Consider the following 115,343-nt stretch of genomic DNA (forward strand, 5'->3'; position numbering starts at 1 on the left):
CGCCGGCGCGCGCACCAGCGGCCGACGACCCCCGTACGCCCGCGCCCCGCGCCCCCTCGGATGCGCCCGCGCCCGCCGTTGTGCGCCCGCGCCGCGGCCGCCGTACGGCCACGCCCCCCGTACGGCCACGCCCCCGGCCCTCGTACGATCGTCGGCATGAGCCGTACCGAAGCCCCGCCGCTGCCCGAGCCCCTGCGGGTTCCGGTCGCCGACTCCCACACCCACCTGGACCTTCAGGACGCCACCGTCGAGGAGGCGCTGGCCAGGGCCGCCGCGGTGAACGTCACGACGGTGGTCCAGGTGGGCTGCGACGTGGCCGGCTCCCGCTGGGCCGCCGAGACCGCGGCCGCCCACCCGTCCGTCCACGCCTCGGTCGCCCTGCACCCCAACGAGGCCCCGCGCATCGTCCACGGCGACCCGGACGGCACCGCCCGTCAGGGGGCGCGGGAGCCCGGCGGCCGGGCGGCGCTGGAGGAGGCGCTCGCGGAGATCGACGCGCTGGCCGGACTCGACTGCGTGCGCGGCGTCGGCGAGACCGGGCTGGACTTCTTCCGTACGGGCCCCGAGGGCGTCGCCGCCCAGGAGGAGTCCTTCCGGGCCCACATCGAGATCGCCAAGCGGCACGGCAAGGCCCTCGTCATCCACGACCGGGACGCGCACGCCGACGTCCTGCGGGTCCTGGCGGACGCGGGCGCGCCCGAGCGGACCGTCTTCCACTGCTACTCCGGCGACGCCGAGATGGCCCGGACCTGCGCACGGGCCGGGTACTTCATGTCGTTCGCGGGCAACGTGACCTTCAAGAACGCCCAGCCGCTGCGCGACGCCCTCGCCGCCGCCCCCACGGAGCTGGTCCTGGTGGAGACGGACGCGCCCTTCCTCACCCCGGCCCCGTACCGGGGGCGGCCCAACGCGCCGTACCTCGTCCCGGTCACCCTCCGCGCCATGGCCGAGGTGAAGGGCCTGGACGAGGACACGCTGGCCGCCGCGGTCCACGACAACACGGCACGCGCCTTCGACTTCTGAGCGGCCCGCCGCCCTGCCGCCGCACGCGGCGGCCGTAGGCTTACCGGGTGAGCAGCACAGAGCCCGACGCCCTCCTGGGCCCCGCAGACATCCGCGAACTGGCCGCGAAGCTGGGCGTACGCCCCACCAAGCAGCGCGGTCAGAACTTCGTCATCGACGCCAACACCGTCCGCCGCATCGTGCGCACGGCGGAGGTCCGCGAGGCCGACGTCGTCGTCGAGGTCGGCCCCGGGCTCGGCTCGTTGACCCTGGCGCTCCTGGAGGCGGCGGACCGGGTCGTCGCGGTCGAGATCGACGCGGTGCTCGCGGCCGCCCTGCCCGCCACCGTGCGGGCCCGGATGCCGGAGCGGGCCGACCGCTTCGCGCTCGTCCACTCCGACGCGATGCTGGTGACCGAGCTGCCCGGCCCGGCCCCCACCGCCCTGGTGGCGAACCTCCCGTACAACGTGGCCGTCCCGGTCCTGCTCACCATGCTGGAGCGCTTCCCCAGCATCGAGCGCACCCTCGTCATGGTCCAGGCCGAGGTCGCCGACCGGCTGGCCGCCCGCCCCGGCAACAAGGTCTACGGCGTGCCGTCGGTGAAGGCCAACTGGTACGCGGACGTCAAGCGGGCCGGGTCCATCGGCCGCAACGTCTTCTGGCCCGCCCCGAACGTCGACTCCGGGCTCGTCTCCCTCGTGCGGCGCGCAGAGCCGGTCAGCACCACCGCGAGCCGCGCCGAGGTCTTCGCCGTGGTGGACGCCGCCTTCGCCCAGCGCCGCAAGACGCTGCGCGCGGCCCTGTCCGGCTGGGCCGGGTCCGCACCCGCCGCCGAAGCCGCGCTCGTCGCCGCCGGGGTCTCCCCGCAGGCGCGCGGCGAGGCGCTGACGGTGGAGGAGTTCGCCGCCATCGCCGAGCACAAGCCGGAGTCCGCGGTATGAGCGCCCCCGTGACCGTCCGGGTCCCCGCCAAGGTCAACGTCCAGCTCGCCGTCGGCGCCGCCCGCCCGGACGGCTTCCACGACCTCGCCAACGTCTTCCTCGCCGTCGGTCTCTACGACGAGGTCACCGCCGCCCCGGCCGACACGCTCACGATCACCTGCTCGGGCCCCGACGCGGCCCGGGTCCCGCTGGACTCCACCAACCTCGCCGCCCGCGCCGCCCGCGCGCTGGCCGAGCGGTACGGCATCGAGCCCGCCGTCCGCCTGCACATCGCCAAGGACATCCCGGTCGCGGGCGGCATGGCGGGCGGCAGCGCCGACGGGGCGGCCGCCCTGGTGGCATGCGACGCCCTGTGGGGGACCGGCGCGAGCCGTGACGAGCTGCTGGCCATCTGCGCGGAGCTCGGCAGCGACGTCCCCTTCAGCCTGGTCGGCGGGGCCGCGCTCGGCCTCGGACGCGGCGAGAAGCTGACCCCCGTCGAGGTCGGCGGGACCTTCCACTGGGTCTTCGCGGTGGCGGACGGCGGACTCTCCACGCCCGCGGTGTACGGGGAGTTCGACCGGCTCACCGCCGGCACGGAGGTCCCGGAGCCGACCGCGTCCCCCGCGCTGCTGGCCGCCCTGCGCTCCGGCGACGCCGGCGCACTCGCGGGGGCCCTGAGCAACGACCTCCAGCCGGCCGCGCTCTCCCTGCGCCCCGCCCTCGCCGCCACCCTGGCCGCCGGCACGGAGGCGGGCGCCTGGGCCGCCCTGGTCTCCGGTTCCGGCCCGACGACGGCGTTCCTCGTCCCCGACGATGCGGCGGGCCAGAAGGTCGCCGACGCGCTGACGGCTTCCGGGACCTGCCGCGACGCGCGCGTCGCGGTGTCGCCCGCGCCCGGGGCGCGCGTGGAGAGGTTCTGACGGGAGCCGCCGGCGCCCCGCGACGACCGTGGGGCGCGCGACCGGAGTGATCGCTCCCCTTCGGCAGGCCTCCCCGGAGGCCGGGGCGGCCGTGCGGGGCCCGGTCGGCCGTGGCGCCGCGTCCGGCTACGGGGCGGGCGGGGTGTAGGCCGGGTCGTTCTCCTGGTGCAGGTAGCCGTGGAAGCTGGTCGTGCAGTCGCTGAAGTCCTCCGCGAGCCTCACGGTGACCACGGTGGCGGCCGTGAGCGGTGCGCCCGGCCGGGGGCTGGTGGCGCATACGTACCAGCCGCCGTGGTCCCGGGGGAGGGTGACGTCCTTGTGCTGGGCGGCCGTCGTCACCCGCGCGGGGGGCACCTCCCGACGGTCCAGTGCGGCCCGCGCCTCCTGGTAGCTCCGGCTGTGCAGGGCGGGCATGACCGGACCGGGCACGGCGGTCGAAGTGGCTGCGGGAGTGTCCGGAGCCGTCACGGTGGGCGTGGCTGAGGGAGCGCCCGGAACCGTCGCCGGGGGAGTCTCCGGAGGCGCCGCCGTCGCCGTGTGCGTGGCCGCGGGCGGGGTCTCGGGGGCGCGGCCGTCGGTCTGTGTCCCGCCCCCGCACCCGGCCACGGTGAGCAGGGCGAGGAGGCCGACAGGGGTGAGGTGACGAGGAATCCGCACGATGTTGGTCCTCCGGTTCTCGGGAACGGCGAGTGGCGCGGCAGGTGGCGAGCGACCCGACGGACGGCCGCCGGCCCCCGGGGGATGTCCGGTTCGGCCGCCGGGTGCGGCAGGTGAGGCGCGCCCCGGGCACCGCGGGCCTCGACACCGGACGCGACGGGGGCGTGACCTATGTGCCGTCTCCCCCGGGGAGCGGCTTTTATGCTTCTTCCGCGGGTCAGGCCCGGGTCTGTCCGGATCTGCTCCTTCGGAGGGCGAAGGCCTGTTCGGATCGGCCTCCCGGGGCGGACACGGCCGGTCCTGACCGGCGGCGCGTACGGGGCCTCCCCGCCACCCCCTACTCAGACGCCGAACTGAGTATCCGGACCCTGCCGCCGGGCCCCCGCCGGCCGCGACCGTACCCGTACGGGACCAAGCGTTCGTGAACTCGCCGGGGCGACGCCCGCCACCCGGGACCGCTACGTCGACTTGCTGCCGGCGGCCCCGCACCGCTCGCCGTCACCGCCGCCTGGTGGGCCCGGGTCCCGCTGCGGATCGCCCTCGCGGCACCCCTCACCGCCGGGCTCGTCGCGGCCTTCCGCAGTTTCGAGCGCCCGACCGCCGCAGCGCCCGGCGCGGGCCACGGCCCCCTGGCGGCCCTGGCAGTGACGCTCAGCCTGCTCGGCGTGCTGGGCCTGTCCGCGGTCGGCCTCGGAGGCCTGCTGGAGGGGCGTACGGCCCCGCTGATCGTGGTCCCGGTCAGCGCTCCGACGGCCGTCGCGATGGTCCTCGGAGGCTGGCTGCTGGTCGAGCGGGCGGGCAGCGGGCCCGCGCGCGGCGGTCCCCGGCCCTGGAGGGGCAGCGGCGGGCAAGGCCGTGCGACAGGCCCCCCGCCGCCGCGCCGTACCCTGGGAGGGTCGAACCATCCCCCCCGGACAGGAGTGAAATGGCCGTCAATCTGGTCAATGTCGAGCAGGTCAGCAAGGTGTACGGCACCCGTGCCCTGCTCGACGGCGTATCCCTCGGGGTGTCCGAGGGCGACCGGATCGGTGTCGTGGGCCGTAACGGCGACGGCAAGACGACCCTCATCCGGATGCTCGCCAAACTGGAGGACGCGGACACCGGCCGTGTCACCCACAACGGCGGGCTGCGCCTCGGCGTCCTCACCCAGCACGACTCCCTGGACCCGAAGGCGACCATCCGCCAGGAGGTCATCGGGGACCTCGCCGACCACGAGTGGGCGGGCAGCGCCAAGATCCGCGATGTGCTCACCGGCCTCTTCGGCGGCCTCGCCCTGCCCGGCTTCGAGCACGGCCTCGACACCGTCATCGCCCCGCTCTCCGGCGGCGAGCGCCGTCGTATCGCCCTGGCGAAGCTCCTCATCGACGAGCAGGACCTGATCGTCCTCGACGAGCCCACCAACCACCTGGACGTCGAAGGCATCTCCTGGCTCGCCGGCCATCTGCGCACCCGCCGCTCCGCCCTCGTCTGCGTCACCCACGACCGGTGGTTCCTGGACCAGGTCTGCACCCGCATGTGGGACGTCCAGCGAGGCGCCGTCCACGAGTACGAGGGCGGCTACAGCGACTACGTCTTCGCACGCGCCGAGCGGGAGCGCATCGCCGCCACCGAGGAGTCCAAGCGGCAGAACCTGATGCGCAAGGAGCTGGCCTGGCTGCGCCGCGGCGCCCCCGCCCGCACCTCCAAGCCGCGCTACCGCATCGAGGCCGCCAACGAGCTGATCGCCGACGTGCCGCCGCCGCGCGACACCAGCGAGCTGATGAAGTTCGCCAACGCCCGCCTGGGCAAGACCGTGTTCGACCTGGAGGACGTGACCGTCCAGGCCGGGCCCAAGACCCTGCTCACCCACCTGACCTGGCAGCTCGGCCCCGGAGACCGGGTCGGCCTGGTCGGCGTCAACGGCGCGGGCAAGACCTCGCTGCTGCGCGCGCTGGCCGAGGCCGCCCGCACCCAGGGCGAGGAGCAGCCCGCCGCGGGGAAGGTCGTCGTCGGCAGGACGGTCAAACTCGCCTACCTCTCCCAGGAGGTCTCCGAGCTGAAGCCGAACCTGCGGGTCCTGGAGGCCGTCCAGCAGGTACGCGACCGGGTCGACCTAGGCAAGGGCCGCGAGATGACCGCAGGCCAGCTCTGCGAGCAGTTCGGCTTCACCAAGGAGAAGCAGTGGACGCCGGTCGGCGACCTCTCCGGCGGTGAGCGCCGCCGGCTCCAGATCCTGCGCCTGCTGATGGACGAGCCCAACGTCCTCTTCCTCGACGAGCCCACCAACGACCTCGACATCGAGACCCTGACCCAGCTGGAGGACCTCCTCGACGGCTGGCCCGGATCGATGATCGTGATCTCCCACGACCGGTTCTTCATCGAGCGCACCACGGACCGGGTGATGGCCCTCCTCGGCGACCGCTCCCTGCGGATGCTGCCGCGGGGCATCGACGAGTACCTGGAGCGCAGGCAGCGCATGGAGGAGGAGGCCACCCCCTCCGCCTCGCCCCGTCCGGCCTCCGCCCCCGCGGCGGCCCCCGCCGTCTCGGCGCAGGCGTCCCGCGCCGCGAAGAAGGAGTTGCAGAAGGTCGAGCGGCAGCTCGACAAGCTCTCCACCCGCGAGACCGCCCTGCACAGGCAGATCGCGGACAACGCCACCGACTTCGAGAAGGTCGCGGGACTCGACGCCGAGCTGCGCGAGCTCGTCACCGAGCGCGACGAGCTGGAGATGCGCTGGCTGGAGCTGGCCGAGGACGCCTGACGGTTCGTCAGGTCACAGGGGGGAAGCACACGATGACGCACCCGCCGTCCGGGAGCTCCGGTGAGCAGCAGGGGGCGTTCGGCGCGCCGTACGAGCCCCTGCCGGGCGCGTACGGGGACCCGTCGCCCGACCGGCCGCGGCCCGGCGCGCACGGCCACCAGGGGGCGTACGGCCACCCGCGGCCGCAGGCTCCCGCCGGCGCGTACGGGCAGCAGCTGCCGCCCACCGCGCCCCCCGGCCTCCCGCCGCCGCCCGGACCTGGCGGCGGCGGGCGGTCCGGGCGGCGGGCCGCCGGGCTCGTCGCCGCGGTGATCGCGGCGGCCCTGGTCGTCGGTGCGGGCGTCTGGTTCGCGGCGGGCGGCGACGCCGAGGACCCCGGGCCCGTCGCGGCGGGCCCGGGCACCGCTTTGCCGCAGTCCGAAGAGGCGACGGACCCGAAGGCACAGCCGTCGCCGGGGGCGCGCGAGCTGAACGAGGAACGCCGGGAGGGCGAGGCCCCGGTCCGGTGGATTCAGCGGAACGGGGTGGACCTGCCGGCGGGCGGCGCCTCCGCGTTCGGCCCCTGGACCGCTGGCGGCCTGGTGGCCAAGGCCCTCTACCGCACGGCGTCCGGCTACTCGCTCGCCGACGGCTCGCGGAAGTGGAGCCTGCGGCTGCCGGCCGACGTCTGCGCGGCGCCCACTCTGCCCACCACGGACGGGAAGATCGTCCTCGGGCTCAGGAGCGACACCACCGAGGAAGCCTCCTGCGACCGGCTCCAGATGATCGACCTGACCACCGGGAAGGCGGGCTGGACCGCCACGTTCGAACGCGCGGGCACCCAGGACGCGTTGTCGGACATCGTCATGGCGGTCAACGGCGACGTCGTGACCGTGGGCCGCACCACCCTCACCGACGCCTACCGGATCAGCGACGGCGAGCATCTGTGGGGAGAGCTGCCCGGGGCCTGCCAGCCGTACGGGCTCACCAGCGGAGCCGTGCCGCTGGCCGCGGTCGACTGCCGCGAGCAGCCGGTCGACGAGGCCGAGCAGGAGGTGCGGCGCGTCGACCCGGCCACCGGCCGGACCGTGTGGTCGTACAAGGTCAAGAAGGGCTGGGAGGTCGACCAGTTCTACTCCGTCGACCCGCCGGTCGTCTCGCTGCGGCAGAGCGACAAGTGGGCCATCGCGCTCCTCGGCGACGACGGCGTCCTCCGCGCCCAGCCCGACCCCGGCACGGACGACTACGAGGCCCGGTGCGCCGACGACCAGCGCAACGAGGGCGGAAACCTCGACAACTGCGTGGGGGTGGCCGCCGACTCCGACACGCTCTACCTCGCCACCAAGGCCGCCCCCGTCGACAAGGAGCCCACCAACGCCGTCGTGGCCTTCGACATGGGCACCGGCAAGAGGAAGTGGAAGGTCCCCGCGCCCGCCGCGCAGACCCTGATGCCGCTGCGGGTCGAGGACGGCAACGTCCTGATGTACCTGAGCCCGCCCGCCCCCGGGGGCGGGGGAGGCGGCATCATGGCACTCGGGCCGCAGGGCGGCGGCCTCCGGCCGGTGCTGCGGCACCCGGCGTCGGCGGCGACTGTCGAACGCACCTTCCACGAGCCGCTGGTCCAGTACGCCGACGGGCGTTCCCTGCTGATGCACGCCTACGTCACCGGGCCCACCGACGAGGAGGAGATCACCCTGCGCACGATGATCGCCTTCGGTGACTGACCGTCACCCGCCCCCGGTCGTAACGAGGTCATCACGAGGCGGTTCTCCCTTGGGAACAGGGGCTGGCCCGAGCCGGTGCCCGGTGGCGGGCCAGTGGTACAAAGAAGCCCCGCCCGACTGTCGTGACACCGCGGAAGCCATGCCCGATTCGCTCCTTTCCCGGGGGAAGTGACCCTCCGGGAATCGCGGGGGAGACCGTATCGGACACCGGCCCGCACGAAGGGGGACGTGCTGATGAGCCAGCCGCCCAGCCAGCCACCGCCGCAGGGAGGCTTCGGAGCTCCGCAGGAGCCGCCGCAGGGGACTCCTCAGCCGCCCCGGACGCCGCCCGGTCAGCCGCCACAGCCCTCCCAGCCCCCGGCCGGGCCTCCGCAGACGCCCCCGCCGGCCGCCCCGGCGTACGGCTATCCGCAGACGCCCCCCGAGAGCCAGGCCGGTTACGGCTACCCGCAGCAGCCGGGCCAGCCCCCCGGGCCGTACGGCCAGCAGCCCCCCGGGCCCTATGGCCAGCCGGCTCCGGGCCCCTACGGCGGCCAGCCCCCCGGCCCCTACGGCCAGCCGGCTCCGGGCCCCTACGGCCAGCAGCCGCAGCCCGGTTACGGCTACCCGCAGCAGCAGTACCCCGGCGCGCCCGTCCCCGGCGGGCCGGGCTCGGGCGGCGGCGGCTTCCTCCGGGGCAGGACCGGCATCGTGGTCGCGGCGGCGCTCGCCGTGGCCCTCGCCGCCGGCGCCGGCGTCTGGTTCGTGGTCGGCGGCGGCGACGACGAGGAGAAGAAGCCCGTCGCCGAGGCCGGCTCCGACCCCAAGGCGCCCAGCGAGTCGCCCACGGTCGACGAGGGCGACGGCGCCGGCGACGGCAGGGAGGTGGACGACGACCTCAACGCCGGACGCAAGGAGGGCGAGGCGAAGGTCGCCTGGCTCCAGAAGAACGACGTCGACGTGCCCCGCAACGGCGCGTCCGTCCACGGCCCCTGGTTCGCCGGCGGCCTGGTCGCCAAGGCCATGTACCGCGGCGTCTCGGCGTACTCCGTCACCGACGGCAAGCAGAAGTGGAGCCTGGAGCTCCCCGCCGACGTGTGCGCCACACCCGAATCCGCCACCTCCGACGGCAAGATCGTCATCGGAGTGAAGGACGGCACCACGGACCGGGCCAACTGCTCCGTCCTCCAGATGATCGACCTCACCACCGGCAAGACCGGCTGGAAGAAGACGGTCAAGAAGAACGGCACCTGGGACCTGATGTCGGACATCGGTCTGGCCATCAGCGGCGACACCGTCACGGTCGGGCGGACCAGCAACTCCAACGCCTACCGCGTCAGCGACGGCAAGGAGCTGTTCGGCAATCCCTCGGGGAACTGCAAGCCCTTCGCGTTCGCCGGCGGGGCGAAGCTGATCGCCGCGACCAGCTGCCGCACCGACGACGTCAAGAACCCGCAGCACCAGATCCAGGAGATCGACCCGGCCACCGGCAAGGCCAGGTGGACCTACCAGCCCAAGCGCGGCTGGGAGGTCGACAAGGTCTACTCGGTCGAACCGCTCGTCGTCTCCTTCAACCACGAGGAGAAGAAGCAGTGGGCGATCGTCGCGCTCACCGACGCGGGCAAGCTCCGCTCCCAGATCACCCCCGCCGAGGGCGACACGCTCACCGCCGACTGCGGGCGCGGCTTCTCGGTCTTCGGTAAGGACATCGAGGGGTGCAGCGGCGTCGCCGCCGACGCCGACACCTTCTACATCGCCACCAAGGACGACGGGAGCGGGACCGCCCGGACGAACAAGGTCATCGCGTTCGGCCTGGACACCGGCAAGCCCACGTGGGAGGCCCCCGCCCCGGAGGGACGCGTCCTGCGCCCGCTGCGGATGGAGGGCGACGACCTGGTGCTCTACATGCGGCCGAGGTACGACGCGAGCGGGGCGATCGTGACCCTCCCGCCGACCGGCGGGACCCCCAAGACGCTGCTGCAGCACCCGGAGTCGGTCGCCCGGATCGAGAACGGCTTCTTCTCGGCCAGGATCGCCTACGAGGACGGCCGCTCCTTCGTCTTCAGCGAGCGCGTGAGCGCGGGCAACGACAAGGAGGAGCTGGAGCAGACCACCCTGCTGGTGTACAGCAAGTGACGGTCCACGCCGGCATCCGACCGCGCCCGGCCCCCTCCGGGCGGGCGCGACGACCCCACCCCCTCTCGTCTCCCGAGGTACGCACGCCATGACCCAGCCGCCGCAGCAGCCACCCAACGAGCCCCCCAACACGCCCCCGAACGAGCCCCCGGCGCCGCCCGCGGGCCCCCCGGCCGGCCCGCCGTCCGGAGGGTTCGGCGCACCGCAGGACCCGCCGCCCGGGGGGTTCGGCGCGCCGACCCCGCCGCCCGCGGACCCCTTCGGCAAGCAGCCGTCGGCCGCCCCGCCCGTCGGCGGTCACGGCAGCCCGCCGCCCCAGCCGGGCGGCTACCCCACTCCGCCGGCCCCGCAGCCCAACGGCTACGGCTACCCGCAGGCGCCCCAGCCCCCGCAGCCCGGCTACGGCTATCCGCAGGGACCCGCGGGCCACCCCGGGGCGGGGCAGCAGGGCTACGGCTACCCGACGCAGCCCATGCACCCGCAGTACGGGACCCAACAGCCGGGCGGCGGCAAGAAGTTCGGCACCCAGATGCAGATCATCCTCGCCGCGGCCGTCGCCGTGGTGCTGATCATCGGCGGCGGCGTCGTCTACGCCACCATGGGCAGCGACGGCGGCGACACCACAGAGGCGTCCTCCTCCGGCGGCGGCGACGGCGGCAAGGGCGGCGCGGACAAGGGCGGCGAGGGCGGCGGCCTGGCCGGCGGGGTCGAGAAGGCCCCCGGCACCACCAAGGCCAAGGTCGCCTTCCAGGTCCCGGAGCCGAAGGTCACCGACGTCACCTCGGTCATGGGCTCCTGGCTCACCGACAAGGCGTACGTGAAGACGGGCGTCAACGAGGTCGTCGCCTACGACGGGGACAAGGGCGCCGAACTCTGGAAGCTCCCGCTGGACGGCGAGGTCTGCGGCGCCTCCCGGCACATGAGCGAGGACTTCAGGACGGCCATCCTCTTCAAGGAGGGCAAGCCGACCAAGGCGGACAAGTACCCGTCGTGCAACCAGGTCGGCGTCATCGACCTGACCACCGGCAAGCTGCTGTGGAGCAAGGGCGTCACCGCCGCCACCGGCGGCGACGAGCCGATCCGCTTCGACGAGGTCACGCTCAGCGGGACCACCGTCGCCGCGGGCGGCACCCGGGGCGGCGCGGCCTTCAAGCTGGAGAACGGCGCCGAACTCTGGAAGCCGAAGGTCAGCGCGGACGGCTGCTACGACACCGGTTACGGCGGCGGCGAGGCGCTCGCCGTGGTCCGCAAGTGCGGTTCGCACGACAGCCCGCAACTCAGCATCCAGGCGCTGAACCCGACGACCGGCGCGCCGCTGTCCTCCTACCAGATGCCCGCGGGCGTCGACTACGCGTCCATCGTCTCCACCAAGCCGCTGGTGGTCGCGGCCGACGTCGGCGACACCGCCGGCGACGGCAGCAGCATCTCCGACTTCTTCTCGATCGACGCGGCGACCGGCAAGCTGATCGTGCGCATCGCGGCCGACGCGGACACCTACGCGGCGCGCTGCGACGCCACCGACGTCGAGCAGTGCCAGCACATGGCCGTCGGCAACAACAGGCTCTACCTGCCGACCGAGGAGCACGACGGCACCGGGGAGTACGGCGACACCAACGAGATCGTCGCCTTCGACCTGACCACCGGCAAGCTGCTCGGCGGACGGGCGGACGCGGGCGACCGCTACACGCTCGTCCCCCTGCGGATGGACGGCGCCAACGTCATCGCCTACAAGGAGCCCCCCTACGACAAGGGCGGCCAGATCGTCTCCATCGACGGCGAGACCTTCAAGCAGACCCTGCTGATGGAGAACCCGAGCGACGAGGCGGTCCGGGACGCGGAGACCCGCTTCACCACCGACCACTCCGAGGTCCTCTACTCGCAGGGACGGCTCTACAAGTCGAAGGTGCTCATCAGCGAGCGCAGCAGCATCGACGCCGACAAGAAGCTGTATCTGGTGCTCGCCTTCCGCGCCGACTGATCCCCGCTTCGCCCCAGCACCAGGCCCTGCCGGCCGATCACCGACCGGCAGGGCCGATCGTTTTCCGGCCGCGGGACGCCCGCCCGGAGAGCGCCGACGAGCCGCGGGAGGCGAGAATTCGGCATTCCCGGGCGATCTTCGGCGGAAGGGCCGCGCCCTGTCGGGCAAGCGTGTAACTTGCCGGGGCAGGAGCCCGGGGGCCGGTGTCCCGGGGGCGCGGGGGCATGGGGGACGAGGACCTTGTCTCGGCTTCGGGGCGGGTTCGTGAGGCCCGATCCGCACGCCCTGACCCGCTCCCCGATCCGCCCTGATCCAGAGGAAGGCCCTTATCCGATGAGCGTGCGGCTCATGGTGGTGGACGATCACCGCCTGCTCGCCGAGGCACTCGCCTCGGCGTTGAAACTGCGCGGGCACCGGGTCCTCGCGGCAGCCGCGCCGACGTCGGGGGCGGCGGAACTGGTGGTCGGCAGGGCCCCGGAGGTCTGCCTCTTCGGTACGGCCTCGCCCGCCGCGCCAGGGGTCTTCGACCCGATCGCGCGGATCTGCCGCGAGCGCCCGCAGGTGGCGGTGGTGGTCCTCGGCCCGGTACCCAGCCCGCGAGGGATCGCCGCCGCGTTCGCCGCAGGCGCCGCGGGGTACGTCCGACACGACGAGCGCATCGAGGGCGTCGAGCGGGCCATGCTCTCGGCGCGGGCGGGGGAGAGCGCCATCGCCCCGCAGTTGCTGCGGGGGGCCTTCGCCGAACTGCTCGACCCGGTGGCCCGGCCCGACGACGAGGGGCGGCGGCTGCTCGACCTGCTCACTCCGCGGGAGGCCGAGGTGCTGGTGCGGGTCGCCGAGGGCGAGGACACCCGGCTCATCGCGGCCGGGATGCGGATCGCCCCGAGCACCGCCCGCACCCACGTCCAGCGGGTCCTGGTGAAGCTCGGCGTCGCCTCCCGGCTGGAGGCGGCCGCCCTCGCGGCCCGTACGGGGCTGCTGGAGCGGGCGGCGGGCGCGGTCGGCGCGCCGCGGGGGCCGGGCGCCCCCGAAGGGGAGCGGTGACGCCCGGCCCCCGCGGGAGGCGGCGCTGAGGCCGCCGACGGGCGGACCCGGGTGGGATCAGTCCGCGTCGGTGTCCGGTGCGGCCTCCGCCGGGGCCTGTGCGGGGCGCGGCTTCCTCCAGATCAGGAAGATCAGGCCGAGCGCCCGTAGACCAGGAACAGGCCGCCGATGATCCGCCGGATGTCGGACAGACGGGCCGCGGTCGCGGACTCGCGCTCCAGCTCGGAGACTTCCTCGTGCAGCTCGGACATGGGGTGTTCCTCCGGTCAGAGGGAGTACGGGACTAGCACAGGGCGGCGAGGACGATCGCGCCCCAGCCGGGCAGCGCGGGCTTGCGGTACCAGGCGTCGTCCGGAGCCTCGTCGGGGTCCGAGGACTCGGTCCCGTGTACCAGGCCGGCCAGTTCCGCCGCCGGCTTCGGCGCGGTGAAGTTCGATGAATGAACAGAATCATCGAGTTTCTTTGTTCGATCGTGATCGCACGTGGAGGTATATCCGTGTGCGACACCGCTTCGCCGTCAGGCGGGTGCGATCGGTGGGTGGCATTGACGGCGATGTTGCTTCGTGGTTTCTTCTGTGCAGTTATGTTTGGAGGAGTAAGTGGAGGACCCTGGTGAAGAAGACCGTGACGACCCTCGCCGACGGCCGTGAGCTGATCTACTACGACTCCGCGGCCGACACCGTGCGCGAGGCCGTCGACCGCCGGCCCCTCGACACCGTCTCCACCACGGCCGAGATCCGCCGCGACCCGCTGCTCGGTGACGCGGTCGCCGTCGCCTCGCACCGCCAGGCCCGCACCTACCACCCGCCGACAGACGCCTGCCCCCTCTGCCCCACGCGCGACGGCCGCCTCAGCGAGATCCCCGACAGCCACTACGACGTCGCCGTCTTCGAGAACCGCTTCCCCTCCCTCGCCGGGGACGCCGGCCGCTGCGAGGTCGTCTGCTTCACCTCGGACCACGACGCGTCCTTCGCCGACCTCACCGAGGAACAGGCCGCCCTCGTCCTCGCCGCCTGGACCGACCGCACCGCCGCGCTCGCCGCACTCGGCCAGGTCACCCAGGTCTTCTGCTTCGAGAACCGCGGCGCGGAGATCGGCGTCACCCTCGGCCACCCGCACGGCCAGATCTACGGCTACCCCTTCGTCACCCCGCGCACCGGGCTGATGCTCGCCTCCGCCGCCCGCCACCGTGAGGAGAGCGGCCGCAACCTCTTCGACGACGTGGTCGCCCGCGAGGAGGAGGACGGCTCTCGCGTCGTCCTCGCCACCGGCCACTGGATCGCCTACGTCCCCTACGCGGCGCACTGGCCCTACGAGGTCCACCTCCACCCCCGCCGACGCGTCCCCGACCTGCGGGAGCTGGACGAGGGCGCGCGGGAGGAGTTCCCCCGGGTCTATCTGGAACTCCTGAGGCGCTTCGACCGGATCTTCGGCGCGGGCGAGCCGCCGACGCCGTACATCTCCGCCTGGCACCAGGCGCCGTTCGAGACCCCCGGGCGCGAGGACTTCGCCCTGCATCTGGAGCTTTTCACCATTCGCCGGACGTCCGGCAAGCTGAAGTTCCTCGCGGGCTCCGAGTCCGGCATGAGCGTGTTCATCAACGACGTGCCGCCGGAAGCCGCGGCCCAGCGACTGCGAGAGGTAGCGAGCACATGAGCAACCCCCCGAAGAAGTACCTGGTCACCGGTGGCGCCGGATACGTGGGCAGCGTGGTGGCCCAGCACCTGTTGGAGGCCGGGCACACGGTGACCGTCCTGGACGACCTCTCCACCGGCTTCCGCGCAGGCGTCCCGGCCGGGGCCGCGTTCGTCGAGGGCCGCGTTCAGGACGCCGCCCGCTGCCTGGACGCCTCCTACGACGGGGTCCTGCACTTCGCCGCCTTCTCCCAGGTCGGCGAGTCCGTCCGCGACCCCGAGAAGTACTGGGTGAACAACGTCGGCGGCACCGCCTGCCTGCTCGCCGCGATGCGCGACCACGGGGTGCGCACCCTCGTCTTCTCCTCCACCGCCGCCACCTACGGCGAACCGGCCTCCAACCCCGTCACCGAGTCCGCCCCCACCGCTCCCACCAGCCCGTACGGCGCCTCCAAGCTGGCCGTCGACCACATGATCGCCGGCGAGGCCGCCGCCCACGGGCTGGCCGCCGTCTCGCTGCGCTACTTCAACGTGGCCGGAGCGTACGGGCGCCTCGGCGAACGCCACGCCCCCGAGACCCATCTCATCCCGCTGGTCCTCCAGGTGGCCCTGGGACAACGGGAGTCGATCTCCGTCTACGGCGACGACTACCCCACCCCGGACGGCACCTGCGTCCGCGACTACATCCATGTCGCCGACCTCGCCGAGGCTCATCTCCTGGCCCTGGGCGCGGCCGCCCCGGGCGAGCACCTGATCTGCAACCTCGGCAACGGCAACGGCTTCTCGGTCCGCGAGGTCATCGAGACCGTCCGCAAGGTCACCGGCCACCCCGTCCCCGAGACCGCCGCACCCCGCCGGGGAGGCGACCCGGCCGTCCTCGTTGCCTCCGCCGCCACCGCCGTCGAACGCCTCGGCTGGCAGCCCACCCGCGCCGACCTGGCCGGAATCATCGCCGACGCCTGGCAGTTCGCCCGCCGAGAGGAGCCGGCCGCCCCATGACCGAGACCACCGCACCGCCCGCGACCGACCCGGCCGCCGTCTTCGCCGAGCTGTACGGGCACAAGCCGCACGGCGTCTGGGCGGCACCCGGACGAGTGAACCTCATCGGCGAGTACACCGACTTCAACGACGGCTTCGTCCTGCCGCTCGCCCTCCCGCACACCGCCCGCGCCGCCGTCTCCCCCCGCACCGACGGCGTCCTGCGCGTGTACTCCCACGACGTGCCCGGCGGCGTCGTCTCCCTCCACGCCGGGGAGCTGACCCCGCGCTCCGGCCACGGCTGGGCCGCCTACCCGGCGGGCGTCTGGTGGGCGCTGCGCGAGGCCGGGCACCCGGTCACCGGCGCGGACATCGCCCTCACGTCGACCGTGCCCACCGGAGCCGGCCTCTCCTCGTCCGCCGCCCTCGAAGTCGTCACCGCCCTGGCCCTCAGCGACCTCTACGACCTCCGGCTGAGCGCCGCCGAGCTGGCCGTGACCGGCCGCCGCGCCGAGAACGCATTCGTCGGCGTGCCCTGCGGGATCATGGACCAGATGGCGTCCGCCTGCTGCACCGAGGGCCACGCCCTGCATCTGGACACCCGCGACCTGACCCTGCGCCAGGTCCCCTTCGACCTGGCCGCCCACGGCCTGACGCTGCTGGTCGTGGACACCCGGGTCCAGCACGCGCTGGGCGACGGCGCGTACGCGCGGCGCCGGTCCGCCTGCGAGGAGGGCGCGCGGCTGCTCGGCATACCCATGCTGCGCGACCTCCCCCACGACGGTCTCGACGCGGCCCTCGCCGCCCTCGCCGACGCCGGGGCGGACGCGTCCGTCATCCGCTGCGTACGCCACGTCGTCGGCGACAACCGCCGGGTCGAGCAGATCATCGCGCTGCTGGAGGCGGGCGACGTCCGGGCGGCGGGCCCCGTCCTGAACGAGGGACACCGCTCGCTCCGCGACGATCTGCGGGTCTCCTGCCCGGAGTTGGACCTGGTGGTCGCGGCGGCGAACGAGGCAGGGGCGCTCGGGGCGCGGATGACCGGCGGCGGCTTCGGCGGCTCCGCCCTCGTCCTGGTCGAGGAGGAGACGGCCGACGCGGTCGCGCGGGCCGTCACCAAGGCGTTCGCCGGGGCGGGACACACCGCTCCGGGGATCTTCGCCGCCGTCCCCTCGCCCGGCGCGCGCCGACTGCGGTGAGCCCGGCCGTTCACAGCCGTTTCACGAGGATGAACTCGGTGACGCCCGGCGGGTAGTCCTCGACCCGGCCGATCTCCTCGTAACCCTGCTTCCGGTAGAAGTCGGGGGCCTGGAAGTCCCAGGTCTCCAGCCGGGAGCGGGTGCAGGCGCGTTCGGCGCGGGCCGTCCGCTCGGCCTCGGCGAGCAGCCGTGCGCCGAGGCCGCCCCCGCGGTGCGGGGCGTCGACCCAGAGCAGGTCGACGTGGAGCCAGTACCCCCAGGTCCGCCCCGTCAGCCCGCCGGCGATGGCGCCGTGTTCGTCCAGTGCCCACACCTCCAGGGGCACTTCGTGCTCGCCGGAGGTGGTCAGCAGCGCGCGCAGACGGGCCGAAGCCGCCAGATTGTCCTGGTGCAGACGCCCGCTCAGCAGAATGCGACGTTCTTTGTCTACTTCTGTCTCAAGGCGGAACATGAAACACACCCTAAACATCTGAGCCGACCAGTTCCGCGCACACCCTCCCTCCCGCGGCCCCCGCCCGTACGCTGAGGGCCAGCACCGGTGGGGGCCGGTGCGGACGCAGGGGGCGAGAGCGTACGGGCACCGCGCCGGGGCGGGGCGGCGGGACGGTGCACGGCGGCGGCCGGCGGCACCCAGGCCGCCCCTTTGTCCCCGGCGCCGCCCCCGGCGCTGTCCGCCCCCACCGATGGGGGTGGCTGTGGCGCGTATCCGGGTCCTGGTGGTCGACGACCACCGCATCTTCGCCGAGTCGCTCGCGGCGGCCCTCGCGGCCGAACCGGATGTGGACGTGGCGGCGGCGGGCAGCGGCCCGGCCGCGCTGCGCGCGCTGGAGCGGGCGGACGCGGAGGGGCGTGCGTACGACGTCATGCTGGTCGACGCCGAGCTCGGCGTCCGCGCGACCGGAGGCGGGGGCGCCGCTCCCGCACCCCGGCCGGAGGGCGCGGACCACGCCGACGGCATCTCGCTGGTCGCTCAGGTGCTCGCGGACCGGCCCGCCGTGCGGTCGGTCGTCCTGGCGGAGAAGGACGACCCGCGGCGCGCGGCGCGGGCCCTCCAGGCGGGGGCCGCGGGCTGGGTGGCCAAGGACTCCTCGCTGCAACGGCTGCTCGCGGTGGTCCGGGGGGTGCTGCGCGACGAGACGCACCTGCCGCCCGCCCTGCTCACCGGCGTTCTGCGGGAGCTGACCGACGCCCGCAAGCACCGCACCGACAGCGAGCGGCTGGTGGAGTCGCTGACGCCCCGCGAGCGCGAGGTGCTGCGCTGCATGGTGGCGGGGCTCGGCCGCAAGGCGGTCGCCGAGCGGCTGTTCCTCTCCCCGCACACGGTGCGCACCCATATGCAGAACGTCCTGGGCAAGCTCGGGGTGCACTCGACCCTGGCGGCGGTGGCGCTGGCGCGCCGCTCCGGGGTGGGCCCCGCCGCGGACCCGCTAGGGAATGTTGTCGAACGGGGCGGTCAACTGACGTAGCAGACCCGCCAGTTCACCGCGTTGCTGGCGGGACAGCTCGCCGAGGATGGCCCGCTCCTGGTCGAGCAGCCCGGCCAGTGACTGGTCGGCCTTGTCGCGCCCCTCCGCGGTGAGCCGCACGAGGACGCCCCGCCGGTCGTTCGGGTCGGGCAGCCGCTCGACGAGGTTCCTCTTGGCGAGCCGGTCGATGCGGTTGGTCATCGTGCCCGAGGTGACCAGGGTCTGGGTCAGCAGCTGCCCGGGGGAGAGCTGGTACGGGGGCCCGGCCCGGCGCAGGGAGGTGAGCACGTCGAACTCCCACGGCTCCAGCTGGTGCTCGGCGAAGGCGGTGCGGCGGGCCCGGTCGAGGTGGCGTGCCAGGCGGGAGACGCGGCTGAGCACCTCGAGTGGTTCCACGTCGAGGTCGGGGCGCTCGCGGCGCCATGCAGCGACCAGTCGGTCGACCTCGTCCTCCATGTCGATCAGTGTAGAGGGTCTGTCGACATGAAGTCTCTTGAATTCAAGTGTCTTGACGTCGAGAGACCGTGGAACGGTCCTGCCTCGACCGCACCGGTCCGGTTCTGTCCGCCGTTCCGCGGCCTCGCCGCCGCCCCGCCACCGCCCCCGGGGTCAGTTCTTGCGGTGCCCTATCAGTCGCGGCTTCGCCTCAAGGTTCTCCAGGCCGTGCCAGCACAGGTTCACCAGATGGGCCGCGACCTCCGCCTTCGGCGGATTGCGCACGTCCAGCCACCACTGACCCGTCAGCGCCACCATCCCCACCAGCGCCTGCGCGTACAGCGGGGCCAGCTTCGGATCGAACCCCCGCGCCTTGAACTCCAGGCCGAGAATGTCCTCCACCTGCGTGGCGATGTCGCTGATCAGCGACGCGAACGTGCCCGTGGACTGCGCCACCGGCGAATCCCGGACCAGGATGCGGAAACCGTCCGTGTAGGACTCGATGTAGTCCAGCAGCGCGAACGCCGCCTGCTCCAGCAGCTCCCGCGGATGCCCCGCCGTGAGCGCCCCGGTCACCATGTCCAGCAGCCGCCGCATCTCGCGGTCGACCACGACGGCGTACAGGCCCTCCTTGCCGCCGAAGTGCTCGTACACCACCGGCTTGGAGACCCCGGCGCGCGCCGCGATCTCCTCCACCGACGTCCCCTCGAAACCCTTGTCGGCGAACAGGGTCCGCCCGATGTCCAGCAGCTGCTCCCGGCGTTCCTTCCCCGTCATCCGGACCCGACGGGCCCGCCGGGCGGGGGAGGCCCCGCTGTTCTCGCTGCTCATGCTGGAGTCGGTCGCCACGTCGCCAATCATGCCGCGTCGGCCGGTGCGGGCGTGCGCCGGGAGTCGATGCGCGAGGCGTCCGGCCACCGCACGTCGTGCGCCCAGCCCAGCTTCTCGAACCAGCGGATCAGCCGCGCGCTGGAGTCGATCTGGCCCCTCATCACCCCGTGCCGGGCGCTCGTCGGGTCCGCGTGGTGCAGGTTGTGCCACGACTCGCCGCACGACAGCACCGCCAGCCACCACACGTTCCCCGACCGGTCGCGCGACTTGAACGGACGCTTGCCGACCGCGTGGCAGATCGAGTTGATCGACCAGGTGACGTGGTGCAGCAGCGCGACCCGGACCAGCGACCCCCAGAAGAAGGCCGTCGCCGCCCCCCACCACGACATCGTCACCAGACCGCCGACCAGCGGAGGAATCGCCAGCGAGACGATGGTGAACGAGAGGAAGTGGCGCGAGATGCCACGGATCGCCGGGTCCTTGATCAGATCGGGGGCGTACTTCTCCTGCGGCGTCCGCTCCTCGTCGAACATCCAGGCGATGTGCGCCCACCACAGCCCCTTCATCAGGGCCGGCAGGGTCTCCCCGAACCGCCACGGCGAATGCGGGTCCCCCTCAGCGTCCGAGAACCGGTGGTGCTTGCGGTGATCGGCCACCCACCGCACCAGCGGCCCCTCCACCGCCAGCGAACCCGCCACCGCCAACGCGATCCGCAGCGGACGCCTCGCCTTGAAGGCGCCGTGCGTGAAATACCGGTGGAAACCGATCGTGATGCCGTGGCAGCCGATGAAGTACATCGCCGTCAACAGCCCCAGATCCAGCCAGCTCACCCCCCGCCCCCACGCCAGCGGCACCGCGGCCGCCAGGGCCAGGAACGGCACCACGATGAACACCAGCAGCGCCAGCTGCTCGATCGACCGCTTCCGGTCCCCGCCGAGCGTGGCGGGAGGGAGAGCGGAGGCGGACGGATCGGTTCCGTCGAGCACATGGGGAGTGGTCGGCATAGAGAGGTCCCCCGGAGGGTGAGGAAGCAGAACACGGACGGCCCTGGCTACGGTTCCGTAACCTACGGCTTGGTAAGTATGGCAGTGACGGGGCCCACAACACGAGAGGCCGGACCAGCCCGTCGCAGCGCGGTAGCGCGCCCGTCCTCTGGGTAGGGGCCCAGGGCACCAGGCGTCCAGCGGCGCCCGCGCCCCCACCAGGGCAGCGGACACGCCGACCGCGACGCCACCTATCCTGGGAGGGTCGGACAGCGCGGTCCGCACCCGCTCGTCGGGGCGTGGCGACAGCACCGCTGCCAGCCGCAGAACCCCGGGCCCCGCCCAGCCGTCCCCCATCGCCACCCACGGCGGGAACGGCGAAGCGAACGCACCTCCTCATTCACTGCAAGGAGCCGCACACTGTGAGCAGTGCCGACCAGACCTCTGCCGCCAGCCCCGCGCTGCGCGCCGACATCCGCCGCCTCGGCGACCTCCTCGGTGAGACCCTCGTACGCCAGGAGGGCCAGGAGCTCCTCGACCTCGTCGAGCGGGTACGCGCCCTGACCCGCACCGACGGCGAAGCAGCGGCCGAACTCCTCGGCGACACGGAACTGGAGACCGCGGCGCAACTCGTCCGCGCCTTCTCCACCTACTTCCACCTCGCCAACGTCACCGAGCAGGTCCACCGCGCCCACGAGATGCGCGACCGCCGCTCCGCCGAAGGCGGACTGCTGGCCCGCACGGCCGACATGCTCAAGGACGCCGACCCCGAACACCTGCGCGAGACGGTCAAGAACCTCAACGTCCGACCCGTCTTCACCGCCCACCCCACAGAGGCCGCCCGCCGCTCGGTGCTGAACAAGCTCCGCCGCATCGCCGAGCTCCTGGAAACGCCGGTCGTCGACGCCGACCGCCGCCGCCACGACCGCCGCCTCGCCGAGAACATCGACCTCATCTGGCAGACCGACGAACTCCGCGTCGTCCGTCCCGAGCCCGCAGACGAGGCCCGCAACGCCATCTACTACCTCGACGAACTGCACGCAGAGGCCGTCGGCGACGTCCTGGAGGACCTCGCCGCCGAACTCGAACGCGTCGGCGTCGAACTGCCCGCCGGCACCCGCCCCCTCACCTTCGGCACCTGGATCGGCGGCGACCGCGACGGCAACCCCAACGTGACGCCCGCCGTCACCTGGGACATCCTGATCCTCCAGCACGAGCACGGCATCACCGACGCCCTCGACCTGATCGACTACCTGCGCGGACTCCTCTCCAACTCCATCCGCTACGCCGGGGCCACCGAGGAACTCCTCACCTCCCTCCAGGCCGACCTGGAAAGCCTCCCCGAGATCAGCCCCCGCTACAAGCGGCTCAACGCGGAAGAGCCCTACCGGCTCAAGGCCACCTGCATCCGCCAGAAGCTCGTCAACACCCGCGAACGCCTCGCCAAGGGCACGCCCCACCGCCCCGGCTGCGACTACCTCGGCACCGCCGAACTCATCGCCGACCTGGAACTCATCCAGACCTCGCTCCGCGAGCACAAGGGCGGACTCTTCGCCGACGGCCGCATGGACCGCACCATCCGCACCCTGTCCGCCTTCGGCCTCCAGCTCGCCACCATGGACGTCCGCGAACACGCCGACGCCCACCATCACGCCCTCGGCCAGCTCTTCGACCGGCTCGGCGAGGAATCCTGGCGCTACGCCGACATGCCCCGCGACTACCGGCAGAAGCTCCTCGCCAAGGAACTCCGCTCCCGCCGGCCGCTGGCGCCCACCCCGGCCCCGCTCGACGCGGCCGGCGAGAAGACCCTCGGCGTCTTCCACACCATCAAGCAGGCCTTCGAACGCTTCGGCCCCGAAGTCATCGAGTCCTACATCATCTCGATGTGCCAGGGCGCCGACGACGTCTTCGCCGCCGCCGTCCTCGCCCGCGAAGCCGGCCTCATCGACCTCCACGCCGGCTGGGCCACGATCGGCATCGTCCCGCTCCTGGAGACCACCGACGAGCTGCGCGCCGCCGACGTCATCCTCGACGAGATGCTCGCCGACCCCTCCTACCGCCGCCTCGTCTCCCTGCGCGGCGACGTCCAGGAGGTCATGCTCGGCTACAGCGACTCCTCCAAGTTCGGCGGCATCACCACCTCCCAGTGGGAGATCCACCGCGCCCAGCGCCGCCTGCGCGACGTCGCCCACCGCTACGGGGTACGCCTGCGCCTCTTCCACGGCCGCGGCGGCACCGTCGGCCGCGGCGGCGGCCCCTCCCACGACGCGATCCTCGCCCAGCCCTGGGGCACCCTGGAAGGCGAGATCAAGGTCACAGAGCAGGGCGAGGTCATCTCCGACAAGTACCTCATCCCCGCCCTCGCCCGCGAGAACCTGGAGCTGACCGTCGCGGCCACCCTCCAGGCCTCCGCCCTGCACACCGCGCCCCGCCAGTCCGACGAGTCCCTCGCCCGCTGGGACGCGGCCATGGACACCGTCTCCGACGCGGCCCACGGCGCCTACCGCAAGCTCGTCGAAGACCCCGACCTGCCCGCGTACTTCCTCGCCTCCACCCCGGTGGACCAGCTCGCCGACCTGCACCTGGGCTCACGGCCCTCCCGCCGCCCCGGCTCCGGCGTCTCGCTCGACGGCCTGCGAGCCATCCCGTGGGTCTTCGGCTGGACCCAGTCCCGCCAGATCGTCCCCGGCTGGTACGGCGTCGGCTCCGGCCTCAAGGCCCTGCGCGAAGCGGGCCTCGGCACCGTCCTGGAAGAAATGCACCAGCAGTGGCACTTCTTCCGGAACTTCATCTCCAACGTCGAGATGACCCTCGCCAAGACCGACCTGCGCATCGCCCGGCACTACGTCGACACGCTCGTCCCCGACGAGCTGAAGCACGTCTTCGACGCCATCGAGGCCGAGCACGCGCTGACCGTCAGGGAAGTCCTCAAGGTCACCGGCTCCACCGAACTGCTCGGCACCAGCCCGGTGCTCCAGCAGACCTTCTCCATCCGCGACGCCTACCTGGACCCGATCTCCTACCTCCAGGTCTCCCTGCTCGCCCGCCAGCGCCAGGCCGCAGAACGCGGCGAAGAACCCGACCCGCTGCTCTCCCGCGCCCTGCTGCTCACCGTCAACGGCGTCGCGGCAGGCCTGCGGAACACCGGCTGACCCGCAGCCACCCGAACGACACCGGCACCGACCGGACGCAGACCGACCGACGGCCGGGGCGGCCCCGCTACAACGCGACGAACGTCGCCACCAGCAGGGCCGCCCCGGCCGTACCCACACCCCACGCCGTCCGCACCAGCCGCAGTCCGCCGCCGATCACGAAAGCGGCCATCAGCATCGCCCCGCCCAACGGCAGCCACGCATGCAGAAAGCCCGGCGTCCCCGTGCGCACCACCGCATCGGAACCGGGCTTCACCACCACCGGAAAACGATCCCCCTGCCGCGCCGCGACCGACCGCTCCACCGTCACCCGCGCCCGCGCCGCCGCCCCGGCGTCCGGCTCGAACGCACCGGCGCACACCTCCTCACCGCACCTCGTCACCGTCACCGTGCCGTGCTCACGGCCCTCGGACAGAACGACATGACGGGCGGTGTTCCACGACGACCACGCACCCGCGACGAGCAGCACCAGGACGACCAGCACCAGCGCGGCCCGGCGGCCCACGAGCGTCGCACGGTGGGAAGAGCTCCGTTTCATGGGGGCAGATCCTTGGCCAGACCCCTGCCCCAGGTCAACCTGTGGCCAGAAAGAGCCGCACCCGCCCCCGCGGAATCAGGAGTTGTACGCGCTCTGCGCCCGCTCCAGACCCTCCGCCAGCAGACACTCCACCGCATCCGCCGACCGGTCCACCAGGAACGCCAGCTCCTTGCGCTCGGTCGAAGAGAAATCCTTCAGCACGAAATCCGCCACCTGCATCCGCCCCGGCGGCCGGCCGATCCCGAACCGCACCCGGTGGTAGTCCGCGCCCATCGCCTTCGTCATCGACTTCAGCCCGTTGTGCCCGTTGTCACCGCCGCCCAGCTTCAGCCGCAGCACCCCGTAGTCCACGTCCAGCTCGTCGTGGACCGCCACGATGTGGCCCAGCGGCACCTTGTAGAAGTCCCGCAACGCGTTCACCGGCCCGCCCGACAGATTCATGTAGGCCATCGGCTTTACCAGAACCACCCGACGGCTCCCCGGACCCGGCGGACCCACCCGCCCCTCCACCACCTGCGCCTGCGCCTTCTGCGCCCGCTTGAACTTCCCGCCGATCCGCTCCGCGAGCAGATCGGCGACCATGAAACCGACGTTGTGCCGGTTCGCCGCGTATTCGGGACCCGGATTCCCCAGTCCCACGATGAGCCAGGGGTCGGTGGCGTCGGACATCAGCGCTCGGTCTCCTCGCGTACGGACGGTCGCATGGGGCAGGACGGATTCCACAGGCAGACGGGGCGGCGGCCCCCGGTAAGGAAACCGCCGCCCCGTCGGTCACACAGGTGGAGCAGATGGAACAGGTGAAGCAGGCCGCGCCGACGCGGCTGAGGATCAGGCCTCCGAGGCAGCCTCGTCCGCGGACGGCTCCTCGGCCTGCGCCGAGACGACCTGGAGCACGATGGCGTCCTCGTCACCGGCCAGCACGGAGCCCTTCGGCAGCGGGATGTCCTTCGCGACGATCGAGTCACCGGCCTCCAGGCCCGCGACGGAGACCGTCACCGACTCGGGAATGTGGGTCGCCTCGGCCTCGACGAGCAGCGTGTTGAGCACGTACTCCAGCAGGTTCGCACCCGGCGCCAGGTCGCCCTCTGCGTGCACCGCGATCTCGACGTTGACCTTCTCGCCGCGCGTCACGGTCAGCAGGTCGACGTGCTCGATGGTGCCCTTCAGGGGGTGACGCTGCACGGCCTTCGGGATGACCAGCGCGTCCTTGCCGTCGATCTCCAGACCGATCAGCACGTTGGCCGTACGCAGAGCCAGCAGCAGATCGTGACCCGGCAGCGCCACGTGGACCGGCTCGGCGCCGTGACCGTAAACGACCGCGGGAACCTGGTCGGCACGACGGATACGGCGGGCAGCGCCCTTGCCGAACTCGGTACGGACCTCGGTGGCGAGCTTGATCTCAGCCATGGTTGCACTCCTCGTCAGGTGACAGGACCGTCGGACGACGGAACTCGAACGGTCACCCGGCCCACGACAGGCCTGCTACGAAGAGCGCGTCGATAACGGACAGCCGTACACACGGGTACGGCCTCCCTCGCCGAGCAACTCGCTGAGTCTACCCGGCGGGGAGGCCGCACCCCAAAGTGGATCAACCGCAGGCAGTCAGCCCTGCTCCTCGAAGAGGCTCGTCACCGAACCGTCCTCGAACACCTCACGCACCGCACGCGCGATCGTCGGCGCGATCGACAGCACCGTGATCTTGTCCAGCTCCAGCTCACCCGGCGTCGGCAGCGTGTCCGTGAACACGAACTCACTCACCTTCGAGTTCTTCAGCCGGTCCGCCGCCGGACCCGACAGCACCCCGTGCGTCGCCGTCACGATGACGTCCTCGGCGCCGTGCGCGAACAGCGCGTCCGCGGCGGCGCAGATCGTGCCACCGGTGTCGATCATGTCGTCGACCAGCACACACACCCGGCCCTCGACGTTACCCACGACCTCATGGACGCTGACCTGGTTCGGCACGTCCTTGTCACGCCGCTTGTGCACGATCGCCAGCGGCGCGTCCAACCGGTCGCACCAACGGTCGGCGACCCGCACCCGGCCCGCGTCCGGCGACACCACCGTCAGCTTGGAGCGGTCCACCTTCGCACCCACGTAGTCCGCCAGGATCGGCAGCGCGAACAGATGGTCCACCGGGCCGTCGAAGAAACCCTGGATCTGGTCCGTGTGCAGATCGACGGTGAGAATGCGGTCCGCGCCCGCCGCCTTCATCAGATCCGCCACCAGACGGGCCGAGATCGGCTCACGGCCACGGTGCTTCTTGTCCTGGCGGGCATACCCGTAGAACGGCACGATCACCGTGATCGAACGGGCCGACGCGCGCTTCAGCGCGTCCAGCATGATCAACTGCTCCATGATCCACTTGTTGATCGGAGCCGTGTGGCTCTGGATCAGGAAACAGTCCGCGCCGCGAGCGGACTCCTGGAACCGCACATAGATCTCACCGTTGGCGAAATCGAAAGCCTTCGTCGGCACGAGACCGACACCCAGCTTATGGGCGACCTCCTCGGCCAGCTCGGGGTGGGCGCGGCCGGAGAAGAGCATCAGTTTCTTCTCGCCGGTCGTCTTGATCCCGGTCACAGCACAGTCTCCTCAGACGTGTATCTGGCGCTGCACGCATAGGTCCCCATGTGCAACCAGCCAGCCGAAATGGGTGAGCATGTATCACGGTACGCCGTCACCGGCGCGCCTGTTTCCGGTCAGCTTTCGCTCCCGGCCTCCCGCGACGACGCCTGAGCGGCCTGAGCGGCGGCGCTCCCGGGGCGCTTGCGGGCCACCCAACCCTCGATATTCCGCTGCTGGCCCCGGGCCACGGCCAGCGAGCCCGCCGGCACGTCCTTCGTGATGACCGACCCGGCGGCCGTGTACACGCCGTCCCCGACCGTGACCGGCGCCACAAACATATTGTCCGATCCCGTACGGCAGTGGGAGCCGATCGTCGTGTGGTGCTTGGCCACCCCGTCGTAGTTCACGAACACGCTGGCCGCACCGATGTTCGTGTGATCGCCGATCGTCGCGTCGCCCACATAACTCAGGTGCGGGACCTTCGTCCCCTCGCCCACCGTCGCGTTCTTCATCTCCACGTACGTACCGGCCTTCGCCTGCGCCCCCAGCCGCGTCCCCGGCCGCAGATACGCGTACGGCCCCACCGTCGCCCCCGGTCCCACCTCGGCCGTGTCCGTCACCGAGTTGTCCACCCGGGCGCCCGCGTGCACCACGGTGTCCTTGAGCCGCGTGTTCGGCCCCACCTCGCAGTCCTCCGCGAGATGCGTCGACCCCAGCAACTGCGTCCCCGGCTGCACGACCGCGTCCCGCTCGTACGTCACCGTCACGTCGATCAGCGTGGACGCCGGGTCCACCACCGTCACACCCGCCAGCATCGCCCGCTCCAGCAGCCGCCCGTTCAGCAGCCGCCGCGCCTCGGCCAGCTGCAGCCGGTTGTTGATCCCCAGGATCTCCCGGTGGTCGCCCGCCACGGACGCCCCGACCCGGTGCCCGGCCTCCCGCAGGATCGAGAGCACATCGGTGAGGTACTCCTCGCCCTGGCTGTTGTCCGTGCGCACCTTGCCGAGCGCCTCGCCCAGCAGCCGCCCGTCGAACGCGAACACCCCGGAGTTGATCTCCCGGATCGCCCGCTGCTCCTCGGTGGCGTCCTTGTGCTCGACGATCTCGGTGACCGCGCCGGAGGCCGCGTCGCGCACGATGCGGCCGTAGCCGGTGGAGTCGGGGACCTCGGCGGTCAGGACGGTGACCGCGTTGGCGTCGGCGGCATGGGTGGCGGCGAGCGCGCCGAGCGTCGCCCCGGACAGCAGCGGGGTGTCGCCGCAGACGACGATCACGGTGCCCTCGACGGTCCCGCCGAGCTCCTCGAGGCCCATGCGGACCGCGTGCCCGGTCCCGTTCTGCTCGGCCTGGTAGGCGGTGCGCACGGGGGCGTCACCGGCGTTCAGGTGCGCGGTGACCTGCTCACTCGCGTGGCCGACGACCACCACGAGGTGCTGGGGGTCCAGCTCGCGGGCGGCGGCGACGACATGACCGACGAGCGAACGCCCGGAGATCTCGTGGAGGACCTTGGGCGTCTTCGACTTCATGCGGGTGCCCTCACCCGCTGCGAGGACGACGACGGCTGCCGGGCTGGTTGCGCTCACGGATGGGCCCTTCGGCTTCGGGTGGTGGTCATCCGCAGGATACCGGGGGTGTTTGCGCAGGAAACGGGGGCGGGCCCCGACCGGAGTGGTCGGGGCCCGCTGGTGTGCTCCCGGGGAAGGAATCGAACCCTCATTCAATGGACCAAAACCATTTGTCCTGCCATTAGACGACCCGGGATGGTATGGCGGACTATGTCCGATTTTCTTGATCGGCTTGTTTCGCAGCACCTACTATGCCGCACCACGCACCCTCGATGCGACGGTACAGCTCGGCACTTTTCAGTACCCGCACCGCGAGGCAGCCTCGGTAGCCGTCGCCGACGTTCTTCCGGTTGGTCCTGGGCGAGTGCTTCTTGAGGGATGTCTTGCCGAACGCCGAAGGGGTGGCGCCGGTGAGCGAGAGCCAGTACCGCTCGGCTGCCGCGACGTCCGCGCTCTCGTGGATGTGGACGTGGAAGCGCAGATGCTCCTGGGCTACGCCCAACAGGCGAAGCCAGGTGAGAAAGACCGTGATCATGCCGGGGTCGCTGTTGACGAAGGTGACCCGCTCCTGGGTGCGGTACGGCTTGGACTTGGAGCCCTCCGCCCAGTAGAGGCCCACGCCCAGCAGGAAGAGCTCGCGGCCGGTCATCGCCCCGACCTCGTCCGCCGCACTCCGCCGGGCGGCCCGGCGCTCCGCCTCGCGCCGCTGGAGCGTGGCCTCCCAGCCGCGCCGCCCGATGGCGGAGGACTCCTCCCGGGTGCGCCTGCGCTCCGGCTTCGGCAGATCCCGCACCCACAGCGAGATCGACCCTTTCGAGCACCCCAGCTCCACCTGGATCTGGTCGTAGGTCATGCCCTGGAGGCGCAGCTCCCTGGCCCTGGCCCGTACGTCGTCCTTGGCGCGGGGGCGCTTCGTCCACTCGGGGGCCGGCTCGCCGTCGAGGAGGCGGTTGAGGAGGTCGTTGTTGTCCACGTGGAGCCGGTCGCGGATCTGGCGGCGGCTCATCCCCTCCCGGCGCAGCGCCACCGCCCGTTCGCGCAGGCCCTCGAAGTCGGCGTACTTGCGTGTGGTCTCCGTCATGCGGTGATGCTCGTCCGATTTCCGGACGAGTGGGTCGAAAGTGCGGTCGATTCGCTATTTCGGGCGATGGGTCCGTGTTTCGTGTGTGTTCGTGCACGGCGCGTGCTCTTGTCGGCCGCCGGAAAATGACGTGCGCCCGCCCGTAGGCTGGATGCCATGACCGCAACGGGGGAAGACCGGGAGGCGGCGGGATCGACCACCCGCGGCTACTGGTGGTGGGAGCGGCGGCGCGGTGCCGCCCTGGACGTGGGGCTGGCGCTGGTGTCGGCGCTGGAGTGCGGACTGGAGGGGGTCGACTTCGCCCGGAACGCCGGGCTGCCGGTGCCGGTGGGCGTGGTGTTCGGGGTGCTCGCGGGGTCGGTGCTGGCAGTGCGGCGGCGGTGGCCGATCGTCGTGGTGCTGGTGTCGATCGCGACGACGCCGGCCGAGATGGGCTTCCTGATGGGCCTGGTCGGTCTGTACACGCTGGCCGCGTCCGAGGCGCCGCGCCGGATCACCGTCGTGCTGGCGGGGATGTCCCTGGTGGGGACGTTCATCGTCACGTATGTGCGGCTGCGGCAGAGCGTGGCCGAGCAGGCGGACTTCGGGCCGGGTGACTGGTATGTGCCCTTGGTGTCCGTCTTCATGTCCGTGGGGATGACGGCTCCGTCCGTGTTGCTCGGTCTCTACATAGGGGCCCGTCGGCGGTTGATGGAGAGCCTGCGGGAGCGGGCGGACTCGTTGGAGCGGGAGTTGTCGCTGCTGGCGGACCGGGCCGAGGAGCGGGCCGAGTGGGCGCGTACGGAAGAGCGGACCCGGATCGCCCGGGAGATGCACGACGTGGTCGCCCATCGGGTGAGCTTGATGGTGGTCCATGCGGCGGCCCTTCAGGCGGTCGCGCCGAAGGACCCGGCGAAGGCGGTGCGGAACGCGGCGCTGGTGGGGGACATGGGCCGGCAGGCGCTCACGGAGCTGCGCGAGATGCTGGGCGTTCTGCGATCCGGGGACGCGTTGACGGCGTCCGCCGCTGTGGGCGCGGTTCCGTTGGCGTCGGTGGGGCAGGCGGTCGCGGCGGCCGAGGCGGCTTCTTCCGAGGACGGCCCCCGGCTGGACGAGGTGGAGGCGCTGGTGGCGCAGTCACGGGAGGCGGGGATGACCGTCGAGCTGTCGGTGGACGGTGAGCTGCGGCCGTATCCGCCCGAGGTGGAGCAGACGGCGTTCCGGGTGGTGCAGGAGGCCCTGACGAACGTGCACAAGCACGCGGCGGGCGCGAGGACGTGGGTGCGGCTCGCGCATCGGGAGGCCGAGGTGGCGATGCAGGTGGAGAACGGTCCTTCGGACGCGGCGGTGGCCGACGCGGGCCTGCCGAGCGGGGGGAACGGGCTGGTGGGGATGCGGGAGCGGGTGCTGGGGCTGGGGGGCGTGTTCGTTTCCGGGCCGACGGAGGCGGGCGGTTTCCGTGTCTCGGCGGTTCTGCCGGACAGTTCGGGTTCTGCGGACGGGCTCTGAGGGGTTCGGAGGGGTTCTGGCGGGCTCTGGTGGTCCGGGGGGTCTCTGGGCTCGCCGGTGCGGGCGCCGCTGCCGGTGTGGTGGGCGCCGGTGGGGGCGAACGGTCCTGGGCCGGGGCCCGGGGCGGTGTGTCAGGCCGATGTGAGACGGGTCGGCTGGGTCCCTGTGATGAGAGTGGCGAGGGCTTCGTCGATGTCGGCGCCCAGGTACCAGTCCCCGGTGTGGTCGATGCTGTACACGCGTCCCTCGGCGTCGATGGCCAGGACGGCCTGCTCCTCGCCCTCGGCCCCGAGGGGGCTGACCTCGGTCTCCAGTGCGCGGCCGAGATCGCCGAGGGTGCGGGCGAGGTGGAGCCCGTGCAGGGGGTCGATGTGCACGGTGGCGGGGGCGATGTGCCGGCCGGGGGCGGACGCGCTGATGTGGAGGCCGCCGAACTCCGCCCAGGCCTCGACGGCGGCGGGGAAGACGGCGTGCCGGTGGCCGGCGGGGGAGGCGTGGGAGCGCAGGGCGTCGGCCCATTCCTCGGCCCGGCGGATGTCCCAGCGTCCGGGTTGCCAGCCTGCTTCGCGCAGGGCGGCGTCGACGGCGACGGGGAAGCGGGTGGTGGTGTGCTGTTCGCGGTCGCGCATCGGTGGGCGGTCAGCCCTTCTCGGCGGTGGTGGCCGCGCCGGTGGAGGTGAGGTCGACGGGGCGTACGCCGAAGTGGGACAGGAGGGCCGAGCAGGAGCGGCAGGGCGGTGCGTAGCTGCCGTGGAGGGGGTCGCCGTCCTCGCGGATGCGGCGGGCGGTGAGCCGGGAGTGCTTGAGGGCGCGGCGGGCTTCGCCGTTGGTCAGTGGTTTTCGCTGGGCGCGTTTGGAACGGCTGCTCTCGGCCGCGGTGAGCTGGCGGGAGAGCAGTATGGCTTCGGGGCAGCGTCCGGTGAAGCGTTCGCGCCGGCCGCTGCCGAGGGCGTCGAGGAAGTCCTGGACGAGCGGGTGCAGTACGGGTGGTTGGTCCCCTTTGCCCGCGGTGCAGGTGAGCGTCTCCCCGCGTACGGACAGGGCGGCGGCCACGGCGGGGAGAATCCCGTCGCGGCGGTGGAGCAGGCGGGGCGTGGGGCTGGTTTTGGTGGTGCTCCAGCTGAGTCGCGGGTCGCCTGCTGTGACTGTTTGTGCCGAATGCATCGTGCTGTCGTCCCTCCCTGCAATCCCCCGAGTTGCGGGGACAGCCTGCCAAATGTGCCAGGTGGTGGGGAAGCTGGGGCGGCGAAAGGGGGCCGCGTGTCGCTCGGACGGGGGCGGCGGTCGCCTCGCTGTCACGTGGTTGTGACCGTTGGTGACGGGTGCGGCAGGGCGGGATCGTCCGGTGTCCCACCGCTTAGGCTGTGCGGAACACCGGACGCAGCAGGGGGCAACCGCCATGACGACAGGTCGGCTCGGGCAGCAAGCCGCGCCACCGAACGCGGCCTATGCCGGGCAGGTCGTGCACTTCCCGGACCCGGTCCGGGCTTCTCGCCACCCCGGTGGGGTGCGGATGGGCGCGCAGGGCCACCCGGATTTCTCGCCGTACGCGCGTGCCGCCGCGGAGATCGCCGATCCGCCGCAGGGGTTCGGTATCGACGAGTTGCGTCTGACCGACTACGTGTCGGCGAACGCGGCGATGGCGGCGAGTGGTCATGATCTGTGGGGGACGATCCCCGCGGTGGCGACTCCGCACGGCTGGACGTGGCATCACGTGGCGGGTGGGCGGCGGATGGAGTTGGTGCCGGTCGAGGTGAAGGCGCTGCTGCGCCATCACGGCGGCCTGGCGTCGACGGCGGTGGACCAGGAGCGGCGGGGGACCCGTCCGTTGGAGGAGACCCGTCCCACGCACTTCCGGTTGCCCAAGGGCGCTGTGGCGGTGAGTGAGCAGCAGATTCAAGGGGTCGAGGAGGATCTCGGCTACCGGTTGCCCGGTGCGTACCGTTCGTTCCTGAAGGCGGCGGGGGGTGCGGCGCCGGTGGGCGCGGCGCTCGACGCGGAGTTGGGGCTGCTGGTGGACCAGCCGTTCTTCACGGTGCGGGACGAGGCCGCGGTGAATGACCTGGTGTATGTGAACAAGTGCTTGCGGGATCACTTCACCAAGGACTTTCTGGGCGTCGCGTTCGTCCAGGGCGGGATTCTGGCGGTGAAGGTGCGGGGCCAGGAGCCGGGTTCGGTGTGGTTCTCCCCGTACGACGACGCCCGTGACCGGGACGGCTGGGGCGTGCAGGAGCGGGTGGAGCGGCTGCTGTTGCCCTGCGGTGCGGATTTCGACGTCTTCCTGCAGCGGCTGGCGGGGAATCCGCCGGAGCTGGAGACGGTGGCGAATCTGATGGTGGACGGTGGCTTCGCGCGGGCCGTCCCGGTGGAGGGGTGAGCGCGGTGGTGACTTTCGCGCAGGCGCAGGAGCGGGCGGACGAGTGGGTCAACGGTGATGTGCCCGCGTATCAGCATCGTGAGGTGCGGGTCCGTGAGTTCGACCGGGGTTTCGTGGTGTGGGCCGAGGATCGGGCGGAGGGCCCGGTCTCGGACGGGGGCCGTCAGCGGTTGGTGATCGCCCGGGACAGCGGTGAGGCGACGTTGTGGCCGGGGCTGCCGGTGGGTGAGGTGATCCGGCGGTACGAGGAGGAGTACGGGGCTTCGGCTGCCGTGCCGCCCGCGGCGCCGGAGCCCCCGCAGCGGGCGGATCTGCATCAGACGTCGTTCCTGTTGAGCCCTCCGGAGTGGCTCCAGGACGCGGCGGACCAGTTGGGCATTCCGGACCGGCGTGCGGAGAGGCGCGAGGCGGAGGCTGCGGCGCCGGGCGAGGGCGCAGGCCCCCGGGGGGCCGCGCCTTCCGCTCCGGCGGACGCGGGGGCCGAGGCGGTGCCTCCGTCCGGCTCCACGGCCGCTTCCGCCCCTTCCTCCTCCTCTTCTTCCGCCGGGGGCTCCGCCCCGTCCTGGCCCGCCGCCGGTGGGGGCGACGGGTATGACCCGACCGCGTCGGACGGGGTGTCCGCGGGGTCGACGCCGTGGGCGGGGACGGACACGAACGGGGACCTGGACGACGGGGCGGTGCCCCTGCCCGCGACGGTGTTCGCGCCGCCGCTCTCCGGGACGGACGACGAGGGGACTCTGCCGCCGGTGGTCCCGGCCGAGGCGCCCACCGCGCTGATGTCCGGGGGGAGCCAGCTGCCGCGTACGCAGGTGGCCCCCGTGCTCCGGCCGGAGCCGGACTCCCCGGACGCCGGTGAGATCGCGGACGCGGCCACGAGCAAGGCCGCGGTGCCGCCGCGTGGGTCGCGCGGGGGCGCGCCCACTTTGCCGCCGCCGGGTGTCCCCGAGGCACGCCCCGGTGCGACGCCGCCGCCGCCTTCGGGTCCGGGTGCGCCCGGTGCTCCGGTGGGCGGGTACGTGCCGACGCGGCTCGTCTCCCAGCTCGGTCCGCCGGGCGCCACGCCGCCTCCGGGCCCGCCGGGCCCCCCGCCTCCGCCGCCCGGCTCCACGCCGCCTCCGGGTCCGCCCGGTACGCCGCCTCCGCCTCCGGGGCCCACGCCGCCCCCGGGGGGCGGGGTCCACCATGCGGCCACGATGCTCGCCGACGGCGGCAGCATCGGCGGGGGCGCACCGAGGCCCGGTGCGCCGCGGCCTCCGGGTCCGCCCGGTGCTCCGGGGGCCCCGCAGCCGCCCGGCCCGCCCGGCCCGCCGCCTCCGCCGCCTGGTTCCACGCCGCCTCCCGGTGGCGGGGTCCACCAGGCGGAGACGATGTTCGCCGCTCCCGGCCAGGGCGGTCCGCCCGGCCCGCCCGGTCCGCCGGGGGCTTCGCAGGGCGGGGCTCCGGGTCCCGTACCGCCCCCGCCGCCCGGTCCGCACACTCCGCCGCCCCCGGCGTACGGCTATCCGCAGCAGCCCACCGGTCGGCCGACCGTGGGCCCCGGCTACCAGGCCGTGCTGCGGTTCCGCGCCCCCGACGGCAGCGAGCAGCAGCTGATCCGCCGCTCGGCGCCGGGCACCCCGCACCCGGAGTGGCAGATGCTGCACGAGCTGCGGGCGATGAACGTGCCGCCGCAGCAGGTCATCGAGCTGCACACGGAGCTGGAGTCCTGTGAGCTGCCGGGCGGTTACTGCGCCCGGATGATCCGGGAGACCTGGCCGCAGGTGCGGATCACCAGCGTCGCCCCGTACGGCGCGGACCACCTGAGCCGCCAGCAGGGCATGCGGCATCTGCTGACGCACCAGGGTGAGCTGCACCAGGTGGCGGACGGCCCCGCGCGGCCGGCGCCGGTGCGGGCCCCGTTGCCGCAGATGCCGCCCGCGCCGGTGCTGCCGCCGGAGGCGGTGGCCGAGGAGCTGGTGCAGGCGTTCGGACCGCAGGGCGTTCTGCGGTTCGACCAGCGGGCCGTGTCCCGTCAGGGTGTGCCGGAGGTCGTCGCGAGGACTCTGGTGTGGGCGGGCCTGCCCGCCGATTTCGGGCCGTTCTTCTGGGCGCAGCCGGGGCAGCCGGTGGTGCCGACGCTGGCCGAGCTGGCGGCTCAGCGGCAGGTGCAGCCCGCGCCGGACGCGGGGTCGTATCTGGTGGTGGGCACGGACTTCGGCCGGGCGGTCTGTGTGCAGTACGGGACGGCGAACATCGTGGCCGTACCGGTGGAGGCCGGCCCGGGCGGGCAGCCGTCGCCCCCGCAGTTCGTGAACACGGGGCTGCCGGAGTTCGTGCGGTCGATGGCGTTGCTGGGCCGGATGTGGCGGCTCCGGTACGGGCTGAACCCGGAGCAGGCGGGCCGTTGGACCGTCGATTTCCAGGCACAGCTGATGGCGTTGGACCCGGCGGCGCTGGCGTCGCCGGAGAGCTGGTGGTCGGTGCTGCTGGAGCAGATGTGGGACGGGCTGCTCTGACGCGTACGGGCGGCTGACGCGCCGCAGCGGGACGACGAGGCGCCCGGGTCCGGGGAGGGGCCGGGCGCCTCGTCGTGTGCCCGGTGGCCGGCGGCGCGGTCGCTGCCGTCCTGAATGAGCTGATCGATTCCGACTTCCGGCCGAATTGCCGCATCCTTGACGTGTCGCTGGGTGTCGAAGCGTGTGGGTGAGTCGGAGAGAGGTTTCAGGGATGAGTGCTGGACCGGGGTCCGCGTTCGACGTCGTCGGTGTGCGGGGGCGTGGTTACCGCCAGGATCAGGTGGACCGGAGGGTGGCGGCCCTGACGGCCGAGCGGGAGTCGGCGCTCGCGGAGGCCGCCCGGCTGACGGACCGGGTGGAGGAGCTGTCGGAGCGGGCCACCCGGCTGGCGGAGACCGTCGCGGCGCTGCCGGTGCAGGACTACGCGGAGCTGGGGGAGCGGGCGCAGCGGATTCTGGCGCTGGCGGAGAGCGAGGCCGAGGCGCTGCACGCGGAGGCGGTGGCGGCGGGCCAGGCGTTGCAGGAGGCCGCGGAGGCGGAGGGCCGAGCGGCGGCGGACGCGGCGCGGAAGGCGGCCGACGCGGTGCGGGGGGCGGCTGCGTCGGCGGCGGAGGAACGCGTCGCCGATGCGGTCCGGGAGGCGGAGGGGGTTCTCGCCGCGGCCCGGGAGGACGCGGAGGAGGTGCGGGCGGCCGCCGAGTCCGCGATGGAGGAGACGCGTAGCCGTACGGCGAGTGTCCTGGCGCACCAGGAGCAGGAGCACGCCGAGCGCCTCAAGGAGACGGAGGCCGCGCTGGCCGCCGAGGACGCGGCGTCCGCGGCGCGGTACGCGGAGCTGACCGAGCGGGCGGAGGCACTGCTCGCGGAGGCGGTGCGCGGTTTCGCGGAGGCGGAGGAGGCGGCCCGCCACGGCCAGGAGGACGCGGAGGCGCGGGCGGCGGAGCTGCTGGCGGAGGCCCGGGTCCGCGAGGAGCGGGTGGTCCGGGAGACGGAGCGGATTCTGCGGGAGCACGAGGAGGGCCGCGAGGAGGTCCAGGCGCACATGGCGCATGTGCGCAGTTCGCTGGCGGCGCTGACGGGGCGGGTGACGGCGGGGCCGGAGGACTGAGGCCTCTGGGGCCGGTGCGACTGGAGAGGCCGGTGCGGCCGGTCCTTGAGGCCGCTGCGGGCCGCACGGGCGCCGGCGGCGCCGCTGCCCTGGGTCGCAGTCGGTACTCGGCGCTGATCTCCGGTGCGTACACGCGGTGGGACAAGCCGCTGCCGGAGGCGTACGACCACCCGGGCAGCGCACGGCGTCTGGCGGTGCTCGGTGACGTGGCCGACGAGCTGGGGGCGACGGCGAACCGGGTGGTGCCGGCCTGGCTGATGGCCGGCGACCCGCCCGTCATTCGATCGTGGGCGTCAGCTCGGTCGAGCAGTTGGACGAGGTTTTGGGCGCGGTGGAGCTGCGTCTGCCGGAGGAGTCGCGGGCCCGCCTGGACGCGGCGGCGCTCACTCCGGCCGCCGGGGTATGACGCCGGCCGCCGGGGGCGCGCCCCCGGCCCGTGGGGTGTTCAGCGACCCGATGTCCGGCCGCGCACCGTGTCGAGGGCGTGGGCCAGGCGCTGGACGGCCGTCGGCACCGCCTGGTCCGTGAGGTTCCCGTAGCCGATGACGAGGGCGGTCGGGCCCGCGCCGGTGGTCGTCGGCGCCATGCGGTAGTCGTCCAGGCTCGCCACGCGTACGTAGCGACCGGGGCGCGTCAGGCGGTGCGGCGGGCGGGGCCTTCCGCGACGGCCGCGTCGACGAACACGGCCAGGGCGGTGGGGAGGACGAGGGCGGGTCCGTGAGGGTTCTCGCTGGCACGGGCGGGGGCAGCGCCAGGAAACGGTCCGCCACCTGGACGCAGGCGCCACCCTCGCAGGCGTCCTGCCCGACACAGGCGTCCTCACGACCGGCCCTCCCCGGCGCCTCGATGTCACCGGCGCCCAGGACCTGGAACCTCAAGGCGACGTGAGGTCGACCCTCCACCCCGAGCGCCCGCCGTGCCGGCTTCTGCGGCCAGCCGGTCGAGGCCGGGGGCCGGTCGGGCCGGGACGGCGGTGGCGCGGCCGCCCGGCCGGACGGCGGGGTCCGGGAGGGGCCCGCGAGAAGCCGCCCCTACTCGCTGTGCGCGATCTGGATCAGGTTGCCGCAGGTGTCGTCCAGCACGGCAGTGGTGACGGGGCCCATGGCCAGCGGCTCCTGGGTGAAGTGCACGCCGAGCCCGCGCAGGCGGGCGTGCTCCGCCCGTACGTCGTCCACGGCGAAGGACGCGGCGGGGATGCCGTCCTCGGCCAGTGCCGTCGTGTACGGCTTGACCGCCGGGTGCTTGTCGGGCTCCAGCAGCAGTTCGGGGCCGTCGGGGCTCTCCGGCGAGACCACGGTCAGCCAGCGGTCCTCGCCGCCCATCGGCACGTCGTGCTTCTTCACGAAGCCCAGCACGTCCGTGTAGAAGCGCAGAGCCTTCTCCTGGTCGTCGACGAAGACGCTGGTCAGATGGATTTTCATGGGGTGCTCTCCGGGGCGTCGGGTCTGAGCCACCGGCTCACGATGTGCTCAAGGGGTCCGGTGGTCAGGTCGTGGAACTTGTAGCGGCCCTGGCGTCGGGAGGCGACCAGGCCCGCCGACTCCAGCACGGCCAGGTGCTGGCTGATCGCCTGGCGGGACAGCCCCAGGCCGTGCTTGGTCGTCAGCCGTGCGCATATCTCGAACAGTGTCTGGCCGTTCCGCTCCGCCAGCTCGTCGAGGATGCGCCGCCGCGTCGGATCGGCCAGGGCCTTGAAGACATCGTCCGCCATGACCACACGATAGGCAAGTGCAGGCTTGCCTATCAAGCGGGGGCGGGCATCCCGGCCGGCGCCTCCGGGCTCAGGGCTCCCGGCCGCCGTCCGCCTCGGGGATCACCGGGAAGCGGCGCGGAGCGAGGGCGACCAGGGCGAGCAGGGCCAGGGCGGCGGCCCCGGCGGCGCCTGTGTAGACGTGGTCGACCGCCGCGTCCACCGCCCGGCGCAGATGGTCCGTAGCGGCCGCGGGGAGGGCGCCCGGGTCCTCCAGGGCGCGGGCGACGGCGTCCAGGTCGTCGGGAAGGCCGGGTGCGGGTGCGTCGGTCAGCCGGGAGGCGAGGACGCCGTTGGCGACGGCCCCGAAGAGCGCCGCGCCGACGCTCTGGCCGACCTGGCGGCAGAAGAGGACGGACGCCGTCGTCGTACCGCGCTCCGACCAGCCGACCGTCGACTGGACGCCCACGATCAGCGGGAGCTGGAACAGCCCGAGGGCCGCGCCGAGCAGCAGCATGATCAGCGCGGGCTGCCAGGGAGCGCCCGGGTAGGGCAGCAGCGGGAAGGCCAGCAGGATCAGCAGGGCGGCGCTCATCCCGGTGATCGCGGTCAGCCGGAAGCCGATGCGGTTGTAGACCCGGTCGGACAGTGCCGCCGACACCGGCCAGCTCAGGGTCATCACGGAGAGCACGAACCCGGCGGCGATCGGCCCGAGCCCCAGGACCGCCTGCGCGTACGTGGGCAGGAAGACGGTCGGCGCGACCATCAGCAGGCCCATCGCGCCGAGCGCCAGGTTGACCGAGGCGATGGTGCGCCGCCGCCAGACCCAGCCGGGGATGATCGGCTCCGCCGCCCGCCGTTCGATGGCGACGGTCAGCGCGGCCAGCGCCGCGCTCGCCCCGAACAGGCCGAGCGAGGGCGCGGAGAGCCAGGACCAGGCGACGCCGCCCTGGACGAGCGCGGTGATCAGCAGGGTGCCCGTGGCGAACACGGCGAGCGCCCCCGCCCAGTCGACGCGGGGGCGGGCGGTCGGGCGGGGGCGCGAGGGCTCGTGGAGGTGGCGGACGACCAGCCAGAGGGCGACGGCTCCGACGGGAAGGTTGACCAGGAAGATCCACCGCCAGTCGGCATAGCCGGCGAGCAGCCCGCCGACCACCGGCCCGGCGACCGAGGACGTGGCCCAGACGGTGGACAGCTTCGCCTGGATGCGCGGACGCTCCTTCAGCGGATAGAGGTCGGCGGCGATGGTCTGCACCGTGCCCTGGAGCGCCCCGCCGCCCAGGCCCTGGACGATGCGGAAGGCGATGAGCGCGGTCATGTTCCAGGCGGCGGCGCAGAGCGCCGAGCCGGCCAGGAACAGGATGATCCCGGCGATCAGGACCGGCTTGCGCCCGAAGGTGTCCGAGAGCTTTCCGTACAGCGGGAGCGTGACGGTGACGGCGAGGAGATAGCCGGAGAAGAGCCAGGAGAAGACGGTGAAGCCGCCGAGGTCGCCGACGATCTGGGGGACGGCGGTGGACACGATGGTCCCGTCGATGGCGGCCAGCGCCATGCCGAGCATGAGCGCCGCCACGACCGGTCGGCGTCCTCGGGGGGTGGTGAGGGGGCCGGGGGCGCCACGGGGCGGACTGCCCGTGTCGCCCGTGCGGCCCGTGTCGTCCGTACCGCTCGCGCCTGCTGTGCCCTCTGTGCCGCCCACCGGGTTCCCTTCCCTATGCACGTATCTTCCGGGCACTGTCTCACCCGGAACGGCCGGAGGGGGAGGGGAAGAGGGAGGAGGCGAGGGGTGGACGGGCGCCGTCGTCGTGCGGGCGCGGGGACGTGCGGGCTCGGACGTGCGGGCGGGGCGCGGGTGCTCGGACGGGCAGGCGGGGTGCGGAGGGGTGGGCGCGTGGGCGGGTCTGCGGGGTGCCGCCTTGCGGAGACGTGGGCGCGCGGCGCTGTGCGGACGAGCGGGGGCGCGGGCGGGCTTGCGGCCGGGTGCGGGTTTGCGGGGGGTGGACCTGCGGGGCGCGGGCCGGTGCGTGGGCGTGCCGGTCTCCGGCCTCGGTGATGGCTCCCGGCGGACTCGTCCGCTCCGGTCGGAGCGCCGGAGGGCGGACGGCGGAGGAGACCCTGATCCTCCCCCCTGCCAGGGGGTGAACTCCCCTAGGGGGCGCCCCCGCATAGGGGCCAGGGCCCGTTCCTCCCGGCGGAGGACGTGGCGGGGGAGTGCGTTTCCTTAGCCTGTTCCTACGTCGCGCTTGCGGCACGCAGCGGGGGAGACGGGCGGAAGAGCCGGTGGGGGCTGGTGGGGAAAACCCCACCCTCAAGACTGCGCTGGGCACCATCGCGCCGGGACCCCTGCCGGAACCAGACTTCGGACTGTAATCAACGACGTCCAGTCATCGATCGACATAGGAGATAAACCGTGACAACGGCTGTAACCATTCCCAGGCACGGGGGCACTGGAGGGCGTACGGCCGTCGCGGCACGAGCGCGGCAGGTTGTGAAGGCGTACGGCACCGGGGAGACCCGGGTCGTCGCGCTCGACCACGTGGACGTGGACATCGCCCGCGGGCAGTTCACCGCCATCATGGGCCCGTCCGGCTCCGGCAAGTCGACCCTGATGCACTGCCTGGCCGGGCTCGACACGGCGACCTCGGGCGAGATCTTCCTCGACGAGACCGAGATCACCCAGCTCAAGGACAAGAAGCTCACCCAACTCCGGCGCGACCGCATCGGATTCATATTCCAGGCGTTCAACCTGCTCCCGACGCTCAATGCGATCGAGAACATCACGCTGCCGATGGACATCGCGGGCCGCAAGCCCGATGCCGCCTGGCTCCAGCAGGTCGTGGAGACCGTCGGGCTCGCCGAGCGCCTCAAGCACCGCCCGACGCAGCTCTCCGGCGGTCAGCAGCAGCGCGTCGCGGTCGCCAGGGCGCTCGCCGCCCGGCCGGAGATCATCTTCGGCGACGAGCCCACCGGCAACCTGGACTCGCGGGCCGGGGCCGAAGTCCTGGCCTTCCTCCGCAAGTCGGTCGACGAGCTGGGACAGACCATCGTCATGGTCACCCACGACCCCGTCGCCGCCTCCTACGCGGACCGGGTGCTGTATCTCGCCGACGGCTCCATCGTCGACGAGATGCACCACCCGACCGCGGACCAGGTCCTCGACCGTATGAAGCACTTCGACGCACGTGGGCGGACCTCATGACCGTCTGGAAGACCTCGATGCGCAACTTCCTCGCCCACAAGGGGAGGATGGCCCTCTCCGCCGTCGCGGTGCTGCTGTCCGTGGCATTCGTCTGCGGCACGCTCGTCTTCACCGACACGCTGAACGCCACCTTCGACAAGATCTTCGCGGTCACCTCGCCCGACGTCACCGTCAGCCCGAAGGAGGCCGCCGGGAACGACGAGCAGCCCGCCGACGGCAAGCCCGCCTCCCTGCCCGCCTCCGTCGTTCAGCAGGTGGAGAAGGCCGACGGGGTGAAGAAGGCCGAGGGAGCCGTCTTCTCCATGGCGGTCACCGTCGTCGACGGCGAGAACAAGAACATGGGCTCCGAGACCGGCGCCCCGACCATAGCGGGCAACTGGACCGAGAACGACCTGCGTTCGATGGAGATCACCTCCGGACACGCGCCCCGCGGCCCCACCGAGATGATGGTCGACGCCGACACGGCGAAGAAGCACCGGCTCAAGATCGGTGACGAGCTGCGCACCATCGCCGCCACCGGCGACTTCACGGCGAAGATCCGCGGCATCGCGTCCTTCACCGTCACCAACCCGGGCGCGGCCATGGTCTATTTCGACACCGGCACGGCCCAGAAGCACCTGCTGGGCGAGACCGGCGTCTTCACCCAGGTCTCGGTGACCGCGGAGGAAGGCGTCAGCGACACCCGGCTCAAGCAGAACGTGGCCGCGGTCCTCGACGGCTCCGGCGCCTACAGGCTCCAGACCCAGCAGGAGGCCGCCGACGCCAACAAGGACTCCATGGGCCCCTTCCTGGACGTCATGAAGTACGCCATGCTCGGCTTCGCCGGGATCGCCTTCCTCGTCGGCATCTTCCTCATCGTCAACACCTTCTCGATGCTGGTCGCCCAGCGGACCCGCGAGATCGGGCTGATGCGGGCCATCGGCTCCAGCCGCAAGCAGGTCAACCGCTCCGTGCTGGTGGAGGCGGTCCTTCTCGGCGTCGTCGGCTCAGTGCTCGGCGTCGCGGCGGGCGTCGGCCTCGCCGTCGGACTGATGAAGCTGATGAGCGCGGTGGGCATGGAGCTCTCCACCAAGGACCTCACCGTCGCCTGGACGACCCCCGTGACCGGCCTCGTGCTCGGCGTCGTCGTCACCGTCCTCGCCGCGTACATCCCGGCACGCCGGGCCGGAAAAATATCCCCGATGGCCGCGCTGCGCGACGCCGGGACCCCCGCCGACGGCCGGGCCGGCCGGGTCAGGGCCGTCATCGGCCTGGTCCTCACCGCGGCCGGCGGAGCGGCCCTGTGGGCGACGACGCAGGCCGACAAGGCGACCGAGGGGTCGATGTCCCTGGGCCTGGGCGTGCTGTTGACGCTGATCGGCTTCATCGTCATCGGCCCGCTGCTGGCCGGTGTGGTGGTCCGGGCCCTCGGCGTCGTGCTGCGGCTCTTCGGCCCGGTCGGCCGGCTGGCCGAGCGCAACGCACTGCGCAACCCCCGGCGCACGGGAGCGACCGGCGCCGCCCTGATGATCGGGCTCGCCCTGGTGGCCTGCCTCTCCGTCGTCGGGTCGTCCATGGTGGCTTCGGCCACCGAGGAGCTCGACCGGTCGGTGGGCGCGGACTTCATCGTCCAGGACGGCGGCTCCGGTCGGCCGATCGTCCCCCAGGCAGCCGAGGCCGTGCACGCGGTCCCCGGCCTGGAGCACGTGAGCGACTACACCTTCGTCAAGGCGAAGATCACCGCTCCGGACGGTTCGACGGAGGACGAGGGCCTTGTCGCCGCCGATCCGACGTACCAGCAGGACGTCCGCCGCACGGCCGTCTCCGGTGACCTCGCCAAGGCGTACGGCAAGGACGCCATGTCCGTGGGCGACACCTACGCCGAGCGGCACGGCGTCGAGGTCGGGGACACCCTGACCGTCGCGTTCACCGCGGGCGGGACGGCGAAGCTCAAGGTCGCCGCCATCACCTCGGACGACACCAACATCGACCGTGGCGCGATGTACACCAACCTGACGACGGCCGCCTCCTACGTCCCTGCCGACCGGATGCCGCAGAACGTGGTGATGTTCGCCAAGGCCGAGGAGGGCAAGGAGAAGGAGGCCTACGCGGCTCTCAAGAGCGCCCTCGCGGAGTATCCGGTCTACCAGGTGCAGAACCAGGCCGACTTCAAGGAGACGCTGAAGGACCAGATCGGGCAGTTGCTGAACATCGTGTACGGACTGCTCGCCCTGGCGATCATCGTCGCGGTCCTCGGCGTGGTGAACACCCTCGCCCTGTCCGTGGTCGAGCGGACCCGGGAGATCGGCCTGATGCGCGCCATCGGGCTCTCCCGTCGCCAGCTGCGCCGGATGATCCGGCTGGAGTCCGTGGTCATCGCCCTGTTCGGCGCGCTGCTCGGACTGGGGCTCGGCATGGGCTGGGGCACCGCCGCCCAGAAGCTGCTCGCCTTGGAGGGCCTGGAGGTTCTGGAGATACCCTGGCCCACGATTCTCACGGTCTTCGCCTGCTCCGCGCTCGTCGGGCTGTTCGCCGCCCTCGTCCCGGCCTTCCGTGCAGGTCGCATGAACGTCCTGAACGCCATCGCGACCGACGGGTGAGCCGGTGGACGGGCGGGCCGGGCCGGAGGCCGGGGCCAGCCGGTGGTCGGGTTCATCCAACGGTCGTGGTGATTCAACGGTCGTGGTGATTCGACGGTCGGGTTGATGCGCTGGGCGGGTTGATCCGCCAGGCAGGTTGATCCAACGGTCGGGTTGATCCGCCGGCCCGGAGTCCGGTCGGCATCGCCGGACCGTCCCGGTGCCACCGTAGGATGACCGGCAGGCCCCGGGGCGTTCCTCCAACCGCCCCGGGGCCGAGCCGTTCCCTCCCTCAGCGCCCCTCGGCGGGCTCCCGCCCCGCCGCTCAGGGGGCCTGCCGCCCCGAGGTCTCCGAGCCGGGCCGCGCCGTCTTCGTCGCTTCCGAGCCGGGCCCAGCCGCCACCTCCGAGCCGGGCCCAGCCGCTTCCGAGCCGGGCTCAGCGCCTTCGAGCCGGGCCGCGCCGTCTTCGCCGCTTCCGAGCCGGGCCCAGCCGCCTGGGAGCCGGGCCCAGCCGCTTCCGAGCCGGGCTCAGCGCCTTCGAGCCGGGCCCAGCCGTCTTCGCCGCTTCCGAGCCGGGCCCAGCCGCCTGGGAGCCGGGCCCCGTCCCGCGGGGGAGGAGCCGCCGCCTGTGCTCCGGAACCGGAGTCGCTCCCTCAACTCCCGGGCCGGGGAGCCCTTCCCGCTCCGGGCCCCCGAAGCACGGCGGCGCGTGTCAGGTTGTTGCACGCGGTCGCGGTGGCCCGTGCAGCAAGCTGACACGGCGGGCCCTCTCGTGGCGCGTTCCGCGCTGGCATCGTCGTCGGTGCCGGGACCACCCGGCGCCGACACCACAGCCGGAGGGGAAACGTGTCCAGTTCTTCGCTTTCGCAGAAGCAGCGCCACCGGGTCCGAGCCGCCTCCCTCGTCGCCGGGCTCGCCCTCGCCGCCGTCACGTTCGCCCCCGGGACCGCGTCTGCGGCCACCGGCCCCGCGGACCTGCCCGCCACCCCCGAGCACATCGCCCGGCTCGTCTGCACGGAGCTGTCGGGCCTCATCGGTCACCTGCCCGCGGAGTCCGGGCCGGTGCGGGTGTGCAAGCTCGTCAACGGCTGGGACTAGGACTGCCCGGCGTGATGCGGTTTCAGCTCCTGGGCCCGCTGGCCCTCGCGGACGGCCCCGACACCGTCGTCCTCCAGCCCTCCAAGCCCACGATCCTCCTCGCCGCACTTCTTCTGCACGCCAACTCCACTGTCTCCGCAGACTACTTGCAGCGCGCGGTGTGGGGTGAGGAGCAGCCCGCCACCGCCAGGGCCGCCCTCCAGACCTGTGTGCTGCGGCTGCGCAGACTGTTCTCCAAGCACGGGGTGGTCCGCACCTCCATCGAAGCGGTGCCCGGCGGCTACCGGATCACCGCCGAACCCCCCACGCTGGATCTCCTCGGCTTCCGCGACCAGGTGAGCCGGGCCGCCACCCTGGGCCGGGACCCGGAGGCCGAGCTCTACACCCTCAAGGACGCCCTGTCGCTCTGGCAGGGCTCGCTCCTGGCCAACGTCCGCTCCGACGTCCTGCACCGCGACGAGGTGCCCCGACTCGTGGAGGAGCGGCTGCGAGCGGTCGAGCGGGTCTGCGACCTGTTGCTCGGCCTGGGGCGCTGCGGCGAGGCGCTCGGCGACCTGTGGACCGCTACGCGCGTATACCCCGGGCATGAACGCTTCCATGAACAGCTCATCGAGGCGCTCTACCGCACCGGACGCCAGTCCCAGGCGCTCGCCGAGTACCGCAGAGTCAAGGGCTTCCTGTTGGAGGAGCTGGGTGTGGACCCCTCGCCCTCCCTCCGGCGACTGGAGCTGTCCATCCTGCGGGGCGAGGACCTCGGGTCGGGTGACCCGGCGGCCCCCCGGGTCATCCGGGGCGAGACCGTGGCCCCCACGGCCATCGCCCCCGGCCCGCTCACCGCCCCCGGCACCGGGCCCGTCCCCGCCGTACCGCACTTCACCGGGCGGGCGGCCGAGACCGAGGCGATGGCGGCCCGCCTCACCGCACCTCCGCCCCCCGGCCCCGAGGGGCGCCGGCCCCTCACGGTCCTGGTCTCCGGGGCTCCGGGGATCGGCAAGTCAGCCCTGGTGCAGCATGTCGCCCAGCGGGTGGGGGACGCCTTCCCCGCCGGGCAGTTACTCGTCAGGATGACCCGCCCGGACGGTGAGCCCCGTACGGTCGACGAGGTCGCCGCCGAAGTGGCCGCCGCCCTCGGCTCGTCGCGCGACGGCGGCCGTGCCCTGCTCGTCCTGGACGACGTGGTGGACGCCGACCAGGTGCGCCCGCTGCTCGTGCCCCCGGCCGGGGCCCCCGGGGGGCAGCCCGTCGGGCCGGACCTCGCCGTCGTCGTCACCAGCCGGATGGGGCTCGGCGGACTCATCGCCACCCACGGAGGCTGGGTGCAGCGGCTGACCGCTTTCGCCGAGGAGGAGTCGGCCGCCCTGCTGCTGGCCGCCCTGGGGGTCGAGCGGGTGGAGGCCGAACCGCGTGCGGCGCGTGAACTGGCCTCGCTCTGCGGGCACTTCCCGGCCGCCCTGAGCATCCTCACCGCCCGGCTGCTGACCCGCCCGGGGCTGCGGCTCACCGACGCCGTCGACTGGCTGGGCGACGACCCGCTCGCCCGGCTCACCCTGACCGACTCACCCGACCACTCGGTCGCCGGTCTCTTCGACCGGGCCCTGGACCGGCTCGACCCCCGGCTCACCGAGGCCTTCCTGCGGCTCGCGCAGGGCCCGCCGGAACTGCTGGCGGCCCAGGCGGACCCGGGCGCCGGCCACGGAGCCGTCCCCGAAGCCGTACGGGAGCGGCTGGCCGACGCCGGACTGCTGGAGGACGGCCCGCCGGGCCCGTACCGCATCCACGACCTGCTCCGCGCCCACGCACGAAGAACCTCCCGGATTCGTAACCGCCGCACAGAGAAGGTGTGATCCCCATGGCCGAGAGTGCCGCACCCGCCGCTACCCCAGCCGCCCCCGCCGAACCTCCCGCCCCGGCCGCCGCGTTCGACGCGCTCGCCGGGACCCGGCCGCGCATCCGCCGGGACGTGCTGTTCACCGAGACCCCCGGCGGGGTGCTCTTCCACAACGCCGACGGCGGCTTCCACCTCACCGGCCGCACCGCCTACCGCTTCGCCTCCCTCGTCGTCCCCCACCTGACCGGGCAGCACCGGCTGGCCGAGCTGTGCGCCGGATTCGGACCCGCGCAGCGGGCGATGGCCGCCGAACTGGTCAAGACCCTGTACGCGCGTAGCTTCGCCCGGGACATCCCCGAGACCTCTTCCGCCACGGACGCCCTCGGCGAGGAGAGCGCCGAACGGTTCGCCGCGCAGATCGCCTACGTCGACCACTACGCCGACGACGCCCCCGCCCGCTTCGCCCGCTACCGCGCCACCCGCGTCGCCGTCCTCGGCGACGACGAGACGGCCCGCTGGTGCGTGCTGAGCCTGCTGCGCAACGGCTGCGCCCGCGTCGGGGCCCTCCCCGGCGCCGCGTCCGGCGACGTCGCCGCCGAAGCCGCGGCCGTGGGCGCGGACATCGAGCCGATCGCCGGGACGGACGCCGGCTGGGCGGACCTGGACGGGTACGACGTCGTCGTGGTCACCGGCGCGGGCGCCGGGGCGCGCACCCACCGGCTGCTGGCCGCAGGGGTGCCGGAGGGCGCCACCCTCATCCCCGCCTGGCTGTTCGGCCGCCGCCTGGTCGTCGGGCCGCTGGCCACCGCCTCCTCCGCCGGCTGCTGGTCCTGTGCGCTGCTGCGCCTGGGCGGCAACGTCGACGCCGGAACGGCCGCCGAGCTGTGGAGCGAGGCGTCCGGGGCCGTGGCGACGTCGGACGACGCCCTGTCAGGTCCGGTCGCCGCGATGGTCGGCAACCTCGTCGGATACGAGATCTTCCGCCTGGCGACCGGGGCGCTGCCCGCGGAGACGGCGGGTCACGTCCTCGTGCAGGACCTCGCGTCGCTGGACGTGATGGCCGAACCGGTCCACCCCCACCCCCGGTGCGCCCGCTGCGCCCAGCTGACCGCCGACGAGCCCCCGGCCGCCCTGCCCGACGCGCTCGCGCTGCCCGTCACCGCGACCGTGGAGACCGCCCGCGACGCGGAGGACCTCGTCGACACGTTGAACCGGACCGGCACGGCGCTGGTCCGCCGGCACACCGGGGTCTTCCGGCGCTACGACGACGAGGAGCTGACCCAGACCCCGCTGAAGCTCAGCCGCGTCGAAGTGGCGCTCGGAGGAGGGGAGCGCCGCCGGATCGCCGCGTTCGACGTGCACCACCTGGCCGGGGCGCGTACCCGGGCGCTGTACGCGGCGGCCGAGGCGTACGTCGAGCACCTGGCGCCCCTGACGGGCGTCACCGGCGGCGGCGCGGGCGCGGCCGGCGGGTCGCGGGTGCTGGGGCCGGAGGCGTTGACCACCGGCGGCGGCACCGGGGCCGCGCCCACCGCGTGGGCCGTCGCGACCTCCCTGATCGGCAAGGACCCGGTGCGGGTGCCGGCCGCGGCCCTGCGCCCGTTCGGGCCGCGCAACCGCGACCGGGTCCACCTGGCGAGCCGCGCCGGTTCCGGGGCGGGCGGCAGCGCGGCGGAGGCGGCCGGCCAGGGGCTGCTGTCCGCGCTGGCGCACGACGCCCTGCTGCGCGCGGTGCGGGGGGCCACCCGGGTGAGCCCGGTGGCGGTCGGCGGCGACGACCCGGAGCTGGTGTTCCTGCTGAAGTCGGCCGGCAACCTGGACATCGCCGTGGACCTCCTGGACCTGGGTGAGGCGGACCGCACCTCCTCCCACGTGGTGCTGGCCCGCGAGGCGGACGGCCCGTTGGGGCAGGGCCGTTGGGCGGTCGGGGCCGGGCTGTCCCGGCGTACGGCGACCGCCTGCGCCCTTCGCGACCTGCTCGGCCAGGCACAGCTCGCCGCAGAGGACCCTCAGGCGGCGGTCGATCTCGGCGACCCGCTGGTGCCCGACCTCGCCGCCGCGTCGATCGCGGTCGGCGGCCGGTCCGTCGCCGCGGACGCGGCCATGACCACGTTCGACGCGGTGCTGGACCGACTGCGGTCCGCCGGGCGCGACGCCCTGTACGTGCCGACGACCCCGGCGGACCTGCCGGCGGGCGGCATCAGCACCGCCCGGGTGCTCCTCACGGTGGACGGCGAGGGCGGTCCCGATGCCCGTTGAGACCCGACCGCAGGCCCCGGAGCGCGGGGCGTCCGTACCGAGCGGCGCCCCCGTGCTGGCGGAGTCCACCCGGCTGCTGGCCCGGCTGCTGGGCGAGGGGCTGGCCCGGCACGGCGGGGCGGCGGCCACGGCCGTGCCGGACGTCGCCCCCCTCGGGGTGCGCGACGCGTTCGCGGCCGGCGACGGCGTGCCGGGCGGGCGGGTGCCGGTGCGCTTCTACGGGCGGCACGCCGTCGTCGGGCCGCTGCCCACGGCGGACGACGCCGGGCCGGGGCCCTGCGTCCGCTGCCTGGAGCGGCGTTGGCAGGGGGTGCGTTCCGTGGCCCTGCGCGAGGCGCTGGAGCTGGGCTCCGGCACCCGGGCGGCGGGCCCGTCCCCGTACATCACGCCGTTCGCCGCGGAGGCGCTCGCCGGGGTCATCGCCGCGCGTCTCCAGGGCGGCGGCCCCGCCACCGGGGCGTTCCCGGCCGTGCACCTCGTCGACCTCCAGACCCTGGGGGTGCGCCACTACCCGCTCGTCCCCGACCCGGAGTGCCCCGCCTGCGGTCGCCCGGAGCCGGACTGCGACGAGGCGGCGGCCCTCGCCCTGCGGCCCGCGCCCAAGCTGCGGCCCGGCAGCTTCCGGGTGCGGGACATCGGGGACTACGAGCTGCCCGTCGAGCCGTACGCCAACCCGGTCTGCGGCTCGCTCGGCCCCTCCGTAGTCCAGGACGTCGCCTCCACCTCCACCTCCGCCACCATCGGCTGCTTCTCGATGCGTTCGGGCCCCTATCTGCGCGAGACGTTCTGGGGCGGCCACGCCGACACCTTCGCCGAGAGCGTGCGCATCGGGGTGCTGGAAGGGCTCGAGCGGTACGCCGGAATGCGCTCGCGGGCCAAGCGCGCCCAGGTGCGGGCCAGCCTGGACGGGCTGTGGGCGGACGGCCGGGCCGTGCTGGACCCGCGCGTCTGCGGGCTCTACTCCGAGGACTTCCACCGGGCCAACCCCCGCGTCCTGCCCTTCACGTCGGACCGGGAGATCCCCTGGGTGCGCGGCTGGTCGCTGCGCGACGGGCACACCGTGCTGGTCCCGGAGGTGCTGACGTACTACCACGCGCCCGGCCTGGAGAACCGGTTCGTGCAGGAGAGCTCCAACGGTTGCGCGTCGGGCGGATGCCTGGAGGAGGCCGTCTACTTCGGGCTGATGGAGGTCGTCGAGCGGGACGCGTTCCTGCTCTCCTGGTACGGGCGGGCCGCGCTGCCCGAGATCGACCCCCGCACCAGCCGCCGCCCGGCCACCCGCCAGATGGTGGACCGGCTGGAGATGTACGGCTACGAGGCCCGGTTCTTCGACACCCGGATCACCTTCCCGATCCCCGTCGTCACCGGTGTCGCGGTCCGCCCCGACGGAGGGCCCGGCCGGATGTGCTTCGGCGCGGGGGCCGGGCTCGACCCGGAGGCGGCGCTCGCCGGGGCGCTCTGCGAGATCGCCACCGACGCCGTCAACCTCCAGGGCCGCACCGAGCGCGACGAGGACCGGCTGCGGGCCATGGCGAGCGACTTCACCAAGGTCGAGGCCCTGCACGACCACCCGCTGGCGTACGGCATCCCGGAGATGGGCGACCACGCCGACTTCCTGCTCGGCGCGCCCGGGGCCGTACGCCCGCCGGCCCGCTCCTTCGACGCGCTGTACGAGGGCGGGGAGCGGCCCCTGCTGCCGGTCTCCGACGATCTGCGCGAGGACCTGGAGCGGTGCGTGGACGCCGTCACCGCGGCCGGGTTCGACGTGATCGTCGTCGACCAGACGATGCCGGAGCAGCGGGAGCTGGGGCTGCGGACCGTGAGCGTCATCGTGCCGGGGCTGCTGCCGATCGACTTCGGCTGGAGCCGCCAGCGCGCCCTGGGCATGCCCCGGCTGCGCACCGCCCTGCGCGAGGCGGGTCTGCGGACGGCCGACCTCACCGACGCCGACCTCAACTCCGCGCCGCACCCGTTCCCATGACCGCGCCCGCGCCGCCCCCTCTTCCGCTGTGACCAAGGAGCTCGCCATGGGATACGCCCATGAATACGCCGACGCGATCATGCATCGCGGCCGGGTCCCGATGGACCCCGCGGACTACGTGCCGAACTGGCAGGACGGCCCCCGCAAGGCCAAGTTCTACCCGGGCGTGGACGCCTTCCCGCTGCCCGACGCCCCCTACCCGGCCGACGCGACGCTGGAGCGGGGCCTGCACGGGGACGGCGGCGGGCAGGGCGCGGCGTTCGACCTTTCCTCGCTCTCCGGGATGCTCCGCGACTCCTACGGGCTGACCGGCCGCCGCCTCGGCGTCCAGGCCAACACTGACCTGAACGCGCTGCCCTTCTATCCGCTGGCCAACTGGTCGCGCGGCTCCGCGTCCGGCGGCGGGCTCTACCCGGTGAGCGTGCACTGGGTGTCCGGGCCGAGCGGGCCCGTGGCGCCGGGCGTGCACTACTACTCCACCCGCCACCACACCATGCAGCGGCTGCTCACCGGTGACGTCTCCGGGCAGGTGCGGGAGGCGCTGGGGAAGGACGCGCCGGGCGCGGAGACCGACCAGTACCTGGTGCTGGGCGTCAAGTACTGGCAGAACTCCTTCAAGTACAACAGCTTCTCCTTCCACGCTGTCTCCATGGACCTCGGGGCCTGCCTCCAGACCTGGCGGATGTGGGCCGCCGCCCGGGGGCTGGCCGTGGAGCCCGCGCTCTGGTTCGACGAGGAACGCCTCGCCGGCCTGCTCGGGGTCGACCCGCGCGAGGAGGGCGTCTTCGCCGTCGTCCCGCTGAAGTGGGCCGGCTCTTCGGTGCGCCCGGCCGGGGCGGCCCGCGCCGCCTCCGCACGGGTGCGCCGCAAGGACGTCGAGCGCTCCAGGACGGTGCTCTCCTTCGACGCGCTGCTCCGCATGCAGGAGGCCACCTCTGCCGACGCCGCCGCCCGGCCCGCCCCCCACGCGCTGGACCCCGCCGCCGCGCACCCGGCCGACCCCGCGCTCCCCGAGGCGGTGCTGCCGCCGGCCCGGCCGCTGGAGGCCGACGTCCGCACCGCCCTGCGCGCCCGCCGCAGCAGCTTCGGCCGGTTCGACGCGCAGAGGCCGGTCACCGGCGACCGGCTGGCGGCCTGCCTGGCCGCCGCTGCCGCGGGGTCGCGGCTCGGCGGGGACACCGGCGGGGCACGGCTCGCGAAGCTGTACGCGTTCGTCAACCACGTCGAGGGGCTCGCCCCGGGCTCGTACGCCTACGACCCCGGGGCGCGCACTCTGAGGAGGGTCAAGGAGGGCAGGCCGGGGGAGTTCCTCCAGCGGAACTACTTCCTCTCCAACTACAACCTGGAGCAGGCCGGAGCCGTCCTGGTGCCGACCGTCCGCACCACCGCCGTCCTGGACGCGGTCGGCGACCGGGGATACCGGCTGGTCAACGCCACGATCGGGGCCATCGCCCAGTCCGTCTACACCGCCGCGGCCGCCGCGGACCTCGGCTGCGGGGTCGCGCTCGGTTTCGACAACATCTCCTACATCGAGGAACTCGGCCTCGAAGGGACCGGAGAGGCCCCCCTGCTGATCATGATGGTCGGGAACGAGCGCCCCGCCCCCGCCGACTTCCGCTACGAGATCGCCTGAGGGGGCGCCGACCATGAGCGACACCGTGAACTTCGCCGTCACGCGGCCCGCCTTCATGCTGCGCGTCGCCGGGCTCCCCGTCGACAGCGTCCGGTCCCTGCGCTGCCCGGACAGCCGCCGCTGGGCCGACGACGTGCTGGACGCCACCGAACAGCTGGCGCTGCTGGCGGAGAAGACCGGCGACCGGCTGCACGGGCTGATCGGCGGCAGCGACGACGAACCGCTGCGCCGCGCCCTGCTGAAGCTGCGCCGGGACGTCTTCAACAACCGGCTGCCCGATCCCGATTCCGCGAGGAGCGCGCTCGACCGGGTACGGGCTCTGGACCCGGCCGCCGCCACCGCCCTGGCCCACTGGCTGACCGGGCGGCGCGCCCTGGACGAGCGGCGCGGGGCGGGGGCCGCCCTGCTGGCCGCGGAGACCGGCCGCAGCCGCGAGGAGCTGGCCCGGCTCGCCGGTCACGAGCGCCTCCGCAAGGGGCTGCTGCTGGCCTCGCCGACCCTGGACGACCAGCTCGACGTCTACCGCGAGAAGGCCGCACGGGCCGGGGCGCGCCCCGACAAGAAGCAGCGCAAGATCGAACGCTCGCTGCTGTCCTACCTCTACCGGACCGCCTGCAAGACCAGCCCCTTCTCCACGTTCACCGGCGTCGCCCTCGGCACCCTCGGCGGCTCGAAGGGGCTGCGGGTGGAGGTCGAGGAGGAGTGGCGCACCCAGGTCCGCCTCAACGTCGTGGCGCTGGGCCGGCTCGTCGACGCGGTGATCGCCGACCCGGCCCGCCGGGCCGACCTGCCGGTCGCCCTCGCCTCCGGCTGGGGGCGGGACGACGACCGGGTCCGCTATGTGCGGCGCTGGGTCACCGCGGGCGACGACGACACCGCCGTCACCTTCGACGCGGTGAAGGACCGGCTGTTCTTCCTGCGCCGCAGCGGCACCCTGGAGCGGTTGCTCAGCCTGTTCGAGGAGCGCGGCGCCCTCCGGTACGGGGAGCTGGTGGCCTGGCTGGAGCAGGACCGCGGGGCCTCGCGCGAGGAGTGCGAGCAGTATCTCGGGGCGCTCCTGGACGTCGGCATGGTCCAGGTGCCGTGTCTGCGCACCGAGGTCCACGACACCGACCCGCTGGGCGCGTTCCAGGCGGCGCTGCGCGGCCTGGAACGCCCGTGGGCCGACCGGCTCGCGGACCGGCTGGACGAGCCCGCCGCCCACATCGGACGCTTCGCGGAAGCCGCCCCGCACGAGCGGCGCGCCCTGCTGGAGGCGGTGCGGGCGGGGCTGCGGACGGTCCAGGAGGAGCTGGGGGCCGAGCGGGCCAAGGTCCCGCAGACCCTGCTGTACGAGGACGCGGCGGCGGGCCGCGGCGCCGAGCTGGACCCGGTGGCCTGGCGGGAGCTGGCGGCCGGGCCGCTGGCGGCGGTCGAGCGGGTGCTGCCCGCCTTCGACCTCACCCTGCCGCAGCGGATCACCTTCCAGGGCTTCTTCCTGGCCCGGTACGGGCGGGGCGGGCGCTGCGACGACCTGCTGAAGCTGGTCCACGACTTCCACGAGGACTTCTTCGACCAGTACATGACGTTCACCGCCACCCGCACCGCCTACGACGCCGACGGTGTCTACGTGCCGGAGGTCAACTGGCTGAAGCTGCCCCGGCTGCGGGCCCTGGACGAAGCCCGCCGCGCCTTCACCGCCCGGATGGGCGCGCTGTGGGAGAAGGCGGAGCCGGGTGCCGCGGAGGTGCGGATCGACGGCGCGTTCCTCGACGCGGTCGCCGATGAACTCGACGGCATCGCGCCCGCCTTCACGCCGATGAGCCACCACGTCCAGATCGCCGACCGGCCGGACGACCCGCTCGTCGTCCTCAACCGGTCCTACGGCGGGGTGTCGTTCCCCTTCAGCCGGTTCACCCAGCTCTTCGACGGGCTCGACGAACGGCTGCTCGCCGACACGGACGCCATCGTGCCCGGGGGCGCGGTCCTCGCGGAGGTCACCGGCGGCCCGGTCACCAGCAACCTCAACCTGCACGGACGGCTCCTCCCGTACGAGATCGTCTGCCCCGGCGAACGCGGCACGCTCCAAGAGCGGTTCCAGCTCTCGCTGGAGGACCTGTACCTCGTCCACGACGCAGAGGCCGACCGGCTCGTCCTGCGCTCGGTCCGGCTGGACCGCGAGGTGATCCCCGTCTACCTCGGCTACCTGGTCCCGCTGGCCCTGCCGGAGCTGCCCCGCACCCTGCTCATGCTCTCCCCGACCTCGATGGCCCCGCTCAACGTGTGGGCGGGCGTCCCCGAGGGCGAGCCGCACGGCGGGGTCACCGGGCGGCCCCGGGTGCGGCACGGCTCGCTCGTGCTGAGCCGGCGCAGCTGGAGCGCGCCGGCCGCGGTGCTGCCGCTGCTCCGGCCGGGGACCCCGGAGGACGAGTGGTTCCTCGGATGGCACGCGTTCCGGCGCGCCCACGGCCTGCCCGACCGGGTCTTCGCGACCGTCTCGGACACCGGGGCCCGGGGCGCCACCGGGGCCAAGCCGCAGTACCTCGACTTCGACAGCACGCTGTCCCTGTCCGCCTTCGAGGCGCTGATCAAGACCCCGGGGGCCCGCGTGGTCCTCCGGGAGATGCTGCCGGACGAGGACGCGCTGCACACCGTCTCCGGCCACGGCCGCCATGTCGCCGAACTGGCCGTGGAAACGGCCGTACCCGCCCGCAGGAGGACCTCATGACACCCCCCGTGACCACCGCGACGGCCGCCGGTGCCTGGCAGGCCACCCACGTCTTCTACGCCGCCAACCCCCGCCCCTTCCTCCTGCACTGCGTCCGTCCGCTGGTGGCGGAGCTGGAGGAGGAAGGGCTGCTCGCCGGGTACTTCTTCATCAACTACTGGCTGGAGGGGCCCCACGTACGGCTGCGCCTGAAGCCCTCGTCGCCCGCCGCGGAGCCCGAGGTGGCCCGCCGCACCGAACAGGCGGTGGACGCGTTCCTGGCGGAGCGGCCCGCCCTGTACGAGGTCGACTCCGGGTTCCTCAACGACTTCTACAACACCCTCTTCGAGATCGAGTTCCCCGGCGGCGAACGCGGCCACTTCACCGACGAGCGGGGCCGGATGAACCTGCGCCCCAACAACTCCCGTCACCGCGAGCCCTACGAACCGGAGTTCGGGAAGTACGGCGGGCCCGCCGGGATCGAGCTGGCCGAGTGGCACTTCCGGCACTCCAGCGATCTGGTGATCGACGCGCTGGCCACCAAGAACCTCCATCTGCGCACGGTGCTCCTGGGGACGGCCGCCCAGTGGATGATGGTGATCTCCTCGACCTTCCTGCCCGAAAAGGGCGAACTGACCGGCTACCTGAGCGACTACTACACGTTCTGGCACCGCGCGTTCCCCGGCACCGGCTTCATCGGCACCGACGAGTACGACCGCAACTACGCCCGGACGGCCGAGGGGCTCCGCGACCGCTTCGACCGGATACGCGCCGCCACCGCGACCGGGCCGGACGCCCCGGGGCCCGGCGCGCTGCCCGGCTCCCTCGCGGGGTGGGCCGCGCACTGCGCCGAACTCCGCGACCGGGCCCGCAGACTGGCCCTGGACGGGGACCTCGTCTTCCGGTCCTGGGACGGGGAGAGGGACGAGCGGGTCACCGACCCCGCCGCGGCCCTCCCGCTGCTCCTCTCCCCGTACATGCACATGACGAACAACCGGCTCCATGTCACCATCCAGGACGAGGCATACCTGAGCCACGTCCTGGGCCGGGTGCTGGGGGAGTCCGCGTGAGCGCGTCCGGGGCCCTCGCCGGCTACCGGCCCGCCCTGCGGCCGCGCGTGCTGCTCAGCGACGGGCTGCTCGACGGTCCCGCCACCGTCCACCTGATCAAGGACCCCGACAGCGGCAACTCCTTCAAGGTCGGGCCCAAGGAGCACTTCCTCATCGCCCGGATGGACGGCGAGCGGAGCGTCGAGGAGATCGGCGCGGCCTACGCAAAGCAGTACGGGCGCCGGCTGGGCGACCCCCACTGGCAGCAGATCCTGGCCCTGCTCGGAGCCCGGGGCCTGTTGGAGGGGACGCCCGCCGCTCCCGCCGCGGCGGCAGAGCCCGCGCCCCGGACCCTGCTGCGCGGCACCCTGCGGCTGGTGGCCGACGCGGACGCCACCACCGCCGGGCTGCACCGGGCGGTGGGCTTCCTGCTGTCGCCCGGCTGGGCGGCGCCGCTGCTGCTGCTCGTCCTGGCGATGGAAGCGGTCGTCGTCGCCCGGTCCGGTGAACTCCTCCTCGCGGTACGCCACATGCTCACCAACCCGGTGCTGCTGACCGGCATCGCGGCCCTGCTGTGGCTGAGCACCGCCCTGCACGAACTCGCGCACGGTGTGGTGGCCCGGCACTTCGGCGGACGGGTCGCGGAGATCGGACTGCGGTGGCGGCTGCCCGCCGTCATCATGTACTGCACCGTCGACGACTACCCGTATCTCGGCAGCCGTCGGCACCGCATCGCCACGGCGGCCGCGGGCGCGGTCATGAACCTGGTCTTCCTGCTCCCCTTCTGCGCGCTGTGGCTTTTCGCACCGCTCGACGACGCCACCCGCGACGCGCTGGCCGCCCTGCTGCTCCTCGGCAGCGTCCAGGCGTTCGCGATGCTCGTGCCGCTGCCGCCGCTCGACGGCTACAAGATCGTGAGCCAACTGGCCGGAGCCACCGGCCTCGCCGCGTCCACCGGCTCCTACCTGCGGCTCGCCGTCCGCCGGGACCCGCGGGCGGCGGCCTACCCGCGCCGGGCCAAGGCCGTCTACACCGCCTACGGGGCCGGCGCCCTGCTCGTCCTCGCCGCCGTCGCCGCGGCGGTCGTCGTGGGCGTCCACCACCTGCTCACGACCTGATGTCCCCCCCCCTCCAAGGAGAGTTCCATGACCCCCACCCCCTCCTCCCGCCCGGCACAGGACCCCACGGCCGCCGTCGTCCTGGACGACGTCCACAAGGCGTACGGCGCCACCCGGGCGGTCGACGGCGTCTCGCTGACCGTCGGGCGCGGCGAGTTCTTCGGGTTGCTCGGCCCCAACGGGGCGGGCAAGACGACGGTCGTCGAGATCATGGAGGGGCAGCGCCGGGCCGACGCAGGGACGGTGACGGTCCTGGGCCAGAGCCCCTGGCCCCGCAACACCGCGCTGCTGCCCCGGCTGGGCGTGCAGACCCAGGCCTCCGCGTTCTTCGTCCGCCTGACCGCCCGCGAGCACCTGGCCACCATGGCCGCCCTCTACCGGTGCGACGCGGCCGCCGCCGAACGCGCCCTCGCCTCCGTCGGCCTCACAGAGCAGGGCTCCACCCGGGTCGACGACCTGTCCGGCGGCCAGCGCCAGCGGCTCGCCATCGCCTCCGCCCTGGTCCACGACCCCGAGCTGATCTTCCTGGACGAGCCGACCGCCGCCCTCGACCCGCAGGCCCGCCGCTCCTTGTGGGAGGTGCTGCGCGGCCTGCGGAGCGAGGGCCGGACCATCGTCTACACCACCCACCACCTGGACGAGGCCGAGGCGCTGTGCGACCGGGTCGCGATCATGGTCGCCGGCCGGATCGCCGCCCTGGACAGCCCCGGCCGGCTCATCGCCGCCTCCAGCCCCACCACCCGCCTCGTCGTCCCGGCGGGCCGCCTCACGCTGGAGCGGGCCCGTGCCATCGAAGGCGTGGACCGGGCGAGCGAGGAGGGCGGGGCGATCGTGCTGGAGACCCTGGCCTCCGGCCGGGTGCTGTCCGCGCTCGACCAGATCACCGGCCTCCAGGGCGTGCAGACCCGCACCGCGAGCCTCGAAGACGTCTACCTGGACCTCACCGGCGCCGGCGCTCCGCAGCCGTAAGGCCCACGCGACGCCCCCCGCCCGCGCAACGCCCTCCCCGCAGCCGTAAGGCCCTCGAACCGTCGGCCCGCCCCACCCCCAGCGATACGGAGACACCCCGATGAGCGCCTACGCCGCGCTGAGCCAGGCCGGATACCGGGCCTACACCCGCGACCGGACCACCCTCTTCTTCACCTTCGCCTTCCCCCTGATCTTCCTGGTGGTCTTCGGGCTGATCTTCCACGGCCAGACGGTCGAGGAGAGCGGCAAGCCCTACATCAACTACATCGCGCCCGGCGTCCTGTCCTGGGGAGTCGGCAACGCCGCCGTCTTCGGCGTCGGGTTCGTCCTCATGCAGTGGCGGCGGGACGACATCCTCCGGCTGATCCGGATGACGCCGACGCCCGTCTCCGCCGTCCTCGCCTCCCGCTACGTCCTGGCACTCGGCATCGGAGCCGTCCAGGCCGTGCTGTTCGTCGCCGTGGCGCTGCTGCCCTCCTTCGGCCTCGAACTGGACGGCCGCTGGCCGCTCGCCCTGCCGGTGCTGGTCCTCGGCATCACCGCGTTCCTGGCGCTCGGCGTCATCGTCGGCAGCTACGCCAGGACCCCGGAGGCGGTCGCCGCCGTCGCCAACTGCCTGATGATCCCCATGGCGTTCCTGTCGGGCTCGTTCTTCCCGCTGGACGCGATGCCCGGATGGATGCAGAGCCTCTCCCGGGTCCTGCCGCTGCGCTACCTCAACGACGGGGTCTCCGGGGCCCTGACCGGCGACGGCTCCCTGAAGGACATCGGCGTCGCCTGCGCGGTGCTCGCCGGATTCGCCCTCGTCCTCGGCGCGGTGGCGCTGAAGACCTTCCGCTGGAGCGACAAGTCATGACCACGACCACCACCCCGACCGCCCGCCCCGCCCCGCTCGACGCCGGGCGCGCCCGGCTCCAGTCCGCGCTGACCGAGCGCCACGCCCGCCTCCGCCCCACCGAACAGCTGCCCGCCCCCTACGTCGTTCCGCTCGGGGCGGCCGACACCCTCGGCTTCGGCTGCCCCGACCCGTACGCCGACGCCCGCCCCGCCGCCAACGTCCAGCTGACCTCCCGGGCCGTGCTGATCGGCCCCTGGGGCGGCGGGACCGGAACCGCCTGCGGGCAGTGCCTGGCGATGCGCTGGCAGCGGCTGCGCAGCCGCTCCGAGCGCGAGGCCCTGGAACTGGGCTTCGCGCCGCACGGAGCCGTGCACTGGCCGGTGCTCACCGACCACGCGGTGGACGCCGTCTGGGCCGCCTACCAGGCCGTGCTGCCCGGCCGGCGCTCCCTCCCCGAGGCCACCGCGGCCGACCGGGCGCTGCCCCGCGTCACCCGGGTCGACCTCGTCACCCTCGCCACGGCCACCTTCCCGCTGCTGCCAGAACCGCTCTGCCCCGCCTGTGTGCACGAGGTTCCCGACACCGCCGACGCGGCCCGCATGGAGCTGGCGCCCGCCCCGAAACCGGACCCCGACGGCTACCGGCTGCGTTCCCTGGACTCCTACCCCCTGCCGACCGCCGCCCTCGCCAACCCGGTCTGCGGGGCGCTCGGCTCCGACACCTGGATCAACCCCGCCTCCACGACCACCGCCCCGGTCGCCGGGACCCACTTCGTGCGCGGATACGCCGGGCTCAACGACGTCACCTGGAGCGGCCAGGCCAACCGGTACGCCACCAGCCGCACCCTCGCCCACCTGGAGGGCCTGGAACGCTACGCGGGCACCCACCGCCGCCGCGGCGCCTCACCGGTCGTGGACTCCTACGCCAACCTCGCCGGGCAGGCCCTGAACCCCGCGGACTGCGGCTTCTACGCCCCCGAGACGTACGCCGCCGACCACCTGGTCAGCCCCTTCGACCCGGACCGGGCGATCCCATGGGTCTGGGGCCACTCCCTGCGCGAGGACCGGCCCGTCCTGGTCCCCGCCCGGCTCGCCCACTACAGCGCCGGGGTCGAGGCCGACAACTTCGTCTTCGAGTGCTCCAACGGCTGCGCGACCGGCGGCAGCCTGGAGGAGGCGATTCTCTTCGGGCTTCTCGAACTCGTCGAGCGGGACGCCTTCCTCCTCGCCTGGTACGGCCGCGCCCGGCTCACCGGGATCGACCTCACCACCGGCACCACGCCCGCCGTGCGCTCGATGCTCGACCGGGCCGCGCTGCACGGCTACGACGTGCACGCCTTCGACACGCGGATGGACCTGGCGGTCCCCGTCGTCACCGCCCTCGCGGTGCGGCGCGACGGCGGTCCCGGCACGCTCTCCTTCAGCGCGGCGGCCGGCTTCGACCCCGCCGGCACCGTCGAGGCGGCGCTGTCGGAAGTCCTCACCTACATCCCGCACCTGCCCTACCAGGTGGCCGAGCGGCGCTCGGAACTGGAGGCCATGGAGCGCGACTTCGGCAAGGTGCTGCATCTCAAGGACCACGCCCAGCTCTACGGTCTGCCCTCGATGACCCGGTACGCCGCCGAGTACCTGGACCCGGTCGACGTCCTCCCACTGGAGGAGGCGTTCGCCACCTGGCAGCCGCTGCGCCCCCGGACCGGCGACCTGCTCGACGATCTGTGGCTGCTGCGGGCCCGGTTGACGGACGCGGGGTACGACGTGATCGCCGTCGACCAGACCACGCCGGAGCAGCACCGGATGGGCCTGCACACGGTGTCCACCCTCGTCCCCGGGCTGCTGCCGCTGGACTTCGGCTGGGCCCGGCAGCGGGCCCTGACCATGCCCCGGCTGCGTACCGCGCTGCGGGCGGCGGGGCGGCGGGAGGACGACCTGCCGGAGGCGGAGATCAAGGCCGCCCCGCATCCGTTCCCGTGACGCCACACGCGCCGGCCCCCTCCGGTGGGCGGAGGGGGCCGGCGCGCCGACGCGGCGGACTGGACGTCAGGCGCTGCAGGAGGTGGTGCTGGTGGTGCTGGAGCAGGTCGACGTGGAGGAGCAGGACGTCGAACCGGCGAGGACGACCTCCGACGCGTCGGAGTAGTCCGAGATCTCGAAGGTCTCCGACTCCAGCTCCAGGATCTCGTCGGCGAGGGTGGCGAGCTCGGTCTTGGGGGCCATGGTGTTCTCCCTGGTCTCGTGGGGACCGGCCGGCGGCTCCGGCCCGGTGTTCCCGGTGCTGCGTCCATTGCAGGGGCGGCCGCTGTCAGATCGGCCGCGGTTTCGCTGTCACTTCGCTGACGCCGGGTGACAGCGCGACGGCCCGGCGGCTGACAGCCGTACGGATCAGGCTCACGGAGAGAGATGAGGTGCGAAGTGGTCACAGCGGCGACACCGGCGAACGACGGGGACGACGGCACGGACGGTGACCGGGGCGGAGCGAGCGGCGGCGGACCGGGGCCGGACGGCGACGGCCGCGCGAAGGGCGACGCACCGGGGCCCGTCGGCGAGCGCCGTACGACGAGCGGCGTGCGGGGGCCGGACGGCCACCGCCGCGACGCCGGCGGCCCCGGGGCGCCCGGCCCGCCCACGGCTCTGCCCCGCCCCCTGCTCCACGACGCCCTCCAGCTCTACCTGGATCTGCACGCCCACCCCGAACTCTCCGGCCACGAGCACCGCACCGCCGGCCGCCTCGCCGCCCGGCTCACCGACCACGGCTGTACGGTCACCCGCTCCGTGGGCGGCGGCCACGGCGTCGTCGGGGTGCTGCGCAACGGGCCGGGGCCCACCGTGCTGCTGCGCGCCGAACTCGACGCGCTGCCCGTCACCGAGGCCACCGGGCTGCCGTACGCCAGCACCGTGCCCGGCGTCATGCACGCCTGCGGGCACGACCTGCACCTCGCGGCGGTCTCCGGGGCGGTGGCGCTCCTCGCCGCCTCCCGGGCCGACTGGCGGGGCACCGTCCTGGTCGTGGGCCAGCCGGAGGAGGAGACCCTGACCGGGGCCAGGGCCATGCTGGAGGACGGCCGGCTGTACGACCGCTTCGGCGTCCCCGACGCGGTCCTCGCCCAGCACGCCGCCCCGCTCCCCGCGGGCACGCTGGCCCACGCGCCGGCCGGGGGCCCGCCCCTGATGGCGGGGAGCGTCGCCGTCGAGGCCGTCCTGCACGGCCGGGGCGGACACGCGGCCACCCCGCACCTCAACCTCGACCCGGTCCTGATGGCCGCCGCCGCCGTGCTGCGGCTGCGGTCCGTGGTCGCCGAGACGACCGCGCCCGGCGAACAGGCCGTGCTCACCGTCGGTTCTGTCCGGGCCGGCGAGCGCGGGAACATCACCCCGGACAGCGCCGAACTCTCGCTCACCATCCGCGCGTTCACCGAAGCGGCGCTCGACCGGCTGGCGGCCGCCGCCGAACGCGTGCTCCGGGCCGAGGCCGCCGCGTCCGGCGCTCCGCGCGCCCCCGCCTTCACGGTCACCGCCCGCTCGCCCGCCCTGTGCCCCGACCCGGGCCTGACCGCCGCGGTGCGCGGGGCCCACGAGAGGCTCCTGGGGCCCGGCCGGGTGCTGGACTTCTCGGCGTCGGCGGCGACCGAGGACGTCCCGCACTTCGCGTCCGGGGGCGTGCCGGTGGCGTACTGGATGCTGGGGACCGCCGGGGCGGGGCCCTGGCGGGCCGCCCGCGCCGGCGGGGAGCCCGTACCGCCCAACCACGCCCCCGGCTTCGCTCCCGACGTCGCGACCGCCCTGCCCGTCGGCATCACCGCCCTGGCGGCGGCGGCCCGTCAGGCGCTGCGCCCGGGGCCCGACGCGGGCACGGACGCCGACACGGACACGGAGGCGACCCGATGAGCCCCGGGCGGGCGGGCGTCGCCGATGTCGTCGTGGTGCGCCGCGACCGGGCCGCCCCGACCGGGTGGACCACCGTCGTACGGCTGCTGGGACTGCTGCCGGGGCACTGGGCCTGCCACCCAGAGGTCGGACGGGACCGGGTGACCCTGCGGGTCGAGCTGGCCGGGGCGACGGACGCGTCGGCGGTGCGGCGGGCGGTGTCCTGCGTGCTGGCGGACACGGCGCTGCGCGGCTGGACCGAGGGGCCCTGAGGGGCGGGCCGGGCGGTTCCTGGCGGCTCCAGGCCTGCCCCCGGCCCGGGGACCCGGCCCGGGGCGGTCCGGTGGACCGCGGGGGCGGGGTCCGGGTCAGATCCAGCCGCGCTCGCGGGCCAGCAGCGCGGCCTGCGCCCGGCTGGCCGCGCCGAGCGTCTGCATCAGGTCCGCGACGTGCCGCCGGTAGGTCCGCACCGACACCCCCAGCTCCCGCGCCCCGGCCTCGTCCTTGCCCACGGTGCACATGGAGACGAGCACCCGGCGCTCGATGCCGGAGGGGGCGGGCACGGCCGGGTCGTCCCCGCCCTCCCCGCCGCCCGCGGGGGGCAGGTCGTCGGCCTGCTCCCAGATCCGGTCGAACAGGGCGATGATGTTGGAGACCAGGCCGCTGCGGTGGGCGACCAGCGCCCCCCGGGAGGTGTCGCGCGGGTCCAACGGGACGAGCGCCGCCCGGCGGTCGTAGACGAGGAGCCGTTCCGTGGTGTCCGCCGTCACCCGGATCGCCGCCCCGTGCTCGGCCAGCTCCCGCAGGTAGGCGGCGGTGGGCGGGTCCTGGAGTGCGACGCTGGAGACGACGTTGCGAATCCGCACCCCGCGCCGCAGACAGCGCAGGTCCAGCGGCCGGGAGCGGGCGATGTTCTCCGCCGACAGCCTGGCGTAGGGCTCCACGGAGAGGATCTCGTCGCGGGCGAAGAAGGCGAGGTCGTCGATCCGGTTGCGGATCTGGGCCAGCCCCTCCAGCTGCTCGATGCCCTGCGGCGGGGGCGTACGGGCCGCCTGCTCCGCGCGTAGACCGTCAATGACGTGGCGCGATCGGGTGACGCGCTGGAGCTCCTGGTGGAGCGCGTGCAGCCGCAGGTCCACCAGCCGGGTGAGGGCGACTTCGGGGTCCGCGGGGAAGATCCGCTGCTCCGCGTCCTCGGCGTGCAGGAGCCCCAGTTCCTGGAGCCGGGCGATCCGGGCACGGGCGTCCCAGGGCCGGGAGTGCAGCAGGAGGTGCAGGTCGTCGGCGCTGGTGCCGGGGTTGCGCAGGAAGTGCCGGTAGATCTCTTCCTCGGCCTCCGGGACCCCGAAGACAGACATCTCGTTCTCGTCCACGTACGCCCCCGATGCCTGATGCCGCTGTGGCCGTGCACCGCGAGGGATCGCCCCGCGGCACTGGTTGCGGCCGCCGGTCGCCCCACCCGTGCCTGTGGCTGTGCTGCCGCCCGTGCGCTGGTCCTGCCGTGGTGCCGTCCGGTGCACCTGTTCGTGCAAGGGTTGGCAAAAGAGTAGACGGTGGGATCACTCCTGTGAGGATCTCGGACCCAACTGTGTGAGATGCGGAGATGAACGGTGGGCGACCGGCGGCGAGCGGGCGTGTCGGCGCGACGGACGGCGGCGTACGGTACCCCGCGTACCCCGTGCGCGCGAGGCTCCCCGCGGGTCCGCGGAGGCGGTGGCGCGCGTGCGGGAGGGCCCGGCGGCCCGCCGGTTCCGGACGCGGCGAGCACCCCAGGGTCGTACGCTGGAACCCCCGGCCCGTCCCACGTGTCGGGTCCTTCGCGTTGCCCCCGGCAGCAGCCGGATGCTGAGAACACCTGATCACCCGGACGGAAAACCCATGAGTCTGCACGGTCTGCTGGATGTCGTCGTTACGGACCCGGCCCTCGCCGAGGCGGTGAAGGCCGCCGGGGACGGGCACCGGAGCCACGTCGATCTGGTGGGCCCGCCCGGCGCCCGCCCCTTCGCCGTGGCCGCCCTGGCCCGGCGCACCGGCCGGACCGTGCTGGCCGTCACCGCGACCGGCCGGGAGGCCGAGGACCTGGCGGCCGCGCTGCGCACGCTGCTGCCGCCGGACACCGTGGCGGAGTTCCCGTCCTGGGAGACCCTGCCGCACGAGCGGCTCTCGCCCCGCTCCGACACCGTGGGCCGCCGCCTCGCCGTGCTGCGGCGGCTGGCCCACCCGCGCGCGGACGACCCGGAGACGGGCCCGGTCTCGGTGGTCGTCGCGCCCATCCGCTCCGTGCTCCAGCCGCAGGTCAAGGGGCTCGGCGAGCTGGAGCCCGTAGCCCTGAGCAGCGGACAGAGCGCGGACTTGGGCGCAGTGGTGGACGCCCTGGCGGCCGCCGCCTACGCGCGGGTCGAACTGGTCGAGAAGCGGGGCGAGTTCGCCGTCCGCGGCGGCATCCTGGACGTCTTCCCGCCGACCGAGGAGCACCCCCTTCGGGTGGAGTTCTGGGGCGACGACGTCGAGGAGATCCGCTACTTCAAGATCGCCGACCAGCGGTCCCTCGAGGTCGCCGCGCACGGGCTGTGGGCGCCGCCCTGCCGGGAGCTGCTGCTGACCGACCAGGTGCGGGAGCGGGCGGCGGTCCTCGCCGAGGCCCACCCGGAGCTGGGCGAACTGCTCGGCAAGATCGCGGAGGGCATCGCGGTCGAGGGCATGGAGTCGCTGGCCCCGGTCCTGGTCGACGACATGGAACTGCTGCTGGACGTCCTGCCGAAGGACGCGATGGCACTGGTCTGCGACCCGGAGCGGGTCCGCACCCGGGCGGCCGACCTGGTCGCCACCAGCCAGGAGTTCCTCCAGGCGTCGTGGGCGGCGAGCGCGGGCGGCGGCGAGGCCCCGATCGACGTGGGCGCGGCCTCGCTGTGGGGCATCGCGGACGTCCGGGACAGGGCCCGCGAGCTGGGGATGATGTGGTGGTCCTTCTCGCCGTTCGCCGCCGACGCGGCCGACCACGACGACGACACCCTCCAGCTCTCCATGCACGCCCCGGAGGCGTACCGGGGCGACACCGCCCGCGCCCTGGCCGACACCAAGGGCTGGCTGGCCGACGGCTGGCGCACGGTCTACGTCACCGAGGGCCAGGGCCTCGCCGCCCGCACGGTCGAGGTGCTGAGCGGCGAGGGCATCGCCGCGCGCCTGGACCCGGACCTGAGCGACATCACGCCCTCCCTGGTCCACGTCTCCTGCGGGGCCATCGACCAGGGCTTCGTCGACCCGGCGCTGAAGCTCGCCGTGCTCACAGAGACCGACCTGACCGGCCAGCGCTCCGCCACCAAGGACCTGGGCCGGATGCCGGCCCGCCGCAGGAAGACGATCGACCCGCTGACCCTGGAGGTCGGCGACTACATCGTCCACGAGCAGCACGGTGTGGGCCGGTACGTGGAGATGGTGCAGCGCACGGTCCAGGGCGCGACCCGCGAGTACCTCCTCGTCGAGTACGCCCCCGCCAAGCGCGGCCAGCCGGGCGACCGGCTGTACATCCCCACCGACCAGCTGGAGCAGGTCACCAAGTACGTCGGCGGTGAGGCCCCGACGCTGCACCGGCTCGGCGGCGCGGACTGGACGAAGACGAAGCAGCGGGCGAAGAAGGCGGTCAAGGAGATCGCCGCCGACCTGATCAAGCTCTACTCCGCCCGGATGGCGGCCCCCGGCCACGCCTTCGGCGCGGACACCCCCTGGCAGCGGGAGCTGGAGGACGCCTTCCCGTACGCGGAGACGCCCGACCAGCTCTCCACGATCGCCGAGGTCAAGGAGGACATGGAGAAGACGGTCCCGATGGACCGGCTGGTCTGCGGCGACGTCGGCTACGGCAAGACGGAGATCGCGGTCAGGGCGGCCTTCAAGGCGGTCCAGGACGGCAAGCAGGTGGCCGTGCTCGTGCCGACGACCCTCCTCGTCCAGCAGCACTACGGCACCTTCACCGAGCGCTACGCCCAGTTTCCCGTCAACGTGAGGGCGTTGAGCCGCTTCCAGTCGGAGGCGGAGTCCAGGGCCACCCTCGAAGGGCTGAAGGAGGGGTCCGTCGACCTGGTCATCGGCACCCACCGCCTGTTCTCCTCCGAGACGAAGTTCAAGGACCTCGGGCTGGTCGTCGTGGACGAGGAGCAGCGCTTCGGCGTCGAGCACAAGGAGCAGCTGAAGAAGCTCCGCGCCAACGTGGACGTGCTGACGATGTCCGCGACGCCCATCCCCCGTACGCTCGAGATGGCGGTGACGGGCATCCGCGAGATGTCCACGATCACCACCCCGCCGGAGGAGCGCCACCCGGTCCTCACCTTCGTCGGACCGTACGAGGAGAAGCAGATCGGCGCGGCGGTCCGCCGCGAACTGCTGCGCGAGGGGCAGGTCTTCTACATCCACAACCGGGTCGAGTCCATCGACCGGGCCGCCGCCCGCCTGCGCGAGATCGTCCCGGAGGCGCGGATCGCCACGGCACACGGGCAGATGTCCGAACAGGCACTGGAACAGGTGGTGGTGGACTTCTGGGAGAAGAAGTTCGACGTGCTGGTCTCCACGACCATCGTCGAGTCCGGCATCGACATCTCCAACGCCAACACCCTGATCGTGGAGCGGGGGGACAACTTCGGGCTCTCCCAGCTCCACCAGCTGCGCGGCCGGGTGGGCCGTGGCCGGGACCGCGGTTACGCCTACTTCCTCTACCCGCCGGAGAAGCCCCTCACCGAGACCGCCCACGAGCGCCTCGCCACCATCGCGCAGCACACCGAGATGGGGGCGGGCATGTACGTGGCCATGAAGGACCTGGAGATCCGCGGCGCGGGCAACCTCCTGGGCGGCGAGCAGTCCGGTCACATCGCGGGCGTCGGCTTCGACCTGTACGTCCGCATGGTCGGCGAAGCGGTGGCCGACTACCGGGCCCAGATGGAGGGCGGCGCGCAGGAGGAGCCGCCGCTGGAGGTCAAGATCGAGCTGCCGGTCGACGCGCACGTCCCGCACGACTACGCCCCCGGCGAGCGGCTGCGCCTCCAGGCCTACCGTGCCATCGCCTCGGCCTCCTCGGAGGACGACATCCGCGCGGTCCGCGAGGAGCTGACCGACCGCTACGGCCCCCTGCCCGAACCGGTCGAGAACCTCCTGCTGGTGGCCGGCCTGCGGATGCTGGCCCGCGCCTGCGGCGTCGGCGAGATCGTCCTCCAGGGCTCCAACATCCGTTTCGCGCCAGTGGAGTTGCGCGAGTCGCAGGAGCTGCGCCTGAAGCGCCTGCACCCCAAGACGGTGATCAAGCCAGCCGCCCACCAGATCCTGGTCCCGCGCCCGACGGCCGGGAAGATCGGCGGCAAGCCGGTCATCGGGCGCGAACTGCTGGCGTGGACGGGGGAGTTCCTGACGACGATTCTGGGGTCGTAACCGACGACCCCCGGGGGCGGCGGACCAGCCGCCGTCCCCCGGCCCCGGCGCGAAGATCAGTCCGGTGAGAGACCCGAACGCCTCCTCCGGGTCCCGGCCCTCCATCGCCTCGGCCAGGTCGCCGCTGAGCAGCAGGGTCGCGAAGCCGTGGCCCAGGGACCAGGCGGCCACCCCCGCCAGGCGGCCGTCCTCGCCCCGGCCGGTCGGCGGAAGGTCCGCCACGCCCGCGCGCAGTGCCTCGGTCGCCCGGGACCGGGCGGTCAGCAGGTCCGGGTCGTCGGTGCGATGGAGTGCGGCTGGAACAGCACCTGGAAGTGGCCGGGGCGCCTCGCCGCGAACCGCACGTACGCGACTCCCCGCTCCCGGAGGTCCGGCGCGCCGGACAGCGCGTCCGCGAACAGGGCGTATCCCTCGGCGGCCACGGCGGTCAGCAGGCCCGTGCGGTCCCCGAAGCGGTGCGCCGGAGCGGCGTGCGAGACGTCGGCCCGCCGGGCCAGGTCGCGCAGGCTCAGGGCCCCGGCCCCGGCCCCGGCGCCGTTCGTCGTGATGACGTCGAGGGCGGCGTCCAGGAGGAGTGGGGCGCGGGCCGGCGGCGGCTCCAGGAGCGCGGGCTGCCGGCGGCGGACGGCACGGCCACCGACACGGGGCGCGAGCTGCGCGCGAAGGCGGAGCTGCACACCGACGAGGAGGCCGCCGCGCCGTGGCGAGCCCTGGGGGAGACGGGGTGCGAGCGGCTGGCGGAACTGCCGGAAGGGCCCTGGCTGGAGGTCATCGGCTCGGGGATGCCGCCGGTGGAGAACACCCTCGGCATCGGGAAGGGGCGAGACCCGCCGCACGGCCCGTTCGGGCCGCCGCTGAAGGGCGGTCGCGAGGGCGGCCCCGGCGCGGAGGAGCCCCGTAGGATTCCCGGGGCCCGGCTCTCTCCCCGTCAGGACGGCACCACGTGATACCAACCCGTACGCACCGAGCGGCCCTGCCGGCGCTGAGCGCCCTCCTCCTCGCCCTTGCCGGCTGCGACGTCGGCGACCTGGCGGCCGAAGGCGGCGGCGCGAGCGGTGGGGCGGACGCCGGCGCGGGGGCCGCGCGGGAGTTCGGCGTCAGCCCGCTGGACAACCCCGACGGTACGAAGCCGGGCCTGGCGCCCCTCACCTCGCCGGCGGACCGGGCCGAGGCGCGCCGGCTCATCGAGAAGGTGGCCACGAAGGGGCGCGGCCCGAAGACCGGGTACGAGCGGGCTGAGTTCGGGTCCGCCTGGAAGGACCGGACGGACGGCATCCCGCTCGCCCGGAACGGCTGCGACACCCGCAACGACCTCCTCGCCCGGGACGGCAAGGACATCGAGCACCGCTCGGGCTCCGACTGCGTGGTGATGTCCCTGACGCTCAAGGACCCCTACACGGGCAGGACCATCGCCTGGCGCAAGGAGCGGGCGACGGAGGTGCAGATCGACCACGTGATGCCGCTGTCCTACACCTGGCAGATGGGGGCGGCCCACTGGAGCGAGGCGAAGCGGCAGCGGATAGCCAACGACCCGCTCAATCTGCTCCCGGTGGACGGCCCGGCCAACAACGCCAAGCGGGACTCCGGCCCCGCCTCCTGGCTGCCGCCGTACAAGCCGGTCCGCTGCTCCTACGCGGTGCGGTTCGCCCAGGTCTCAGTGAAGTACGCCCTCCCCGTCACGACCGCCGACAAGCAGGTCATGCTCGCCCAGTGCGCGGGCTGAGCCGGGAGCGGGCCGCTTCCGGCTGCGCCCGGCGGGCGCGGGCACGACCGGCAGTCGCCGGGGGCCGTGCCACGGCCCGGCCGTACGGACCGGCTCTGCCGTCGAAAAGCCCTGGTCGAGGCGGGGCGCACCTGGTTAGGGTCGGCCGGATGGAGCTGAACATCACCACGCTCGCCGAGCGCCCCGAACTCGTGGACGCCCTCGACCGGATGCCGGACACCTGGCCGGGCTTCCTCCTGGAGGACCTCGTCGGCTGGGCGCACTTCCCGCGCATCGCCGTCGAGTTCCCGCAGTACGTGCTGGTCGCCACCGACCCCGACGGCGTCGTGGTCGCCCGCGCCTACAGCGTCCCCTTCCGGCTGGACGCCCCCGGACGCGGGAAGCTGCCCGCCGACGGCTGGGACCGGCTGCTGCTCTGGGCGTTCTCGGACCTGCGGCGCGGGCGGACGCCGGACACCGTGGGCGCGATCGAGGTCACCGTGGCCACCGGGCAGCAGGGCAGGGGCATCTCCGGCCGGATGCTCGCCGCGATGCGCGCCAACGCCGGGCGGCTCGGCTTCCACGAGGTCGTCGCCCCGGTCCGGCCGAGCGGCAAGCACCTGCGGCCCGCGGTGCCGATGGAGGAGTACGCACGGCTCACCCGCCCCCAGGACGGGCTTCCCGAGGACCCGTGGCTGCGGGTCCACGTCCGCGCGGGCGGGACGGTGGATTCGGTCGCCCCCGCGTCGATGACCGTGAGCGGATCGCTCGCGCAGTGGCGGGAGTGGACCGGGATGCCGTTCGACGCCGACGGCCCGGTGGTGGTGCCGGGGGCCCTCGTCCCGGTGCACTGCGCGCCGGCCCACGGGTACGCGGTCTACACCGAGCCGAACGTCTGGGTGCGCCACCAGGTGTGACGCCGGGACCGCGAGTGCGGGGCGGCGGTCCTGCGGAGCGGGGGCGTCCGGCGCGGCCGGCCACACCCGCACATCTCCGGGCACATCCCCGACTCCTCCCGAATCGTTGGTCGAATCAGTGGCACAGGCCACCACCACTGCCTAACATCGATCACCGCAAGGCTTTGTGCACCGATGCACAAACTCTCCCCGGGAGGCTCCTTTGCACCGCCGTCGTCGCACCGCCCTCTCCGTCCTCGCCGCGACTCTCGTCGCGGCGCCGCTCCTCTCGGCCTGCGGCAACCAGGCCCACCCCGGTGCCGCGGCCGTCGTGGGCGGCGAGCGGATCGAGGTGTCGGCGGTCCAGGCACGTGCCGCGGACGTCCGCAGCGCTCAGGAGAGCTCTCCGCAGGCCACCCAGCTGGTGAACCAGTCTGGCCAGCTCACCCGCGCCAAGCTGCACGGCATGATCTTCAGCCGCATCGTCGACCGGGCCGCGGAGGACGCCGGCGTCACGGTCTCCCGCAAGGAGGTCCAAGAGATGCGGCTGGCCAGCCGCGCCCAGTACGGCGGCGAGGAGCAGCTGGCGTCGATGATGCTCCAGCAGCGCTGGGTCGCCCCGGACCAGATCGACGCCGACATGCGGCAGGAGGTCCAGTTGCCCAAGCTCGCGGAGGCGCTCGGCGCCGACCTCGGCACCCCCGCCGGACAGCAGGTCGTCGGCGAGGCGCTGACCGAGGCGTCGAAGGCGCTCGACATCGACGTCAACCCGCGCTTCGGCGCCTGGGACGACCAGAAGATGCAGCTCGGCGAGTACACCGCGCCCTGGATCACCCAGGTCACCGACGTCACGCCGCAGGGCGCCCGGACGGACGCCTGAGCCGTCGACCGGCGTCGCCCGGGACCCGCCCCCGCTCGCAGGGGGGAGCCCGGGCCCCTCGGGGGACCGGGTAGGTTCGCGGGGTGAACGCTGAAGCCCCCGGTGACCCCGGCCGCATCGTCCTGCTCACCGCCAGCCACCGGGTCGCGCCCGGACTGCTCTCCTGGCCGGCCTGGCAGACGCTGCACGCGGCGGACCGGGTCCTGTGCGCCGACCCGGACCACCCGCAGCTGCCCTACCTCCGCGAGGCCGGCGTCCGCGTCGAGCACGCCGCCCTGTCGGCCGGCGAACTCGTCGACGCCTGCGCGGGCGGCCGGAGCGTCGTCGTCCTGGCCGGCGGCGAGGGCGACGCCCCGCTCACCGACGGCCTGGCCCGCCTGGGCGGCTCGGGCCGGGTGCGGATGCCGGACCTGGAACTGCTCCCCGGCTCCTACGACCTGCCGGGCGCCCGCCTGCTGGACCTGGTCCAGGTCATGGACCGGATTCGCCGCGTGTGTCCGTGGACCTCGCAGAAGACCCACCGGGGCCTCGCCAAGTACGCCATCGAGGAGGCGTACGAGCTGGTCGAGGCGATCGAGGACGGCGACCGGGACGAACTGCGCGAGGAGCTCGGCGACGTGCTGCTCCAGGTCGTCTTCCACGCGCGCATCGCGGAGGAGCACCCCGAGGAGCCCTTCGCCGTCGACGACGTCGCGGGCGGCCTCGTCGAGAAGCTGATCCACCGCCACCCGCACGTCTTCGGCGACGAGAGCGCCGAGACCCCGCAGGACGTGCAGGCGCACTGGCTGCGCACCAAGGCGATCGAGAAGCAGCGCACCTCGGTCACCGAGGGCGTCCCCCTCGGCCAGCCCGGCCTGGCCCTCGCCGCGAAGCTCGCGAGCCGTGTGCGGTCCGCCGGGCTCGACGTCCCCCTCCCCGAAGGCGACACCATCGGCTACGAACTCCTCGCCCTCGCCGTGGCCGCAGAGGCCGACGGCGCCGACCCGGAGGCCGCCCTGCGCGCGGCGGCCCGCGTCTACCGCGACGCGATCCTGGCGGCGGAGCGCGACGCGGGTTAGGGGGTGTCCTGGTCGCGCGCGTTGTTCTGGCCGGACAGGAGGGCCGCGTCCGGCAACGCGCCGGCCCGTCAAGACGCCGAGGAGCTGCGGGATGTCTGGGAAGTCCCGACCGATACCGTCGTGGAGTGAACGACAGCCCCGCCGACGCCCCCGCCACGCCCCCACGCCCCGCCGACGCCCCCGCCACGCCCCCACGCCCCGCCGACGCCCCCGCCACGCCCCCGCACCCCCACGACGCCTCCGCCCCGGCTGCCTGCCCGCACAGCGTCAGAGCCCCGCAGGCCCCTGCCCCCGAGCTCTTCACCTGGGAGTTCGCCACCGACCCGTATCCCGCGTACGCCTGGCTCCGGGAGCACAGCCCCGTGCACCGCACCGCCCTGCCCAGCGGGGTCGAGGCCTGGCTCGTGACCCGGTACGGGGACGCCAGGCAGGCGCTCGCCGACGCGCGGCTCTCGAAGAACCCCGCCCACCACGCCGAGTCCCCGCACGCCAAGGGCAAGACGGGCATCCCGGGGGAGCGCAAGGCGGAGCTGATGACGCATCTGCTCAACATCGACCCGCCGGACCACACCCGGCTGCGCCGGCTCGTCTCCAAGGCGTTCACTCCCCGCCGGGTCGCGGAGTTCGCCCCCCGCGTGCAGGAGCTGACGGACCGGCTCATCGACGACTTCGTCGAGGAGGGGAAGGCCGACCTGATCCACGACCTGGCCTTCCCGCTCCCCATCTACGCCATCTGCGACCTGCTCGGCGTCCCGCGCGAGGACCAGGACGACTTCCGGGACTGGGCGGGCATGATGATCCGGCACGGCGGCGGGCCCCGCGGCGGGGTCGCCCGGTCGGTGAAGAAGATGCGCGGCTACCTCGCCGAACTCATCCACCGCAAGCGGGAGAACCCGGGTGACGACCTCATCTCCGGGCTGATCCGGGCCAGTGACCACGGCGAGCACCTCACGGAGAACGAAGCCGCCGCGATGGCCTTCATCCTGCTGTTCGCCGGCTTCGAGACGACGGTGAACCTGATCGGCAACGGTACCTACGCCCTGCTGCGCCACCCCGAGCAGCGCGCCCGGCTCGAAGCCTCCCTGGAGGCGGGGCAGAGCGGGCTGCTGGAGACCGGGATCGAGGAGCTGCTGCGGTTCGACGGGCCGGTGGAGCTGGCGACCTGGCGGTACGCGACCGAGCCGCTGACGCTGGGCGGGCGGGAGATCGCCGCGGGGGACCCCGTCCTGGTGGTGCTGGCCGCCGCCGACCGGGACCCGGAGCGGTTCGCGGACCCGGACACCCTCGACCTGTCCCGGCGTGACAATCAGCACCTCGGATACGGGCACGGCGTCCACTACTGCCTGGGGGCGCCGCTGGCCCGACTGGAGGGGCAGGCCGCGCTCGCCACGCTGCTGCGGAGGCTCCCGGGCCTGCGACTTGCGGCAGAACCTGCCGATTTGCGGTGGCGCGGCGGTCTCATCATGCGCGGACTGCGGACGCTGCCGGTCGAGTTCGAGCCGGGCCGCCGCAGCACGGAAAGTGACAGGCCGTCAACTCTGTGACTTTCACGTGATCTGCGCTGCATCGACTTGTGACACCCGTTCGAGTCCCGCTAGGTTCACCGTTCGACGCGTCGGGCGCCCGTCGTCCGTGCGTCACCTGCGGACCGACGCACGCGTGTGACGCCGTGCGCGGCAGCGGGTACTCGCTCGTCAGTCGCACGGAAGGCATACCCATGGGCTCCGCGAACGGCCGACACCGCCGCCCTCGCCAGGCACCCGCCATCGTCGTCGCCGCGGGGGTGACGGGATCGGCCATCGCCATCCCGCTGCTCGGCGCGAGCGGCGCACACGCGGCCGAGGCCACGACCTGGGACCGGGTGGCGGAGTGCGAGAGCGGCGGCATGTGGAGCGCCGACCTCGGCAACGGCTTCTACGGCGGGCTCCAGTTCTCGCAGGAGACCTGGTCGACGTACGGCGGCACGGACTACGCGCCCCGCGCGGACCTCGCCAGCCGCTCGCAGCAGATCGCCGTGGCCGAGAAGATCCTGGACGACCAGGGGCCCGGCGCGTGGCCCGGCTGCGCCGTGATCTCCGGCCTCGCGGCGGACGGCGGCCTGCCCGGCGTCGATCCGGGGGCCACGCCGTCCGACGCCCCGGCGGGCGAGGAGGGCGCCGCCCCCGTCGACGAGGCGGACGCGCCCGGGAAGGCGGACCCGACGCCCACGCCCGACGCCTCCGGGCAGGCGGACGCGGACCCCGCCCCCGACCCGTCCGGCGGCGCGGACGGCGTCGCGACGGGCGAGCGGGGCGACGGCTCCGAGTCCGACGGGGTCAGCCGTACGGAGAGGAGGGGCGCGGCCGCCGACGCCCCGTCCGCGCCCACCGCCCCGCCCGCCTCCGGGGCGGCCCCCGGAGCCTCGCAACCCTCCACGGCCCCTGACGCCTCGGCGGGCGGCAAGCACCGGGGCGCTCCCGCGCCGGAAGAGGCCGGGGCGGCGGGCCGGGAGGACGGCCTCCGCGAGTCCGGCCGGCACGCCTCACGGGGCGAGGGCGCCGCGCGGGACGGCGGCGCGGCCGTCGCCGGCGACTACACCGTGCGGGCCGGGGACAACCTCTGGTCGATCGCTGACGCCCAGGAACTCCCCGAGGGCTGGGCCGGCCTGTACGAGACGAACAAGGGCCTCATCGGCTCCGACCCGGACCTGATCCTGCCCGGCCAGAGTCTGGATCTCGGCCTTGGTCAGGGCCTGGACCAAGACGGCGTGCAAGGTTCGGGGCCGACAGCGCGCGACGGCGCGGAGGAGCCCGCCGACAACTGATCCATTTCGGGAGAACACCCCGAAAATCCCGGGCAGTTCAGAGGCCTATGTCCACTTTTGTGTAAGTGAGACATGGGTCTCTTTGCTTCAACTGGCGCGCGGCGTCCGCCTGGTCCGCGCACATCGCCTCCGACCTGCGGAAACGATCCGTCAGGGCCGTGCGCTAAGCGGCGATTGTTCTGTATGTCCATCTTTGAATGTCGGGGTTGCCTGTGTTTACGGTCGTAACTGCTCGCACCGCGGGCCCCGTCGACCGTCACGCCGAATCCTGCCGGCGGCCGAGGGGAACAGACGCGTAAAGCGCCGTAGGCAGGAGCGGGGGACCCAGGTAGGCCGCCGGGTCCGGACGGCCTCGTCGAAGGACGGGGACGGACGGGGACGGCTTGGGGTGAAGACGCGTGCAAGGTCATGCGTCCGGGCAACTCATCAGCCCGAACCCGACAGCTCACCTCGTAGGCGTCGGTGAGGAGATCCGTTCCATGCTGCTGAACAGCAAGGGCAAGCACCGCCGCCCCTCCAAGGCCGTCCGCATCGCCACCATGGCGGGTGTCGCCGGCGCCGCCGTCGCCGTCCCGCTGATGGGCGCGACCAACGCCTCCGCCGCCTCCGTCGCCACCTGGGACGCCGTCGCCCAGTGCGAGTCCGGCGGCAACTGGTCCATCAACACCGGCAACGGCTACTACGGCGGGCTGCAGTTCTCGCAGTCCAGCTGGGCCGCCGCCGGCGGTACGCAGTACGCCCCGCGCGCCGACCTGGCCTCCAAGGACCAGCAGATCGCCACCGCGGAGAAGCTCCTCGACATGCAGGGCCCGGGCGCGTGGGCCTGCGCCGGCGCCGGCGGTCTCACCGACGACGGTGTGGACCCGGGTGTGAACACCGGCTCCGGCCAGGCCGAGAGCAAGCCCGAGAGCAAGCCCGAGCAGGCGCAGCCCGAGCGCCGCGCCGAGCAGCCCACCACGCGCAGCGAGCAGCGCACCGCACCCAAGGCCGAGAGCAAGAAGGCCGAGAGCGGCAAGACCGTCACCACCCCGACCGGCGGGAAGGTCCAGAAGGGCGACGGCGAGTACAAGGTCGAGTCCGGCGACACCCTGAGCAGCATCGCTCAGCAGGAAGGCGTCAAGGGCGGCTGGAGCAAGCTCTTCGAGCTCAACGACGACATCGTCGAGAACGCGGACCTGATCTTCCCGGGTCAGCAGCTCCACCTGAAGTAACCGACGTCTCTCCTCCCCGGAGGGAGGGGGTCCGGCGGCCTCCTCCCTCGCACGGCCCCCCGGCCCGGTGCGCTCTCCCCCGTGCGCACCGGGCCGGGGCTGTGCGCGCACCGGGCGGGAACGAGCGGGCGTCCGTTCACCTCTTGTCATTACCGGTCAGTAGATTTCGAGAGATTTGTCCGTGATGCAGACTCTTGAGTCCTTTTTCGTCCCAGGAGACGGGCGGTCGGCCGACGGAGACGGTCCGGCCGGTTAGGCTCGTGTCGCAAGGCCACAGTGACCCTGCACAACCAGTGTCAGATCCCAGAAGGAGATGCCTCGTGCCGTCCATCGACGTCGTCGTTGCCAGGGAAATCCTCGACTCCCGGGGCAACCCCACGGTCGAGGTCGAGGTTGGCCTCGACGACGGCAGCACGGGCCGTGCTGCTGTTCCGTCCGGCGCCTCCACCGGTGCGTTCGAGGCCATCGAGCTTCGCGACGGCGACCCCAACCGCTACATGGGCAAGGGCGTCGAGAAGGCCGTCCTCGCCGTCATCGAGCAGATCGGCCCGGAGCTCGTCGGCTACGACGCCACCGAGCAGCGCCTCATCGACCAGGCGATGTTCGACCTGGACGCCACCGAGAACAAGGCCTCGCTCGGCGCGAACGCCATCCTCGGTGTCTCGCTCGCCGTCGCGCACGCCGCCTCCGAGGCGTCCGACCTCCCGCTCTTCCGCTACCTCGGCGGCCCGAACGCGCACCTGCTGCCCGTTCCGATGATGAACATCCTGAACGGCGGCTCGCACGCCGACTCCAACGTGGACATCCAGGAGTTCATGATCGCGCCGATCGGCGCGGAGTCCTTCTCCGAGGCCCTGCGCTGGGGCGCGGAGGTCTACCACACCCTGAAGAAGGTCCTCAAGGCCAAGGGCCTGTCCACCGGACTCGGCGACGAGGGCGGCTTCGCCCCGAACCTGGAGTCCAACCGAGCCGCCCTGGACCTCATCGTCGAGGCCATCAAGGAGGCCGGTTACGTCCCGGGCCGCGACATCGCGCTCGCGCTCGACGTCGCCGCGTCCGAGTTCTACAAGGACGGCGTCTACGAGTTCGAGGGCAAGTCCCGCTCGGCCGCCGAGATGACCGAGTACTACGCGGAGCTCGTCTCGGCCTACCCGCTGGTCTCCATCGAGGACCCGCTGTACGAGGACGACTGGGCCGGCTGGAAGGTCATCACCGACCAGATCGGCGCCAGGGTCCAGATCGTCGGCGACGACCTCTTCGTCACCAACCCCGAGCGCCTGGCCCGCGGCATCGAGGAGGGCTCCGCCAACGCCCTGCTCGTCAAGGTCAACCAGATCGGCTCGCTGACGGAGACCCTGGACGCCGTCGAGCTCGCCCAGCGCAACGGCTTCAAGTGCATGATGTCGCACCGCTCCGGTGAGACCGAGGACGTCACCATCGCCGACCTCGCCGTCGCCGTGAACTGCGGTCAGATCAAGACCGGCGCCCCGGCCCGCTCGGACCGCGTCGCCAAGTACAACCAGCTGCTGCGCATCGAGGAGATCCTCGACGACGCCGCGGTGTACGCGGGCCGCTCCGCCTTCCCGCGCTTCAAGGGCTGACGCCCCCCGGCCCGTCCCGGGCCGAGGGCAGAGCCTCCGTCCGTCCCCGCACCCGGTCCCGTACCGTGTGCGGGGACGGACGTGCGTAACGGGGAGGCGGGTGACATGGCCGGGAGGAACCGCGACCGGTTCTCCACCGCGACCAGGCTGCGGCTGCTCGGCGAGCAGACCGCGGCCCGGGTGTACCGCTCGCAGAGCCGCCGCCAGGACCGCCGCTCCCGGCTCACCGGCCGGGCCGCGTTCCTGGCGCTGATCGTCTGCTCCATGGTGGTGGCGCTCGCCTATCCGATGCGGCAGTACGTCTCCCAACGCGAGGAGATCGCCGAGCAGGAGAGGCTCTCGCAGCAGGCCGAGCGGCGCACCGAGGAGCTCCGGGACGAGAAGGCGCGGCTCCAGGACGACGCGTACATCATGCGCCTGGCCCGCCGCCACCTCCACTACGTGCTCCCCGGGGAGGTCGGCTACACCGTGGCCGACCCCGACGCGGCCGAGGACCGCCGTGCGGAGCCGGGCGCGAGCGACCGCCCCTGGCACGCGAACCTCTGGGACGGCGTCGACAGCGCCGACCGCGACTGACCGAAGACCGCAGCTCCCCTCCGGTGAGCTACCGAGCAGAACCAAGGCAGGCATGGAAACGCCCCCTCCGCAGACCGAGTCCACCCGGCCCACCGACGCGGACATCGCCGCGTTCGAGCAGCAGCTCGGCCGCCCGCCGCGCGGCCTGCGGGCCATCGCGCACCGCTGCCCGTGCGGCAACCCGGACGTGGTGGAGACCCAGCCCCGTCTGGAGGACGGCACGCCGTTCCCGACGACGTACTACCTGACCTGCCCCCGGGCGGCCTCTGCGATCGGGACGCTGGAGGCCAACGGCGTGATGAAGGAGATGACCGCCCGGCTGGAGGCGGACCCGGAGCTGGCCGCCGCCTACCGTGCCGCGCACGAGGACTACCTCGCCCGTCGCGACGCCATCGAGGTCCTGGAGGGCTTCCCGAGCGCGGGCGGCATGCCGGACCGGGTGAAGTGTCTGCACGTCCTCGTCGGCCACTCGCTGGCCGCAGGGCCCGGGGTGAACCCGCTGGGCGACGAGGCCATCGCGATGCTGCCCGAGTGGTGGGCCAAGGGCCCGTGCGTCGCGCCGTGCGGGGCTCCGGCGGCGAGTGCGGGGTGGACGGTGGACGAGAGCGACGGCGGACACTTCGCCGCCCGCCCCCTCGACGGACCCGCCGAGGGACGGGACGCGTGACGCGGGTCGCCGCCGTCGACTGCGGCACCAACTCCATCCGGCTGCTCGTCGCCGACGTGGACCCCGCCACGGGCGCCTTCGCCGAGCTGGACCGGCGGATGACGATCGTCCGCCTCGGCCAGGGCGTGGACAGGACCGGCCGGCTCGCCCCCGAGGCGCTGGAGCGGACCTTCGCCGCCTGCCGGGAGTACGCCGCCGTCATCGCCGAACTGGGCGCAGAACGCGTCCGCTTCGTCGCCACCTCCGCATCCCGCGACGCGGAGAACGCCGCCGAGTTCGTGGCCGGCGTGCTGGACATCCTGGGCGTCGAGCCCGAGGTGGTCACCGGCGACCAGGAGGCCCATCTCTCCTTCGCCGGGGCGACCAAGGAGCTGGCCGGCGGCGACGGCGTGGCCAAGCCGTACCTGGTCGTCGACATCGGCGGCGGTTCCACCGAGTTCGTCCTCGGCTCGGAGACGGTCGAGGCGGCCCGCTCCGTGGACATCGGCTGCGTCCGGATGACCGAGCGTCATCTGACGGCGGACGGGGCCGTGGTGGACCCGCCGACGCCCGAACGGATCGCCGCCATCCGCGCGGACGTCGAGGCCGCCCTCGACGTCGCGGAGCGCACCGTGCCGCTGACCGGCGCCGGCAGCCTCGTCGGCCTCGCCGGCACCGTCACGACGATCGCCGCGATCGCCCTGGACCTCGCGGAGTACGACTCCGAGGCCATCCACCACGCGCGGGTCCCGCTCGGCCGGGTCCGGGCGATCACCGAGCGGCTCCTGACCTCGACGCACGACGAGCGGGCGGCGATCGGCGCGATGCACCCGGGCCGGGTCGACGTGATCGGCGCCGGAGCGCTCGTCCTGCTCGCCGTGATGGAGCGGACCGGGGCCCAGGAGGTCGTGGTCAGCGAGCACGACATCCTCGACGGGATCGCCTGGAGCGCGGCCGGCTGACCCGCACGCCCCGCAGGGCCCCAGGGGCGCGTCGATCACCCCTGGGGGCTCCCGCTCAATCGCACTGTCACCTGCACCTTTGAGTGGTGGGCGGGCTCAGCGGGGCGATCGGCGACCCCCGGCGTCGGCGCGCCACGAGTAAGTTCGTGAACTTCTTCACAAGGAATCGCCCCCTGGAGGGCGAAGTTCGGGCCCGCGGGGGCCCTGAGGGGCGCTCGGGAGGTCGCGCAGTCGGCCTGGCGCACGGAGGTCGCTCGGAGCCGGCGCGGGCGACGCGGCGGTGGCCGGTCCCCGGTTCGGCGGTCAAGGGCCAGCTCACAAGCGGTGAACAACGTTTTCCACGGTGGTGTGGTTCCCCTCCCGGCCCATGACCTGGGTCACGCGGGCGGCGAAGTGTAGCAGAGGGGGGAACCATCCTTGTGAAGGGGCTCACGAGGTACCCCCCGGGGCGGGGTGGATACTCGATGGCATGAGCACCACGGAGCGTCCCAGGATCCTCGTTGTAGGCGGTGGGTACGTAGGCCTGTACGCAGCTCGTCGCATTCTGAAGAAGATGCGGTACGGGGAGGCGACCGTCACGGTCGTCGACCCGCGGTCGTACATGACGTACCAGCCCTTCCTCCCCGAAGCTGCCGCAGGCAGCATCTCGCCTCGGCATGTCGTCGTCCCGCTGCGACGCGTGCTGCCCAAGGCCGAGGTTCTCACCGGCCGGGTCACGACCATCGACCAGGACCGCAAGGTCGCCACCGTCGCGCCGCTCGTCGGCGAGGCCTACGAGCTGCCCTTCGACTACCTGGTCATCGCGATGGGCGCGGTCTCCCGTACCTTCCCGATCCCCGGCCTCGCCGAGCAGGGCATCGGCATGAAGGGCATCGAGGAGTCCATCGGCCTGCGCAACCACGTCCTGGAGCAGCTCGACAAGGCCGACTCCACGACCGACGAGGACGTCCGCCGCAAGGCGCTCACGTTCGTCTTCGTGGGCGGCGGCTTCGCCGGCGCGGAGACCATCGGCGAGGTCGAGGACATGGCCCGCGACGCCGCGAAGTACTACACCAACGTGAAGCGCGAGGACATGCGCTTCATCCTCGTCGACGCCGCCGACAAGATCCTTCCCGAGGTCGGCCCGAAGCTGGGCGCCTACGGCAAGGAGCACCTGGAGAGCCGCGGCGTGGAGATCTACCTCTCCACCTCGATGGACTCCTGCGTCGACGGCCACGTGGTGCTCAAGAACGGACTGGAGGTCGACTCCAGCACGATCGTGTGGACCGCCGGTGTGAAGCCGAACCCGGCACTGGCCCGTTTCGGCCTGCCGCTCGGCCCCCGCGGCCACGTGGACACCTCCGAGAAGCTCCAGGTGCAGGGCACCGACTACATCTGGGCCGCGGGCGACAACGCCCAGGTGCCGGACATGGTCGGCCGCCGCGCCGGCAACCCGAACGCCTGGTGCCCGCCCAACGCCCAGCACGCGCTGCGTCAGGCGAAGGTCCTCGGCGACAACGTCATCTCCGGGATGCGCGGCTTCCCGCAGAAGGAGTACAGCCACGCCAACAAGGGTGCGGTCGCCGGTCTCGGCCTGCACAAGGGCGTCGCGATGATCGTCATGGGCAAGGTGAAGATCAAGCTCAAGGGCCGTCTCGCCTGGTACATGCACCGTGGTTACCACGGCATGGCGATGCCGACCTGGAACCGCAAGATCCGGATCTTCGCCGACTGGACGCTGGCGATGTTCCTCAAGCGCGAGGTCGTCTCGCTCGGCGCCATGGAGACTCCGCGCGAGGAGTTCTACGAGGCCGCCAAGCCTGCTCCGGCTCCGGCCGCCGCCAAGTCGGAGGGCGAGAAGGCCAAGGCCTCCTAGCACCTCCGCCGGCCTCCCCGAGGCCGTGCCCCGGTCCGCCGGAGCACTCCGCACGATCCCGAAGGGGCCGTCCGCCATCCGTGGTGCGGACGGCCCCTTCGGGGTTCCCGGCACCGGTCCGCGCCGGGGGCCCGTGCGGGGGCGCATGGCCGGTTCTCGCCCCCCGCCTCCGCTTTGCCGTTTCCTTGCCCGGTAGCGGGATGACGGAGTGTGCGGGGAGAGTTGACGCGGACGTACCTCGCCGCGGCACCGGGGTGTCGCGGTGGGCTACGGGCATGTCTGTGCATCGTGCTTATCGGGGAAACACCACCACGGAGGTGTGCGCCATGGCAGAAGCCGCGTCGCGGCTGACCGCTCTCGCCGAGACGTTGCTCTCGGAACCCTTCCCGGTCCGCGTCCGGGCCTGGGACGGCAGCGAATCGGGGCCGCCCGGCGCCCCGGTCCTGGTGATCAGGGACCGCCGTGCGCTGCGCCGACTCCTGTGGAAGCCGGGCGAGCTGGGCCTGGCCCGCGCCTGGGTGGCCGGGGAGATCGACGTCGAGGGCGACCTGTACGAGGTGCTCGACCGGCTGGCCGGCCTCCTGTGGGACCGCGGCGCCGACGCCAAGGACGCCGTCCACCCGGTCCGCGACCCCGAGGTCCGCGCCTTCGGCCGCGGCCTGCTCGCCCTGGCGGGCCCCTGGCCGCCCCCGGCCCCGCCCGCGGAGGAGGTGCGCCGCCGCACCGGTCCGCTGCACACCAGACGCCGCGACAAAGAGGCCATCAGCCACCACTACGACGTCGGCAACGACTTCTACGCCCTGGTCCTGGGGCCGTCCATGGTCTACTCCTGCGCCTACTGGCAGGACGGCGGAACCCTGGAGGAGGCCCAGCGCGACAAGCTCGACCTGGTCTGCCGCAAGCTCGCCCTGAAGGAGGGCGACCGGCTCCTGGACGTCGGCTGCGGCTGGGGCTCGATGGCCATGCACGCCGCCCGCGTGTACGGGGCGCAGGTCACCGGCATCACCCTCTCCTGGGAACAGGCCGCCCACGCCCGGAAGCGGATCGCTCAGGAGGGCCTGACCGACCGGATCGAGATCCGCGTGCAGGACTACCGGGACGTCCGCGACGGACCGTACGACGCCATCTCCTCGATCGGCATGGCCGAGCATGTCGGGTCGGTCCGCTACCGGGAGTACGCCGACGACCTCTACGCCCTCCTGAAGCCCGGCGGCCGACTGCTGAACCACCAGATCGCCCGCCGGCCGGAGAGGGACGAAACGGCCTACCGGATCGACCCGTTCATCGACGCGTACGTCTTCCCCGACGGCGAACTGGCCCCGGTCGGCCGCACCCTGGCCACCCTGGAGGAGGCCGGGTTCGAGGCCCGGGACGTCGAGGCGCTCCGCGAGCACTACGCGCTGACCCTGCGCCGCTGGGTGGCCAACCTGGAGCGGAACTGGGAGGAGGCGGTGCGCGCCGCCTCACCGGGCCGGGCCAGGGTCTGGCGGCTGTACATGGCCGCGTCCGCGCTCTCCTTCGAGCACAACAGGATCGGCGTCAACCAGATCCTCGCGGTGCGGCCGGCTGCGGACGGCGGCTCCCGGCTGCCGCTGCGGGCCCGTGCCTGGACCGAGGCGGCGGGCGACTGACCGTACGGTCACTCGCCCGCCCGGCCCGGGCGGGGAGGACGGGCGAGGGGCCGCCGCACCCGCTGTCGCGGCGGTGCGCCGGCCCCTCGTCGTCCCTTCGGCCCCGGGAGCCCCGGGCGCCGGGTCACTCCGTCTTGATCGCCGTCAGCATGTTGAGCTTCGCGGCGCTGCGGGCCGGCCACAGGGAGGCCAGGACCCCCACCAGTGCGGCGAGCGCCAGGAACAGCGCCAGGCGGTCCCACGGCAGGACCAGGGCGTAGCCGGGGATCTCGTCGGCCAGCGTCTGACCGATCGCCCAGCCGAGGAAGACGCCCAGCGCCACCCCGATCACCGCGCCGAAGAGAGCGATGACGACGGCCTCCAGACGGATCATCCGCTTGACGCGACGGCGGTCGAGACCGATCGCGCGCAGCATGCCGATCTCCTGCTGCCGCTCGAACACCGACATCGCCAGGGTGTTGACGACACCGAGGACCGCGATCAGCAGGGCCATGGCGAGGAGCCCGTACATGATGTTCAGCGCGGTGTTCACGAAACCGCCGAACATGTCACGGATGTCCTGGCGGTCCATGATGCTCATCGCCGGGTTGTCGCCGAGCGCGTCCACGAGCGCCTGCTCGTTGGCCTCGCTCGCGCCGCCCTCCGTCTTGATCCAGATCTCCCGGATGTCGGAGCGCGAGCCGGAGCTGTGCCGGTCGGCGAGGTCCTTGGGGATCAGGAAGGGCGAGAGGAACTCGTTCTGCTCGTAGAGAGCGCCGATGGTCAGCTCGCCCTTCTCGTCGTCGTTGAACGTCACCGGGAGGGTGTCGCCGGTCTTCCAGCCGTTCGACTGCGCGGTCTCGGAGCCGACCGCGACCTGGCCGTCCTTCAGTGAACCGAGCGAACCGGAGACGGTCTTCAGGGAGAAGACCTCCTCCACGTCGCCCGGGGTGACGCCGGAGGCCGAGTGGGGTTCGCCGTCGACCTGGAAGTAGGCGGCCTGCTGCGGGGTCAGCGCAACGACGCCGTCGGCCTTGGACAGGGCTTTCAGCGCCGATTCGTCGAGCGAGTCGCCGCTGGCCATCGAGACCATGTAGTCGGCCTTGATGTTGTCCGTGGTCATCTTGTCGATGGCCTGGCCGAGGGTGACGCCGAGCACCGAGATCCCGGTGACCAGGGTCAGGCCGATCGCCAGCGCGGAGGCGGTGGCTCCGGTACGCCGCGGGTTGCGGACCGCGTTCTGCGAGGCCAGCTTCCCCGACACTCCGAAGAGCTTCTTCAGCAGCGGCCGCACGAGGGCGATGACCGGGCGGGAGAGCAGCGGGATCAGCACGATGACGCCGATCAGGGCGAAGAAGGCGCCGGCCGCGATCAGGTACCGGCCGTTGGTGCCGCCGGTCGCCGCGCCGCCGACGATCCCCGTCGCGCCGAGCAGGGTGATCACGCCGCCGATGGAGTTGCGGACGACCAGGGACTTGGTGGAGGCGGTGGCGTGCACGCTGCTCATCGCGGCCACCGGGGCGATCCGCGCGGCCCGGCGGGCGGGCAGCCAGGCGGCCAGCACGGTGATCAGGACGCCGACGGCGAAGGCGGAGCCCACGGCGGTCGGCGAGACGATCAGCGGCCCTGCGGGGATCTTGCCGCCCAGGAGCCCCATCGCGGAGCGCAGCCCGGTGGCGAGGCCGAGGCCCAGGAGGAAGCCGATGACCGAGGCGAGCAGTCCGACGACGGCGGCCTCGATCAGCACCGAGCGCTTGACCTGGCTGCGGGAGGCGCCGATGGCCCGCATCAGGGCCAGCTCACGGGTCCGCTGGGCGACCAGCATGGTGAAGGTGTTGGCGATGAGGAAGACGCCGACGAACAGCGCGATGCCCGCGAAGGCCAGCAGCATGGCGTTGAGGCTGCTGAGGCCGTTCTCGATCTGCTCGGCCTGCTCGTCCGCGAGCGCCTTGCCGGTCTGCGCGGTCGCCTCCTCCGGGACGAGGGGCTCGATCGCGTCCAGCAGCTTCTGGTCGGAGGCGCCCGCCGCGGCGGTGACCGTGGCGTCCTGGAAGACGCCGGGCTTCAGGTAGAGCTCCTGGGCGGTCGCGGTGTCGAACAGCACGAGGCTGCCGCCCGCGTTGACCGCGCCGTCCTCGGTGGTGAACACACCGGAGAGGGTGTACTCCTTCACCGGGCCGTTCGTGGCGACCCGCACCGGGTCGCCGACGGCGTACTCGCCCTTGCTCGCGGTGTCCTCGTCCAGCGCGACCCGGCCGCCCTTCACCGGGCCCGTGCCGTCGGTGAACGTGTACGCGGGGTCCTTGCCGTCCTTGCCGGGGGAGAAGTTGGCGCCGGTGTTGGACCAGCCGTTGCCTATCAGCTTGCCGTCCGGGTCGGCGACCCCGGCGAAGCCGGAGACGCGGCCGGTGACGCTCTCCACGCCGTCCAGGCCGCGGATCTCGTCCAGGGTGGCCTCGTCGAGGCCGCGGATCTCTTCGTCGCGCCGGTCGGCGTAGGTCGACACGGCGACGGCGACGTCGTCGTAACTCTTGGCCGACTGGTTGCGGAAGGCGTTGCCGAGGGTGTCAGTGAAGACGAGGGTGCCGGAGACGAACGCTACGCCGAGCATGACGGCGAGCACGGTCATCAGCAGCCTGGCCTTGTGCGCGAGCACATTGCGCAGGGCGGTACGGAACATGTCTGTGTGTCCTGGGATGGGTTCCGGAAGGGGGTCGGGGACGCGGGGCGGCAGCCGGGCCGTGGCCGCCGCGGGCGTCAGCTGGTGCGGCCCTTCGCGTCGAACGCCTTCATCCGGTCGAGGACCCCGTCGGCGGTGGGGTGCATCATCTGGTCGACGACCGCGCCGTCCGCGAGGAAGATCACCCGGTCCGCGTAGGAGGCGGCCACCGGGTCGTGCGTCACCATCACCACGGTCTGGCCCAGCTCGCGCACCGAGTTGCGCAGGAAGCCGAGGACCTCGGCGCCGGAACGCGAGTCCAGGTTCCCGGTCGGCTCGTCACCGAAGATGATCTCGGGCTGCGAGGCCAGGGCGCGCGCCACCGCGACCCGCTGCTGCTGACCGCCGGAGAGCTCGGTCGGCCGGTGCTTCAGCCGCTCCGAGAGCCCCACCATGTCGATGACCTTCTGGAGCCACGCGGCGTCCGGCTTACGCCCCGCGATGTCCATCGGGAGGGTGATGTTCTCCTGTGCGGTGAGCGTCGGCAGCAGGTTGAAGGCCTGGAAGATGAAGCCGATCTTGTCCCGGCGGAGCTGGGTGAGCTGCTTGTCCTTCAACGTCGACAGCTCCGTGTCGCCGATGCGCACCGAGCCGCTGCTGAAGCTGTCGAGACCGGCGACGCAGTGCATCAGCGTCGACTTGCCGGAACCGGAGGGGCCCATGATCGCGGTGAACTCGCCCTGCGGGAAGTCCACGGTCACCCGGTCCAGGGCGACGACCTGCGTCTCGCCCTCGCCGTAGACCTTCGACAGCTCCGTGGCACGGGCAGCCACCGCGGTGGTGCGGTGGACGGTGGGGGCAGTGGTCACAGGGGTGCTCCTGAATCGGGTGATGCGGTCGCATCGGGGGTGCTGGGCGGGCGCTGGCGCCGATGCCTCGGGGACTACTCCATCGTCACGTCCCGACCGCCCCGGGTCGTCACCCCCGATGCCCGTTCCCGGGGCCCTCTTGAGTCGCATCACGGGGGCGGTTCCGTCCTCCTCGGGTATGACATCGACCCTGAGCTCCGGCCGGGAGTGCCACCGCGGCCGCCCGCCGGAGCCCGTCGCGCCTACCCAGCGTCACGACGGCGCGCACCGGCGTGAGAGGGGCGCCGCGGCGGGCACCGGGGGCGCGTGGAGTGCCGCGGGACGTGAGGGTGGCGGGCCCCCTGGCGCGGCCTGGCGCGGACCTGGCGCGTTGGGCCGTACGAGTGCGGCGACTTTCCGTCAATCCCGCGCGGCGCGTCGCCCGGCCGTCATCGGACGGGGGTGGGTGGTCAGACCGGCCCGATGTGCTGACGCACCCTCAAGCGGTCAATAAAATAGGACAACATCGCGCCACTGCTCCGCTGGTCGGGGGACGCCCCCGGATAGGGTCGGTAGCCAGACGCGGAGCCGCGCGGCACGCCCGGATGGTGGAACGCAGACACGGCGAGCTTAAACCTCGCTGCCCCTCGGGGGCGTGCCGGTTCGAGTCCGGCTCCGGGCACCACGCACTGCACCCTGCGTGACCCGGACAGCCCTGACCGTAGCCGATTACGCATCCGGTGGCGCCCCGCCCGCACGAGGGGCCCGCAGGCCTTCGGCGGGGCCCGGCGGCGGACCGCCCGGACGCGACCCCGCGGATTCGGGGGAAAGATCCTCCCCTGGGACTGGGGTGATTCTTTTGCCTACCCATTACTCTTGTGGCGAGGCCACGCAGTGTGGCCACGGAGGAGTGAGATGAGGAGCAGCAACCCGGTCTTCTCGCGACGGGGGTTCAGCCGCGACAACGGCCACGCGGGCTTCAACGCGGCGCCGCAGGCCGGGGCCGCCGCGACGGGAGCCGACCCGTACGCCCAGGGCACCGCCAACCCGTACGCCACCAACCCCTACGCACAGCAGGACGCCCAGCACGGCGCCCCGCAGGCGCCCGCGCGTTCCGACGCGATGACCATCGACGACGTGGTGACGCGTACGGCGATGACGCTGGGCACCGTGATCGTCGCCGCCACCATCGCCTGGTGGGTCATGCCGGTCGACGAGGCGAACCTCGGCAGCGCCTACGGCGTGGCCATCGGCGCCGCGATCATCGGCTTCGTCCTGGCGATGGTGAACTCGTTCAAGCGCCGGCCCTCGCCGCCGCTGATCCTGACGTACGCGGCGTTCGAGGGAGTCTTCCTCGGCATCGTCAGCAACATCGTCAGCATGTACGTCGCCCCCGGCGCCGCGATGCAGGCGGTGATCGGCACCATGGCGGTCTTCGCCGGCGTGCTGATCGCCTACCGCACCGGACTGATCCGGGTCACCCGCCGCTTCTACGGCTTCGTGATGGCGGCCGCCATCGGCTTCATGCTGCTGATGATGGTCAACCTCCTGTTCGCCGTGTTCGGCGGCGGTGACGGCCTCGGCTTCCGCAGCGGCGCGCTCGGCGTCGTCTTCGGCATCGTGGCCATCGTCATCGGCGCGTGCATCCTCGCCCTCAACTTCAAGCAGGTCGAGGACGGCATCGCCTACGGCGCCCCGCGCGAGGAGGCCTGGCTGGCGGCCTTCGGTCTCACCGTGACCCTGGTGTGGATCTACATCGAGATGCTGCGCCTGGTCGCGATTCTCCGCGGCGACGACTGATCGCACGCCCCGCACCACCCGTAGGACCCGCAGTACCGGACCGGCCCGCAGGCATCGAGCCTGGGGGCCGTTCCGATTCCCGGCCGGGCCCGGTCCCCGGGCTTCCCGCACGGTGGCCACCGTGCGGGAAGGGCGCGTAGGGTCGCCGAGTGCTCGATACGACGCCCCTCATCCTGGCCGTGGACCGTTTCGCCGACCGGCTGCGCTCGGCCCCGCAGAGCCGCCTGCGGCGCGGTACGGCCGCAGAGGCGCTGGCGGCCGCCCGCGAGCTCGCCCGGCGGGCCCAGCGCCTGGAGGACCCGGGAGCGCCGCCCCGGGAGCTGCCGGACGCCGGGATGTTCGCGGTGGGCGACCAGCTCGCCGTCGCCGGACGGGACCTGGCGGTGGCACTGGAAACGGCCCCGCCCGGAGAGCTGGACGAGGCCGTGCGATACGTCGAGGAAGCGGCGGCGCGGGCTCTCGCCTGAGCGGCCCGCGCCCGGGAGGGCGGAAGCGGTCGTTCCCGGCGGTCCCCTCAGAACGAGGCGATGACGCGGTCCGCGAGGATGTAGACGTTGTCCTCGCCGCAGGAGAAGGTCAGGGCATAGGCGCCGGAGACGCCCGAGCCGCCCAGCAGGACCGGCTGGCGGCCCGCCTGCAGGGCCTCGGAGAGCTGTTCCGCGGTCTCGCGGTGGCCCGGCGTCATGCAGAGCGTGGTGCCGTCGGCGAAGACGTACACGTCGAGCGTGCCCAGCGGTCCCGGACGCACGTCGGTCAGCTCGGTCGCCGTGTCCGCCAGCTCTTCCAGGCGGCTCACGGTGCGCTCGTGGTCGGTGACGACCGGTGCCTGCACGGGGACGAAGTCCGGGTGCGAGGGGTGGCGGCGGCGGGCCGCGGCCAGCTCGGGGGAGTCCTCCGGGAACTCGGAGATCTCCGGCAGACCCGTCAGCTCGCCGGCCTCCTGCTCCGCGAGGGTGCGCTCGCTCAGCTCCGCCAGCTCCTCCATCGCCTCGGCCGCTTCGAGGTCCATCGACTCCAGACCGGAGAAGTCGGTCTGCCGGGGCACGAAGTACGGGGCGTCCTCGCCCAGACCGGACAGCCCGCCCAGCAGGGAGGGGGCGTCAGCGGCGTCGCGTGCCTCCTGGGCGGCCCAGAAGGCGCGTGCCTCCGCCAGCTCGCGCTCCCGCTCCTCGGCGAGCGCCTCGGCGACGGCCGTGCGTATCTCCTCGACGGGGGTGGCGGTGCTGCGGGTCTGGGGCGGCACCGAAGCGCCGGCGGCCCGGCCCTCGGCCATCTCCGTGCGCAGGGCCGCGACCTGCCGGCGCAGCCCGTGAGCGGCGTGCAGTGCGGCGGCGCCGACGGCCGTGGCAGCGGCGGTGGTCAGCAACAGGGCAAATGACATGGCGCTCACTGACGTACTCCCGGTTTCTCTCGATACCCCCGACTTCCTACATCAGCTTGGCCTGTACCGGTACGGGCTGTCAGTGCATTACGTCACGAAATGGACAGGTCTTTCGGCCCGGCGTTCCCCCGTGAAACGCTTCTGACCTGCGCAAACGAATCTCCCCCGGGACGCACATCACATCCTGGGGGAGATTCGGTCACGGTCGGGGCTCGGCGGGGTTCGAAACCCCGTACCGCGGGAGGCCGCAACGCCGGCGGGAGGCGCCGCGCCTCAGCTCAGCGGCTCGTGCCCAAGGTCGCGCCGCGCCTCAGCTCAGCCGCTCGATCACCATCGCCATGCCCTGGCCGCCGCCCACGCACATCGTCTCCAGGCCGAACTGCTTGTCATGGAACTGGAGGCTGTTGATCAGTGTGCCGGTGATGCGGGCTCCGGTCATGCCGAAGGGGTGGCCGACCGCGATCGCGCCGCCGTTGACGTTGACCTTCTCCAGCGGCAGGCCCAGATCCCGGTAGGACGGGATGACCTGGGCGGCGAAGGCCTCGTTGATCTCGGCGAGGTCGATGTCGCCGACGGTCAGGCCGGCCCGCTTGAGGGCCTGCTTGCTGGCCTCGACCGGGCCGTAGCCCATGATCTCGGGGGAGAGGCCGGAGACGCCGGTGGAGACGATCCGGGCCAGCGGGGTCAGGCCCAGCTCGCGCGCCTTGGTGTCCGACATGATCACCAGGGCCGCCGCACCGTCGTTCAGCGGGCAGCAGTTGGCCGCGGTGACCAGGCCGTCGGGGCGGAAGACCGGCTTCAGGCCCTGCACGCCCTCCATGGTGACACCGGCGCGCGGGCCGTCGTCCTGGGAGACGACCGTGCCGTCGGGTGTGGTGACCGGCGTGATCTCCCGCTCCCAGAAGCCGTTCTTCAGGGCCGCCTCCGCGAGGTTCTGCGACCGTACGCCGAACTCGTCCATGTCCTGGCGGGTGACGCCCTTCAGTCGCGCCAGGTTCTCCGCCGTCTGCCCCATGGAGATGTACGCGTCCGGGACCAGACCGTCCTCGCGCGGGTCGTGCCAGCTCGCACCGGACTCCTCTGCGCGGGCGGCGGTACGGGCCTCCGCGTCGGCGAACAGCGGGTTGTGCGTGTCCGGGAGGCTGTCGGAGTTGCCCTTGGTGAAGCGGGACACCATCTCCACGCCGGCCGAGACGAAGACGTCGCCCTCGCCCGCCTTGATCGCGTGCAGCGCCATCCGGCTGGTCTGGAGGGAGGAGGAGCAGTAACGGGTGACCGTGCAGCCGGGAAGGTGGTCCATCCCCATCTGCACGGCGATGACGCGACCCAGGTTGTTGCCCTGCTCGCCGCCCGGCAGGCCGCAGCCCAGCATCAGGTCGTCGATGTCCTTCGGGTCCAGCTCGGGGACCTTGGCCAGTGCGGTCTGGATGATCGTGGCGGTCAGGTCGTCCGCGCGCAGGTCCTTCAGGGACCCCTTGAAGGCGCGGCCGATCGGCGAACGGGCGGCAGAGACGATCACGGCTTCGGGCATCACGCGGCTCCATGAGGGCTGGAAGGCTGTGCGGACTGGCGGAACTCCTTGGAAGTTACCTGGACGTATCGCCGGGGTCACCCGGCAGGCCGTGTGATGCGGGACTCTTTTCTAAGCGCCCGCTCAGGTCCCGGCGCCCGGCCTCGCGCGCCCTCCCGTACCCGCCCCCCGTACGCCTTCTCACGCCCGCGGCCTTGCGTCCCGGGGCCCTCGCGCCCCGACGTCTCGTACTCCGGTGCCCGATGAGGAGCGGGCGGGGTCCTATGCGCGGTCGGGGGCCGCGTCCGGGTGCGGATACGGGTGCGGTTCGGTGGAGGCGGGCAGGCGTCGCCGTCTGCGGTGCTTGAGCCGAGCCCACGGCGCGCGGGCGCCCGTGACCTCCGTACCGGCCTCGCGGGCCGCCTGCGAGGCCGCCTTCGCCACCGGCAGGATGTCCTCGCGGCGCGTCCCGTCCAGCCGGTCGGTCTCCGGCCACAGGCCGAGCACCGCGCACAGGGTGGGCAGGACCGCCATGGCCGCCGTGGCGTACCCCTCCGCGGACGGGTGGTAGTTGTCCGGGCCGAACAGCTCACGCGGGTTCGCCGCGAACTCCGGGCCCAGCAGGTCGCCCAGCGACACCGTGCGCCCGCCCTGCTCCACCGCGCCGATGGTCTGCGCGGCCGCCAGCTGCCGGCTCACCCGCCGGGCCAGCCAGCGCAGCGGCTGGTAGACCGGCTCGATGGTGCCCAGGTCGGGGCAGGTCCCGACGACCACCTCCGCCCCCGCCGTCCGCAGCCTGCGCACGGCCGTCGTGAGGCAGCGCACCGACTGGGTGGCCGGCATCCGGTGGGTGACGTCGTTCGCCCCGATCATGATCACGCAGACGTCCGGGGTGCGGGCCGGGTCCGCGAGCAGCAGGGAGACCTGCCGCTCCAGATCGTCCGACCGGGCCCCCGGCAGCGCCACGTTCCGCAGGTCCACCGGCCGCTCGGAGACCGCCGCGAGCCCCGACGCGAGCAGCGCCCCCGGCGTGTGCCCGGCCCGCCGCACCCCCTGTCCCGCGGCCGTCGAGTCCCCGAGCATCCCCAGCCGCAGTGGGTCGGACGGTCCGGCGAACGCCACTCCGTACCGCCCGTCCGCGCTCGGCGGGACCGGGGCCGAGCCGCCGCCCACCTGCTTCTTCGCGAGCTGGACCTCCGCCAGGAACACGCCCACGGCCGCCGCACCGATCAGCCCGACGCTGCCACCGCCGTAAGCGGCGCCCGCCGCGATCCGCCGTGCCACCCTTGCTCTCGACACAGTCCGGTCCACCTCCTCCTCGCCGTACAGCCCTCCATGTACCTACCTGCCCCGTCCGGGGCTCCGCGTACTCCTTCGGATACGCAGAGTTCCGTACGCAGAGTCCGCCCGGTACGCATACCCTGGGCCGGACCATCTCGGAGACCCCGGAGTACACGGTGCAATTCCACGATTCGATGATCAGTCTTGTCGGCAACACCCCGCTGGTGAGGCTGCGCAACGTCACGGCAGGTATCCAGGCGACCGTCCTCGCCAAGGTCGAGTACTTCAACCCCGGCGGGTCGGTGAAGGACCGCATCGCGCTGCGCATGATCGAGGCGGCCGAACAGAGCGGCGAGCTGAAGCCCGGCGGCACGATCGTCGAGCCGACCAGCGGCAACACGGGCGTCGGCCTCGCCATCGTCGCCCAGCAGAAGGGCTACAAGTGCATCTTCGTCTGCCCGGACAAGGTGTCCACGGACAAGATCAACGTGCTGCGCGCGTACGGCGCGGAGGTCGTCGTCTGCCCCACGGCCGTTGACCCCGAGCACCCGGACTCGTACTACAACGTCTCCGACCGGCTGGTCGCCGAGACGCCGGGCGCCTGGAAGCCCGACCAGTACTCCAATCCGAACAACCCGCGCTCGCACTACGAGACCACCGGTCCCGAACTGTGGGAGCAGACGGAGGGGAAGATCACCCACTTCGTCACGGGCGTCGGCACCGGCGGCACGATCAGCGGCACCGGACGCTACCTCAAGGAGGTCAGCGACGGCGCGGTCCAGGTGATCGGCGCGGACCCGGAGGGCTCGGTCTACTCCGGCGGCTCCGGCCGCCCGTATCTGGTCGAGGGCGTCGGCGAGGACTTCTGGCCGAGCGCCTACGACCGGAACGTCACCGACGAGATCGTCGCGGTGTCCGACAAGGACTCCTTCCAGATGACGCGCCGGCTCGCCAAGGAGGAGGGGCTGCTGGTCGGCGGGTCCTGCGGGATGGCGGTCGTGGGGGCGCTGGAGGTCGCCAGGCGGCTCGGCCCCGACGACGTCGTGGTGGTGCTGCTCCCCGACAGCGGACGCGGCTACCTCAGCAAGATCTTCAACGACGAGTGGATGGCCGACTACGGCTTCCTGGCGGACTCCGGTCCCTCCGCCCGCGTCGGCGCGGTCCTGGACTTCAAGGAGGGGCCGCTGCCCTCCCTCGTGCACATGCACCCGGAGGAGACGGTCGGCGAGGCCATCGAGGTGCTCCGTGAGTACGGCGTCTCCCAGATGCCGATCGTGAAGCCGGGGGCCGGACACCCGGACGTGATGGCCGCGGAGGTCATCGGCTCCGTCGTGGAACGGCAGCTGCTGGACGCGCTGTTCACCCAGCGCGCCGCACTGACCGACCCGCTGGAGAAGCACATGTCGGCCCCGCTGCCGCAGGTCGGCTCCGGCGAGCCGGTCGAGGACCTGATGGCCGTGCTCAGCGGTGCGCAGGGCGCGGACGCGGCGATCGTGCTGGTGGAGGGCAAGCCCACGGGCGTGGTCAGCAGGCAGGACCTGCTGGCGTTCCTCGCCCGGGACGCGGGCGCGAAGGCGTAGCCGGTGAATGCCGGGCCCGGCAGCCGTGGCTTCGCGCAAACGGTACGAGCACGTCACGTCCGCGCAGCACCCGCTTAACACGGCTCCGGCACCTTGGTGGGTGTCGGCGGGGAGACCCGCCGGCACCGATACGGCGACACGGACTACGGAGCGGCTCCCGGACCTCCACCGTCGCCCGGACGCGGGAACCCGGCCCTGACCCGGACCGCGTCCCTCGCGGGGACCGCCGTCGTCCCGCCCCCCGGGCGACCGGGGGTGCGGCGGCCCCCGCGACAGACTTCGGCGGGGCCGGGCCTCCCCCGTGGGCCCGGCCCCGGGCGGCCACCGGCCCCGAGCGCGCTACGACAGCCCGCCGGGCCGCGTGGGAGCGCGCCCCTCCACACGGGGGCTCTCCGTGCTACCCGTCGGATATGGCGGGCTCGCCGCGGCGGTGGAACAGGCGACGGGTGCGCGCCACCTGGAACGCGTTGACCCCGACGATGCCGAGCCAGGCCACCACCAGCCCCTCGATCCCGGCGTTCGCGACGCCTATCGCGGACAGCGGGACGGCCAGGACCAGGGAGACGATCCCCAGCCCGTTCCGCTCCCCGAAGCTGCCCGGCCCCGCCGGACGCCCACCCCGGGCGGTGGTCATCTGCTGCTCGGCGAGCTGCCGGCGGACCCGGCGGTCGAGCGTCGTGTCGAGGCGCTGCTCGACCTTCTCCAGAAACGAGTCGATGAGCGCGGTCTCGTACTCCGCTCCCAGCTCGCCGCGGGCCTGGAGGGTGGCGGCGAGCTCCTTCTTGAGCTCGGGGTCACGGGCTTCCATAGCGACCACGGTACGGAGCCGGGGCCCCCGTGACAGTGGGGCTAGCACCCCCTTTTCCGGAGGCTGGCCCCCCTCCTCGCCGCTTCCCGCACATGGACATGCAGCTGCCTACCTGGCTGAATGGATCTGCCGTGCCGGCCGTGGCACGACAGATCCAGCAAGGGGACAGCATGAGTGGGAGCAGCCCCGCCGCACGGTTGCAGCGGCTCTTCGAGGGGCACCGGCTCACGCCCACCCAACGGCGCATCGCGCACTGCATGGTCCGCCGCGCGGCCGACGCGCCGTTCCTGTCCAGCGTCGAGCTGGCCGAGCTGGCCGGGGTCAGCCAGCCGTCCGTCACCCGCTTCGCCGTGGCCCTCGGCTTCGACGGCTATCCGGCGCTGCGCAGGCATCTGCGCGACGTCGCGCCCGCCGACGCGGAACAGGAGGACGAGGGGGACACGCTCAACGAGTACCAGCAGGCCGTCCGCGCCGAGATCGAGAACCTCCAGCACCTCTCCGACCTGCTCGCCGACCCCGCCCCCGTGGAGCGGGCGGGGCGGCTGCTGGCCGGGTCGCGGCCGCTGCCGGTGCTGGGACTGCGCGCCGCCTCCTCGCAGGCGCGCGGGTTCGGCTACTTCGCGGCCAAGGTGCACCCCGACGTCCGGGTGCTCGACGAGGGCGGCAGCATGCTGCTCGACCGGGTCGACTCCGCCCGGCGGGCGGGGGCCACCGCCCTCGTGTGCTTCGCGCTGCCCCGCCACCCGAAGGAGAGCGTTGACGCCCTGGCGTACGCCCGGAGCCGGGGGCTGACCGTCGTGACGGTCGCCGACTCCGCCTTCGCGCCCGTCGCCGGACACAGCGACCTGCTGCTCCCGGCGGCCATCGGCTCCGGGCTCTCCTTCGACACCGTGTGCGCGCCGATGCTGCTGGGGCGGGTGCTGCTGGAGGCGATGTGCGACGAGCTCCCCGACGCCCAGGCGCGGCTGGAGGAGTTCGACGCACGGGCTGCGGCACGCGGCCTGTTCGTGGAGTGACGGGCTGACGGGCGGGGGCCTGGCGGTCCGGGCGGCCGCGCCCTCCGCCGCCCGCCGTTCCGCCGTCCCCCCGGCCGCCGGTTTCGGGGTTTCTCACGTATCGCTCATCTGCGGCCGTTAACCTCCGCGGCCAGAGGCACCGCGGTGTGCGCGGTGCGGACACGCGTGAAGAGAAGAGAGGTGCGCGGGTGGGACGCGGAGGGCAGTCGCTGGCGAGAGTGGCCGTGGCCGTACGGGCCGGGGCGGCGCCGCTGTGGTGGTCGGGTCTGGTGGCCGCGGCGGCGGGGGCGTTCGTGCCGGGGCTGTCCGGGCGCCGGGTCGGGCTGCTGGCCGGGGCGGCGCTGTTCCTGATCACCGCCGCCGTCGTGGCGTCGGCACGGAGCGGGCGGTACACAGAGCTGGCCCGGGGCGCCGACCGCGCCGGGCGCGGCGACTTCCTCCAGGACCGGGCCGTGACACTGCGGGCCTGGCGGCGCGGGCGCAGATGGTGGCTGCTGACGGCGTTCGTCGCGGCGGTCGCGTCGTCGTTCCTGCTGCCGGGCGCCGGGGGGCTGCTGCTCGCCGGCGCGGGCGTGGGGCTCTGGCTGAAGGCCGTACGGATCGGGCAGCGGGAGGGACGCGAGGACGTCCTGTACTGGGTGCGCACCGACTGGGCCGGGCACGGCAGCCCGGTCGGCAAGCGGGTGCGGGGGCACCGGACGACGGGCCCGGCGGCGGGGGACGCCGCGCCGGGCGGGGCGCGGCGCCGCCGCAGGTGAGACCGAGGGGTCCCGCGGTCCGGCCGGGCCGGACCGCCTCCCGGCCCCGGCACGGGGGCCGTCAGACCTCCAGGTCGGCTTCGATCCTCTTCAGCTGGTGGCGGGCCATCGCCAGGTTCGCCCGGCCCGAGTCCAGCACCAGGTAGAGGAACAGCCCGGTATTGCCCCGCGCCTTGAGCAGCCGGATCAGGTGGTACTGGGTGCCCAGCGTGATGAGGATGTCCTCGATCTCGTCCTGGATGCCCAGGTGCTCCATGGTGCGCAGCTTGGCCCGGACCACGTCCGTGTTGCCCGCGGCGGCGACCTCCAGATTGAAGTCCTTGCCGCCGCCGAGTGTGCCCAGGGCCATTCCGCTCGTGTAGTCGACGAGAGCGATGCCCGTGGCGCCCTCGATCGAGCTCATCGCTTCCTTCAGTGACGCTTCGGTGTTCGCCATGGAGGCTCTTTCCTTTCCGTGGCCGGTCGCGGGGACCGGGTCCGTTTCCGCGGTCGTTCCGCGGTCGTTCCTGCGGGGTTGGTGCGGGGGGCGTTCCTACGAGGGCTTCCGCGCGGCTTCCGCGTGGCGGGGCGCGTCCCGGGGGGTTGGGCGGTACGCGTGTGGGGGCCGGGCCGTCACGTGGGGCGGCGCGGCAGGGCGCTGCCCGGCGCGCCGGGGTGCTGCGGGGGCGCGGCGCGCGGTGCGGGCCGTTCCAGCGTGGCGTCGACGAGCTCGCCGATGCGGGCGGCCGCGCGGCGGCCCTCCAGATGGAGCCGTCCGACGTTGATGCGGTCCTCGGCCAGGAGGGTCAGGACGGCGGAGGAGCCCGCGGCGTAGGTCGCGACGTAACCCGCCTCGCCCCGGACCAGCAGTTCCCGGAAGCCGCCGCGTCCGGCGGCGTCGGTCATCCGGACGGAGACGCCGAGGGCGGCGGCGGTGAGCGCGGCGACGCCCTCCGCCTCGACGCCCGGGGTGTCGTGGGCCAGGACCAGTCCGTCGGTGCTGGCGGCCAGCGCTCCGGAGAGCAGCGGGACCCGGGCCCGTAACCGCTGGAGCTCGTCGAGGACCTTGCGTACCTCGGCCTCGGGCGCCATCAGCTGTCTCCTCCCGGCACGCTGTCTGAGCGCGCGTATCACAGGGCCTCCAATGCGTCTCGGAGCCGGCGCAGCAGGGCGACGTCGGGGTCGGCCGTCACCTCTGGGAGGGCGATCCGGCCGGGACCCGACGAGCCGGCCGGCGGCTGCGCGGCCTCCACCAGGCCTGCGGCGGCCAGCCGTCGCAGGTCGACCAGGATGTGGAACGCCGAGCGGCCGAGAGCCTGGGCGATGTCCGAGGCCGTGCGCACCCCGTCGGCCAGCTCCAGGACGCGGCGCCGGCGGGCCGGTGACGGGGCGTCGGCAAATCGTGCCGTCGTCCGGACCAGCGGGGCGCCGTCGCACGTGGCGTCGGGCCAGATGTCGTCCAGCAGCGCGCGTCGGCGCTGCGTCTCGCGCTGCACGGCGGCCGCCGGGACCGGCCGCACCGGACCGATCCAGTGCGACACCCCGTACCGGAAGCGGGCGGGCGACCCGGTCGGTGCGAGGGCGAAGAAGGCGGCGTCGTACAGGGCGCCCAGGTGGCACAGTTCCAGGGCCCCGCCCGGTACGTGGCCGCCGTCCACCAGGTAGCGGCCGACCCGGCGGTCCGCCCCGGCGTGCGCCACCGCGTCCCACCAGCTCTCGTGCCGCAGGACTCCTCCGGTGGTGAGCAGGACGTCGATCCCGGGGGTCGCCGGGCTCTCGGCGTGCACCACCTGGCCCCCGGCGAGGTAGAGCGTGCCCCGGTCGCGCATCAGGGCCCCCGTGGCCCGCTCCGCGGCGAGGCGCTGGAGCATCGGGGAGAGGACCGGAAGCGGCTCCGCCCCCGGCGTGCCGGGGGCGGCGGCTATCGCACTCACTCCAGCACCAGCCGCTCGGCCGACTCACCGAGCCGCATCCGCGCGAGGGCGAGGTTGCCGGCGGAGCGGTCCAGCCACAGGTGCAGGAAGATGCTGCTGTCGAAAGCCGTCTCGACGAAGCGGAGCAGGTGATAGCCGTCGCGCGTGGTGACGATGAGGTCCTCGACGGCCGTGCCGGGCGCCTCCTCCGGCCCCGCCGCCGCGCCCCCCGCGGCGAGGGCGGCGAAGGCCGGCTGTTCTGCGGCCATCCGGGCCACCTCGGCCGTCTCTGCGGCGGTGGCCTCGTGGTCGTCGTTGGGGGAGTCCCCGATGGTGCCGAGGGCGAGACCGCTCGTCCAGTCGACCACCGAGGCGCCCCGGGCGCCGGGCAGTCTCATGACGTCGAGCAGGCACTCGTCGATTCCGGGCACGCGGATCTCCCTCCCGACGCGGCGTACGGCTGTGACCCCGAGGCTACGCAACGTGCTGACGGCAGGAGGGGCTTCTGGCATTTTCCTTTGGTACATGCGGACCGCGGCGCAGGAAGCGGCTGAAATACGAGCAGCCGCGCGGTGCCCGGGCGCGGCGCGCCCGGCCCGTCAGCCCGACGCGGCGCCGGACTTCTCCCGGGCCGTCATCACCGCCCTGTTGACCGCCCACAGCCCGATCCCGGTCAGCAGCAGGATTCCGGCGCGCACGTACACGTCGGACCCCCGGTCCGCGAGCGGGCTCGCGAGGACCAGCGAGGTGAGCGCCCCGAGCACCGGCAGCGCTGTCGGCGTACGGAAGTGGCGGTGGCCCGCCGGGTCCCGGCGCAGTACCAGCACGGCGACGTTGACCACGGCGAAGACGCAGAGCAGCAGGAAGGACGTGGTGTCGCCGAGCCCCTCGATCTCGCCGGTGGACACCAGGCCGATCGCCAGGACGGAGACGAAGACGATGCCGGCCCAGGGCGTACGGCGGCGGGCCAGTACCCGGCCCATGGCGGGCGGGAGGATGCGCTCGCCGGCCATGCCGTAGCAGAGCCGCGAGGCCATCATGATGTTGATCAGGGCCGAGTTCGTGACGGCGAACAGGGCGATCAGCGCGAAGACTTTCGGCGGAAAATCGATCCCCCCGGCCTTCACCACCTCCAGCAGCGGGCCGCTGGACCCCGCCAGGGTGCGGGAGTCGACCAGCAGCGAGGAGACCAGCGCGACCAGGACGTAGAGGGTGCCGGTGACGCCCACACCGATGAAGATCGCGCGCGGGAAGGTGCGGGCCGGGTCCTTGGTCTCCTCTGCCATGTTGACCGAGTCCTCAAAACCGACGAACGCGAAGAAGCCCAGCGCGGTGGCCCCGAGCACCCCGGTGAGCAGCGCGTATCCGGTGCCGCCGGTTTCGATCTGGGTCAGCCGGGAGGGCTCGCCCCCGCCGTTCAGCACCGCGTACGCGCCGATCGTGAGGATCACCGCGAGCCCGCTCACCTCGACCAGGGTCAGCACGATGTTCGCCTTCACCGACTCGGCGACCCCGCGCAGGTTGATCGCCGCGAGGGCGAGGACGAAGAGGACGGCGATCAGGGTCGGGGGTACGGCGTCGGTGAACTCGCCGAGGTAGTCCCCGCTGAAGGCGCGGGCCGCCGCGCTCGCGGACGAGAGTCCGGAGCACATCACCATGAAGGCGACGACGAAGGTCAGGAACGGGACCTTGAACGCCTTCTGCGTGTACAGGGCGGCCCCGGCCGCCTTCGGGTACTTGCCGACCAGCTCCACGTACGAGGCCGCCGTCAGCAGCGCGACGACGAAACCGATCGCGAACGGCAGCCACAGGGCGCCGCCCACCTTTCCGGCCACGTTGCCCGTGGTGGCGTAGATGCCGGTGCCCAGGATGTCGCCGATCACGAAGAGGACCAGCAGCTTGGGGCCGAGAACGCGCTTGAGCGGCGGCGACCCCAGCGGGCCTCCCTCCCCCCGCCCTCCCGCCTCCTCCGGGCCCCGGGCCTCCCCCCGTCCGCCGGCTCCCCTTGCGCCTCCTCGGTCTCCTGGGCCTCCTGGGCCACCGAAGCCGGCTGACGCAGGGGTGTCGGGAGTGCTCATCGATGCCTCCGGTTCGGCCTCCGGCTCCGTAGGCAAAATGCCTTCCCGGTCGCGACGCGGGCCGCACCTGTTGACTACGACTATTCAGCGACTCAGGATGTGAATAGTTGTTCACCGTCGCGAGGAGGCACCGCCATGTCAGGACCCCGCCCCGTACGGGCACCGCGCGGCAGCGCGCTGACCGCCCTGGGATGGCAGCAGGAAGCCGCCCTGCGCATGCTCCAGAACAACCTCGACCCCGAAGTCGCCGAACACCCCGACAAGCTCGTCGTCTACGGCGGCACGGGGAAGGCCGCCCGCGACTGGCGTTCCTTCGACGCGATGGTCCGCACCCTCCGGACGCTCAAACAGGACGAGACGATGCTCGTCCAGTCCGGGCGGCCGGTCGGGGTCATGCAGACCCACGAGTGGGCGCCGCGCGTGCTCATCGCCAACTCCAACCTGGTGGGCGACTGGGCCAACTGGGAGGAGTTCCGCCGCCTGGAGGCCCTCGGCCTCACCATGTACGGCCAGATGACCGCCGGGTCCTGGATCTACATCGGCACCCAGGGCATCCTCCAGGGCACCTACGAGACCTTCGCCGCCGTCGCCGCGAAGAAGTTCGGCGGCTCGCTGGCCGGGACGATCACCCTGACCGCAGGGCTCGGCGGCATGGGCGGCGCCCAGCCCCTCGCCGTCACCATGAACGACGGCGTCGCCCTCTGCGTCGACTGCGACCCGCGTGCCATCGAGCGCCGGATCGAGCACCGCTTCCTGGACGTGCGGGCCGACAGCCTGGAGCACGCCCTCCAGCTCGCCGTCGAGGCCCGCGACGCCCGCCGCCCGCTGTCGATCGGGCTCCTCGGCAACGCGGCGGAGCTGCTGCCCCGCATGCTCGCGGAGGGCGCTCCCATCGACATCGTCACCGACCAGACCAGCGCGCACGACCCGCTGGCCTACCTGCCGCTGGGCGTCGACTTCGACGACATGGTCGGCCTCGCCGCCGAGAAGCCCGCCGACTTCACCCAGCGGTCCCGCGAGTCGATGGCCCGGCACGTCGAGGCCATGGTCGGCTTCATGGACGCCGGGGCCGAGGTCTTCGACTACGGCAACTCGATCCGCGGCGAGGCCCGACTCGCCGGCTACGAACGCGCCTTCGACTTCCCCGGCTTCGTCCCCGCCTACATCCGGCCGCTGTTCTGCGAGGGCAAGGGGCCCTTCCGCTGGGCCGCGCTGTCCGGCGAGGCGTCCGACATCCGCAAGACGGACGAGGCCCTCCTGGAGCTCTTCCCGGAGAACGAGTCCCTGCACCGGTGGATCCAGATGGCCGGCGAGCGCGTCCACTTCCAGGGCCTGCCCGCCCGCATCTGCTGGCTCGGCTACGGCGAGCGCGACAAGGCCGGTGAGCGCTTCAACGACATGGTGGCCGGCGGCGAGCTGGCCGCCCCGCTCGCCATCGGCCGCGACCACCTGGACTGCGGCTCGGTCGCCTCCCCGTACCGCGAGACCGAGGCCATGCTCGACGGCTCCGACGCCATCGCCGACTGGCCGCTGCTGAACGCCATGGTCAACGTGGCCTCCGGAGCCTCCTGGGTCTCCCTCCACCACGGAGGGGGCGTCGGCATGGGCCGCTCCCTCCACGCGGGCCAGGTCTCCGTCGCGGACGGCACGAAGCTCGCCGGCGAGAAGATCCGCCGCGTCCTCACCAACGACCCCGGCATGGGCGTCATCCGCCACGTCGACGCGGGCTACGACATCGCGCAGTCCGTCGCCGCGGACCAGGGCGTGCGCGTACCGATGGCCGAGGACCGCTGATGCCCACGGACACGCCGCCGGACGGGGCCACGCCACCGGACGGGGCCACGCCACCGGACCTCACGCCGGGCGTGGGTGCGGGACGCCTGCGGGGCGCGCCCGGAGCAAGCGGTCCGGGCACAGGTCGCGTCCCGAGCGCCCCCGAGGACAGCGCGTCCCACGGACCCCGCGCCCAGCAGTGGCGTGCGGGCGACTCCTTCCTCGCCCTGTGGCGCGGGCTGGAGCCCGTCGGGCGGCACTCAGGGACCGGCGGCTACCGGCGTTACGCCTGGTCGGCGGCGGACCTCGACTGCCGGGCCTGGTTCCGTGCGCAGGCGGAGGCGCGCGGGCTCACCCAGGAGACCGACCGCAACGGCAACCAGTGGGCCTGGCTCGGCGACCCGCTGGCCGGGGACGCCGTCGTCACCGGCTCGCACCTGGACTCCGTCCCGGACGGCGGGGCGTTCGACGGGCCGCTCGGCGTGGTGTCCTCCTTCGCCGCGCTCGACGAACTCCACCGCCGGGGCGTCAAGCTCGACCGGCCGCTGGCGATCGCCAACTTCGGTGACGAGGAGGGGGCCCGCTTCGGTCTGGCCTGCGTCGGGTCCCGCCTCACGGCCGGCCGACTCACCGTCGCCGACGCCCACCGGCTGCGCGACGCGGACGGGATCACCCTGCCCCGGGCCATGGAGGCGGCCGGCCACGACCCCGAGGCCCTCGGCCCCGACCCGGAACGGCTCGCCCGGATCGGGGCGTTCGTCGAACTCCACGTCGAGCAGGGCCGCGCCCTGGACCTGACCGGGGACCCCGTCGGCATCGCCTCCGCCATCTGGCCGCACGGCCGCTGGCGGTTCGACTTCCGCGGTGAGGCCAACCACGCGGGCACCACCCGCCTCGCCGACCGGCGCGATCCGATGCTCACGTACGCCGAGACCGTGCTCGCGGCCCGGCGCGAGGCCGAACTGACCGGCGCGCTCGCCACCTTCGGCAAGGTCGCGGTCGAGCCCAACGGGGTCAACGCCATCCCCTCCCTCGTACGCGGCTGGCTCGACTCCCGCGCCGCCGACCACGCCACCCTGGACGCCGTCGTCTCCGGCATCGAGCATGCCGCCCGGGAGCATGCCGAACGCGCCGGGATCGACCTCGACGTCGTCCGCGAGTCGTTCACGCCCGTGGTCGACTTCGAGCACGCGCTGCGCGACGAGCTCGCCCACATTCTGGGGAGCGCGGGCGACACGGGGCGCCCCGTGCCCGTCCTCGGCACCGGAGCGGGACACGACGCGGGTATTTTGTCCGCTGCGGTGCCCACCGCGATGCTCTTCGTGCGCAACCCCACCGGAATCTCGCACTCGCCCGCCGAACACGCGACCGAGGACGACTGCACGGCCGGGGTGAGGGCGCTCGCCGACGTACTGGAAGGTCTCGCGTGCAGCTGACGACTCGGGCCGCGGGAGCGCCCGTCACCGCGACGTACTGGATGGACCACGCCTGGCTCGGCACGCACGTCGAGCCGGGCGTCACCCTGGACGTCGCCCAAGGCCGCGTCGCCGGGATCATGACCGGCGTCCCGACGCCCCCGTCCGGAGCCACCGTGCTGCGCGGCCTGACCGTCCCCGGCCTCGCCAACGCCCACTCGCACGCCTTCCACCGGGCCCTGCGCGCCACCGTGCAAGTGGGCTCCGGCACCTTCTGGACATGGCGCGAGCTGATGTACCGGACAGCCTCCCGGCTCACCCCGGACAGCTACTTCGACCTGGCCCGGGCCACGTACGCCGAGATGGCCCTGGCCGGAATCACCTCCGTCGGCGAGTTCCACTATCTGCACCACGCGCCCGGCGGCACGCCCTACGCCAACCCGAACGCCATGGGCGAGGCGCTGATCGCGGCCGCCGCCGAGGCCGGAATCCGCATCACCCTCCTGGACACCGCCTATTTCGCCGCGGGCTTCGGCGAGCGGCCCACCCGCCACCAACTGCGCTTCTCCGACACGACCGCCGACGCCTGGGCCGAGCGGGCCTCCCTCCTCAAGGGCGACGACCACACGCTGATCGGCGCCGCCGTCCACTCCGTGCGGGCGGTCCCCGCCGACCAGCTGGGCATCGTCGCGCAGTGGGCCGGGGAACGCGGCGCGCCGCTGCACGTCCACCTCTCCGAGCAGACGGCGGAGAACGACGCCTGCCGCGCCGCCCACGGCCGCACCCCCACCCGGCTGCTGGCCGACCACGGGGTCCTCGGACCACGCACCACCGGCATCCACAACACGCACCTCACCGACGCGGACATCGAGCTGATCGGCTCGTCGTCCACCGGCACCTGCATGTGCCCCACCACCGAACGCGACCTCGCCGACGGCATCGGCCCCGCCGCGGCCCTCCAGAAGGCGGGCTCCCCGCTCTCCCTGGGCAGCGACAGCCACGCCGTGATCGACCTCTTCGAAGAGGCGCGGGCGATGGAGCTCGACGAGCGGCTGCGCACGCACGTACGCGGCCACTGGACGGCCGCCGCCCTGCTCCGGGCCGCGTCCGCCGACGGCCACGCGGCCCTCGGCCGCCCCGACGCGGGCGTGCTGGAGCCGGGAGCCCCGGCGGACCTGACCACCGTCGCCCTGGACTCCGTCAGAACGGCAGGCCCCGAGCCCCGGCTGGCAGCGGAGACCGTCGTATTCGCCGCCTCCGCCGCTGATGTGCGGCACACGGTCGTGGCGGGGCGTCACATCGTCCGGGACGGCCGGCACACCCGGATCGAGGACGTTCCCCGAGCGCTCGCCGCGGCCGTCGCCGCCCTGCACAGCTGACCGCACGACGCCCCGAGCACCCCGAGAGCCGCGAGCGTCCGGCGCACCGCCGGGCTCCGGCGCTCCGGGTGCTTCCGGAACGCAAGGAGAACAGCCTTCCGATGACGAGCACCGCCGTCACCCACATCGCCAGCCTGGTCACCAATGACCCCTCCCTCGGCAACGGGACCCCCCTGGGCCTGATCCGGGACGCGGCCGTCGTCATCGAGGGCGACCGCGTTGTCTGGACCGGTGAATCAAGCAAAGCACCCGCCACTGACAACGTCCTCGACGCCGCCGGCCGCGCGGTGGTCCCGGGCTTCGTCGACTCCCACTCCCATCTCGTCTTCGCCGGCGACCGCACCCAGGAGTTCGACGCCCGGATGTCCGGGCAGCCCTACCGCGCGGGCGGCATCCGCACCACGGTCGCCGCCACCCGCGCCGCCTCCGACGACGTGCTCAGCGCCAACGTCGCCCGCTACCTCGCCGAGGCCCTGCGCCAGGGCACCACCACCTTCGAGACCAAGTCCGGCTACGGCCTCACCGTCGAGGACGAGGCCCGCGCCCTGCGCATCGCCGCCCGCCACACCGACGAGGTCACCTACCTCGGCGCGCACATCGTCTCCCCCGACTACGCCGACGACCCCGCGGCCTACGTCGACCTGGTCACCGGCCCGATGCTGGAGGCCTGCGCCCCGCACGCCCGCTGGATCGACGTGTTCTGCGAGGAGGGGGCCTTCGACGGCGACCAGGCGCGCGCCATCCTCACCGCCGGCCGCGCCAGGGGCCTGCACCCCCGTATCCACGCCAACCAGTTGACGTACGGCCCCGGCGTCCAGCTCGCCGTGGAGCTCGACGCCGCCTCCGCCGACCACTGCACCCACCTCACGGACGCGGACGTCGACGCGCTCGCGCAGGGGAACACGGTCGCCACGCTGCTCCCGGGCGCGGAGTTCTCCACCCGCGCCGCCTGGCCCGACGCCCGCCGGCTGCTGGACGCGGGGGCTGTCGTCGCCCTCTCCACGGACTGCAACCCCGGCTCGTCCTTCACCTCCTCCATGCCGTTCTGCGTCGCGCTCGCCGTGCGCGACATGGGGATGAGCCCGGACGAGGCGCTCTGGTCGGCCACCGCGGGCGGGGCCGCAGCCCTGCGCCGCACGGACGTCGGACGGATCGCGCCCGGGGCCCGCGCCGACCTGGTCCTCCTCGACGCGCCCAGCCACGTCCACCTCGCCTACCGGCCGGGCGTGCCCCTGGTGAGCGCGGTCTGGCGGAGCGGGGAGCGCGTGGTGTAGCCGCCCGGCGCGGCGGCCGACCTCTCCGAGCGGGCCCGGAGGCCCGCAGGCGCCGCGCACACGGACCGGACATGCGGAAGGACCCGCTCCCCCGTGCTCGGGGCGGGTCCTTCCGCAGATGTCGCACTGTTCCGCGCGTCCCGGGGTGCGGGGCCGCGACCGGTCATTCCTCCAGGGTCAGGCCCTTGCGGAGCTTGGTCAGCGTCCGGGAGAGCAGCCGGGACACGTGCATCTGCGAGATGCCCAGCTCCTCACCGATCTCCGACTGCGTCATGTTGCTGACGAAACGGAGTGAAAGGATCATGCGGTCCCGTGAGGGCAGCGCGGCGATGAGCGGCTTCAGGGACTCGATGTACTCGATGCCTTCGAGGCTGTGGTCCTCGTAGCCGATGCGGTCCGCGAGCGCGCCCTCGTGGTCGTCCTCCTCGGGCTTGGCGTCCAGCGAGCTCGCCGTGTAGGCGTTGCTCGCCGCCATGCCCTCGACGACCTCGTCGGGGGTGATGCCCAGCCGCTGGGACAGCTCCGTCACGGTCGGGGCGCGGTCCAGCTGCTGGGACAGCTCGTCGCCCGCCTTCGCCAGGTCGAGCCGGAGCTCCTGGAGCCGGCGCGGCACGCGCACGGACCAGCTGGTGTCGCGGAAGAAACGCTTGACCTCGCCGACGATGGTCGGCATCGCGAACGTGGGGAACTCCACGCCGCGGCTCAGCTCGAACCGGTCGATCGCCTTGATCAGGCCGATGGTGCCGACCTGGACGATGTCCTCCATCGGCTCGCTGCGGGAGCGGAACCGGGAAGCGGCGAACTTGACGAGCGCGAGGTTCAGCTCGACGAGGGTGCTGCGGACGTACGCGTACTCGTGGGTGCCCTCTTCGAGGGACTCCAGGCGTTCGAAGAGGGTCTTCGACAGCGCCCGGGCGTCCAGGGCCCCGACCTCGGCGTACGGCGGAATCTCGGGGAGCCCTTCGAGCCCCTCGCCGAGGAAGTCAGGGGTGATGCCGGTCGTGCCGGCGCGCGGGCCGGGTACGGCGCTCGCGGCGGGGGAGTCGGAATTGGTCGGTCCCTGAGGACATGCCGACGGCGCATCGGGGGTACGCGCTTCGTCGAGCCGGGGTGACATGCTTCTCCTCCATCGTTCTCGGCATATGGCTGCCGATGCCGATACGTGTTCCTGCGGTGAAGCGGCGCCTCCAAAGCCGGTCGTGTTTCGGGTGGGCCTCTACCCTTACCCGCTTCCGGCCAGCAGTGACAACTGCCAATTGTTCATGTATGTCCGCTTTGTTGAGTTCTTCGACTACCGCGTGGCGAATGAAACGCGTACTGTTTCACGGACGTCGGCGGCAGCTACGCATACGGCCGCGCAGGCAGTGACGCGCAAGTGACGAGCGGCGAAGAGGGACAGGCATGGACCGCGGGACGGTCGGCAGTGCGAACCGGGGTCGGCTTCAGGTCGAGGCCCGGACCGAGGGGCTCAGCGAGGTCGTGACGCCGGTGGGTGAGCTTGACCACCACACGGCCGATCTGCTGCGCGAGCCCTTGGAGGGCGCGGTCGAGCAGGGGCGGTCACGCCTCGTGGTCGACTGCTCACGCCTGGAGTTCTGTGATTCCACCGGGCTGAACGTGTTGCTCGGCGCCCGCCTCAAGGCGGAGGCGATCGGGGGAGGGGTTCATTTGGCCGGAATGCAGCCTGTCGTGGCGAGGGTCTTCGAGATCACGGGCGCGGGGGCGGTCTTCACCGTCCACGCCACCCTCGAAGAGGCGCTGGAGCCCTGAACCGGGCACGAGCGTCCGACCGGCGGCATCGGCGATGCCGACAGGTCACGACGATCGTGTGCCAGAAGTGGGTGTCGTCGCGGTGCGGCAGGGCAAGAGACCCTGCGTCGGTGTTCTGTGAGGCCCGGCACCACGCGTTATCCGAATCAGTACCTGTATCTGTTGAACGGCGACATGGCGCCATGGCGAATCGGTGAGGTGAAGCGCTGATGAGCACCACCCGGCAGCATCCGCCGGGCGACCTCGGTCGCGAGCCGGACGAAGCGGGCATGGACTCGCCCGCCCCGGCCGACCGGCAGTGGCGCACGCTCTCCCTCAGGGATGCCAGCGGGATCGTTCCGACAGCTCGTGACTTCGCCCGTCAGGCGCTGCACGACTGGGGCTGGCTCCCGGCGTCCGGTGCGGACCGCAAGGCCGCCGCGGAGGACGTCCTCCTGGTCGTCTCCGAGCTGGTGACCAACGCCTGCCTGCACGCGGAGGGCCCCGAGGAACTCCGTCTCGGGCGCACCTCCAAGGCGCTGCGGGTCGAGGTCGCCGACCGGGGGGCAGGCCAGCCCGCCCCTCGTACGCCGCACCGCGCCGGCCGCCCCGGAGGGCACGGCATGTTCATCGTGCAGCGCCTCTGCCTGGACTGGGGAGTCCAGCGTGCGCCGGACGCGCCGGGCAAGACCGTCTGGGCGGAACTCGCCGCACCCGTATAGCCGCTGGACACAGCGGCCCCACGCACCCGAGAGCGCGCCGATCCGGCGCGCTTTTCGTCGTTCCGCCGGCATCGGGCCGGGCGGAGGGCGAGCGCCCGCCCGCGGCTTCCTCGGCGGCGCGCGCCCAGCGACCGTGGCGGCTGCGGGCTGCGGGCTGCGGGCTGCCGATTGAGGGCCCGCCCGTGCGCGGCGATCCGCTGGGCGGCGCGGTGTCCGCGCCCGGGCCAACGGCGGTAACCGCCGGGGGCCCGGGCGCGCTGACCGCCCCCCGGACCGACGGGGACGCGGCGGGCCGGGGCCCGCCCCGGGGGAGGAGGCCGGGCTTCCCGTGCGGCCACCACGGCGAAGGGCCGCCGCACCGAATCCGGTGCGGCGGCCCTTCGCCGTGCGTGTGCGCCCAGCGGGCTGCGTCAGCGGACGTCGCCCATGAGCTTCTTGACCTTGCCGCGGTACATGAAGATCGCGATACCGGCCACGACGGCGAGCGTCGCCTCCATGGCGACCACCCCGGTGCGGTTGAGCTCCACGCCGGCCAGCGAGAGCAGGCCGGTGGTGCAGTCGCCCGCGGTGACGGCGAGGAACCAGACACCCATCATCTGGCTGGCGTACTTGGCCGGGGCCATCTTCGTCGTGACCGAGAGGCCGACCGGGGAGAGCGTCAGCTCGGCGACGGTCTGGAGGAAGTAGATCGCTACCAGCCACATCGCGGCGGCCTTCTGGCCGTCGCCCGAGATGGTGAGCGGCATCAGGAAGACGAAGAACGACGCGCCGACCAGCACCAGGCCGGAGCTGAACTTCACGATCGTGCTGGGCTCCTTGCCGCGCCGGTTCAGCGCCAGCCAGAAGGTGGCGAAGACCGGGGCGAGCGCCATGATCAGGACCGGGTTGACCGACTGGTACCAGGAGACCGGGAAGTCCCAGCCGAAGACGCTGTTGTCCGCGGAGGACTCGGCGAAGATCGCGAGCGTCGAGCCGCCCTGGTCGTAGATCATCCAGAAGATGGCCGCGGCCACGAAGAACCAGATGTAGCCGGACATCTTCGACTGCTCGGTGGCGCTGAGCTCCTTGTCGCGCTTGATGCGCGCCAGGACCATCACCGGGATGACGAGACCCGCGACGGTGATCGGGACCAGCAGCCAGTTCAGCGTGTAGACGCCGGTGACGACCGTGCCGATGTAGAAGACCGCCGCGACGCCCAGCCAGATCATCGACTTGCGCAGGGTGGCGGCGCGCTCGTCCTTGGACAGCGGCTTGGGGACGACCAGGCTGCGCTCGTTCAGGTGGCGGGTGCCGAGCAGGAACTGGACCACGCCCAGCCCCATGCCGAGGGCGGCGAGGGCGAAGCCGAGGTGCCAGTTGACGTTCTCACCGACGGTGCCGATGATCAGGGGCGCCGCGAAGGCGCCCATGTTGATGCCCATGTAGAAGATCGTGAAGCCACCGTCGCGGCGCGGGTCGTCCGGGCCGTCGTAGAGGTGGCCGACCATCGTCGAGATGTTGGACTTCAGCAGACCCGATCCGATGGCCACGAGGCCGAGACCGGCGAAGAACGTGCCCTCGGACGGCAGGGCCAGGACCAGATGGCCGAGCATGATCACGCCACCGGCGATGGCGACGGTCTTGCGCGGGCCCCAGACCCGGTCGCCGAACCAGCCGCCGGGCATGGCGAGCAGGTACACCAGCGACAGGTAGACCGAGTAGATCGCGGTCGCCGTGGCGGGCTTCATGTCGAGCCCGCCGGGGGCGATCAGGTAGAGCGGGAGCAGTGCCCTCATGCCGTAGTAGCTGAAGCGCTCCCACATCTCCGTCATGAAGAGTGTGGCCAGGCCGCGGGGGTGGCCGAAGAAGGTCTTCTCGCCGGAACTGGCCGAGTCCTTCGTCAGGCTGGACGCCATGGTCGATCCTTGCTGGTCGGGACGCGCCGCCTTGTGAGCGGTACGCGCCCGGTGGGGGGCAGCCGGCACCGGTGCGGCCGCACCCCGTCCCCACGCCTGAGGGGGACTCGCCCCGCGCGACCGGGCTCCTGGCGGAGCGCGGTCGAACGGCGGGGCGGGGACGGACCGCATCGGGATCCACGCCCGGCGCACGCTCTCGCACCCCGGGCCCGGCTCACAGGTCATTCACTCGCTGGGGCCGGCCGTGACCGGACCCCGCACACAAAAGAGACCCTTGGCGCTCATGGCTGCCCAAAGGTCCTTGAGTAGTGCAACAGGCGTCGGAACACCATACGACACGACACTGCGGCATATGGAAGGACTTGAGACATGGATCACAGGTGTTAGTGGAACCACGCTCCCATATTCCAAGGCTCCTGTCCGCTTTGTTGCGCTGACCCGCAGGCATTGTTCTGGACCTCACCCCTCGCGCCGCGTCCGGACTACCATCACCCCATGACCCGTGTACTGCTCGCCGAGGACGACGCGTCCATCTCGGAGCCGCTGGCCCGCGCCCTGCGCCGCGAGGGTTACGAGGTCGAGGTCCGCCAGGACGGCCCGGCCGCGCTCGACGCCGGACTCAAGGGCGGCGTCGATCTGGTCGTCCTCGATCTGGGGCTGCCCGGTATGGACGGGCTCGAAGTCGCCCGGCGGCTGCGCGCCGACGGGCACGCCATCCCCATCCTGGTGCTGACCGCGCGGGCCGACGAGGTCGACACGGTCGTCGGCCTGGACGCCGGCGCCGACGACTACGTCACCAAGCCGTTCCGGCTCGCCGAGTTGCTCGCCCGGGTCCGCGCCCTGCTGCGCCGCGGGGCCGCCGAGCCCGTCCCGCAGCCCGCCACCCACGGCGTCAGGATCGACGTCGAGTCCCACCGGGCCTGGATGGGCGAGGAGGAACTCCAGCTCACCGCCAAGGAGTTCGACCTGCTGCGGGTCCTGGTCCGGGACGCCGGCCGGGTCGTCACCCGTGACCAGCTGATGCGCGAGGTCTGGGACACCACCTGGTGGTCCTCCACCAAGACGCTCGACATGCACATCTCCTGGCTGCGCAAGAAGCTCGGCGACGACGCCGCCAACCCGCGCTACATCGCCACCGTCCGGGGCGTCGGCTTCCGGTTCGAGAAGAGCTGACGCAGCGCCCCCCATGTACTCCGAGGACGGCCCCGCGCGCCCGGGGGAGGCCCCTCATGCGCCTGACGACGAACGGAGGCGGCCATGCGCCGCCGGCTGATCAACTCCACGCTCGCCGTGGTGCTCGTGGTCATCTCCGTCTTCGGTGTGTCGCTGGTGATCGTGGAGACGCGCACCATCAGCGCCAGCGCCCAGGAGAGCGTCGAGTCCGAGGCGCTGCGGCTGCTCAGCGTGGTCGAGAGCCAGCTCCTGGGCGGCGAGCGGATCAACCCGCGCGTGCTGGCCGAGCAGATCGACCGTACCCGGTTCGCGTTGATCGAGATTCCGGGCCGGGAGCCCATCGCCGTCGGCGACCGCCCCACCGGCAGCGTCCTGCGGGCCATCGAGACCGGGGACGGCGGTGAGAAGGTCACCGTCGAGGAGTCCCGCTCCGCCGTCACCCGCGAGGTGGGGCGCACCCTGCTGATCATCGGCGCGGTGGCCCTGCTGGCGATCGTCTCCGCCGTGCTCCTCGCCGTACGCCAGGCCAACCGGCTCGCCTCCCCGCTCACCGACCTCGCCGAGACCGCGGAGCGCCTCGGCTCCGGCGACCCCCGCCCGCGCCACAAGCGGTACGGGGTGCCGGAGCTCGACCGGGTCGCCGACGTCCTGGACGCCTCCGCCGAACGGATCGCCCGGATGCTGACGGCCGAGCGCCGACTGGCCGCCGACGCCTCTCACCAACTGCGGACACCGCTGACCGCGCTCTCCATGCGGATCGAGGAGATCTCCGTCACCGAGGACCTGGAGACGGTCAAGGAGGAGGCGAACATCGCCCTCACGCAGGTGGAGCGGCTCACCGACGTCGTCGAGCGGCTGCTCACGAACTCCCGCGACCCGCGCACCGGCTCCGCCGTCCTCTTCGATCTCGACGAGGTCGTCAAGCAGCAGATCGAGGAGTGGCGCCCCGCCTACCGCAGCACCGGCCGCGCCCTGGTCTGCTCCGGAAAGCACGGTTTGCGGGCCGTCGGCACTCCGGGCGCGGTCGCCCAGGTCCTGGCGGCGCTGATCGAGAACTCCCTGATGCACGGCGGCGGCACCGTCGCGCTGCGCACCCGGGTCACCGGCAACCAGGTGGTCATCGAGGTCACCGACGAGGGCCCCGGCGTCCCGGCCGAGCTGGGGGCGCGGATCTTCGAGCGGACGATCAGCGGCCGCAACTCCACGGGCATCGGCCTGGCCGTCGCCCGTGACCTCGCGGAGGCGGACGGCGGCCGTCTGGAACTGCTCCAGCAGCACCCCGCGGTGTTCGCGCTCTTCCTCAGCCGGGCCCCGCAGGACCGCAAGGCCCCGGAGCGGCCGGTGCGCTGAGCGGCGGCGCGGGTGAGTCAGTTCCGTACGGGGTCGGGGCCTA

Annotated in this window: 94 protein-coding genes, 2 tRNA genes, 3 pseudogenes and 1 riboswitch (1 of these 100 only partly in view); of the genes and pseudogenes, 63 read left to right on the forward strand and 36 right to left on the reverse strand. The window is 73.1% G+C overall.

The annotated features are described in order from the left end of the window. The first annotated feature begins 156 nt into the window (after positions 1-156). The 3 genes from V9U70_RS16210 to V9U70_RS16220 are packed head-to-tail and all read left to right on the forward strand — an operon-like array spanning position 157 to position 2,845. Entirely contained in the window at positions 157-1,023 is an 867-nt protein-coding gene (locus tag V9U70_RS16210; protein WP_336675926.1) for a TatD family hydrolase, read from the forward strand. 47 nt (positions 1,024-1,070) lie between these two features. Beyond that, the gene (rsmA, locus tag V9U70_RS16215; RefSeq protein WP_336675927.1) at positions 1,071-1,943 is read left to right on the forward strand and encodes a 16S rRNA (adenine(1518)-N(6)/adenine(1519)-N(6))-dimethyltransferase RsmA; all 873 of its coding nucleotides are present in this window, start codon (positions 1,071-1,073) and stop codon (positions 1,941-1,943) included. Further along, positions 1,940-2,845 carry a 4-(cytidine 5'-diphospho)-2-C-methyl-D-erythritol kinase gene (locus V9U70_RS16220; RefSeq protein ID WP_336675928.1) on the forward strand — a complete coding sequence of 302 codons (906 nt, stop codon included), beginning with the start codon at positions 1,940-1,942 and terminating at the stop codon, positions 2,843-2,845. Before rsmA ends, V9U70_RS16220 begins: the two co-directional genes overlap by 4 nt. 126 nt (positions 2,846-2,971) lie before the next feature. Here the strand turns inward: V9U70_RS16220 and V9U70_RS16225 are convergent, their stop codons facing one another. Beyond that, positions 2,972-3,502: a hypothetical protein gene (locus V9U70_RS16225; RefSeq protein ID WP_336675929.1), complete on the reverse strand. Its 531-nt coding sequence runs from the start codon at positions 3,500-3,502 to the stop codon at positions 2,972-2,974. A 467-nt stretch (positions 3,503-3,969) separates the two neighbouring features. Between V9U70_RS16225 and V9U70_RS16230 the strand changes: the two are divergent. The 6 genes and pseudogenes from V9U70_RS16230 to V9U70_RS16255 all read left to right on the forward strand — a co-directional run. Beyond that, a pseudogene (locus tag V9U70_RS16230) lies at positions 3,970-4,317 on the forward strand (acyltransferase family protein); the annotation flags it as partial. Positions 4,318-4,427: 110 nt separating this feature from the next. Continuing rightward, positions 4,428-6,242, forward strand: a complete 1,815-nt coding sequence (locus V9U70_RS16235; protein ID WP_336675931.1) for an ABC-F family ATP-binding cassette domain-containing protein — start codon at positions 4,428-4,430, stop codon at positions 6,240-6,242. A 32-nt stretch (positions 6,243-6,274) separates the two neighbouring features. Then, positions 6,275-7,945: an outer membrane protein assembly factor BamB family protein gene (locus V9U70_RS16240; protein ID WP_336675932.1), complete on the forward strand. Its 1,671-nt coding sequence runs from the start codon at positions 6,275-6,277 to the stop codon at positions 7,943-7,945. Between the two features lie 234 nt (positions 7,946-8,179). After that, positions 8,180-10,060, forward strand: coding sequence for an outer membrane protein assembly factor BamB family protein (locus V9U70_RS16245; protein WP_336675934.1), 1,881 nt, complete (start codon positions 8,180-8,182; stop codon positions 10,058-10,060). A gap of 88 nt (positions 10,061-10,148) precedes the next feature. After that, positions 10,149-12,038 carry an outer membrane protein assembly factor BamB family protein gene (locus V9U70_RS16250; protein ID WP_336675935.1) on the forward strand — a complete coding sequence of 630 codons (1,890 nt, stop codon included), beginning with the start codon at positions 10,149-10,151 and terminating at the stop codon, positions 12,036-12,038. Positions 12,039-12,371: 333 nt separating this feature from the next. Continuing rightward, complete coding sequence (locus V9U70_RS16255) at positions 12,372-13,082, forward strand: helix-turn-helix transcriptional regulator (RefSeq protein WP_336675936.1); 711 nt, start codon at positions 12,372-12,374, stop codon at positions 13,080-13,082. 57 nt (positions 13,083-13,139) lie between these two features. On the opposite strand, the pseudogene V9U70_RS16260 reads toward V9U70_RS16255, so the two are convergent. Then, positions 13,140-13,333: pseudogene (locus V9U70_RS16260) on the reverse strand (hypothetical protein). Positions 13,334-13,694: 361 nt separating this feature from the next. Here V9U70_RS16260 and galT point away from each other — a divergent pair. The 3 genes from galT to galK are packed head-to-tail and all read left to right on the forward strand — an operon-like array spanning position 13,695 to position 16,893. Beyond that, positions 13,695-14,738: a galactose-1-phosphate uridylyltransferase gene (galT, locus tag V9U70_RS16265; protein WP_336675937.1), complete on the forward strand. Its 1,044-nt coding sequence runs from the start codon at positions 13,695-13,697 to the stop codon at positions 14,736-14,738. Next, positions 14,735-15,715: a UDP-glucose 4-epimerase GalE gene (gene galE / locus V9U70_RS16270; protein WP_336675939.1), complete on the forward strand. Its 981-nt coding sequence runs from the start codon at positions 14,735-14,737 to the stop codon at positions 15,713-15,715. The genes galT and galE overlap by 4 nt, the downstream gene beginning before the upstream one ends. Then, positions 15,712-16,893: a galactokinase gene (galK, locus tag V9U70_RS16275; protein ID WP_336675940.1), complete on the forward strand. Its 1,182-nt coding sequence runs from the start codon at positions 15,712-15,714 to the stop codon at positions 16,891-16,893. Before galE ends, galK begins: the two co-directional genes overlap by 4 nt. Positions 16,894-16,903: 10 nt before the next feature. Here galK and V9U70_RS16280 read toward each other — a convergent pair whose 3' ends face one another. Continuing rightward, positions 16,904-17,344, reverse strand: coding sequence for a GNAT family N-acetyltransferase (locus tag V9U70_RS16280; protein ID WP_336675941.1), 441 nt, complete (start codon positions 17,342-17,344; stop codon positions 16,904-16,906). Between the two features lie 232 nt (positions 17,345-17,576). On the opposite strand from V9U70_RS16280, the gene V9U70_RS16285 reads away from it, so the two are divergent. Beyond that, complete coding sequence (locus V9U70_RS16285; RefSeq protein ID WP_336675943.1) at positions 17,577-18,359, forward strand: response regulator transcription factor; 783 nt, start codon at positions 17,577-17,579, stop codon at positions 18,357-18,359. Here V9U70_RS16285 and V9U70_RS16290 read toward each other — a convergent pair. The 3 genes from V9U70_RS16290 to V9U70_RS16300 all read right to left on the reverse strand — a co-directional run bounded on the left by V9U70_RS16290 (position 18,321) and on the right by V9U70_RS16300 (position 20,629). Beyond that, positions 18,321-18,815 (reverse strand): MarR family winged helix-turn-helix transcriptional regulator, encoded by a 495-nt coding sequence (locus tag V9U70_RS16290; protein WP_336675944.1) that lies wholly within the window; start codon positions 18,813-18,815, stop codon positions 18,321-18,323. The two genes, V9U70_RS16285 and V9U70_RS16290, sit on opposite strands and share 39 nt — an antisense overlap. A 153-nt stretch (positions 18,816-18,968) precedes the next feature. Then, a complete protein-coding gene (locus V9U70_RS16295; RefSeq protein WP_336675946.1) occupies positions 18,969-19,655 on the reverse strand; it encodes a TetR/AcrR family transcriptional regulator in 687 nt (228 codons plus the stop codon). Then, positions 19,652-20,629 (reverse strand): acyl-CoA desaturase, encoded by a 978-nt coding sequence (locus V9U70_RS16300; RefSeq protein ID WP_336675947.1) that lies wholly within the window; start codon positions 20,627-20,629, stop codon positions 19,652-19,654. Before V9U70_RS16300 ends, V9U70_RS16295 begins: the two co-directional genes overlap by 4 nt. Positions 20,630-21,030: 401 nt before the next feature. Between V9U70_RS16300 and ppc the strand changes: the two genes are divergently transcribed. Then, positions 21,031-23,760: a phosphoenolpyruvate carboxylase gene (ppc, locus tag V9U70_RS16305; RefSeq protein WP_336675949.1), complete on the forward strand. Its 2,730-nt coding sequence runs from the start codon at positions 21,031-21,033 to the stop codon at positions 23,758-23,760. A 67-nt stretch (positions 23,761-23,827) separates the two neighbouring features. On the opposite strand, the gene V9U70_RS16310 is transcribed toward ppc, so the two are convergent. From V9U70_RS16310 to V9U70_RS16340, 7 genes are all read right to left on the reverse strand, one after another. Further along, positions 23,828-24,298: a hypothetical protein gene (locus V9U70_RS16310; RefSeq protein WP_336675950.1), complete on the reverse strand. Its 471-nt coding sequence runs from the start codon at positions 24,296-24,298 to the stop codon at positions 23,828-23,830. A gap of 75 nt (positions 24,299-24,373) precedes the next feature. Beyond that, positions 24,374-24,967 carry an aminoacyl-tRNA hydrolase gene (gene pth / locus V9U70_RS16315; RefSeq protein ID WP_336675952.1) on the reverse strand — a complete coding sequence of 198 codons (594 nt, stop codon included), beginning with the start codon at positions 24,965-24,967 and terminating at the stop codon, positions 24,374-24,376. Between the two features lie 159 nt (positions 24,968-25,126). Beyond that, a complete protein-coding gene (locus tag V9U70_RS16320; protein ID WP_336675953.1) occupies positions 25,127-25,705 on the reverse strand; it encodes a 50S ribosomal protein L25/general stress protein Ctc in 579 nt (192 codons plus the stop codon). A 195-nt stretch (positions 25,706-25,900) separates the two neighbouring features. After that, positions 25,901-26,878, reverse strand: coding sequence for a ribose-phosphate diphosphokinase (locus tag V9U70_RS16325; RefSeq protein ID WP_336675955.1), 978 nt, complete (start codon positions 26,876-26,878; stop codon positions 25,901-25,903). Between the two features lie 119 nt (positions 26,879-26,997). Further along, positions 26,998-28,446: a bifunctional UDP-N-acetylglucosamine diphosphorylase/glucosamine-1-phosphate N-acetyltransferase GlmU gene (gene glmU, locus V9U70_RS16330; protein ID WP_336675957.1), complete on the reverse strand. Its 1,449-nt coding sequence runs from the start codon at positions 28,444-28,446 to the stop codon at positions 26,998-27,000. Positions 28,447-28,553: 107 nt separating this feature from the next. Beyond that, positions 28,554-28,624, reverse strand: a tRNA-Gln gene (locus tag V9U70_RS16335). 12 nt (positions 28,625-28,636) lie between these two features. Continuing rightward, on the reverse strand, positions 28,637-29,509 hold the full coding sequence (locus V9U70_RS16340; RefSeq protein ID WP_336675958.1) for a hypothetical protein: 873 nt from the start codon (positions 29,507-29,509) through the stop codon (positions 28,637-28,639). A gap of 156 nt (positions 29,510-29,665) precedes the next feature. Between V9U70_RS16340 and V9U70_RS16345 the strand changes: the two genes are divergently transcribed. Further along, the gene (locus V9U70_RS16345; RefSeq protein WP_336675959.1) at positions 29,666-30,997 is read left to right on the forward strand and encodes a sensor histidine kinase; all 1,332 of its coding nucleotides are present in this window, start codon (positions 29,666-29,668) and stop codon (positions 30,995-30,997) included. A 131-nt stretch (positions 30,998-31,128) separates the two neighbouring features. Here the strand turns inward: V9U70_RS16345 and V9U70_RS16350 are convergent, their stop codons facing one another. Further along, the gene (locus V9U70_RS16350; protein WP_336675960.1) at positions 31,129-31,626 is read right to left on the reverse strand and encodes an SUKH-3 domain-containing protein; all 498 of its coding nucleotides are present in this window, start codon (positions 31,624-31,626) and stop codon (positions 31,129-31,131) included. A 10-nt stretch (positions 31,627-31,636) separates the two neighbouring features. After that, positions 31,637-32,161 carry a YwqJ-related putative deaminase gene (locus V9U70_RS16355; protein ID WP_336675961.1) on the reverse strand — a complete coding sequence of 175 codons (525 nt, stop codon included), beginning with the start codon at positions 32,159-32,161 and terminating at the stop codon, positions 31,637-31,639. Positions 32,162-32,396: 235 nt separating this feature from the next. Here V9U70_RS16355 and V9U70_RS16360 point away from each other — a divergent pair, with 235 nt between their 5' ends. The 3 genes from V9U70_RS16360 (at position 32,397) to V9U70_RS16370 (ending at position 36,977) form a co-directional block, all read left to right on the forward strand. Further along, complete coding sequence (locus V9U70_RS16360; protein ID WP_336676127.1) at positions 32,397-33,374, forward strand: SMI1/KNR4 family protein; 978 nt, start codon at positions 32,397-32,399, stop codon at positions 33,372-33,374. Next, positions 33,371-35,869 (forward strand): SUKH-4 family immunity protein, encoded by a 2,499-nt coding sequence (locus tag V9U70_RS16365; RefSeq protein ID WP_336675963.1) that lies wholly within the window; start codon positions 33,371-33,373, stop codon positions 35,867-35,869. Before V9U70_RS16360 ends, V9U70_RS16365 begins: the two co-directional genes overlap by 4 nt. 211 nt (positions 35,870-36,080) lie before the next feature. Then, positions 36,081-36,977: a coiled-coil domain-containing protein gene (locus V9U70_RS16370; RefSeq protein ID WP_336675964.1), complete on the forward strand. Its 897-nt coding sequence runs from the start codon at positions 36,081-36,083 to the stop codon at positions 36,975-36,977. Between the two features lie 445 nt (positions 36,978-37,422). On the opposite strand, the gene V9U70_RS16380 is transcribed toward V9U70_RS16370, so the two are convergent. The 4 genes from V9U70_RS16380 to V9U70_RS16395 form a co-directional block, all read right to left on the reverse strand. After that, positions 37,423-37,587, reverse strand: a complete 165-nt coding sequence (locus V9U70_RS16380; protein ID WP_336675965.1) for a hypothetical protein — start codon at positions 37,585-37,587, stop codon at positions 37,423-37,425. Positions 37,588-38,008: 421 nt separating this feature from the next. Continuing rightward, positions 38,009-38,398 carry a VOC family protein gene (locus V9U70_RS16385; RefSeq protein ID WP_336675967.1) on the reverse strand — a complete coding sequence of 130 codons (390 nt, stop codon included), beginning with the start codon at positions 38,396-38,398 and terminating at the stop codon, positions 38,009-38,011. Further along, complete coding sequence (locus V9U70_RS16390; protein WP_336675969.1) at positions 38,395-38,688, reverse strand: ArsR/SmtB family transcription factor; 294 nt, start codon at positions 38,686-38,688, stop codon at positions 38,395-38,397. Before V9U70_RS16390 ends, V9U70_RS16385 begins: the two co-directional genes overlap by 4 nt. Before the next feature lie 70 nt (positions 38,689-38,758). Next, positions 38,759-40,366: an MFS transporter gene (locus tag V9U70_RS16395; RefSeq protein ID WP_473828697.1), complete on the reverse strand. Its 1,608-nt coding sequence runs from the start codon at positions 40,364-40,366 to the stop codon at positions 38,759-38,761. 711 nt (positions 40,367-41,077) lie between these two features. On the opposite strand from V9U70_RS16395, the gene V9U70_RS16400 reads away from it, so the two are divergent. From V9U70_RS16400 to V9U70_RS16460, 13 genes are all read left to right on the forward strand, one after another. After that, positions 41,078-41,866, forward strand: coding sequence for an ABC transporter ATP-binding protein (locus V9U70_RS16400; protein WP_336675970.1), 789 nt, complete (start codon positions 41,078-41,080; stop codon positions 41,864-41,866). Beyond that, positions 41,863-44,445: an ABC transporter permease gene (locus V9U70_RS16405; protein ID WP_336675972.1), complete on the forward strand. Its 2,583-nt coding sequence runs from the start codon at positions 41,863-41,865 to the stop codon at positions 44,443-44,445. Before V9U70_RS16400 ends, V9U70_RS16405 begins: the two co-directional genes overlap by 4 nt. An 826-nt stretch (positions 44,446-45,271) precedes the next feature. Next, complete coding sequence (locus V9U70_RS16410) at positions 45,272-45,523, forward strand: hypothetical protein (protein WP_336675973.1); 252 nt, start codon at positions 45,272-45,274, stop codon at positions 45,521-45,523. Between the two features lie 14 nt (positions 45,524-45,537). Then, on the forward strand, positions 45,538-47,367 hold the full coding sequence (locus V9U70_RS16415; protein WP_336675974.1) for an AfsR/SARP family transcriptional regulator: 1,830 nt from the start codon (positions 45,538-45,540) through the stop codon (positions 47,365-47,367). 5 nt (positions 47,368-47,372) lie between these two features. Continuing rightward, positions 47,373-49,610 (forward strand): TOMM precursor leader peptide-binding protein, encoded by a 2,238-nt coding sequence (locus tag V9U70_RS16420; RefSeq protein WP_336675976.1) that lies wholly within the window; start codon positions 47,373-47,375, stop codon positions 49,608-49,610. Further along, positions 49,600-51,591 (forward strand): TOMM precursor leader peptide-binding protein, encoded by a 1,992-nt coding sequence (locus V9U70_RS16425; protein WP_336675977.1) that lies wholly within the window; start codon positions 49,600-49,602, stop codon positions 51,589-51,591. Before V9U70_RS16420 ends, V9U70_RS16425 begins: the two co-directional genes overlap by 11 nt. A 46-nt stretch (positions 51,592-51,637) precedes the next feature. Further along, positions 51,638-53,224, forward strand: coding sequence for a nitroreductase family protein (locus tag V9U70_RS16430; protein ID WP_336675979.1), 1,587 nt, complete (start codon positions 51,638-51,640; stop codon positions 53,222-53,224). Between the two features lie 13 nt (positions 53,225-53,237). Continuing rightward, complete coding sequence (locus V9U70_RS16435) at positions 53,238-55,931, forward strand: lantibiotic dehydratase (RefSeq protein WP_336675981.1); 2,694 nt, start codon at positions 53,238-53,240, stop codon at positions 55,929-55,931. Next, positions 55,928-56,980, forward strand: a complete 1,053-nt coding sequence (locus V9U70_RS16440) for a lantibiotic dehydratase C-terminal domain-containing protein (protein ID WP_336675983.1) — start codon at positions 55,928-55,930, stop codon at positions 56,978-56,980. Before V9U70_RS16435 ends, V9U70_RS16440 begins: the two co-directional genes overlap by 4 nt. Then, complete coding sequence (locus V9U70_RS16445) at positions 56,977-58,077, forward strand: M50 family metallopeptidase (RefSeq protein WP_336675984.1); 1,101 nt, start codon at positions 56,977-56,979, stop codon at positions 58,075-58,077. Before V9U70_RS16440 ends, V9U70_RS16445 begins: the two co-directional genes overlap by 4 nt. 27 nt (positions 58,078-58,104) lie before the next feature. After that, positions 58,105-59,046: an ABC transporter ATP-binding protein gene (locus V9U70_RS16450; RefSeq protein WP_336675985.1), complete on the forward strand. Its 942-nt coding sequence runs from the start codon at positions 58,105-58,107 to the stop codon at positions 59,044-59,046. 100 nt (positions 59,047-59,146) lie between these two features. Continuing rightward, entirely contained in the window at positions 59,147-59,902 is a 756-nt protein-coding gene (locus V9U70_RS16455) for an ABC transporter permease (RefSeq protein ID WP_336675986.1), read from the forward strand. Then, positions 59,899-61,857: a TOMM precursor leader peptide-binding protein gene (locus V9U70_RS16460; protein WP_336675987.1), complete on the forward strand. Its 1,959-nt coding sequence runs from the start codon at positions 59,899-59,901 to the stop codon at positions 61,855-61,857. Before V9U70_RS16455 ends, V9U70_RS16460 begins: the two co-directional genes overlap by 4 nt. A 66-nt stretch (positions 61,858-61,923) precedes the next feature. On the opposite strand, the gene V9U70_RS16465 is transcribed toward V9U70_RS16460, so the two are convergent. Next, positions 61,924-62,100: a thiazolylpeptide-type bacteriocin gene (locus V9U70_RS16465; RefSeq protein ID WP_003968635.1), complete on the reverse strand. Its 177-nt coding sequence runs from the start codon at positions 62,098-62,100 to the stop codon at positions 61,924-61,926. 195 nt (positions 62,101-62,295) lie between these two features. On the opposite strand from V9U70_RS16465, the gene V9U70_RS16470 reads away from it, so the two are divergent. Next, positions 62,296-63,768, forward strand: a complete 1,473-nt coding sequence (locus V9U70_RS16470; RefSeq protein WP_336675988.1) for an amidohydrolase — start codon at positions 62,296-62,298, stop codon at positions 63,766-63,768. Continuing rightward, positions 63,765-64,019: a hypothetical protein gene (locus tag V9U70_RS16475; protein ID WP_336675990.1), complete on the forward strand. Its 255-nt coding sequence runs from the start codon at positions 63,765-63,767 to the stop codon at positions 64,017-64,019. The genes V9U70_RS16470 and V9U70_RS16475 overlap by 4 nt, the downstream gene beginning before the upstream one ends. A gap of 96 nt (positions 64,020-64,115) precedes the next feature. Here V9U70_RS16475 and V9U70_RS16480 read toward each other — a convergent pair whose 3' ends face one another. Further along, the gene (locus tag V9U70_RS16480; protein WP_336675992.1) at positions 64,116-65,120 is read right to left on the reverse strand and encodes a helix-turn-helix transcriptional regulator; all 1,005 of its coding nucleotides are present in this window, start codon (positions 65,118-65,120) and stop codon (positions 64,116-64,118) included. Between the two features lie 505 nt (positions 65,121-65,625). Here V9U70_RS16480 and mfd point away from each other — a divergent pair. Next, the gene (mfd, locus tag V9U70_RS16485) at positions 65,626-69,159 is read left to right on the forward strand and encodes a transcription-repair coupling factor (RefSeq protein ID WP_336675994.1); all 3,534 of its coding nucleotides are present in this window, start codon (positions 65,626-65,628) and stop codon (positions 69,157-69,159) included. 30 nt (positions 69,160-69,189) lie between these two features. On the opposite strand, the pseudogene V9U70_RS16490 reads toward mfd, so the two are convergent. After that, a pseudogene (locus V9U70_RS16490) lies at positions 69,190-69,728 on the reverse strand (TetR/AcrR family transcriptional regulator); the annotation flags it as partial. On the opposite strand from V9U70_RS16490, the gene V9U70_RS30610 reads away from it, so the two are divergent. The 14 genes from V9U70_RS30610 (at position 69,630) to V9U70_RS16560 (ending at position 84,980) form a co-directional block, all read left to right on the forward strand. After that, the gene (locus V9U70_RS30610) at positions 69,630-70,106 is read left to right on the forward strand and encodes a helix-turn-helix domain-containing protein (RefSeq protein WP_419723988.1); all 477 of its coding nucleotides are present in this window, start codon (positions 69,630-69,632) and stop codon (positions 70,104-70,106) included. The pseudogene V9U70_RS16490 and the gene V9U70_RS30610 sit on opposite strands and share 99 nt — an antisense overlap. Next, positions 70,103-70,882, forward strand: coding sequence for an HNH endonuclease family protein (locus tag V9U70_RS16500; RefSeq protein WP_336675996.1), 780 nt, complete (start codon positions 70,103-70,105; stop codon positions 70,880-70,882). Before V9U70_RS30610 ends, V9U70_RS16500 begins: the two co-directional genes overlap by 4 nt. A 149-nt stretch (positions 70,883-71,031) precedes the next feature. Continuing rightward, the gene (locus tag V9U70_RS16505; protein WP_336675998.1) at positions 71,032-71,778 is read left to right on the forward strand and encodes an N-acetyltransferase; all 747 of its coding nucleotides are present in this window, start codon (positions 71,032-71,034) and stop codon (positions 71,776-71,778) included. Positions 71,779-71,980: 202 nt separating this feature from the next. Next, positions 71,981-72,637 carry a SurA N-terminal domain-containing protein gene (locus V9U70_RS16510; protein WP_336676000.1) on the forward strand — a complete coding sequence of 219 codons (657 nt, stop codon included), beginning with the start codon at positions 71,981-71,983 and terminating at the stop codon, positions 72,635-72,637. Between the two features lie 83 nt (positions 72,638-72,720). Then, positions 72,721-73,695 carry a nucleoside triphosphate pyrophosphohydrolase gene (locus V9U70_RS16515; protein WP_336676001.1) on the forward strand — a complete coding sequence of 325 codons (975 nt, stop codon included), beginning with the start codon at positions 72,721-72,723 and terminating at the stop codon, positions 73,693-73,695. Positions 73,696-73,820: 125 nt separating this feature from the next. Beyond that, the gene (locus V9U70_RS16520; RefSeq protein WP_336676003.1) at positions 73,821-75,239 is read left to right on the forward strand and encodes a cytochrome P450 family protein; all 1,419 of its coding nucleotides are present in this window, start codon (positions 73,821-73,823) and stop codon (positions 75,237-75,239) included. 173 nt (positions 75,240-75,412) lie between these two features. Continuing rightward, a complete protein-coding gene (locus tag V9U70_RS16525; RefSeq protein ID WP_336676004.1) occupies positions 75,413-76,498 on the forward strand; it encodes a transglycosylase family protein in 1,086 nt (361 codons plus the stop codon). A 291-nt stretch (positions 76,499-76,789) separates the two neighbouring features. Next, a riboswitch (cyclic di-AMP (ydaO/yuaA leader) is annotated at positions 76,790-76,972 on the forward strand. Positions 76,973-76,977: 5 nt separating this feature from the next. Beyond that, positions 76,978-77,709 (forward strand): transglycosylase family protein, encoded by a 732-nt coding sequence (locus V9U70_RS16530; protein ID WP_336676005.1) that lies wholly within the window; start codon positions 76,978-76,980, stop codon positions 77,707-77,709. A 320-nt stretch (positions 77,710-78,029) separates the two neighbouring features. Continuing rightward, on the forward strand, positions 78,030-79,310 hold the full coding sequence (gene eno, locus V9U70_RS16535; RefSeq protein ID WP_336676007.1) for a phosphopyruvate hydratase: 1,281 nt from the start codon (positions 78,030-78,032) through the stop codon (positions 79,308-79,310). 105 nt (positions 79,311-79,415) lie between these two features. Continuing rightward, positions 79,416-79,886 carry an FtsB family cell division protein gene (locus V9U70_RS16540; RefSeq protein WP_336676008.1) on the forward strand — a complete coding sequence of 157 codons (471 nt, stop codon included), beginning with the start codon at positions 79,416-79,418 and terminating at the stop codon, positions 79,884-79,886. Positions 79,887-79,938: 52 nt separating this feature from the next. Continuing rightward, the gene (locus tag V9U70_RS16545) at positions 79,939-80,553 is read left to right on the forward strand and encodes a DUF501 domain-containing protein (protein WP_336676009.1); all 615 of its coding nucleotides are present in this window, start codon (positions 79,939-79,941) and stop codon (positions 80,551-80,553) included. After that, positions 80,550-81,494: a Ppx/GppA phosphatase family protein gene (locus V9U70_RS16550; protein WP_336676011.1), complete on the forward strand. Its 945-nt coding sequence runs from the start codon at positions 80,550-80,552 to the stop codon at positions 81,492-81,494. The genes V9U70_RS16545 and V9U70_RS16550 overlap by 4 nt, the downstream gene beginning before the upstream one ends. A 469-nt stretch (positions 81,495-81,963) precedes the next feature. Beyond that, a complete protein-coding gene (locus V9U70_RS16555) occupies positions 81,964-83,349 on the forward strand; it encodes an NAD(P)/FAD-dependent oxidoreductase (RefSeq protein ID WP_103532092.1) in 1,386 nt (461 codons plus the stop codon). Between the two features lie 326 nt (positions 83,350-83,675). Then, the gene (locus V9U70_RS16560) at positions 83,676-84,980 is read left to right on the forward strand and encodes a cyclopropane-fatty-acyl-phospholipid synthase family protein (RefSeq protein WP_336676016.1); all 1,305 of its coding nucleotides are present in this window, start codon (positions 83,676-83,678) and stop codon (positions 84,978-84,980) included. A 124-nt stretch (positions 84,981-85,104) separates the two neighbouring features. Here V9U70_RS16560 and V9U70_RS16565 read toward each other — a convergent pair whose 3' ends face one another. After that, complete coding sequence (locus V9U70_RS16565) at positions 85,105-87,639, reverse strand: ABC transporter permease (RefSeq protein WP_336676017.1); 2,535 nt, start codon at positions 87,637-87,639, stop codon at positions 85,105-85,107. Between the two features lie 77 nt (positions 87,640-87,716). Beyond that, on the reverse strand, positions 87,717-88,487 hold the full coding sequence (locus tag V9U70_RS16570; RefSeq protein WP_336676019.1) for an ABC transporter ATP-binding protein: 771 nt from the start codon (positions 88,485-88,487) through the stop codon (positions 87,717-87,719). 578 nt (positions 88,488-89,065) lie between these two features. On the opposite strand from V9U70_RS16570, the gene V9U70_RS16575 reads away from it, so the two are divergent. The 3 genes from V9U70_RS16575 to V9U70_RS16585 all read left to right on the forward strand — a co-directional run bounded on the left by V9U70_RS16575 (position 89,066) and on the right by V9U70_RS16585 (position 90,733). Further along, positions 89,066-89,151: transfer RNA gene (locus V9U70_RS16575), tRNA-Leu, on the forward strand. Positions 89,152-89,381: 230 nt separating this feature from the next. Continuing rightward, positions 89,382-90,266, forward strand: a complete 885-nt coding sequence (locus V9U70_RS16580) for a Bax inhibitor-1/YccA family protein (RefSeq protein WP_336676021.1) — start codon at positions 89,382-89,384, stop codon at positions 90,264-90,266. A 149-nt stretch (positions 90,267-90,415) separates the two neighbouring features. Next, entirely contained in the window at positions 90,416-90,733 is a 318-nt protein-coding gene (locus V9U70_RS16585) for a hypothetical protein (RefSeq protein ID WP_336676022.1), read from the forward strand. Between the two features lie 47 nt (positions 90,734-90,780). Here the strand turns inward: V9U70_RS16585 and V9U70_RS16590 are convergent, their stop codons facing one another. The 3 genes from V9U70_RS16590 to V9U70_RS16600 form a co-directional block, all read right to left on the reverse strand. Further along, a complete protein-coding gene (locus V9U70_RS16590) occupies positions 90,781-91,647 on the reverse strand; it encodes a hypothetical protein (RefSeq protein ID WP_336676023.1) in 867 nt (288 codons plus the stop codon). Between the two features lie 310 nt (positions 91,648-91,957). Beyond that, a complete protein-coding gene (locus tag V9U70_RS16595; protein ID WP_336676025.1) occupies positions 91,958-93,178 on the reverse strand; it encodes an acetyl-CoA C-acetyltransferase in 1,221 nt (406 codons plus the stop codon). Positions 93,179-93,439: 261 nt separating this feature from the next. Continuing rightward, positions 93,440-94,441, reverse strand: coding sequence for an SGNH/GDSL hydrolase family protein (locus V9U70_RS16600; RefSeq protein ID WP_336676131.1), 1,002 nt, complete (start codon positions 94,439-94,441; stop codon positions 93,440-93,442). Between the two features lie 173 nt (positions 94,442-94,614). Between V9U70_RS16600 and V9U70_RS16605 the strand changes: the two genes are divergently transcribed. Then, on the forward strand, positions 94,615-96,018 hold the full coding sequence (locus tag V9U70_RS16605; protein ID WP_336676027.1) for a cystathionine beta-synthase: 1,404 nt from the start codon (positions 94,615-94,617) through the stop codon (positions 96,016-96,018). 397 nt (positions 96,019-96,415) lie between these two features. On the opposite strand, the gene V9U70_RS16610 is transcribed toward V9U70_RS16605, so the two are convergent. Continuing rightward, a complete protein-coding gene (locus tag V9U70_RS16610; protein ID WP_336676028.1) occupies positions 96,416-96,826 on the reverse strand; it encodes a hypothetical protein in 411 nt (136 codons plus the stop codon). Between the two features lie 170 nt (positions 96,827-96,996). Between V9U70_RS16610 and V9U70_RS16615 the strand changes: the two genes are divergently transcribed. Beyond that, a complete protein-coding gene (locus V9U70_RS16615) occupies positions 96,997-97,842 on the forward strand; it encodes a MurR/RpiR family transcriptional regulator (protein ID WP_336676029.1) in 846 nt (281 codons plus the stop codon). A gap of 218 nt (positions 97,843-98,060) precedes the next feature. Continuing rightward, positions 98,061-98,600 carry a hypothetical protein gene (locus V9U70_RS16620; protein WP_336676132.1) on the forward strand — a complete coding sequence of 180 codons (540 nt, stop codon included), beginning with the start codon at positions 98,061-98,063 and terminating at the stop codon, positions 98,598-98,600. 61 nt (positions 98,601-98,661) lie between these two features. Here the strand turns inward: V9U70_RS16620 and V9U70_RS16625 are convergent, their stop codons facing one another. The 5 genes from V9U70_RS16625 to V9U70_RS16645 form a co-directional block, all read right to left on the reverse strand. Next, positions 98,662-99,036: a hypothetical protein gene (locus V9U70_RS16625; protein WP_336676031.1), complete on the reverse strand. Its 375-nt coding sequence runs from the start codon at positions 99,034-99,036 to the stop codon at positions 98,662-98,664. Between the two features lie 176 nt (positions 99,037-99,212). Then, a complete protein-coding gene (locus tag V9U70_RS16630) occupies positions 99,213-99,671 on the reverse strand; it encodes a roadblock/LC7 domain-containing protein (RefSeq protein ID WP_336676033.1) in 459 nt (152 codons plus the stop codon). Between the two features lie 38 nt (positions 99,672-99,709). Continuing rightward, positions 99,710-100,513: a winged helix-turn-helix domain-containing protein gene (locus V9U70_RS16635; RefSeq protein ID WP_336676034.1), complete on the reverse strand. Its 804-nt coding sequence runs from the start codon at positions 100,511-100,513 to the stop codon at positions 99,710-99,712. Continuing rightward, a complete protein-coding gene (locus V9U70_RS16640; protein ID WP_336676036.1) occupies positions 100,510-100,923 on the reverse strand; it encodes a hypothetical protein in 414 nt (137 codons plus the stop codon). Before V9U70_RS16640 ends, V9U70_RS16635 begins: the two co-directional genes overlap by 4 nt. Positions 100,924-101,091: 168 nt before the next feature. Beyond that, positions 101,092-102,570: an APC family permease gene (locus V9U70_RS16645; protein WP_336676038.1), complete on the reverse strand. Its 1,479-nt coding sequence runs from the start codon at positions 102,568-102,570 to the stop codon at positions 101,092-101,094. 135 nt (positions 102,571-102,705) lie between these two features. On the opposite strand from V9U70_RS16645, the gene hutU reads away from it, so the two are divergent. From hutU to hutI, 4 genes are all read left to right on the forward strand, one after another. Beyond that, a complete protein-coding gene (gene hutU, locus V9U70_RS16650) occupies positions 102,706-104,364 on the forward strand; it encodes a urocanate hydratase (RefSeq protein WP_336676039.1) in 1,659 nt (552 codons plus the stop codon). Next, a complete protein-coding gene (locus tag V9U70_RS16655; RefSeq protein WP_336676041.1) occupies positions 104,364-105,779 on the forward strand; it encodes an allantoate amidohydrolase in 1,416 nt (471 codons plus the stop codon). Before hutU ends, V9U70_RS16655 begins: the two co-directional genes overlap by 1 nt. Continuing rightward, positions 105,770-107,137 carry a formimidoylglutamate deiminase gene (locus V9U70_RS16660; RefSeq protein ID WP_336676043.1) on the forward strand — a complete coding sequence of 456 codons (1,368 nt, stop codon included), beginning with the start codon at positions 105,770-105,772 and terminating at the stop codon, positions 107,135-107,137. Before V9U70_RS16655 ends, V9U70_RS16660 begins: the two co-directional genes overlap by 10 nt. Positions 107,138-107,238: 101 nt before the next feature. Continuing rightward, complete coding sequence (gene hutI, locus V9U70_RS16665; protein ID WP_336676045.1) at positions 107,239-108,411, forward strand: imidazolonepropionase; 1,173 nt, start codon at positions 107,239-107,241, stop codon at positions 108,409-108,411. A gap of 163 nt (positions 108,412-108,574) precedes the next feature. Here hutI and V9U70_RS16670 read toward each other — a convergent pair whose 3' ends face one another. After that, positions 108,575-109,528, reverse strand: a complete 954-nt coding sequence (locus tag V9U70_RS16670) for an RNA polymerase sigma factor SigF (protein ID WP_336676047.1) — start codon at positions 109,526-109,528, stop codon at positions 108,575-108,577. A gap of 25 nt (positions 109,529-109,553) precedes the next feature. Between V9U70_RS16670 and V9U70_RS16675 the strand changes: the two genes are divergently transcribed. The 3 genes from V9U70_RS16675 to V9U70_RS16685 all read left to right on the forward strand — a co-directional run bounded on the left by V9U70_RS16675 (position 109,554) and on the right by V9U70_RS16685 (position 110,882). Then, positions 109,554-109,790 carry a hypothetical protein gene (locus tag V9U70_RS16675; RefSeq protein WP_336676048.1) on the forward strand — a complete coding sequence of 79 codons (237 nt, stop codon included), beginning with the start codon at positions 109,554-109,556 and terminating at the stop codon, positions 109,788-109,790. 22 nt (positions 109,791-109,812) lie between these two features. Further along, on the forward strand, positions 109,813-110,181 hold the full coding sequence (locus V9U70_RS16680; RefSeq protein ID WP_336676050.1) for an STAS domain-containing protein: 369 nt from the start codon (positions 109,813-109,815) through the stop codon (positions 110,179-110,181). Positions 110,182-110,390: 209 nt separating this feature from the next. Further along, positions 110,391-110,882: an ATP-binding protein gene (locus V9U70_RS16685; RefSeq protein ID WP_336676051.1), complete on the forward strand. Its 492-nt coding sequence runs from the start codon at positions 110,391-110,393 to the stop codon at positions 110,880-110,882. 410 nt (positions 110,883-111,292) lie between these two features. Here V9U70_RS16685 and V9U70_RS16690 read toward each other — a convergent pair whose 3' ends face one another. Further along, entirely contained in the window at positions 111,293-112,777 is a 1,485-nt protein-coding gene (locus V9U70_RS16690) for an oligopeptide:H+ symporter (RefSeq protein WP_336676053.1), read from the reverse strand. A 495-nt stretch (positions 112,778-113,272) separates the two neighbouring features. Here V9U70_RS16690 and V9U70_RS16695 point away from each other — a divergent pair, with 495 nt between their 5' ends. Continuing rightward, a complete protein-coding gene (locus V9U70_RS16695) occupies positions 113,273-113,950 on the forward strand; it encodes a response regulator transcription factor (RefSeq protein WP_336676055.1) in 678 nt (225 codons plus the stop codon). A gap of 84 nt (positions 113,951-114,034) precedes the next feature. Beyond that, on the forward strand, positions 114,035-115,300 hold the full coding sequence (locus V9U70_RS16700; RefSeq protein WP_336676057.1) for an ATP-binding protein: 1,266 nt from the start codon (positions 114,035-114,037) through the stop codon (positions 115,298-115,300). Between the two features lie 17 nt (positions 115,301-115,317). Here V9U70_RS16700 and V9U70_RS16705 read toward each other — a convergent pair whose 3' ends face one another. Continuing rightward, positions 115,318-115,343: the final stretch of a GtrA family protein gene (locus tag V9U70_RS16705; RefSeq protein ID WP_336676059.1), read on the reverse strand. It continues 496 nt past the right edge of the window; the window shows 26 of its 522 coding nt (coding positions 497-522); its start codon lies beyond the right edge, outside the window — the gene reads right to left on this strand; it ends in the stop codon at positions 115,318-115,320.

Source organism: Streptomyces pratensis (assembly GCF_037137275.1).
Classification (GTDB): domain Bacteria; phylum Actinomycetota; class Actinomycetes; order Streptomycetales; family Streptomycetaceae; genus Streptomyces; species Streptomyces pratensis_B.

Excerpts from the sequence above, each read along its gene's own strand:
- V9U70_RS16560 (WP_336676016.1), top strand. The coding sequence starts at position 83,676 with ATGGCAGAAGCCGCGTCGCGGCTGACCGCTCTCGCCGAGACGTTGCTC.
- V9U70_RS16630 (WP_336676033.1), bottom strand. The coding sequence starts at position 99,671 with ATGGCGCCCGAGGCCGAGGTACGCAAGGTCCTCGACGAGCTCCAGCGG.
- V9U70_RS16680 (WP_336676050.1), top strand. The coding sequence starts at position 109,813 with ATGGACCGCGGGACGGTCGGCAGTGCGAACCGGGGTCGGCTTCAGGTC.
- V9U70_RS16645 (WP_336676038.1), bottom strand. The coding sequence starts at position 102,570 with ATGAGCACTCCCGACACCCCTGCGTCAGCCGGCTTCGGTGGCCCAGGA.
- V9U70_RS16460 (WP_336675987.1), top strand. The coding sequence starts at position 59,899 with ATGACCACGACCACCACCCCGACCGCCCGCCCCGCCCCGCTCGACGCC.
- V9U70_RS16540 (WP_336676008.1), top strand. The coding sequence starts at position 79,416 with ATGGCCGGGAGGAACCGCGACCGGTTCTCCACCGCGACCAGGCTGCGG.
- V9U70_RS16465 (WP_003968635.1), bottom strand. The coding sequence starts at position 62,100 with ATGGCCCCCAAGACCGAGCTCGCCACCCTCGCCGACGAGATCCTGGAG.
- V9U70_RS16420 (WP_336675976.1), top strand. The coding sequence starts at position 47,373 with ATGGCCGAGAGTGCCGCACCCGCCGCTACCCCAGCCGCCCCCGCCGAA.
- hutI (WP_336676045.1), top strand. The coding sequence starts at position 107,239 with ATGACGAGCACCGCCGTCACCCACATCGCCAGCCTGGTCACCAATGAC.
- V9U70_RS16345 (WP_336675959.1), top strand. The coding sequence starts at position 29,666 with ATGACCGCAACGGGGGAAGACCGGGAGGCGGCGGGATCGACCACCCGC.
- V9U70_RS16530 (WP_336676005.1), top strand. The coding sequence starts at position 76,978 with ATGCTGCTGAACAGCAAGGGCAAGCACCGCCGCCCCTCCAAGGCCGTC.
- V9U70_RS16220 (WP_336675928.1), top strand. The coding sequence starts at position 1,940 with ATGAGCGCCCCCGTGACCGTCCGGGTCCCCGCCAAGGTCAACGTCCAG.
- pth (WP_336675952.1), bottom strand. The coding sequence starts at position 24,967 with ATGTCCGACGCCACCGACCCCTGGCTCATCGTGGGACTGGGGAATCCG.
- mfd (WP_336675994.1), top strand. The coding sequence starts at position 65,626 with ATGAGTCTGCACGGTCTGCTGGATGTCGTCGTTACGGACCCGGCCCTC.
- V9U70_RS16390 (WP_336675969.1), bottom strand. The coding sequence starts at position 38,688 with ATGGCGGACGATGTCTTCAAGGCCCTGGCCGATCCGACGCGGCGGCGC.
- V9U70_RS16565 (WP_336676017.1), bottom strand. The coding sequence starts at position 87,639 with ATGTTCCGTACCGCCCTGCGCAATGTGCTCGCGCACAAGGCCAGGCTG.
- V9U70_RS16210 (WP_336675926.1), top strand. The coding sequence starts at position 157 with ATGAGCCGTACCGAAGCCCCGCCGCTGCCCGAGCCCCTGCGGGTTCCG.
- V9U70_RS16430 (WP_336675979.1), top strand. The coding sequence starts at position 51,638 with ATGGGATACGCCCATGAATACGCCGACGCGATCATGCATCGCGGCCGG.
- V9U70_RS16255 (WP_336675936.1), top strand. The coding sequence starts at position 12,372 with ATGAGCGTGCGGCTCATGGTGGTGGACGATCACCGCCTGCTCGCCGAG.
- V9U70_RS16685 (WP_336676051.1), top strand. The coding sequence starts at position 110,391 with ATGAGCACCACCCGGCAGCATCCGCCGGGCGACCTCGGTCGCGAGCCG.
- V9U70_RS16245 (WP_336675934.1), top strand. The coding sequence starts at position 8,180 with ATGAGCCAGCCGCCCAGCCAGCCACCGCCGCAGGGAGGCTTCGGAGCT.
- V9U70_RS16455 (WP_336675986.1), top strand. The coding sequence starts at position 59,147 with ATGAGCGCCTACGCCGCGCTGAGCCAGGCCGGATACCGGGCCTACACC.
- V9U70_RS16340 (WP_336675958.1), bottom strand. The coding sequence starts at position 29,509 with ATGACGGAGACCACACGCAAGTACGCCGACTTCGAGGGCCTGCGCGAA.
- V9U70_RS16545 (WP_336676009.1), top strand. The coding sequence starts at position 79,939 with ATGGAAACGCCCCCTCCGCAGACCGAGTCCACCCGGCCCACCGACGCG.
- hutU (WP_336676039.1), top strand. The coding sequence starts at position 102,706 with ATGTCAGGACCCCGCCCCGTACGGGCACCGCGCGGCAGCGCGCTGACC.
- galE (WP_336675939.1), top strand. The coding sequence starts at position 14,735 with ATGAGCAACCCCCCGAAGAAGTACCTGGTCACCGGTGGCGCCGGATAC.
- V9U70_RS16595 (WP_336676025.1), bottom strand. The coding sequence starts at position 93,178 with ATGCCCGAAGCCGTGATCGTCTCTGCCGCCCGTTCGCCGATCGGCCGC.
- V9U70_RS16360 (WP_336676127.1), top strand. The coding sequence starts at position 32,397 with ATGACGACAGGTCGGCTCGGGCAGCAAGCCGCGCCACCGAACGCGGCC.
- V9U70_RS16320 (WP_336675953.1), bottom strand. The coding sequence starts at position 25,705 with ATGGCTGAGATCAAGCTCGCCACCGAGGTCCGTACCGAGTTCGGCAAG.
- V9U70_RS16475 (WP_336675990.1), top strand. The coding sequence starts at position 63,765 with ATGAGCCCCGGGCGGGCGGGCGTCGCCGATGTCGTCGTGGTGCGCCGC.
- V9U70_RS16655 (WP_336676041.1), top strand. The coding sequence starts at position 104,364 with ATGCCCACGGACACGCCGCCGGACGGGGCCACGCCACCGGACGGGGCC.
- V9U70_RS16235 (WP_336675931.1), top strand. The coding sequence starts at position 4,428 with ATGGCCGTCAATCTGGTCAATGTCGAGCAGGTCAGCAAGGTGTACGGC.
- V9U70_RS16385 (WP_336675967.1), bottom strand. The coding sequence starts at position 38,398 with ATGAAAATCCATCTGACCAGCGTCTTCGTCGACGACCAGGAGAAGGCT.
- V9U70_RS16555 (WP_103532092.1), top strand. The coding sequence starts at position 81,964 with ATGAGCACCACGGAGCGTCCCAGGATCCTCGTTGTAGGCGGTGGGTAC.
- V9U70_RS16525 (WP_336676004.1), top strand. The coding sequence starts at position 75,413 with ATGGGCTCCGCGAACGGCCGACACCGCCGCCCTCGCCAGGCACCCGCC.
- V9U70_RS16285 (WP_336675943.1), top strand. The coding sequence starts at position 17,577 with ATGGGGGTGGCTGTGGCGCGTATCCGGGTCCTGGTGGTCGACGACCAC.
- V9U70_RS16610 (WP_336676028.1), bottom strand. The coding sequence starts at position 96,826 with ATGGAAGCCCGTGACCCCGAGCTCAAGAAGGAGCTCGCCGCCACCCTC.
- V9U70_RS16355 (WP_336675961.1), bottom strand. The coding sequence starts at position 32,161 with ATGCATTCGGCACAAACAGTCACAGCAGGCGACCCGCGACTCAGCTGG.
- V9U70_RS16425 (WP_336675977.1), top strand. The coding sequence starts at position 49,600 with ATGCCCGTTGAGACCCGACCGCAGGCCCCGGAGCGCGGGGCGTCCGTA.
- V9U70_RS16370 (WP_336675964.1), top strand. The coding sequence starts at position 36,081 with ATGAGTGCTGGACCGGGGTCCGCGTTCGACGTCGTCGGTGTGCGGGGG.
- V9U70_RS16690 (WP_336676053.1), bottom strand. The coding sequence starts at position 112,777 with ATGGCGTCCAGCCTGACGAAGGACTCGGCCAGTTCCGGCGAGAAGACC.
- V9U70_RS16590 (WP_336676023.1), bottom strand. The coding sequence starts at position 91,647 with ATGTCATTTGCCCTGTTGCTGACCACCGCCGCTGCCACGGCCGTCGGC.
- V9U70_RS16675 (WP_336676048.1), top strand. The coding sequence starts at position 109,554 with ATGGCTGCCGATGCCGATACGTGTTCCTGCGGTGAAGCGGCGCCTCCA.
- V9U70_RS16670 (WP_336676047.1), bottom strand. The coding sequence starts at position 109,528 with ATGTCACCCCGGCTCGACGAAGCGCGTACCCCCGATGCGCCGTCGGCA.
- V9U70_RS16240 (WP_336675932.1), top strand. The coding sequence starts at position 6,275 with ATGACGCACCCGCCGTCCGGGAGCTCCGGTGAGCAGCAGGGGGCGTTC.
- V9U70_RS16310 (WP_336675950.1), bottom strand. The coding sequence starts at position 24,298 with ATGAAACGGAGCTCTTCCCACCGTGCGACGCTCGTGGGCCGCCGGGCC.
- V9U70_RS16700 (WP_336676057.1), top strand. The coding sequence starts at position 114,035 with ATGCGCCGCCGGCTGATCAACTCCACGCTCGCCGTGGTGCTCGTGGTC.
- V9U70_RS16435 (WP_336675981.1), top strand. The coding sequence starts at position 53,238 with ATGAGCGACACCGTGAACTTCGCCGTCACGCGGCCCGCCTTCATGCTG.
- V9U70_RS16415 (WP_336675974.1), top strand. The coding sequence starts at position 45,538 with ATGCGGTTTCAGCTCCTGGGCCCGCTGGCCCTCGCGGACGGCCCCGAC.
- V9U70_RS16615 (WP_336676029.1), top strand. The coding sequence starts at position 96,997 with ATGAGTGGGAGCAGCCCCGCCGCACGGTTGCAGCGGCTCTTCGAGGGG.
- V9U70_RS16505 (WP_336675998.1), top strand. The coding sequence starts at position 71,032 with ATGGAGCTGAACATCACCACGCTCGCCGAGCGCCCCGAACTCGTGGAC.
- V9U70_RS16625 (WP_336676031.1), bottom strand. The coding sequence starts at position 99,036 with ATGGCGAACACCGAAGCGTCACTGAAGGAAGCGATGAGCTCGATCGAG.
- V9U70_RS16300 (WP_336675947.1), bottom strand. The coding sequence starts at position 20,629 with ATGCCGACCACTCCCCATGTGCTCGACGGAACCGATCCGTCCGCCTCC.
- V9U70_RS16280 (WP_336675941.1), bottom strand. The coding sequence starts at position 17,344 with ATGTTCCGCCTTGAGACAGAAGTAGACAAAGAACGTCGCATTCTGCTG.
- V9U70_RS16695 (WP_336676055.1), top strand. The coding sequence starts at position 113,273 with ATGACCCGTGTACTGCTCGCCGAGGACGACGCGTCCATCTCGGAGCCG.
- V9U70_RS16250 (WP_336675935.1), top strand. The coding sequence starts at position 10,149 with ATGACCCAGCCGCCGCAGCAGCCACCCAACGAGCCCCCCAACACGCCC.
- V9U70_RS16405 (WP_336675972.1), top strand. The coding sequence starts at position 41,863 with ATGACCGTCTGGAAGACCTCGATGCGCAACTTCCTCGCCCACAAGGGG.
- V9U70_RS16580 (WP_336676021.1), top strand. The coding sequence starts at position 89,382 with ATGAGGAGCAGCAACCCGGTCTTCTCGCGACGGGGGTTCAGCCGCGAC.
- V9U70_RS16440 (WP_336675983.1), top strand. The coding sequence starts at position 55,928 with ATGACACCCCCCGTGACCACCGCGACGGCCGCCGGTGCCTGGCAGGCC.
- V9U70_RS16350 (WP_336675960.1), bottom strand. The coding sequence starts at position 31,626 with ATGCGCGACCGCGAACAGCACACCACCACCCGCTTCCCCGTCGCCGTC.
- V9U70_RS16290 (WP_336675944.1), bottom strand. The coding sequence starts at position 18,815 with ATGGAGGACGAGGTCGACCGACTGGTCGCTGCATGGCGCCGCGAGCGC.
- V9U70_RS16450 (WP_336675985.1), top strand. The coding sequence starts at position 58,105 with ATGACCCCCACCCCCTCCTCCCGCCCGGCACAGGACCCCACGGCCGCC.
- galK (WP_336675940.1), top strand. The coding sequence starts at position 15,712 with ATGACCGAGACCACCGCACCGCCCGCGACCGACCCGGCCGCCGTCTTC.
- V9U70_RS16295 (WP_336675946.1), bottom strand. The coding sequence starts at position 19,655 with ATGATTGGCGACGTGGCGACCGACTCCAGCATGAGCAGCGAGAACAGC.